101 protein-coding genes, 2 tRNA genes, 3 rRNA genes and 6 pseudogenes (1 of these 112 cut by a window edge) are annotated in these 114,763 nt (G+C 67.7%); 68 read left to right on the top strand and 44 right to left on the bottom strand.

Features of this window, described 5'->3' with window-relative positions:
• Both SKC42_RS04385 and SKC42_RS04380 read left to right on the top strand, forming a co-directional pair.
• Positions 1-457: the final stretch of an adenylate/guanylate cyclase domain-containing protein gene (locus SKC42_RS04385; protein ID WP_330963082.1), read on the top strand. The gene continues 680 nt to the left of window position 1, outside the view; 457 of the gene's 1,137 nt are visible here — the last part of the coding sequence; the start codon falls outside the window, past its left edge; the stop codon is at positions 455-457.
• Between the two features lie 662 nt (positions 458-1,119).
• Complete coding sequence (locus tag SKC42_RS04380; protein ID WP_330963081.1) at positions 1,120-1,701, top strand: hypothetical protein; 582 nt, start codon at positions 1,120-1,122, stop codon at positions 1,699-1,701.
• 38 nt (positions 1,702-1,739) lie between these two features.
• Here the strand turns inward: SKC42_RS04380 and SKC42_RS04375 are convergent, their stop codons facing one another.
• The 8 genes and pseudogenes from SKC42_RS04375 to SKC42_RS04340 all read right to left on the bottom strand — a co-directional run bounded on the left by SKC42_RS04375 (position 1,740) and on the right by SKC42_RS04340 (position 13,931).
• The gene (locus SKC42_RS04375; RefSeq protein WP_330963080.1) at positions 1,740-3,536 is read right to left on the bottom strand and encodes a serine/threonine-protein kinase PknH/PknJ; all 1,797 of its coding nucleotides are present in this window, start codon (positions 3,534-3,536) and stop codon (positions 1,740-1,742) included.
• A 142-nt stretch (positions 3,537-3,678) separates the two neighbouring features.
• A pseudogene (locus SKC42_RS04370) lies at positions 3,679-5,290 on the bottom strand (ATP-binding cassette domain-containing protein).
• 43 nt (positions 5,291-5,333) lie between these two features.
• A complete protein-coding gene (locus tag SKC42_RS04365) occupies positions 5,334-7,082 on the bottom strand; it encodes a serine/threonine-protein kinase (RefSeq protein ID WP_330963079.1) in 1,749 nt (582 codons plus the stop codon).
• A 238-nt stretch (positions 7,083-7,320) separates the two neighbouring features.
• Positions 7,321-8,466 carry an ATPase/transcriptional regulator EmbR gene (gene embR, locus SKC42_RS04360; RefSeq protein WP_330963078.1) on the bottom strand — a complete coding sequence of 382 codons (1,146 nt, stop codon included), beginning with the start codon at positions 8,464-8,466 and terminating at the stop codon, positions 7,321-7,323.
• A gap of 180 nt (positions 8,467-8,646) precedes the next feature.
• Positions 8,647-9,355: pseudogene (locus SKC42_RS04355) on the bottom strand (hypothetical protein).
• Positions 9,356-9,592: 237 nt separating this feature from the next.
• Positions 9,593-9,793, bottom strand: a pseudogene (locus tag SKC42_RS04350) (DUF4189 domain-containing protein); the annotation flags it as partial.
• A gap of 434 nt (positions 9,794-10,227) precedes the next feature.
• Complete coding sequence (locus SKC42_RS04345) at positions 10,228-12,135, bottom strand: ABC transporter ATP-binding protein (RefSeq protein ID WP_442931989.1); 1,908 nt, start codon at positions 12,133-12,135, stop codon at positions 10,228-10,230.
• A 29-nt stretch (positions 12,136-12,164) separates the two neighbouring features.
• The gene (locus tag SKC42_RS04340) at positions 12,165-13,931 is read right to left on the bottom strand and encodes an ABC transporter ATP-binding protein (protein WP_330963076.1); all 1,767 of its coding nucleotides are present in this window, start codon (positions 13,929-13,931) and stop codon (positions 12,165-12,167) included.
• Positions 13,932-14,091: 160 nt separating this feature from the next.
• Here SKC42_RS04340 and SKC42_RS04335 point away from each other — a divergent pair, with 160 nt between their 5' ends.
• Positions 14,092-14,649, top strand: a complete 558-nt coding sequence (locus SKC42_RS04335; RefSeq protein WP_330963075.1) for a DUF3558 domain-containing protein — start codon at positions 14,092-14,094, stop codon at positions 14,647-14,649.
• Positions 14,646-15,206: a DUF3558 domain-containing protein gene (locus SKC42_RS04330; protein ID WP_330963074.1), complete on the top strand. Its 561-nt coding sequence runs from the start codon at positions 14,646-14,648 to the stop codon at positions 15,204-15,206. Before SKC42_RS04335 ends, SKC42_RS04330 begins: the two co-directional genes overlap by 4 nt.
• Positions 15,207-15,209: 3 nt before the next feature.
• On the opposite strand, the gene SKC42_RS04325 is transcribed toward SKC42_RS04330, so the two are convergent.
• A complete protein-coding gene (locus SKC42_RS04325; protein ID WP_330963073.1) occupies positions 15,210-15,710 on the bottom strand; it encodes a SixA phosphatase family protein in 501 nt (166 codons plus the stop codon).
• Positions 15,711-15,874: 164 nt separating this feature from the next.
• Between SKC42_RS04325 and SKC42_RS04320 the strand changes: the two genes are divergently transcribed.
• The 4 genes from SKC42_RS04320 (at position 15,875) to SKC42_RS04305 (ending at position 22,518) form a co-directional block, all read left to right on the top strand.
• Positions 15,875-17,329: a PE family protein gene (locus SKC42_RS04320; protein ID WP_330963072.1), complete on the top strand. Its 1,455-nt coding sequence runs from the start codon at positions 15,875-15,877 to the stop codon at positions 17,327-17,329.
• Between the two features lie 108 nt (positions 17,330-17,437).
• Positions 17,438-18,583, top strand: a complete 1,146-nt coding sequence (locus SKC42_RS04315; protein WP_330963071.1) for a metallophosphoesterase family protein — start codon at positions 17,438-17,440, stop codon at positions 18,581-18,583.
• The gene (locus tag SKC42_RS04310; protein ID WP_330963070.1) at positions 18,580-21,195 is read left to right on the top strand and encodes an AAA family ATPase; all 2,616 of its coding nucleotides are present in this window, start codon (positions 18,580-18,582) and stop codon (positions 21,193-21,195) included. Before SKC42_RS04315 ends, SKC42_RS04310 begins: the two co-directional genes overlap by 4 nt.
• A gap of 78 nt (positions 21,196-21,273) precedes the next feature.
• Positions 21,274-22,518, top strand: a complete 1,245-nt coding sequence (locus SKC42_RS04305; protein WP_330963069.1) for an alpha/beta hydrolase — start codon at positions 21,274-21,276, stop codon at positions 22,516-22,518.
• Here the strand turns inward: SKC42_RS04305 and SKC42_RS04300 are convergent.
• From SKC42_RS04300 to SKC42_RS04285, 4 genes are all read right to left on the bottom strand, one after another.
• Entirely contained in the window at positions 22,505-24,133 is a 1,629-nt protein-coding gene (locus SKC42_RS04300) for an ABC transporter family substrate-binding protein (RefSeq protein ID WP_330963271.1), read from the bottom strand. The genes SKC42_RS04305 and SKC42_RS04300 overlap by 14 nt on opposite strands.
• A gap of 82 nt (positions 24,134-24,215) precedes the next feature.
• Entirely contained in the window at positions 24,216-26,054 is a 1,839-nt protein-coding gene (locus SKC42_RS04295) for an ABC transporter ATP-binding protein (protein WP_330963068.1), read from the bottom strand.
• Positions 26,051-26,914, bottom strand: a complete 864-nt coding sequence (locus tag SKC42_RS04290; RefSeq protein ID WP_330963067.1) for an ABC transporter permease — start codon at positions 26,912-26,914, stop codon at positions 26,051-26,053. Before SKC42_RS04290 ends, SKC42_RS04295 begins: the two co-directional genes overlap by 4 nt.
• 26 nt (positions 26,915-26,940) lie before the next feature.
• Positions 26,941-27,918, bottom strand: coding sequence for an ABC transporter permease (locus SKC42_RS04285; protein ID WP_330963066.1), 978 nt, complete (start codon positions 27,916-27,918; stop codon positions 26,941-26,943).
• A 191-nt stretch (positions 27,919-28,109) separates the two neighbouring features.
• On the opposite strand from SKC42_RS04285, the gene SKC42_RS04280 reads away from it, so the two are divergent.
• The 4 genes from SKC42_RS04280 (at position 28,110) to SKC42_RS04265 (ending at position 32,124) form a co-directional block, all read left to right on the top strand.
• A complete protein-coding gene (locus tag SKC42_RS04280) occupies positions 28,110-28,601 on the top strand; it encodes a beta-class carbonic anhydrase (RefSeq protein ID WP_330963065.1) in 492 nt (163 codons plus the stop codon).
• Positions 28,602-28,822: 221 nt separating this feature from the next.
• Positions 28,823-29,752 (top strand): sulfate adenylyltransferase subunit CysD, encoded by a 930-nt coding sequence (gene cysD / locus SKC42_RS04275; RefSeq protein WP_442931972.1) that lies wholly within the window; start codon positions 28,823-28,825, stop codon positions 29,750-29,752.
• Entirely contained in the window at positions 29,752-31,593 is a 1,842-nt protein-coding gene (gene cysC / locus SKC42_RS04270; RefSeq protein WP_330963064.1) for an adenylyl-sulfate kinase, read from the top strand. The genes cysD and cysC overlap by 1 nt, the downstream gene beginning before the upstream one ends.
• Positions 31,594-31,638: 45 nt before the next feature.
• Entirely contained in the window at positions 31,639-32,124 is a 486-nt protein-coding gene (locus SKC42_RS04265) for an Rrf2 family transcriptional regulator (RefSeq protein ID WP_330963063.1), read from the top strand.
• Here SKC42_RS04265 and SKC42_RS04260 read toward each other — a convergent pair.
• On the bottom strand, positions 32,121-32,510 hold the full coding sequence (locus SKC42_RS04260; protein WP_330963062.1) for a VOC family protein: 390 nt from the start codon (positions 32,508-32,510) through the stop codon (positions 32,121-32,123). The genes SKC42_RS04265 and SKC42_RS04260 overlap by 4 nt on opposite strands.
• Positions 32,511-32,616: 106 nt before the next feature.
• On the bottom strand, positions 32,617-33,030 hold the full coding sequence (locus tag SKC42_RS04255) for a VOC family protein (protein ID WP_330963061.1): 414 nt from the start codon (positions 33,028-33,030) through the stop codon (positions 32,617-32,619).
• Between the two features lie 59 nt (positions 33,031-33,089).
• Here SKC42_RS04255 and SKC42_RS04250 point away from each other — a divergent pair, with 59 nt between their 5' ends.
• Together SKC42_RS04250 and SKC42_RS04245 are read left to right on the top strand one after the other, a co-directional pair.
• A complete protein-coding gene (locus SKC42_RS04250; protein ID WP_330963270.1) occupies positions 33,090-33,968 on the top strand; it encodes an LLM class flavin-dependent oxidoreductase in 879 nt (292 codons plus the stop codon).
• A gap of 41 nt (positions 33,969-34,009) precedes the next feature.
• Positions 34,010-34,822 (top strand): tetratricopeptide repeat protein, encoded by an 813-nt coding sequence (locus SKC42_RS04245; protein WP_330963060.1) that lies wholly within the window; start codon positions 34,010-34,012, stop codon positions 34,820-34,822.
• A gap of 2 nt (positions 34,823-34,824) precedes the next feature.
• On the opposite strand, the gene SKC42_RS04240 is transcribed toward SKC42_RS04245, so the two are convergent.
• Complete coding sequence (locus SKC42_RS04240; protein ID WP_330963269.1) at positions 34,825-36,543, bottom strand: NAD-binding protein; 1,719 nt, start codon at positions 36,541-36,543, stop codon at positions 34,825-34,827.
• A 211-nt stretch (positions 36,544-36,754) separates the two neighbouring features.
• Positions 36,755-37,027, bottom strand: a complete 273-nt coding sequence (locus tag SKC42_RS04235; RefSeq protein WP_330963059.1) for a hypothetical protein — start codon at positions 37,025-37,027, stop codon at positions 36,755-36,757.
• Positions 37,028-37,086: 59 nt separating this feature from the next.
• On the opposite strand from SKC42_RS04235, the gene SKC42_RS04230 reads away from it, so the two are divergent.
• Positions 37,087-37,623 (top strand): NUDIX hydrolase, encoded by a 537-nt coding sequence (locus SKC42_RS04230; protein ID WP_330963058.1) that lies wholly within the window; start codon positions 37,087-37,089, stop codon positions 37,621-37,623.
• A 153-nt stretch (positions 37,624-37,776) separates the two neighbouring features.
• Here the strand turns inward: SKC42_RS04230 and SKC42_RS04225 are convergent, their stop codons facing one another.
• Positions 37,777-38,109, bottom strand: coding sequence for a DUF732 domain-containing protein (locus SKC42_RS04225; RefSeq protein WP_330963057.1), 333 nt, complete (start codon positions 38,107-38,109; stop codon positions 37,777-37,779).
• A gap of 255 nt (positions 38,110-38,364) precedes the next feature.
• Between SKC42_RS04225 and SKC42_RS04220 the strand changes: the two genes are divergently transcribed.
• Entirely contained in the window at positions 38,365-38,790 is a 426-nt protein-coding gene (locus SKC42_RS04220) for a hypothetical protein (RefSeq protein WP_330963056.1), read from the top strand.
• Positions 38,791-38,794: 4 nt separating this feature from the next.
• On the opposite strand, the gene SKC42_RS04215 is transcribed toward SKC42_RS04220, so the two are convergent.
• Positions 38,795-39,190: a hypothetical protein gene (locus SKC42_RS04215; RefSeq protein WP_330963055.1), complete on the bottom strand. Its 396-nt coding sequence runs from the start codon at positions 39,188-39,190 to the stop codon at positions 38,795-38,797.
• A 229-nt stretch (positions 39,191-39,419) separates the two neighbouring features.
• Between SKC42_RS04215 and SKC42_RS04210 the strand changes: the two genes are divergently transcribed.
• Positions 39,420-40,643: a low temperature requirement protein A gene (locus SKC42_RS04210; RefSeq protein WP_330963054.1), complete on the top strand. Its 1,224-nt coding sequence runs from the start codon at positions 39,420-39,422 to the stop codon at positions 40,641-40,643.
• Between the two features lie 70 nt (positions 40,644-40,713).
• Here the strand turns inward: SKC42_RS04210 and SKC42_RS04205 are convergent.
• Positions 40,714-40,786, bottom strand: a tRNA-Arg gene (locus tag SKC42_RS04205).
• Between the two features lie 127 nt (positions 40,787-40,913).
• Between SKC42_RS04205 and argS the strand changes: the two genes are divergently transcribed.
• From argS to SKC42_RS04100, 21 genes are all read left to right on the top strand, one after another.
• Positions 40,914-42,566 carry an arginine--tRNA ligase gene (gene argS, locus SKC42_RS04200; protein WP_330963053.1) on the top strand — a complete coding sequence of 551 codons (1,653 nt, stop codon included), beginning with the start codon at positions 40,914-40,916 and terminating at the stop codon, positions 42,564-42,566.
• Positions 42,563-43,981: a diaminopimelate decarboxylase gene (gene lysA, locus SKC42_RS04195; protein WP_330963052.1), complete on the top strand. Its 1,419-nt coding sequence runs from the start codon at positions 42,563-42,565 to the stop codon at positions 43,979-43,981. Before argS ends, lysA begins: the two co-directional genes overlap by 4 nt.
• 3 nt (positions 43,982-43,984) lie before the next feature.
• Positions 43,985-45,310 carry a homoserine dehydrogenase gene (locus SKC42_RS04190; protein ID WP_330963051.1) on the top strand — a complete coding sequence of 442 codons (1,326 nt, stop codon included), beginning with the start codon at positions 43,985-43,987 and terminating at the stop codon, positions 45,308-45,310.
• Entirely contained in the window at positions 45,307-46,389 is a 1,083-nt protein-coding gene (gene thrC / locus SKC42_RS04185; RefSeq protein WP_330963050.1) for a threonine synthase, read from the top strand. The genes SKC42_RS04190 and thrC overlap by 4 nt, the downstream gene beginning before the upstream one ends.
• 14 nt (positions 46,390-46,403) lie before the next feature.
• The gene (thrB, locus tag SKC42_RS04180) at positions 46,404-47,348 is read left to right on the top strand and encodes a homoserine kinase (protein ID WP_330963049.1); all 945 of its coding nucleotides are present in this window, start codon (positions 46,404-46,406) and stop codon (positions 47,346-47,348) included.
• Positions 47,349-47,616: 268 nt separating this feature from the next.
• Complete coding sequence (rho, locus tag SKC42_RS04175; protein WP_330963048.1) at positions 47,617-49,470, top strand: transcription termination factor Rho; 1,854 nt, start codon at positions 47,617-47,619, stop codon at positions 49,468-49,470.
• A 208-nt stretch (positions 49,471-49,678) separates the two neighbouring features.
• Positions 49,679-49,906 (top strand): 50S ribosomal protein L31, encoded by a 228-nt coding sequence (rpmE, locus tag SKC42_RS04170; protein ID WP_330963047.1) that lies wholly within the window; start codon positions 49,679-49,681, stop codon positions 49,904-49,906.
• Positions 49,907-50,006: 100 nt separating this feature from the next.
• A complete protein-coding gene (gene prfA, locus SKC42_RS04165) occupies positions 50,007-51,080 on the top strand; it encodes a peptide chain release factor 1 (protein WP_330963046.1) in 1,074 nt (357 codons plus the stop codon).
• Positions 51,077-51,919, top strand: a complete 843-nt coding sequence (gene prmC / locus SKC42_RS04160; RefSeq protein ID WP_330963045.1) for a peptide chain release factor N(5)-glutamine methyltransferase — start codon at positions 51,077-51,079, stop codon at positions 51,917-51,919. Before prfA ends, prmC begins: the two co-directional genes overlap by 4 nt.
• Positions 51,916-52,578 carry an L-threonylcarbamoyladenylate synthase gene (locus SKC42_RS04155; RefSeq protein WP_330963044.1) on the top strand — a complete coding sequence of 221 codons (663 nt, stop codon included), beginning with the start codon at positions 51,916-51,918 and terminating at the stop codon, positions 52,576-52,578. The genes prmC and SKC42_RS04155 overlap by 4 nt, the downstream gene beginning before the upstream one ends.
• 15 nt (positions 52,579-52,593) lie before the next feature.
• Positions 52,594-53,826: a glycosyltransferase family 4 protein gene (locus SKC42_RS04150; protein ID WP_330963043.1), complete on the top strand. Its 1,233-nt coding sequence runs from the start codon at positions 52,594-52,596 to the stop codon at positions 53,824-53,826.
• A gap of 227 nt (positions 53,827-54,053) precedes the next feature.
• A complete protein-coding gene (locus SKC42_RS04145; RefSeq protein ID WP_330963042.1) occupies positions 54,054-54,554 on the top strand; it encodes an ATP synthase subunit I in 501 nt (166 codons plus the stop codon).
• The gene (atpB, locus tag SKC42_RS04140) at positions 54,547-55,302 is read left to right on the top strand and encodes a F0F1 ATP synthase subunit A (RefSeq protein WP_330963041.1); all 756 of its coding nucleotides are present in this window, start codon (positions 54,547-54,549) and stop codon (positions 55,300-55,302) included. The genes SKC42_RS04145 and atpB overlap by 8 nt, the downstream gene beginning before the upstream one ends.
• 86 nt (positions 55,303-55,388) lie before the next feature.
• Positions 55,389-55,634: a F0F1 ATP synthase subunit C gene (locus SKC42_RS04135; RefSeq protein ID WP_071509226.1), complete on the top strand. Its 246-nt coding sequence runs from the start codon at positions 55,389-55,391 to the stop codon at positions 55,632-55,634.
• A 9-nt stretch (positions 55,635-55,643) separates the two neighbouring features.
• Positions 55,644-56,174, top strand: coding sequence for a F0F1 ATP synthase subunit B (locus SKC42_RS04130; RefSeq protein WP_330963040.1), 531 nt, complete (start codon positions 55,644-55,646; stop codon positions 56,172-56,174).
• 7 nt (positions 56,175-56,181) lie between these two features.
• Entirely contained in the window at positions 56,182-57,522 is a 1,341-nt protein-coding gene (locus SKC42_RS04125; protein ID WP_330963039.1) for a F0F1 ATP synthase subunit B/delta, read from the top strand.
• A gap of 73 nt (positions 57,523-57,595) precedes the next feature.
• On the top strand, positions 57,596-59,278 hold the full coding sequence (atpA, locus tag SKC42_RS04120) for a F0F1 ATP synthase subunit alpha (protein WP_330963038.1): 1,683 nt from the start codon (positions 57,596-57,598) through the stop codon (positions 59,276-59,278).
• Positions 59,279-59,284: 6 nt separating this feature from the next.
• A complete protein-coding gene (locus tag SKC42_RS04115; RefSeq protein ID WP_330963037.1) occupies positions 59,285-60,193 on the top strand; it encodes a F0F1 ATP synthase subunit gamma in 909 nt (302 codons plus the stop codon).
• 21 nt (positions 60,194-60,214) lie between these two features.
• Positions 60,215-61,681, top strand: a complete 1,467-nt coding sequence (atpD, locus tag SKC42_RS04110) for a F0F1 ATP synthase subunit beta (RefSeq protein WP_330963036.1) — start codon at positions 60,215-60,217, stop codon at positions 61,679-61,681.
• Between the two features lie 24 nt (positions 61,682-61,705).
• Positions 61,706-62,071, top strand: a complete 366-nt coding sequence (locus SKC42_RS04105) for a F0F1 ATP synthase subunit epsilon (RefSeq protein ID WP_330963035.1) — start codon at positions 61,706-61,708, stop codon at positions 62,069-62,071.
• 6 nt (positions 62,072-62,077) lie between these two features.
• Positions 62,078-62,521: a DUF2550 domain-containing protein gene (locus tag SKC42_RS04100; RefSeq protein ID WP_330963034.1), complete on the top strand. Its 444-nt coding sequence runs from the start codon at positions 62,078-62,080 to the stop codon at positions 62,519-62,521.
• Between the two features lie 39 nt (positions 62,522-62,560).
• On the opposite strand, the gene SKC42_RS04095 is transcribed toward SKC42_RS04100, so the two are convergent.
• The gene (locus SKC42_RS04095; RefSeq protein WP_330963033.1) at positions 62,561-63,157 is read right to left on the bottom strand and encodes a cob(I)yrinic acid a,c-diamide adenosyltransferase; all 597 of its coding nucleotides are present in this window, start codon (positions 63,155-63,157) and stop codon (positions 62,561-62,563) included.
• Between the two features lie 70 nt (positions 63,158-63,227).
• Here SKC42_RS04095 and murA point away from each other — a divergent pair, with 70 nt between their 5' ends.
• The 4 genes from murA to rrf all read left to right on the top strand — a co-directional run bounded on the left by murA (position 63,228) and on the right by rrf (position 69,934).
• Positions 63,228-64,481 (top strand): UDP-N-acetylglucosamine 1-carboxyvinyltransferase, encoded by a 1,254-nt coding sequence (murA, locus tag SKC42_RS04090; RefSeq protein WP_330963032.1) that lies wholly within the window; start codon positions 63,228-63,230, stop codon positions 64,479-64,481.
• A 366-nt stretch (positions 64,482-64,847) separates the two neighbouring features.
• A 16S ribosomal RNA gene (locus tag SKC42_RS04085) occupies positions 64,848-66,367 on the top strand.
• A 275-nt stretch (positions 66,368-66,642) separates the two neighbouring features.
• Positions 66,643-69,740: ribosomal RNA gene (locus tag SKC42_RS04080) — 23S ribosomal RNA — on the top strand.
• A gap of 81 nt (positions 69,741-69,821) precedes the next feature.
• Positions 69,822-69,934, top strand: a 5S ribosomal RNA gene (gene rrf, locus SKC42_RS04075).
• Together the 16S, 23S and 5S rRNA genes form the textbook arrangement of a ribosomal RNA operon.
• Positions 69,935-69,990: 56 nt before the next feature.
• Here the strand turns inward: rrf and SKC42_RS04070 are convergent.
• From SKC42_RS04070 to SKC42_RS04060, 3 genes are all read right to left on the bottom strand, one after another.
• Positions 69,991-70,494, bottom strand: a complete 504-nt coding sequence (locus SKC42_RS04070; RefSeq protein WP_330963031.1) for a methylated-DNA--[protein]-cysteine S-methyltransferase — start codon at positions 70,492-70,494, stop codon at positions 69,991-69,993.
• On the bottom strand, positions 70,491-71,978 hold the full coding sequence (locus SKC42_RS04065) for a DNA-3-methyladenine glycosylase 2 family protein (RefSeq protein ID WP_330963030.1): 1,488 nt from the start codon (positions 71,976-71,978) through the stop codon (positions 70,491-70,493). Before SKC42_RS04065 ends, SKC42_RS04070 begins: the two co-directional genes overlap by 4 nt.
• Positions 71,979-72,046: 68 nt before the next feature.
• Positions 72,047-72,922: a LysR family transcriptional regulator gene (locus SKC42_RS04060; RefSeq protein ID WP_330963029.1), complete on the bottom strand. Its 876-nt coding sequence runs from the start codon at positions 72,920-72,922 to the stop codon at positions 72,047-72,049.
• 91 nt (positions 72,923-73,013) lie between these two features.
• Here SKC42_RS04060 and SKC42_RS04055 point away from each other — a divergent pair.
• Positions 73,014-74,210, top strand: a pseudogene (locus tag SKC42_RS04055) (MFS transporter); the annotation flags it as partial.
• Positions 74,211-74,262: 52 nt separating this feature from the next.
• Here SKC42_RS04055 and SKC42_RS04050 read toward each other — a convergent pair.
• Together SKC42_RS04050 and SKC42_RS04045 are read right to left on the bottom strand one after the other, a co-directional pair.
• A complete protein-coding gene (locus SKC42_RS04050) occupies positions 74,263-74,475 on the bottom strand; it encodes a DUF417 family protein (protein WP_330963268.1) in 213 nt (70 codons plus the stop codon).
• Positions 74,476-74,945: 470 nt separating this feature from the next.
• Positions 74,946-75,320 carry a hypothetical protein gene (locus SKC42_RS04045; RefSeq protein ID WP_330963028.1) on the bottom strand — a complete coding sequence of 125 codons (375 nt, stop codon included), beginning with the start codon at positions 75,318-75,320 and terminating at the stop codon, positions 74,946-74,948.
• 129 nt (positions 75,321-75,449) lie between these two features.
• Here SKC42_RS04045 and SKC42_RS04040 point away from each other — a divergent pair.
• Positions 75,450-75,828 (top strand): annotated as a pseudogene (locus SKC42_RS04040) (methylenetetrahydrofolate reductase); the annotation flags it as partial.
• Positions 75,829-75,883: 55 nt separating this feature from the next.
• Positions 75,884-76,495, top strand: coding sequence for a methyltransferase domain-containing protein (locus tag SKC42_RS04035; RefSeq protein ID WP_330963267.1), 612 nt, complete (start codon positions 75,884-75,886; stop codon positions 76,493-76,495).
• A 3-nt stretch (positions 76,496-76,498) separates the two neighbouring features.
• Here the strand turns inward: SKC42_RS04035 and SKC42_RS04030 are convergent, their stop codons facing one another.
• A complete protein-coding gene (locus tag SKC42_RS04030; RefSeq protein WP_330963027.1) occupies positions 76,499-78,121 on the bottom strand; it encodes an adenylate/guanylate cyclase domain-containing protein in 1,623 nt (540 codons plus the stop codon).
• 45 nt (positions 78,122-78,166) lie between these two features.
• Here SKC42_RS04030 and nucS point away from each other — a divergent pair, with 45 nt between their 5' ends.
• Together nucS and SKC42_RS04020 are read left to right on the top strand one after the other, a co-directional pair.
• On the top strand, positions 78,167-78,838 hold the full coding sequence (gene nucS, locus SKC42_RS04025; protein WP_330963026.1) for an endonuclease NucS: 672 nt from the start codon (positions 78,167-78,169) through the stop codon (positions 78,836-78,838).
• A gap of 22 nt (positions 78,839-78,860) precedes the next feature.
• Positions 78,861-79,154, top strand: coding sequence for a hypothetical protein (locus SKC42_RS04020; RefSeq protein WP_330963025.1), 294 nt, complete (start codon positions 78,861-78,863; stop codon positions 79,152-79,154).
• Positions 79,155-79,285: 131 nt separating this feature from the next.
• Here the strand turns inward: SKC42_RS04020 and mce are convergent, their stop codons facing one another.
• Positions 79,286-79,744 carry a methylmalonyl-CoA epimerase gene (gene mce, locus SKC42_RS04015; protein WP_330963024.1) on the bottom strand — a complete coding sequence of 153 codons (459 nt, stop codon included), beginning with the start codon at positions 79,742-79,744 and terminating at the stop codon, positions 79,286-79,288.
• Between the two features lie 79 nt (positions 79,745-79,823).
• Between mce and SKC42_RS04010 the strand changes: the two genes are divergently transcribed.
• Together SKC42_RS04010 and SKC42_RS04005 are read left to right on the top strand one after the other, a co-directional pair.
• Positions 79,824-81,005 carry an acetyl-CoA C-acetyltransferase gene (locus SKC42_RS04010; RefSeq protein ID WP_330963023.1) on the top strand — a complete coding sequence of 394 codons (1,182 nt, stop codon included), beginning with the start codon at positions 79,824-79,826 and terminating at the stop codon, positions 81,003-81,005.
• A 167-nt stretch (positions 81,006-81,172) separates the two neighbouring features.
• Complete coding sequence (locus SKC42_RS04005) at positions 81,173-82,084, top strand: tetratricopeptide repeat protein (protein ID WP_330963022.1); 912 nt, start codon at positions 81,173-81,175, stop codon at positions 82,082-82,084.
• A 10-nt stretch (positions 82,085-82,094) separates the two neighbouring features.
• Here the strand turns inward: SKC42_RS04005 and SKC42_RS04000 are convergent, their stop codons facing one another.
• Positions 82,095-82,874 (bottom strand): enoyl-CoA hydratase/isomerase family protein, encoded by a 780-nt coding sequence (locus tag SKC42_RS04000; RefSeq protein ID WP_330963021.1) that lies wholly within the window; start codon positions 82,872-82,874, stop codon positions 82,095-82,097.
• 164 nt (positions 82,875-83,038) lie between these two features.
• Here SKC42_RS04000 and SKC42_RS03995 point away from each other — a divergent pair, with 164 nt between their 5' ends.
• Positions 83,039-83,260 (top strand): hypothetical protein, encoded by a 222-nt coding sequence (locus tag SKC42_RS03995; RefSeq protein ID WP_330963020.1) that lies wholly within the window; start codon positions 83,039-83,041, stop codon positions 83,258-83,260.
• Here SKC42_RS03995 and SKC42_RS03990 read toward each other — a convergent pair.
• A complete protein-coding gene (locus SKC42_RS03990) occupies positions 83,257-83,847 on the bottom strand; it encodes a carboxymuconolactone decarboxylase family protein (RefSeq protein ID WP_330963019.1) in 591 nt (196 codons plus the stop codon). The two genes, SKC42_RS03995 and SKC42_RS03990, sit on opposite strands and share 4 nt — an antisense overlap.
• Positions 83,848-84,015: 168 nt before the next feature.
• On the opposite strand from SKC42_RS03990, the gene SKC42_RS03985 reads away from it, so the two are divergent.
• Positions 84,016-84,813 (top strand): MBL fold metallo-hydrolase, encoded by a 798-nt coding sequence (locus tag SKC42_RS03985; protein WP_330963018.1) that lies wholly within the window; start codon positions 84,016-84,018, stop codon positions 84,811-84,813.
• Positions 84,814-84,823: 10 nt separating this feature from the next.
• On the opposite strand, the gene glgB is transcribed toward SKC42_RS03985, so the two are convergent.
• Both glgB and SKC42_RS03975 read right to left on the bottom strand, forming a co-directional pair.
• Positions 84,824-87,019 carry a 1,4-alpha-glucan branching protein GlgB gene (gene glgB / locus SKC42_RS03980; RefSeq protein ID WP_330963017.1) on the bottom strand — a complete coding sequence of 732 codons (2,196 nt, stop codon included), beginning with the start codon at positions 87,017-87,019 and terminating at the stop codon, positions 84,824-84,826.
• Position 87,020: 1 nt separating this feature from the next.
• Positions 87,021-89,138, bottom strand: coding sequence for an alpha-1,4-glucan--maltose-1-phosphate maltosyltransferase (locus SKC42_RS03975; RefSeq protein ID WP_330963016.1), 2,118 nt, complete (start codon positions 89,136-89,138; stop codon positions 87,021-87,023).
• A gap of 215 nt (positions 89,139-89,353) precedes the next feature.
• Here SKC42_RS03975 and SKC42_RS03970 point away from each other — a divergent pair, with 215 nt between their 5' ends.
• The gene (locus tag SKC42_RS03970) at positions 89,354-91,960 is read left to right on the top strand and encodes a glycosyltransferase family 1 protein (protein ID WP_330963015.1); all 2,607 of its coding nucleotides are present in this window, start codon (positions 89,354-89,356) and stop codon (positions 91,958-91,960) included.
• A 43-nt stretch (positions 91,961-92,003) separates the two neighbouring features.
• On the opposite strand, the gene SKC42_RS03965 is transcribed toward SKC42_RS03970, so the two are convergent.
• Complete coding sequence (locus tag SKC42_RS03965) at positions 92,004-93,983, bottom strand: ATP-dependent DNA helicase (RefSeq protein WP_330963014.1); 1,980 nt, start codon at positions 93,981-93,983, stop codon at positions 92,004-92,006.
• 35 nt (positions 93,984-94,018) lie between these two features.
• Positions 94,019-95,323 carry a nicotinate phosphoribosyltransferase gene (locus tag SKC42_RS03960; protein ID WP_330963013.1) on the bottom strand — a complete coding sequence of 435 codons (1,305 nt, stop codon included), beginning with the start codon at positions 95,321-95,323 and terminating at the stop codon, positions 94,019-94,021.
• 55 nt (positions 95,324-95,378) lie between these two features.
• On the opposite strand from SKC42_RS03960, the gene clpS reads away from it, so the two are divergent.
• The 8 genes from clpS (at position 95,379) to SKC42_RS03920 (ending at position 101,154) form a co-directional block, all read left to right on the top strand.
• Entirely contained in the window at positions 95,379-95,684 is a 306-nt protein-coding gene (gene clpS, locus SKC42_RS03955) for an ATP-dependent Clp protease adapter ClpS (RefSeq protein ID WP_067875822.1), read from the top strand.
• A gap of 25 nt (positions 95,685-95,709) precedes the next feature.
• A complete protein-coding gene (gene aosR / locus SKC42_RS03950) occupies positions 95,710-96,288 on the top strand; it encodes an oxidative stress transcriptional regulator AosR (protein WP_330963012.1) in 579 nt (192 codons plus the stop codon).
• On the top strand, positions 96,285-97,325 hold the full coding sequence (locus SKC42_RS03945; protein WP_330963011.1) for a P1 family peptidase: 1,041 nt from the start codon (positions 96,285-96,287) through the stop codon (positions 97,323-97,325). The genes aosR and SKC42_RS03945 overlap by 4 nt, the downstream gene beginning before the upstream one ends.
• Before the next feature lie 61 nt (positions 97,326-97,386).
• The gene (locus SKC42_RS03940; RefSeq protein ID WP_330963010.1) at positions 97,387-98,064 is read left to right on the top strand and encodes a rhomboid family intramembrane serine protease; all 678 of its coding nucleotides are present in this window, start codon (positions 97,387-97,389) and stop codon (positions 98,062-98,064) included.
• Positions 98,061-98,876, top strand: coding sequence for a glutamate racemase (gene murI, locus SKC42_RS03935; protein WP_330963009.1), 816 nt, complete (start codon positions 98,061-98,063; stop codon positions 98,874-98,876). The genes SKC42_RS03940 and murI overlap by 4 nt, the downstream gene beginning before the upstream one ends.
• Positions 98,877-98,949: 73 nt before the next feature.
• Entirely contained in the window at positions 98,950-99,732 is a 783-nt protein-coding gene (locus SKC42_RS03930) for a cyclic nucleotide-degrading phosphodiesterase (RefSeq protein ID WP_330963008.1), read from the top strand.
• A gap of 34 nt (positions 99,733-99,766) precedes the next feature.
• Positions 99,767-100,546 (top strand): ribonuclease PH, encoded by a 780-nt coding sequence (rph, locus tag SKC42_RS03925; RefSeq protein ID WP_330963007.1) that lies wholly within the window; start codon positions 99,767-99,769, stop codon positions 100,544-100,546.
• Entirely contained in the window at positions 100,543-101,154 is a 612-nt protein-coding gene (locus SKC42_RS03920) for a non-canonical purine NTP pyrophosphatase (protein ID WP_330963266.1), read from the top strand. The genes rph and SKC42_RS03920 overlap by 4 nt, the downstream gene beginning before the upstream one ends.
• Here the strand turns inward: SKC42_RS03920 and SKC42_RS03915 are convergent.
• Both SKC42_RS03915 and SKC42_RS03910 read right to left on the bottom strand, forming a co-directional pair.
• On the bottom strand, positions 101,151-101,495 hold the full coding sequence (locus tag SKC42_RS03915) for a DUF3817 domain-containing protein (protein WP_330963006.1): 345 nt from the start codon (positions 101,493-101,495) through the stop codon (positions 101,151-101,153). The two genes, SKC42_RS03920 and SKC42_RS03915, sit on opposite strands and share 4 nt — an antisense overlap.
• Positions 101,492-101,872, bottom strand: a complete 381-nt coding sequence (locus SKC42_RS03910; RefSeq protein ID WP_330963005.1) for a hypothetical protein — start codon at positions 101,870-101,872, stop codon at positions 101,492-101,494. The genes SKC42_RS03915 and SKC42_RS03910 overlap by 4 nt, the downstream gene beginning before the upstream one ends.
• 104 nt (positions 101,873-101,976) lie before the next feature.
• Between SKC42_RS03910 and SKC42_RS03905 the strand changes: the two genes are divergently transcribed.
• Positions 101,977-102,060 (top strand) — tRNA-Leu (locus SKC42_RS03905).
• A gap of 48 nt (positions 102,061-102,108) precedes the next feature.
• Here the strand turns inward: SKC42_RS03905 and SKC42_RS03900 are convergent.
• The 3 genes from SKC42_RS03900 to SKC42_RS03890 all read right to left on the bottom strand — a co-directional run bounded on the left by SKC42_RS03900 (position 102,109) and on the right by SKC42_RS03890 (position 103,328).
• Positions 102,109-102,354, bottom strand: coding sequence for a hypothetical protein (locus SKC42_RS03900; RefSeq protein WP_330963004.1), 246 nt, complete (start codon positions 102,352-102,354; stop codon positions 102,109-102,111).
• Positions 102,355-102,639: 285 nt separating this feature from the next.
• On the bottom strand, positions 102,640-102,810 hold the full coding sequence (locus SKC42_RS03895) for a hypothetical protein (RefSeq protein WP_330963003.1): 171 nt from the start codon (positions 102,808-102,810) through the stop codon (positions 102,640-102,642).
• Between the two features lie 2 nt (positions 102,811-102,812).
• A complete protein-coding gene (locus tag SKC42_RS03890; protein WP_330963002.1) occupies positions 102,813-103,328 on the bottom strand; it encodes a hypothetical protein in 516 nt (171 codons plus the stop codon).
• A 361-nt stretch (positions 103,329-103,689) separates the two neighbouring features.
• Between SKC42_RS03890 and SKC42_RS03885 the strand changes: the two genes are divergently transcribed.
• The gene (locus SKC42_RS03885) at positions 103,690-103,878 is read left to right on the top strand and encodes a hypothetical protein (RefSeq protein ID WP_330963001.1); all 189 of its coding nucleotides are present in this window, start codon (positions 103,690-103,692) and stop codon (positions 103,876-103,878) included.
• Positions 103,879-104,076: 198 nt separating this feature from the next.
• On the opposite strand, the gene SKC42_RS03880 is transcribed toward SKC42_RS03885, so the two are convergent.
• Together SKC42_RS03880 and SKC42_RS03875 are read right to left on the bottom strand one after the other, a co-directional pair.
• Positions 104,077-104,736 (bottom strand): hypothetical protein, encoded by a 660-nt coding sequence (locus tag SKC42_RS03880; RefSeq protein WP_330963000.1) that lies wholly within the window; start codon positions 104,734-104,736, stop codon positions 104,077-104,079.
• Positions 104,737-104,987: 251 nt separating this feature from the next.
• A pseudogene (locus tag SKC42_RS03875) lies at positions 104,988-105,329 on the bottom strand (transposase); the annotation flags it as partial.
• A gap of 179 nt (positions 105,330-105,508) precedes the next feature.
• On the opposite strand from SKC42_RS03875, the gene SKC42_RS03870 reads away from it, so the two are divergent.
• A complete protein-coding gene (locus tag SKC42_RS03870; RefSeq protein WP_330962999.1) occupies positions 105,509-106,246 on the top strand; it encodes a DUF4760 domain-containing protein in 738 nt (245 codons plus the stop codon).
• A gap of 8 nt (positions 106,247-106,254) precedes the next feature.
• On the opposite strand, the gene SKC42_RS03865 is transcribed toward SKC42_RS03870, so the two are convergent.
• Both SKC42_RS03865 and SKC42_RS03860 read right to left on the bottom strand, forming a co-directional pair.
• Positions 106,255-106,476, bottom strand: a complete 222-nt coding sequence (locus tag SKC42_RS03865) for a transposase (RefSeq protein WP_330962998.1) — start codon at positions 106,474-106,476, stop codon at positions 106,255-106,257.
• A 153-nt stretch (positions 106,477-106,629) separates the two neighbouring features.
• Positions 106,630-106,977, bottom strand: coding sequence for a hypothetical protein (locus SKC42_RS03860; RefSeq protein WP_330962997.1), 348 nt, complete (start codon positions 106,975-106,977; stop codon positions 106,630-106,632).
• A gap of 620 nt (positions 106,978-107,597) precedes the next feature.
• On the opposite strand from SKC42_RS03860, the gene SKC42_RS03855 reads away from it, so the two are divergent.
• A complete protein-coding gene (locus SKC42_RS03855; protein WP_330962996.1) occupies positions 107,598-107,909 on the top strand; it encodes a hypothetical protein in 312 nt (103 codons plus the stop codon).
• A 10-nt stretch (positions 107,910-107,919) separates the two neighbouring features.
• On the opposite strand, the gene SKC42_RS03850 is transcribed toward SKC42_RS03855, so the two are convergent.
• Positions 107,920-108,342: a thiol-disulfide oxidoreductase DCC family protein gene (locus SKC42_RS03850; RefSeq protein WP_330962995.1), complete on the bottom strand. Its 423-nt coding sequence runs from the start codon at positions 108,340-108,342 to the stop codon at positions 107,920-107,922.
• Between the two features lie 113 nt (positions 108,343-108,455).
• Between SKC42_RS03850 and SKC42_RS03845 the strand changes: the two genes are divergently transcribed.
• From SKC42_RS03845 to SKC42_RS03830, 4 genes are all read left to right on the top strand, one after another.
• A complete protein-coding gene (locus SKC42_RS03845) occupies positions 108,456-109,169 on the top strand; it encodes a TetR/AcrR family transcriptional regulator (RefSeq protein ID WP_330962994.1) in 714 nt (237 codons plus the stop codon).
• Positions 109,169-111,763, top strand: a complete 2,595-nt coding sequence (locus tag SKC42_RS03840) for an ABC transporter ATP-binding protein/permease (protein WP_330962993.1) — start codon at positions 109,169-109,171, stop codon at positions 111,761-111,763. The genes SKC42_RS03845 and SKC42_RS03840 overlap by 1 nt, the downstream gene beginning before the upstream one ends.
• Positions 111,760-113,499: an ABC transporter ATP-binding protein gene (locus SKC42_RS03835; protein ID WP_330962992.1), complete on the top strand. Its 1,740-nt coding sequence runs from the start codon at positions 111,760-111,762 to the stop codon at positions 113,497-113,499. The genes SKC42_RS03840 and SKC42_RS03835 overlap by 4 nt, the downstream gene beginning before the upstream one ends.
• Positions 113,500-113,574: 75 nt before the next feature.
• Positions 113,575-114,657, top strand: coding sequence for a phosphotransferase family protein (locus tag SKC42_RS03830; protein WP_330962991.1), 1,083 nt, complete (start codon positions 113,575-113,577; stop codon positions 114,655-114,657).
• Positions 114,658-114,763: the final 106 nt, after the last annotated feature.

Below are 114,763 nucleotides of genomic sequence, written 5' to 3'. Positions count from 1 at the left end.
CGAGGCGGTATCGGCCGAGGAACTGGGGCACCTGGCGAACCGGCTGGCCGATCTCGCCCGCGACGTGACCGCCCCGCCGGTGCGGTTCATCAAGACGATCGGCGACGCGGTGATGTTCGTCTGCCCGGACCCGCTGCCGCTGCTCGACGTCGTCCTGAAGCTCGTCGAAGTCGTGGACACCGACAACGACTTCCCCCGGTTGCGGGCCGGGATGGCCTCCGGGATGGCGGTCAGCCGTGCCGGCGACTGGTTCGGCAGCCCGGTCAATGTCGCGAGCCGCGTCACCGGCGTGGCCCGTCCCGGCACCGTGCTGGTCGCGGATTCGGTGTGGGAGACCATCGAGGACGGCGGGAATTTCGTCGGGTCATTCGCGGGCGCGCGCCGCCTCAAGGGGATCAGAAACGAAGTCAAGCTGTTCCGCGTGCGCCGGGGGAACGGCGTCTCGGACCGCGGCTGACGCGGGGCGTCGCTCGGGTGAGTCAGCGTTCCGGGTTCCGGTGCGACCTGGGCTCCCCGGCGGCCTGGCCCGCCGCCTCCGCGCGGGCGCGCGCGGTACGGGCCGTTTCTCGGTTTTGCTGGGCGCGCGCCAGCGCGCGATCGACCTCCGGCGAGGGCGCCGTCGCGGTCAGGGCGACGCGTCGGACGCGGACGCGGTGGGCCCTTTGCCGGCACGCGTTGCAGCAGTAGCGCGCGTCCGCGCGACCGTAGAAGGAGGCACCGCACTCAAGGCACCGCAACTGGAGCGCGGCCACATCGGCATGCTAAGGCCGAATGCGGAGTCGCGCATCACGAACGCGTCCGTTTCACTTTCGCGGGTTTGCCAGCGGGCGGTGAGGCGCCAGCAGGTGGTGAACGCGTGGGCAGGCCCGGGCGACTCTGGGGGCGTACGTCTCCGTCATGCGCGTGTCGTACGCGGCCGGACTTCCTACCCCGCTTTCCGGCGCTTCGAATCGGTCGCTTCCGGGCCTGCTTCGACACCAAAAATACAACGTCGAGCTGGCGACATCAACGGTTCCGCCGCTGGAGCGGATGGGCCCAGGCCGCGTCCCGCGGTGCCCGGCGATTCGCCGTCGGCGAACGCCTGTCCGCTATGAAATGAAACGATGTAATTATGTAATCATGAAATCACACCACACTCATCGGCGGTACGGACGTCCCGGCGGTTGGCAGCAAGCCCAGCAACCCGACGCGAGCGGCGCCTCGGAATGGTTCGCCGGGCGCCTCCCCGAATCGTGGTTCGAGGGCGACCCGACGGTCGTCGTCGACCGCGAAGAGATCACGGTCGTCGGCAAGCTGGCGGAACCGGAAAGCGGCGGAGAGGCGGAAAGCGGGGACCGGGCCAAAGGCCGGGTCGCCAGATTCCGGGAAGAAACCCGGTCGGAGCGGATGCGCATCGCCGACGAAGCCGAGGATCGTTACGGACGCAAGGTTTCCTGGGGTGTCGAGGTGGGCTCCGAAGCGGATGCGGAGCGAATCCTGTTCACCCACATCGCCGTACCGGTCATGACTCGCCTGAAGCAGCCGGAACGGCAGGTGCTCGACACGTTGGTCGATGCGGGCGTCGCGCGGTCGCGGGCCGACGCGCTCGCCTGGGCGGTCAAGCTGGTCGGTGAGCACACCGAGGACTGGCTGGCCAAGCTGCGCGAGGCGATGTCCGCGGTGGACGACCTGCGCGCACAGGGACCCGATCTTCCGTCATAGGGCGGGGGCGTTGCGCGCCTTGGCCTTCGGCCGGGCGACTACTCCTTGTCGATCTTGCCGACGATCTTGTCGGCGATCTGGATGCCCTGATCGGTGATGTGGTACCCGCACGCTTTGAGGTCGACGATCACGTTGTTGGCGACGCTGGCCACGCGCTGGCATGCCCACCCGTCGGCACCCTCCTGGGTCTGCATCATGCTGATCTTCGGCGGGGCGCCCTCGAGTTGTCCGAGTGTCCACCGATAGCTCTTGCCGTTGCTATTGCTCACGCTCACGCTCTTGCCCCCGCAGCCCTTCCACTTGTCCACCGACGTCTGCAGGAACGCCTTCGCCTTGTCGGCGGTCGGAAACCCCACCACCGCCTGGTCCACCCAGTGGTCGTTGTTGTCGCCGGGCTCCCGGGACACCAGGTCGTTCACGCCCGTGTAGCCGCTGCCCGCGTACACCGTGCTCTGGCTCGCATAAAGCGCCGCCCTGCAGTCCGGCGCCGACAGCGTCGACGAGGACGTGTCCATCGACGTGATGGGGTTGCCGGGTTCGATGTTCGAGCCACCCATGATCGAGTTGATTTCCGAAGTGTCCAGCAGCAGCGACGCGAGGCGATCCGTCGGGACGGGGTCCGGCGGTGGCACCGGCTTGGGCCGGAAGACGAACCACGCACCCACCCCACCGACGACGAGCACCAGCACGACAGCGATGGCGGCGACGAGGGGCCACGGGCTGCGCTTGCGCTGTGGCGGTTGTCCCCAGGGGGCGGGGGGCTGCTGAGGCGGTGGCGTGTTCCAGCTGGGGGCGGGGCTGGCGTAGCCGGGGGCCGCGTAGTACTGCGGGGCGGGGGTGTACGCCGGGGGAGCCGGGGGTGGTGTGGTCGGCGCGGGAGTCGGGCGCGGCGGCGTGGAAGCGGGAGTCGGTGCGGGGGGTATGGGCAGGGGAGCGGGCGTCGCGGGCAGGGTGGCTTCCTGGCTGCGACGCAGGATGTGGGCCGCGTGGTTTTGGTCGGGGTCGGACAGGGCTTCGTGAGCGGCCAGGGCGAGGTCGCCGGCGCTGGCGTAGCGGTCTTCGGGCTTCTTGGCCATGCCCCGGGCGATGACGGCGTCGAAGGCTTTGGGGATGCCGGCGCGTTGGGTGCTGGGTTTGGGGATGGGGTCCATCAGGTGGGCGGTGACCAGCACGCTGGCCGAGTCGGCGCGATAGGGCGGCGCGCCGGTCAGGCATTCGTGCAGCACACAGGCCAGGGCATAGATGTCGGCGCGGTAGGTCACCTCGTCGTTGGAAAACCGTTCGGGGGCCATGTATTTCCAGGTGCCCATGGCCGTGCCCAGCTGGGTGAGTTTCTCGTCGGTGGTGGCGCTGGCGATGCCAAAATCGACCAGGTAGGCGAAGTCGTCGCCGGTGATGAGGATGTTCTGCGGTTTGACGTCGCGGTGCATGACCCCCGCGGCGTGGGCGGCGTCCAGCGCCGAGGCGACCTGGGTGATGATGGCGACCGCGCGCGGCGGGGTCAGGGGCCCGTAGCGCTTGAGCACGCTGTCGAGGTCGGTGCCCTCGACCAGGCGCATCTCCAGGAACATCTGCCCGTCGATTTCGCCGTAGTCGTGGATGGGCACCACGTGGGGTTCCTGCAAACGCCCGGCGATGCGGGCCTCGCGCTTCATCCGTTCGCGAAACACCGGGTCCTTGCTGAACTCGGCGGTCATCAACTTCACCGCCACCGTCCACTCCTTGACGGTGTGCTCGGCCTCGTAGACCTCGCCCATTCCGCCCCGGCCCAGCAGCCGTTTGAGCCGATAGGGTCCCAACACCGAACCCACCCGCGCGGCCTGCCCGTCACTCATCTGAGAACCTCCAAACCAACCCAGGCCCGCCGACCATATCAACAATCTCGCGGGCCGATCGGTCGGTTGCAAGCCCCGTCCAGCAATCACGCCGCCGGTCAAGGGCACGCGGACCGGCCGGCGGGTGGGACTGGCGACCGAATCACCTACCGGCCTTGCGTTGCGGGTCGAGCCGCCTCAGCGCGACCGCGAGGAGCATCACCAGCACGATGGCCTGCGCCGCGCATGCGCCCGCGGCGATCAGCCAGCTGCCGACCGCGTAGTCCCACATCGGGTCCTGGTCCCCGGCCGCGGTCCGGCGCAGGTCGTTGAGGTCGACGGTGGACGCCGCCATGGCGTAGGCCCACCGCGACCGCGACAGCCACGCGAGTTGCTCGAGCGGAGGCCTGCCCTTCACCCCGAACATCCCGCCGCACAGCACGAGTTCGGCCATCACCACCAGCACCAGCAGCTGCGAGGGCTGAGTCGACTTAGTGGCGATCGCCTGGCTCAGCGATAGCCCCGCCTCGCCCGGCACCGCGTGCGCGAACAGGCTCAGCAGCAGCGGCAGGATCAGCAGCGTCACCGGGTACTGCCGGTCGGCGGCGATGACGGCCAGGTACCGCCGGCACAGGGCGCGGAACTGGGCGAACGCGCTCTGCTGCGCGACCGGCCCGGTGGCCGGCCCGGACGGCTGCGGGGGCCGCTGGGCGCGACGGGGACCGGTCAGTGCGTCATGCAGAGGAGATGCGACGAACCGCCCCGTCCAATCGGTCGTGGTGTCGTGCTCGAGGAGGTTGAACAAGTCCGCGAAGTCATCGCAGTTGAAGTAGCTCAGCGCCTGCCGGGGGGGACCGAAGTAGGCGAGGCGACCGCCCGGTGCCAGGATCAACAGCCGGTCGCACAGGTTGAGCTGGGCGGTGTTGTGCGTGACGACCACGACCGACCGGCCGTCGTCGGCCAGGCTGCGCAGGGTCTGCATGACCGACTTCTCGTAGCCCGGGTCGAGGCCCGAGGTGGGCTCGTCGAGGAACAGCAGCGACGGCTTGGTCAGCAGCTCCAGCGCCACGCTCGTGCGCTTACGCTGACCGCCGGACAGGGTGTCGATGCGTTGATCGGCGTGGGCGGTCAGCCCCAATTCGGAGAGCACCTCGTCGATGCGCTGCTTGCGTTCCCCGCCGGAGATATCTTGCGGAAACCTTAGCCGCGCAGCGTAATTCAGTGCCCACCGGACGGTTAGCGGCGTGTGCAGGATGTCGTCATGCGGCACGAAACCGATCCGGTGCCGAAGCTCCGCGTAGTTCTTGTAAAGGTCGGGTGTTTCCCGGCGCGCGTCCGATCGTGACGACGATCTGGTCGATCGTGTGCACCGCGGTCGGCGGACGCGCGACCGGCGTCTCGCCGCCCCGCCGTTGCGGGGGTGCGACGTGCGCCGGCCGGGGCGGTTGCGCGATGGGGTGGAACTCGAGGGCCTCGCCCGACGAGGCGGAGCTCAGCAGCACGGTGACCGGTTGCGTCACCGTCAGGCGCTCCACGCGCTGCCCGTTGACGAACATTCCGTTGCTGCTGCGGTTGAGCAGCACCCACCCGTTGGGGGTCGGCTGCAGGACCGCGTGGTCGCGTGACACCCGCGGATTCTCCAGCCGGACGTCCGCTTCGTTGGCGCGGCCGATCCGCCAGCTGCGGCCACCCGTGGCCTGCCCCCGGCGCCCGGACGCCCGTAACTCCAGGCGCGGTGCCGCACTGGTGGTGACGATCTCGGTCCTGTCGTCCACGCGCGTAGCCTCCGCTGCATTCAGGTGGCCGCCTCCACGGCCGTCATGACTGCCCTAAGAGTGCGACGTCCACCACTTGTATAGCTGATCGAGGTTGGGTCCTTGGGGATTTCCGCCAACGAGGGCGAACACCATGGTTTGCTGATTTGCTCCACATCACCTGCGGCTCGTCGCCCTGGTACGTGCCGTACGCGAGCTGCCCGAGGACGGCGTTCGGGTCCTTGGTGTGCCACCAGGTGCCCGGTGAGGCCTTGCCGGCCGGGCACGGGACCAGGGTGTCGCTCTTGCTGAAGCCGGTGAAGGCATCTTGCAACCCCGGCAGGCCCGAGAACAGCCCGTACGCCGAGACCGATGGGCCGTCGGGGTCGGTGTTGGGCCCGCACACGACCGAGACGACCGCTCCCGGCATCGATTGGCCCTGCGGCTTGCAGGAGCCGGGCGGGTAACCGGGTGGTAACAGTCCCAGCAACTGGTTCACGGCGCCGGTGGCCGGGCTGGACGGTGACGTGAATGTCGTTGTCGTCGTGGTGGTCCGGCTCGTCGTGGTGGTTGTGGTGGTCGAGCTTTGCGTCGTGGCGGCGTTGTCGTCGTCATTGGTGGCGACCGCGACTCCGATCGCGACGAGGATCAGCACGACGACGACCGCTGCCGCGATGGCGACGATGACCCAGGGGTTGCGCTTGGGCGGGACATGCCCCCAGGGCGGGGGGCCGGTGATCGGCCCCGGCGCGCTCTGTGGCGCACCGGCCCAGTGCGTTTGGTAGTACGGCCCGTGGGGCTGATTGGGCCCGCGCATCGGTCCGCTGTCGGCGGGACGGGCATGGCCGCCGGGCGGCGCCGTCGGCATGCCCCCGGAGTTGAGCGGGTTCGCCGGCGCCCGCTGGAGCGCGTCCCGCAGGCCGGGCAGCGTCGATTCCGCGCTGCGGCGCAGGATGTTCACCGTCTGCTCGCGATCGGGGCTGGTAAGGGCGTCCGCGGCGGCCCGCGCCAGCTCACCGGTGCTCGCGTAGCGATCGTGCGGATGTTTGGCCATGCCCCGGGCGATCACGGCGTCGAAGGCCTTCGGGATGCCGGCGCGGTGGAAGCTCGCCCGGGGGATGGGTTCGTTCAGGTGGGCGCCGACCAGCACCCCGGCGCTATCGGATTGGTAGGGCGGGGAGCCGGTCAGGCATTCGTACAAGACGCAAGCCAGCGAGTAGACGTCGGCGCGATGGTCCACCTTGTCGTTGGAAAAGCGTTCGGGCGCCATGTATTTCCAGGTGCCGATCGCCGTGCCGACCTGGGTGAGTTTCTCGTCGGTGCTGGCGCTGGCGATGCCGAAGTCGACCAGGTAGGCGAAGTCGTCGCGGGTCACCAGGACGTTGGACGGCTTGACGTCGCGGTGGCTCACCCCCGCCGCGTGCGCGGCGTCCAGCGCCGACGCGACCTGGGTGACGATGGCGACCGCCCGGGGCGGGGTCAGCGGCCCGTGGCGCTTGAGCAGACCGTCGAGGTCGGTGCCCTCGATCAGGCGCATCTCCAGGAACATCTGGCCGTCGATCTCGCCGTAGTCGTGGATGGGGACCACGTGCGGCTCCTGCAGCCGGCCGGTGATCCGCGCCTCGCGCTTCATCCGCTCGCGGAACACCGGGTCACGGCTGACGGACTCCGACATCAGCTTGAGGGCGACGGTCCAGCCCTTGACGGTGTGCTCCGCTTCGTAGACCTCGCCCATCGCGCCGCGGCCAAGGGTTCGTTTGAGTTCGTACGGACCGAACTTCGACCCCGCCCGCGAGTTCGGCGCCCCGCTCATCCCTGATCCTCCCGCCAAACCTTGCCCCCGCCGACCCTACCAACAACCGATGCCCGCGACGCGGGCCCAGCAAACACCCGGCCACTCGGGCCGTCGCGGCGGAGTGCCGGCGATCAACAGCTGTTGCGCCACCGCATATTTCGCCGTGCCTCGCGCGGGCCGCGGCCCAACCCGTCTGCCGCGGCGGGCCGCACGTCGCGCCTGGCTGCCTAGCGAACCCGCTGCCGTGCAACGTGATTCAGACTTCTGAAGCGCCTCCGGTGGTCTCGAACGTGAACTCGTGGTCGCAGATCCGGATGTGGTCGCCGTCGTGCAGCGTGGCCGCGGAGCGGATCCGCTGATGCTGGACGTGCACGCCGTTCGACGACCGGAGGTCGTTGATGATGTAGTTGGTGCCGGTGTCGACGATGACGGCGTGATTCCGGCTGACGTTGGGGCTGTCGAGCACGATGTCGTTGTCGCTGAGCCGCCCTATCCGGGTCGCCGCGGCCAGCAGTGGGTGGCCGCGGCCCGAGGGCTCCCGCAAATATGCGATCGCCTTCTGCCCCGACACCAGGGTGCGTTGGTCGAGCACGGTGATGGTTCCCACGGCGGTGGTCTTCGCCGATTTCTTCACGTCCAGCGGCTCCTGGCACAGTATCCGGTCATTGAGGGCGCGCAGGGTCGGTCCGGGGTCGATGCCGAGGTCCTCGGCGAGCGTCGTCTTGACCCGGCGATACGCGGCCAGAGCATCGGACTGACGGTCGGTGAGGTAGTAGGCCGTGATCAACTGGTTCCACAGCGGCTCGCGGTAGGGATGTTCCGCCGTCAGGGCCTCCAGTTCGGAGATCACGGCCGAAGCGCGGCCGCAGGCGATTTCGGCCTCCGCCAGCGCCGTGTGAACGAGGATCTTCTCTTCCACCAATGAGGTCGCATAGGTTTCGATGAACTGAAAGTCGCGCAGGTCTTCGAGCACCGGCCCGCGCCATTGCGCCAATGCGGCCGACAAGTGCAGACTGGCCTGCTGGAACCGGCCGGACGCCGCCGCGTGCACCCCGGCGGTCTTCTCGGCGATGAACCGGCCGAGATCGCAGGCGTCGTCGGGGATGCTCAGGCGGTAGCCCGGGGGCGCCGCCGCCAACACCCCCTTCGGGTCGATTCCCTGGCCGCTGAGAAGCTTCCGCAGATTGGACACGTATGAGTGGATGCTTGCCCGCGCTCCCGACGGGGGCCAGCCCTCCCACAGCGCGGTGATCAACCGGTCGACGCTGACGGCACTGTTGCGGTTCATCAGCAGCAGGGCCAGCACCGCCCGCTGTTTGGGGGTGCCCAGGGGCACCGGGACGCCGTCCACGCCCATCTCCAGCGGCCCGAGCAGGCCGAGTTCGAGACGTGTGTCCACCATCGCGCTTACCAACCCCTCGGATTCTCCGGGACGTCGCCGATCATCGATGATGTCATTGTGGTATGAACCGGGCGGGTTCGGTAAGAACCCCGCGCACCGCCGCGTCGGCCCGGTGGGGCTGTCCGCCCACGCCCTAGCGGGGGGTGACGCGAATTCGCATGTCGCTCAACACGAGCGGGCTCAGTGGCGGATCGTGTCGGTGGAGACGACTACCAGCTCGTTGCTGGTGTCCCACGCCTTGACGAACAGGGCGAGCGGGATCTGTTCGTCGCGGCCCCTGGGGTTGCCGCTGTCGTTGAGGTGCACGACGTTGTTGGCGGTGTCCACACCGGTCACCACCACGGCGTGGTCGGAAACCGGGTTGCCGTTGTCGTCCTCGGTCTCGACGGGCTGACCCCAGATCATCTCGGCGTTGACGCTGACCATCACCGCATGGCCACTGCCCAACAGGCGTTCGATCCCCCCAATGCCGGCGGGAATCCCGGTCTTGGCCGCGTGGTCCTTGTCGCTGATCACCGCGTCGATCTTGTGCTGCTCGAGCAGGTTGGGCACGTCGCCGAACATGATGCCCCTGCCCCGAATTCGGGTCCCTGGTGTTGGACGGCTTGATGTAGATCGAGCCGGGGTGGATGGCGCTCGGCGTGGACTGGGCCTTCTTGATGATCGCCTGCTCCGACGGTTCCCTGCCGGTCAGTTGGCCCACCAGGTCCGCGCTCGACATGATGACGCAGTCGTCATACTTCTGGTGCCGCCACCACCGCGCGGCGGCCGCGGGGTCGCCGTACCTGGTGCCCGAGGCCGCGCCGGCCGGGGCGGCCAACCCGAGAGCGATGACACCGGCGGCCGCCCCGACGGTGACCGTCTTGGCCTCTTCGTTATCTCCACGAATTCTTGGAACGACCCGGCGCCGGTGAGCGCAGTGGAGTCGGTATGGTCGCCGGGGTCGCCGTCGCGACCGAGTGTGCGTTCAGGTACTCGACTGTGAATGGCCGGATGCGAAATGTGTGGAATCGGCGCCCGGAATGCACACTCGACGCCCGGAATGCACACTCGACGCCCGGAATGCACACTCGACCGCTAGGTCGGGTGTAACGGAAAAGACCCGGTGCCGGTGCAGCCTGGGCGGTCAGTTACACGCCCAGGTATCGATGTAGCCGCCGCCCAGCTTGGTGAGGGCGTCGCGCATCGCGGCGCTCAGCGTGGGGCCGATCCCGCCCTGGAAGGCCCGTCCGTTCGCGGCGACGGCACCGCAGTCGTTGAAGCTGGTGAGCACCTTGCAGTCGGCATAGGCGCACGACTTGACCGCGGTGGCCTCGGCGGCCGGGCGCCTCGTTGCTTGACGTGGTCGCCGTGGTGCCCGCCGAGCCACCGGCGCCGCCTGAACCGGGCTTGCTTCCACAGCCGCCGATCGCGAGTACTACGGCGAGGGCGGCGATCACGGTTCGAGGCGGAAGCTTCATCGACATCTCCTTTTGGTTTGCCCACAGCTTGTATCTGCATAGCAAACCCCGGTGCAGCCAATCAACAACTCGAACTCGGGCCGCCGCACGTGAATTGCCCTTTTCCGGATAGGTTCTCGCGTGCGTTTGACACGGTAGTTGGAGTCGCGCGGCCCGCCAATTCACCCCAGCAAAGTCCGCCGGGCGGGCGGTCGTCAGCGGCCGGGCCGTCGGTCGTCGCTCCGAGATCGGCGTGCGGGTCGTGCTTTGGCGCGGATCGCGACCACCGCCGCAATCTCGGCGCCGAAAACAGATCTCGAGCCTAAGCCCGGGTCATCGCGTAGTAGGCGCCCCGCCGGGACAGGAGCTCGGCGTGGTTGCCCTGTTCCACGATGCGTCCAGCCTCCACCACGAGGATGCGGTCGGCGTCACGGACCGTCGAAAGCCGGTGCGCGATAACGAAACTCGTCCTGTCTCGGCGCAGTTCGGTCGTGGCCCGTTGGATCAGGACCTCGGTGCGGGTGTCCACGGAACTCGTCGCCTCGTCCAGGATCAGCAATTGCGGACGGGCCAGGAACGCGCGCGCAATGGTGATGAGCTGCTTTTCGCCCGCGCTGATGCTTCCGCCGTCGCCGCTGATCCGGGTCTGGTACCCGGCGGGCAGCGTGTGCACGAACCGGTCGACATAGGCGGCGCCGGCCGCCTCCGCCACCTCGTCGGCGGTGGCACCCGGCCGCCCGTAGGCGATGTTCTCCTCGATCGTCCCCTCGAAGAGCCAGGTGTCCTGCAGCACCATGCCGATTCGCGATCGCAGTGACTCCCGGCTCATCGCGGTGATGTCGACGCCGTCGACCAGGATCCGCCCGGAATCGACGTCGTAGAAGCGCATCAGCAGGTTCACCATCGTGGTTTTGCCCGCGCCGGTCGGCCCGACGATCGCCACCGTGCTGCCCGGTTCGGCCACCAACGACAGGTCTTGGATCACCGGCACGCCCACACGGTAGGCAAAGCTCACATGTTCGAACTCGACACGGCCGCCCTGCCCGTTGGTTCCCGGAACAGGCGCCGAGCCGCGGTACACCGACGGTCGCGGTTCGGGCGCTGGGTCCGGCGGCTCCTCGGGCTCGTCGAGCAGGCCGAACACCCGCTCGGCGCTGGCAACCCCGGATTGCAGCATGTTGTACATCCCGGCCACCTGGCTGAGTGGTGCGTTGAACTGCCGCACGTACTGGATGAACGCCTGGATGTTGCCGAGTGTGATGTGCCCCGTCGCCACCTGGATGCCCCCGACCACCGCCACCGCGACGTAGCCGAGGTTGCCGACGAACGTCGTCGCCGGGCTCACCAGCCCGGAGACGAACTGAGCGCCGAAACTCGCCCGGTAGACGTCGTCGTTGTAGCGGCGGAATTGCTCGCGGGCGGCCGCCCCGTGCCCGAACGTCTTGACCACCGTGAATCCGCTGTAGGTCTCCTCGATGTGGGCGTTGAGGCGTCCGATGCTGGTCCACTGCGCCACGAAGAGCCGTTGCGAGCGCCGCGCGATTGCCCGCGTTGCGAGCAGCGACAACGGCACGACCGCGACGGTGATGAGGGTGAGCATCGGCGAGATGGACAGCATCATCGCGAGCACCGTCACAAAGGTCAGGATCGCCGTCAACAGCTGGCTGATGGTCATCGACAGGGACGACTGGACGTTGTCCACGTCGTTGGTGACCCGGCTGAGCAACTCCCCGCGCTGCCGGCCGTCGAAGTACGACAGCGGCAACCGGTGAATCTTGTCCTCGACGTCGGCGCGCAGCGCCACCATGGTGCGCTGCACGGTGACGTTGAGCAGCCTGGCCTGTCCCCACATCAGCAGTGCGGCAAGCGAATACAGCGCCAACGCTAGCGCCAGCGTCCTCGCCACGGCGCCGAAGTCCACGCCCCGACCGGGAATCACGCTCATGCCCGACAGCAGGTCCGCGAACGCGTTGTCCCCATGCGCCCGCGCCGCCGCGATGGCCTGCGCTTTGCTGATCCCCGGCGGCAGCCGTCGGCCGACCACGCCGTTGAACAGCAGATCGGTGGCGTGGCCCAGGATTCGCGGCACGAGCACGCCGATCACCGTGCCGGCGATCCCGAGGGTCAGCACCGTCACGGTCAACCCCCGTTGCGGCGCAAGCCGTTTGAGTAGCCGGGTGGCCGAGCCCCAGAAGTCGCGCGAGCGCGCCGCCGGGGGCGGGGCGGGCACCCCGCGGGCCGGCTTGCTGGGCGCGGCACTCACGGTGTGCCCCCGACGCGGCCCGAGCGCACCGCGTCGACCGATTGGGAGTCGGCGAACTCGGCATAGGTGGGGCAGTCGGTCAGCAGCGACTCGTGCGTGCCACGCCCGACCAGCGCCCCGTTGTCGATGACGATTACCTGGTCGGCTTGGGCTGCGGTCGAAACGCGTTGTGTCACAACAATCATCGTTGCCTCGGCGAAGGCGTCGCGCAGCGCGAGGCGGACCCGGGCGTCGGTGTGCACGTCCAGCGCGGCGAACGAGTCGTCGAACAGGAAGATGGCCGGCCGCCGGACGACCGCGCGGGCGATGGCCAGGCGTTGCCGCTGGCCGCCCGACAGATTGATGCCGCCCTGCGCGACGCGCATGCGCAGGCCGTCGTCGTGCGCACGCACGAACCCGTCGGCGTCGGCCACCCGCAGCGCCGCCCACATCTGTTCGTCCGTGAGCACCTGGCCGGGCGCGGCGCCGTAGCTGAGGTTCTCCGCGACCGTGCCGGAGAAGAGGTACCCGCGCTGGGGCACCAGCCCGATCGCCGACCACAGCGTCTCGGTGCTGTAGTCGCGGACGTCGACGCCGTCGACGAGGACGGCCCCGCCCGTCACGTCGTAGAGCCGGCAGATCAGCGAGATCAGCGTCGACTTCCCCGAACCCGTGCTGCCGACGACCGCGGTGGTGCTGCCGGGGCGCGCCGTCAGCGAGATACCTTCCACCACGGGGCGTTCCGCGCCCGGGTAGGTGAAGGTCGCGCGGTCCAGGCGCACCTCCCCGGCGATGCCGCCCGGCGGTGCCACCGGCCGTTCCGGATCGCCGACCGCGGCGTGAGTGGACAGCACCTCGGTGATCCGTTCGGCGCACACCGACGCCCGCGGCAGCACGACGAGCGTCATCGTCGCCATCAGGACCGCCATCAGGATCTGCGTGAAGTAGGCGAGGAAGGCGGTGAGCGAACCGACCTGCATCTCGCCGTGGTCGATGCGCAGCCCCCCGAACCAGATCAGGGCGACGCTCGACAGGTTGATGGTCAGCGTGGTCACCGGCAGCATCAGCGCCTGCAGATTGCCCGCCCCCAGCGCCGTCGCGGACAGCGCGGTGTTCGCCCGGGCGAAGCGCTCGCGCTCGAAGCGTTCCCGCGCGAAGGCGCGCACCACCCGTATACCGGACAGCTGGTCGCGCATGACCCGGTTGATGCCGTCGATCAGGCCCTGCATGCGGCGCAGCAGCGGCAGCATCCGCGACATGATGAGGTAGTTCGCCACGGCCATGGTGGGAACGCTCACCAGCAGCAACCACGTCAGTGCGGCTTCCTGATGGATGGCCATGGCGATCCCGCCGATGCACATGATCGGGGCGGTTACCAGCACGGTGGCCGATATCTGCACCAGATACTGGATCTGCCGGACGTCGTTGGTGCTGCGAGTCAGCAGCGTGGGTGCGCCGAACCGCGCGGTCTCGCGCTCGGAGAAGGTGGTGACGTGGTCAAACACCGCGCGCCGCAGGTCGCGGCCGAAGCCCATCCCGGTTCGGGAGCCGAAGTAGGTGGCAGCCACCGAGCACAGCACCTGGAAGCCGGTGACCGCCAGCATCAGCAGGCCGAGCCTGACGATGGTGGCGCTGTCGCCCCTGGCCACGCCGTCGTCGATGATCGCGGCGTTCACCGTCGGCAGGTACAGCGATGCCATGGTGCTGATCAGTTGCAGGCCCATCAGCGCCGCGACCAGCCGGCGGTAGGGCCGGATGTACTGGCGCAGCAGTGCCAGGAGCATCTGGTAACTGTCGCACACCGGCGGCACCCGGGTCGCGACCACCGCGCGCGGTGGTCGCCCGCATCGCCGAATCGAATTGCCTGCTCAGGTGGCGCGTCGGTGTTGACCCAGGGGGCTGCCGCTACAGTGCATCGTGTGACCAGCAGTTGGCAAACCAGCGGTGCGGCGTAGCGTGCGGGCGCTGGCTGTTGCGGCATCGGCCTTGATGATCCTGATCCCGACGGTCACCGCCTGCTCCAGCGGCGGCGACAATAAGCCGGGCTCGTCGGGCCCCTCGACGACGGGAAACGCGGAGGGGCACCACGGGCCGATGTTCCCACAATGCGGCGGCGTCAGCGATCAGACGGTGGCGGAGCTGACGAAGATGAGCGGGCTGGTCAACACCGCCCGAAACTCGGTGGGCTGTCAGTGGCTGGCCGGCGGCGGAATCCTGGGACCGCACTTCTCCTTCTCCTGGTACCGCGGCAGCCCGATCGGGCGCGAGCGCAAAACCGAGGAGTTGTCGCGCGCGAGCGTTGAGGACATCAACATCAACGGCCACGGCGGCTTCATTGCGATCGGCAACGAGCCCAATCTGGGCGACTCGCTCTGCGAGGTCGGCATCCAATTCCAGGACGACTTCATCGAATGGTCGGTTAGCTTCAACCAGAAACCGTTTCCGCCGCCATGCGACATAGCGAAAGAACTTGCCCGTCAGTCGATTGCGAACTCCAAATGATCGCCCGGACGCGTTTCGGCCGCCGCGCGAGAGCCGCCGCCACTGTGGCGATCCTCGCCCTGCTGGTGCTGACCGGCTGCTCGAAGTCGATCGGAGGGACCGCGATCAAGGCCGGTGGCAACGTCCCGCGCAACAACAACTCCCAGCAGCAGTATCCGAACCTGCTCAAGGAGTGTGAGGTGTTGACCAGCGACATCCTGGCCAAGACCGTCGGCGCGGACCCCCTCGACATCCAGAGCACGTTCGTCGGGGCGATCTGCCGGTGGCAGGCGGCCAACCCGGCCGGTCTCATCGACATCACCCGGTTCTGGTTCGAGCAAGGCAGCCTCTCCGAGGAACGCAAGGTCGCCGACTTCCTCAAATACAAGGTCGAGAGCCGCAACATCGCCGGGATCGAGTCGATCGTCATGCGTCCCGATGACCCCAACGGCGCGTGCGGGGTGGCGAGCGATGCGGCGGGGGTCGTGGGCTGGTGGGTCAATCCTCAGGCGCCCGGGATCGACGCCTGTGGGCAGGCGCTCAAGCTCATGGAGCTGACGCTGGCCACCAACTCCTGAGCGTTACCGCGGCACTTCGAAGCCGGTCAGGGCCGCCCGGCCGGGTTCCAGGGCCTTCCAGGCGCAGGGCACGTCGAGCACGGCGATGGCCGATGTCGGAAATTTCACGGAAACGCGTTCCAGCGCGGCATCGTTCGAGCTGTCGTCGGCCAGGATGAGCGCCAACTCGGACATGGTCGGCTCGTGGCCGACGACCAGCAGGGTGCCGACGTCGTCGGCGGTCTGCGCGATTTCGTCGATCATCGTCCCGGGGGTGCTGGCGTAGATCCGCTCGCTGTACCGGGCCGGGGCGCCGACCCGGGTGTTTTCCAGGGTCTGCCGGGCCCGGGCCGCGGTGGAGCACAGCACCGCGTCGATGGCGGGCGCTTGGGCGCGCAGCCAGTCGCCGGCCAGTCCGGCCTGACGGATGCCGCGGGGCGCCAGCGGCCGGTCGTGGTCGGCGACGCCCTCCGGGTAATCCGACTTCGCGTGCCGCATCAGCAACAAGGTGCGCCGATGGCTCATCGGGCTCACGATAACGAGTCGGCACTTCGAGTGCCATGGCGCGGGCAACTCGGACGGACGAATGCCATCCGACGGATATTTCAATTTGTGAACAAATGTGGGCTCGAGTAGGTACCTTCTGAGCTGTCCTGAGGTTGTCGTGCCACCGGGGATGGGAGCCGCAAATGTCGTCTTATGTGATCGCAGCGACCGAGGTCGTCGCCGTGGCGTCCGAGGACCTGACGGGGATCGGAGAGGCGATCAAGGGGGCGGCCGCAGCGGCGGCGCCCTCGACGACCGGGATCGTCGCGGCGGCCGGTGATGAGGTGTCCGCGGCCGTCGCGAGCCTGTTCGGCGGCTACGCCCAGGAATTTCAGACGTTGACGGCGCGGGCGACGCAGTTCCAGGCCCGGTTCGCGCACGCGCTGAGCGCGGCCGGAGGGGCGTATGCGGCCGCCGAGGCGGCGAATGTGTCGGCGTTGCAAACGCTGGGACAGCAGGCCGAGAGCCTGGGGGTGTTCGCGCCCCTCGAGCAACTGTTGGGTCGCCCCCTGTTTTCCGCAGGGACCGGCGCCGTTACGGGCGCGGCGCCGGGCGCCGGGGGCGGTGGCACCCCCGGCACCATGGTCACCCCCACCGGTGGAGCGGTGACCACCGCCGGCACCGCGGTGCTCAGCGCGCCGGCCACGAACGGGGTGACCGGGGTCAAGGTAGGGTTTTCGTTCCTGCAGATTCCGCTTGGTACGTCCTCCTTCCTGGGAATTCCGCTGGGCCCCTTCAGCTTCCCTGCCCCGGCGCATTGGTACTTCCCGACGCAGGCGGACGGTTCGGTGCACGCCAACGGCGTCATCTACCTGCAGCACGGCTTCGGGGCGATCGGTTGGTTCTACGACCCGTTGGCCATGCAGCTCGCGCAGCAGACGGACAGCATCGTGGTGGTGCCCACCGTGCCGTCGATCCCCTTGCCGTTCGGCGCCTGGCTGAACGCGCCGCAGATGCAGCAAGGCGTGGCCTCGCTGTTCCTCGGCAGCCAGACGGCGCTGAACATCAGCGCCAACCAGGCCGGCTTCATGGGCAAGCTGCCGTCCGACTTCATCCTGGCCGGGCATTCCGCCGGCGGCGGCCTGGCGACGATCGCCGCCGGCGACTACATCGCCGATCTCGGGGCGAACACCGCCGCCAACAACCTCCGCGGGGTGGTGATGTTCGACGGCGTCGCCTCCGATTCCTCCGCCTTCGCGGCCGCGGTCGCCAACCTGCAGGCGCTGCACATCCCCGACTACGTCGTGGCGGCCCCACCCCAGCCGTGGAATCTCTTCGGCGCCACCACCAACGAGCTGGTCGGCCTGAATCCGGGCCAGTTCGTTGGTGTCGAGCTGGTCAACGGCTCGCACGTCGACTCGATGGTGGGCGGACACCCAATCGTCGATTTCGTCGCCCAGCTGCTGACCGGTTTCTCACCCCCCGGCAACACCCAGGCGGTGTACACCCTGTCGTCGGGCTGGATCAACGACATCTACGCGGGAGCCGGCCCGACCGACCCGATCTACGGCATCTACGGACCCACCGGCGGCTACGTGTTCCCGGGCGGTCAAGCGATCATCCTGGGCCGGGCCGCCGGGATCGTATTGCCGGTGTGATCCGGCGGTTCGCCCGGACGTGCCGGGCGAGGTCCCGCGTCTTGTCGGTGCGCAGACCTAGACTTCGCGGTGCCCTGGTAGCCACGCCGATCCGAAAGGGGTGCCGCGATGCGATTCCTGCACACCGCCGACTGGCAGCTGGGCATGACCCGCCACTTTCTGGCGGGGGATGCGCAACCGCGCTTCTCTGCGGCCCGCCGCGACGCCGTGTCCGGCCTGGGCGCGCTCGCCGCCGAGGTCGGTGCCGAGTTCGTCGTGGTCGCCGGGGACGTCTTCGAGCACAACCAGCTGTCGCCCCAAGTCGTCGGCCAGTCCCTGGAAGCCATGCGCGCCATCGGGATTCCCGTTTACCTGCTGCCCGGCAATCACGATCCGCTCGACGCCTCGTCGGTGTACACCAGCGCGCTCTTCACGGCCGAACGCCCCGACAACGTGGTGGTGCTCGACCGGGCCGGTGTGCACGAGGTGCGCCCCGGGGTGGAGATCGTCGCCGCCCCGTGGCGGAGCAAGGCGCCCACCACCGACCTGGTCGCCGAGGTCCTGGGCGAACTGCCCGGCCCGTCCGGGGCGCCGGTGACCCGGATCCTCGTCGCCCACGGGGGCGTCGACGCGCTCGATCCCGACCGGGACAAACCCTCGTTGATCAGGCTCGCCGGCCTCGACGATGCGTTGGCCCGCGGCGCGCTGCACTATGTGGCCCTGGGGGACAAGCACTCCCGCACGCGGGTGGGCGGCAGCGGCCGCGTGTGGTACTCCGGCGCGCCGGAAGTCACCAATTTCGACGACGTGGAAGCCGACGCGGGTCACGTCCTGGTCGTCGACGTCGACGCGGACGGCGTAACCGTCACGCCCCGACAGGTGGGCCGCTGGAAGTTCATCACCATGCATCGTCAGGTCGACTCCCGCCGCGACATCGCCGATCTCGACATGAACCTCGACCTCCTGACGGACAAGGACCGCACGGTGGTCCGGTTGGCGTTGACGGGCTCCTTAACGGTCACCGACCGCGCCGCGCTTGACGCCTGTCTGGACAAGTACGCCAGGCTGTTCGCGTGGCTGGGGCTGTGGGAACGCCACAGCCAACTGGCCGTCGTCCCCGCAGACGGCGAGTTCACCGGTCTCGGCATCGGCGGATTCGCCGCCGCCGCCGTCGAGGAACTCGTCGCGACGGCCCGGGCGGACTCGGAGCAGGCCGTCGACGCGCAGGCGGCGCTGGCGCTCCTGCTGCGCCTGGCCGATCGTGGTGCCGCATGAGGCTGCATCGACTGGTCCTTACGAACTATCGCGGGATCGCGCACCGGGACATCGAGTTCCCCGACCACGGCGTGGTCGTCGTCTCCGGCGCCAACGAGATCGGCAAGTCGTCCATGGTGGAGGCGCTGGACCTGCTGCTGGAGTCCAAGGACCGCTCGACGAAGAAGGAAGTCAAGCAGGTCAAACCCACCCACAGTGACGTGGGGTCCGAAGTGTGCGCCGAAATCAGCTGCGGGCCATATCGTTTCAGGTATCGCAAGCGATTTCACAAGAGGCCTGAGACCGAGTTGACGGTGCTCGCGCCGCGCCGGGAGCAGCTGACCGGGGACGAGGCACACGACCGGGTGCGCGCCATGCTGGCCGAGACGGTGGACAACGACCTTTGGCACGCCCAGCGGGTGTTGCAGTCGTCGTCGACCGCCGCGGTGGACCTGTCCGGCTGCGACGCGCTGTCGCGCGCCCTGGACGTCGCGGCCGCCGACAACGCGGGGCCGCAGGGCACCGAGCCGCTGCTGATCGAGCGGATCGACGCCGAATACGCTCGCTACTTCACCGCCACGGGCCGCCCCACCGGCGAGTGGGCCGCCGCGATCTCCCGGCTGGCGGCCGCCGAGGCGCAGGTCGCCGAGTGCGCGGCGAAAGTGGCCGACGTCGACGATCGGGTGTCCCGCCACGCCGTCCTCACCGAGCGGGTGGCCGAGCTGTCGCAGCAGCGCATCGCGGCCGGCCCGCGGCTCGCGGCCGCGCTGGCCGCCGCCGAACGGATCGCCGACCTCACCGCCGAAGCCCGCGAAGCCGAACTTCTCGCCGCCGCCGAGTCGGCCACCAGCGCCGCGGCCGGCGCCGCCCACAAGGGCCGCCTTCGGCTGCTCGCCGAGATCACCACGCGCACAGCCGCGGTCGCCGCCGCCGAAACCGAAGTGCAGCTGGCCGGCGACGCGCTATCGGCGGCCCGGGCCGCCGCCGCGGACGCCGACGCCACCGTTGAGGAGGGCGTGGCGCTGCTCGCGGGCCTGCGGCACCGGGCCGAGTCCGCCCGCGGCGCCGTCGATCGCCTGGCCGACCGCGCGGAGGCCGAGCGGCTGCGGTCGCGGTTGGCCAGGATCGACGCCGCACAACTCGACCGCGACCGGATCGGCGCCGAGCTGTCGTCGGTGGTGGTCACCGACGAGCTGCTGCGGCGGATCGAGGACGCCGCGGCCGCGGTCGACCGCATCGGCGATCAGCTGGCGTTGACGTCGGCGGCGGTCGAGTTCGCCGCCGTCACTGACATCGAGTTAGACACCGGTGACCGACGGGTGGCCCTGTCGGCGGGCCAAACCTGGTCGACCACCGCGATCGGCCCCACCACGGTCGAGGTTCCCGGTGTGCTGACGGCGCGCATCGCGCCCGGCGCGACTACGCTGGACGTCCAGGCGAAATACACTGCGGCGCAATTGGAATTGTCCGGAGCCCTGGCCGCCGCGGATGCCCAGGACGTGGTGGCCGCACGGGTCGCGGCGGCGCACCGCCGCGACCTGCAGGGCGCCCACGACCGGCTGATCGCCACCTTGGCCGGTCTCCTCGGCGACGAACGGGCCGACGACCTGCGGGAGCGGCTCGCGCGGCTGAGCTCGGGCATCGGGCCGGACCTCCCCGCCATGGACGCAGACGCCGCCCGCGCCGAACTCGAGTCGGCCGAGGCGGCCAGGGCGGCCGCCACCGCCGACTGCGAGACGAGGCGCCGTACCGCCGCGGCGGCAGCCGCGGGACTCGCCGAATCCGTCACGCGCGCAACCGTGGCGGAGAACAGGCTGGAAGCCCAGCGCACTGAGCTGGCCGCGGCGACCGACCGGCTGGCGCACGAGCGGGCGTCGGTCGCGGACGAGGTCCTGGCGGCCGCGGCGGACGCCGGCCTGCTGGCGGCGCAGAGCGCCCAGCGGCGCGTCGCCGAGCTGGCGGATGTCCTGGCGGCCGCCGAGCCGGACGGGGTGGCGGCCGAACTGGCCGCCGCATCGGAGGCGGTCGAGACCCTCCGGGCCGACTACGAAGACGCGGCCCGCGCGCTGCGTGAGATCGACATTGAGCTGTCCGTGTTCGGGACCGAGGGCCGCCAGGGCAGGCTCGACGCCGCCCAAACCGAGCTCGAGCACGCCACCGGGCAGCACTTGCGGATCGGCGGGCGCGCCCGGGCCGCCGAGCTGCTGCGCTCGGTGATGGCGCGCCACCGCGACACCACCCGGTTGCGCTACGTCGAGCCCTACCGCGCCGAGTTGCAGCGCCTGGGGCGGCCGGTGTTCGGGCCCAGCTTCGAGGTCGACATCGACAGCGACCTCTGCATCCGCGCACGCACGCTCAACGGCGTCACGGTGCCGTACGAATCGCTCTCGGGCGGGGCCAAAGAGCAGCTCGGCATCCTGGCGCGGCTGGCGGGGGCCGCCCTGGTGGCCAAGGAGGACACCGTTCCCGTGGTGGTCGACGACGCGCTGGGTTTCACCGATCCCGGCCGGCTGGCCAAGATGGGCGAGGTGTTCGACGCCATGGGGGCGCACGGACAGGTGATCGTGCTGACGTGCAGTCCGGACCGCTACGACGGGGTCAAGGGCGCCCATCGCATCGATCTGACCGCCTAGCGCGGGGCCGGCGGCGGCTCTCGCCCTGACGATCGCGGGTGGCCTCGGCAGAATGGTGCCTATGGCGGGCCGACACCGATGACCATGACCGCGAAACGGCGCCGGGTGCAGGAACGGCTCGCGCGGCTGCCGGGCGTGCGACCTATCCGCCGGCCGGTCTGCCCGGACGGCCCCGACGAGTTCGATCTGTACTACGTGCGAACCGGGCGCAAGTCGGCGCACCCGTTGGTAATCATCCCGGGCGGCCCGGGGGTGGCGTCGGTGCAGATGTACCGGGGCCTGCGGCGCCGCGCCGCCGCCGCGGGCCTCGATGTCATCATGATCGAGCACCGCGGGGTGGGGATGTCCCGCCACGACGACACCGGCGCCGACCTGCCCCCGGAGGCGATCACCGTCAACCAGGTCGTCGACGACGTCGCGGCCGTCCTCGATGACGCCCACGTCGAATCCGCCGTCATCTACGGCGCCTCGTACGGCACCTATATCGCGGCCGGGGTGGGCGTCCGCCATCCCCGCCGGGTGCGGGCGATGATCCTCGACTCGCCCCTGCTGTCCCGGCACGACATCGTGATCGTCCGCAGGGCGATTCGCCGGTTGCTGCTGAAAGGGCAGAGCCCCGAAACCGCCACCATCGCACCCAAGATGCGCACGCTGGTCGACGCCGGAGCGATGACGGCGTCGGCCACCCAGGTCGTCGCAACCATCTACGGATACGGTGGCGCCGCACTGCTCGAGCGGCAGCTCGACCTGCTTCTCGACGGGCGAAAGCTGTTGTGGTGGGCCCTGTCCCGGTTCGCCACGCTGAACCATCTGCCGTTTCGCTACGAGGAAGACTTGGTGAGCCGCATCGCCCTGCGCGAGCTCGACTACGCCGCGCAACCCGACGGCCTGCCGCTCGACCCCGCCGCCGCGGAGCGCGAAACGCGCACGCTCACAGCGACTTTCGAGGACGAGCCGTACGACCTGCCGGCTGAGATGCCCGGCTTCGGCTGGCCGACTGTCGTGGTCTCGGGCGGCCGCGACCTCATCACGCCGCCGGCGGTGGCCAAGCGCGTCGCGGCCCTGATCCCCGACGCGGTGTTGCTGAAGCTGCCCAGCATGGCGCACAGCGCCATCGACTTTCGCGAGCCCGCCGCACTCGTCATCGCCAGGACGGTGTGTCGCGGTGACGTGCACAGCCTCAAAGCCCGGGCTCCGGCCCTGGATGCCATGCCGGCGCGGCCCGAGGTGCGCCTGCTGTGGATGGTGATCGGGCTGGCGGCCGCGGTCGAGGCGGCGCTGCCCGTCCCGCGGCTGGTGCGGCGGCCGATCAGGTCCGCATGAATCCGATTGCGGCGTAATTCAAGTCGGCAAGCCCCGTGGCGCCGAAGTTGGCCAGCGTGCTGCGCACGGCCACGTCACCGGGCGACTGCGTCAGCGGCAGGCTGAAACCCTCGGCCCAGATCAGCTTGTCGAGGTCGTTGGCCAATGCCCGCGCCTTGGCCGGGTCCAGTTCGTGGAGGGTTCGCTCGATCGCGGCGTCAATCTCCGGGCTGCCGATCTTGCCGAAATTGCTTGCGCCATCGGACTTGTAGATTTGGGTCAGCGATGACAGCGGGAAGGCGTCGCCGAGCCAGGCGAATTGCGCCATATCGAAGGCGCCGACGTTGACGTAGTTGCTGAAGAACCCGCTGCCCGACCGCGCGACGAGCTCCAGCTTGACGCCGATCTGCGCGAGGCTGTGCTGCGCGATTTGTGCGAATTGCTTGCTGCCCTGGGCGTCGTAGAACAGGTCGCGGACGACCAGCTGGCGGCCGTCCTTCTCCCGGAACTGGCCGTTCAGCCTCCAGCCCAGCGCGTCGAGCTCGCGCCTGGCCTCGTCGGGGTCGTACGGGTCGACGCCGCTGTTGTCCTGGTAGCCCTTCTGCCCGGCCATGTAGATGTGGTTGTTCAGCGCGACCGGATTGCTGGTGAGCCCGTATTGGACGACCTTGGCGATGGTCTGCCGGTCGATCCCCTTGGTCACCGCCAGGCGTAGCGCCTTGTCTGACAGGATCGACCCGTGGGAGCCGTTGAACGTGAAGTGCGACCAGCTCGGGGCGGGCGCGCGCCGGATCGAGATGCCCTTGGTGCGTTGCGCGATGGTGAGCTGGTCCACCGAGCCCACACCGGTCGCGTCGATCGTGTTGTTCTGCAGGGCGGGTAGCCGCGCGGCGTCGTCGAGCACCAGGTAGGTGATGCTGTCCAGCCGGGGTCGCGGCCCCCACCATCTCGGGTTGCGGGTCAACACGATTCGCTGGGTGGTGCGGTCCAGCGACGACACCACGAACGGTCCGGCCGAGGGCCCTGGGCCCTCCAGCTGTCCCTTGTTGAAGACCTCCGGCGTTGCGGTCGCGCTCGCCGGCAGCAGCATGCCGTTGCCGGCGAACATGCCCCGCCACTCGGCGTAGGGCTGGGCGAACGTCACGACGGCTTGGCGGTCGTCGACGCCGCGGGTCACCGAGGCGACACGCTCGGCGCCATTGGTTCCGGCGATGTCGAATGCCTTGTCGACGCCGCTGGTCGCGTGGATCTGCGCGGCGATGTCCTGCCAGGTGATCGGTGTGCCGTCCGACCACACCGCCTTGGGGTTGATGGTGTAGGTGATCACCTGGGGCGAGGTCCCGGTGAGTTCGACGCTGGTGAAGTAGTCGGTGTCGACGGTGGTCGAGCCGTCGGGCCCGATCACGAACGCCCGCGGCATGGTGGCCTTCATCATCGAGGCGACCTCCACGGAGTTGCCGTCGATGTGCAGGATGTTGAAGTTCGGCGGGAAGTCGCTGAGTGCCAGGCGCAGGTTGCCGCCGTCCCGCAACGTGGCGGGGTCCTGCGGGTTGACGTCGCTGGTAGTGCCGACCTGTGCGTCGCTGCCGGTCGGCGCCGCGAGATTGACGGCGGGGGAGCACCCGGTGAGCGCCATGACCGCCGCGAACACCAGCCCCAGCGCCCGCAATCGAGCAGGTGCGGTTGCTCCCGGAAACCGCGCGCTGGGCGCGGCGCTGTCAGACACGGTTCCCCGGATCCGGTTGCGGCACCGCGCCCAGCAGCCGCCGCGTGTACTCGTGGTGCGGATCGGCGAAGACCCGCTCGCTGTCGCCATGCTCGACGATCCGGCCGGCGTGCATCACCACCACGTGGTGCGCGAGGTGCTTGACCACCGAAAGGTCGTGGGAGACGAACAGATACGAGAGGCCGAATCGCTCCTGCAGGTCGAGCAGCAGGTTGATGATGCCGGCCTGGATGGAAACGTCGAGCGCGGAGACCGGTTCGTCGAGCGCCAGGATCTTCGGCTGCAGCGCCAGCGCCCGCGCGATGCCGATGCGCTGCTTCTGCCCACCCGAGAATTCTGCCGGGTAGCGGACCGCGTCCGCGTGGCCCAGGCCGACGATGCCGAGCAGTTCGGCAACGCGGGTGTTGGTGTCGCCCTTGTCGAACCCGTTGGCCCGCAATGGTTCGGCGATCAGCTCGTATACCGGCAGCCGCGGGTCCAGCGAGGCGACCGGGTCCTGGAAGACGACCTGGATGTCGCGTCGCAGCGATCGCCGCGCCCTCGGACTCAGCGTGGCGACGTCGGTGCCGAGCACCTCGATCGAACCCGACTGCGGGACGGTCAGTTCGAGGATCGCGTGCAGGGTGGTCGACTTGCCTGAACCGGATTCGCCGACGATGCCGAGGGTGCGCCCCTGGTGCAGCTCGAAGCTGACGCCGTCGACGGCCCGGACCTCGCCCACGGCGCGGCGCAGCAGCACGCCCTTGGTCAGCTTGTAGGTCTTGGCCAGGTCACGCACCCGCACCACGACCGGTGAGTCACCCGAGGGCGCCGGGGTCGCCTCGGTGCTGATGCCGTAGATGTCGGCGGCGCTGCGGCCGTCGACCTCATCGGTGCGGATGCAGGCGGCGCCGTGCCCGGCTCCCACCTCGACCAATTCCGGTTCCGCGGCGCGGCACTCGTCGACGGCGAGCGGGCAGCGCGGGGAGAACGGGCAGCCGGGCGCGAGGCCGGCCAACGACGGGGGCGCCCCGGGGATCGGCACCAGCCGGGTGCCCCGTGCGGCGTCCAGTCGGGGCACCGAACCCAGCAGCCCCACCGTGTAGGGCATCCGGCGGTCCCGGTACAGGTCCGCCACGCCGGCGGACTCGACGACGCGCCCGGCGTACATCACCAGCGCCCGGTCGGCGAACTCCGCGACCACGCCCAGGTCGTGGGTGATGATCAGCACGCCCGCGCCGGTCACGTCGCGCGCCGTCTTGAGCACGTCGAGGATCTGCGCTTGTACCGTGACGTCGAGCGCGGTCGTGGGTTCGTCGCAGATCAACAGGTCGGGGTCGTTGGCGATCGCGATAGCGATGACGACCCGCTGGCGCTCGCCGCCGGACAGCTCGTGCGGGAAGGCCCGGGCCCGTCGCTCCGGCTGCGAAATGCCCACCAGCTCAAGCAGTTCGACCGCCCTGCGGCGCGCCGCCTGCTTGCCGACGCGGGGCTGGTGGACTTCGATCGCCTCGGCGATCTGGTCGCCGACGGTGTACACGGGTGTCAGTGCGGACATCGGATCCTGGAACACCATGCCGACCGCCTTGCCGCGGAACCGCGACATCGCGCCGTCGCCGAGGCCCAGCAGCTCGTTGCCGTGCAGCCGCACCGAGCCGCGCACCGTCGCGTACTGCGGCAGCAGGCCCACGACGGCCATCGCCGAGACGGACTTGCCCGAGCCCGACTCGCCCACCATGGCCACCACCTCGCCCGGGTCGATGCGGTAGCTGATGCCCCGCACCGCCGTCACCGGGTGACCGTCGCCCGGAAAGTCGACCTCGAGGCCGCCGACCTCCAACAGGGCGCTCATCGGCGCGGCCCACTGCCCGGGTCGAGCGCGTCGCGCAGGCCATCGCCGGTCACGTTGGCGCACACGAGGATCAGCACCAGCACCCCGGCCGGAAACATGAACACCCACGGGAAGGTGGTGGCCGACTGGGTGCCGTTGGCGATCAGCGTTCCCAACGACACATCCGGCGGCTGGATGCCGAACCCGAGATAGCTCAGGCTGGTCTCGGCCAGGATCGCCGAACCGACGTTGAGGGCGGCGTCGATGATGAGGATGGACGCCACGTTGGGCACCACGTGCCTGAGGATGATTCGGCGACTGGATACACCCATGTACCTTGCCGCGCGGATGAATTCGCGGTCACGCAGGCTCATGGTCATGCCGCGCACCATGCGGGAGCTCACCATCCAGCCGAACCCCGCCAGCAGCAGGACGAGCAGCAAGATGTTGGCCGAGTTCTTGATTCGTGGGGTGACGATGGCGATCAGGATGAACGCGGGCACCACCAGTAGCAGGTCCACCAACCACATGAGCGCCCGGTCGCGCCAGCCGCCGAAATATCCCGCGATCGATCCGACGGTGGCGGCAATGCCCGTGGAGATGAACGCCACGCACACACCGATCAGCATCGATTTCTGCATCCCGCGCAGGATCTGGGCCAGCAGGTCCTGGCCCAGCGCGTTGGTGCCCAGCCAGTGACTTCCGTTGGGCGGCTGCAACAGCGCATTGAAGTCCAGGTCGTCGTAGGAATACGGCAGCACCGGGGGCAGCGTGTAGCAGCCGACGAAAAGCAGCACCAGCAGGGCCAGCGACGCCACCGCGAGCCGGTTGCGCCCGAACCGGCGCAGCACCAGCGTGCGGCGCGACGTGAAGGTCGTCACCTCCGAACCCGAAACCCCTTGGGCGTTCACGAGACCCGCACTCTCGGATCGAGGGCGGCGTAGAAGACGTCTGATAGCAGCCCGGCGAGCAACACCACCGTGCCGGAGAACAGCGTGATCGCCGCGATGATGTTGGTGTCCTGCGTCGAGATCCCCTGCACCAGCCATTCGCCCATGCCGTGCCAGCCGAAGATCTTCTCGACGAACACCGCGCCGGTGACCAATCCCGCGACCCCGTAGGCGAACAGCGTGGCCAACGGGATCAGCGCGGTGCGCAGCCCATGCTTGAGCAGGGCGCGCCTGCGGGTGAGCCCCTTGGCGCGGGCGGTGCGGATGAAGTCCTGGCCGAGGACGTCGAGCATCGCATTGCGCTGGTACCGGCTGTATCCGGCGGCGGCGATCAGGGCCAGGGTCAGCGATGGCAGCATCAGGTGCCGCAGGCGGTCGAGCAATTGATACCCGACCCCGCCGGTCACGCCCGGCGATGTCTCGCCGGTGTAGTCGAACAGGTGGGCGTCGAGGGCCCAGTTCGTCCGGAGCCCGGCGAGGATGAGCAGGTTGGCGATCACGAAGCTGGGGGTGCTCAGGATCAGCAGCGCGAAGATGGTGACGACGCGGTCGCTGAGTTGGTATTGGCGGATCGCCCCCCAGGCCCCCGCGGCGATGCCCAGCACGGTGCCCGCCACCGAGCCGATGACCAGCAACCGCAGGGTGACGCCGACGCGGCGCCACAGCGTGTCATCCACGGGTTGGCCGGTGATGGTGGTCCCGAAATCGCCCTGCAGGACGTGCGACGCCCAGTGCAGGTAGCGGATCGGGATCGGCACATCCAGCCCCAGCGCGTGGGCCTTGGCGTCGATGACGGCCTGCGGGGGCCGGGGGTTGCGCTGCAGCAGGTTGTCGAGCGGCGAGAACGCCAACGACGTCAGGCAGTACGTCAAGAACGATGCCAGCGCCAGCAGCAGCAGGTAGTTCATCAGCCGGCGCGCCAGGAATCGAGTCATGCCCGACCGCATCGCCCGTGTCGCATTGGGACAGGTTAACCAGCCCAGCGCGGCATGGCCGGGGGTACCGCCGCACGATCCTTTTGATTCGGTTGATTCTGACGGGTGTATTCCGGGTGGCCGGGAATTAAGATCCTCGGCGGCGCCCCGGATCCAGCAAAGCGGTGCCCCGAGTCCACGAGGAGGCGCGCGTGACCGTCACCGACGACTACCTGGCCAACAACGGCGAGTACGCCAGCGGGTTTCACGGCCCCCTGCCGATGCCCCCGAGCAAACACCTTGCCGTGGTCGCCTGTATGGACGCCAGGCTCGACGTCTACCGCCTCCTCGGCCTGAACGAGGGGGAGGCCCATGTCATCCGCAACGCGGGCGGTGTCGTCACCGACGACGTCATCCGTTCCCTGGCGATCAGCCAGCGGCTGCTGGGAACGCGGGAGATCATCCTGATCCACCACACCGACTGCGGGATGCTCACCTTCACCGACGACGACTTCAAGCGGGCCATCCAGGAAGAGACGGGGGTGAAGCCGCCCTGGGCGGCCGAGGCCTTCCCGGATCCCGCCGAGGATGTCCGGCAGTCGCTGCGCCGCATCGACAACAGCCCCTTTGTCACCAAGCACGTCTCGGCGCGCGGGTTCGTCTTCGACGTCGCCACCGGCAAGCTGGCCGAAGTCACCCTCTAGGCCACCTCTAGGTCACCTCTAGGCCACCGCCTCCCTTCGCCGAGCAGACGCAAAAGTCGGCGACACGCCGGAATTTGGGTGGATTTTGCGTCTGCTCGCTCGGGGCGGTACCCCATCTCCAGAGCGAATCGCCATTGACATCGGCCAGGCCCGCTGATTCCATAGATGACAATAGCCGTTAACTTGGTCAAATCTACCGGATTAACCATGACAGGATCCCCATGACCAACGCTGTGACAGCCGGGCCCGCCGTGGGCCAGTACGAATTGAGTCACCTGCGCTCGTTGGAGGCCGAGGCCATCCACATCATTCGGGAGGTTGCCGCGGAGTTCGAACGGCCCGTGCTGTTGTTCTCGGGCGGCAAGGACTCCATCGTCATGCTGCACCTGGCGCTCAAGGCCTTTCGGCCCGGGCGGCTGCCGTTCCCGGTGATGCACGTCGACACCGGGCACAACTTCGACGAGGTGATCGCCGCCCGGGACGAACTGGTCGCCGAGTCCGGCGTACGCCTCGTCGTGGCCTCTGTGCAGGACGACATCGACGCCGGCCGCGTCGTCGAGACGATCCCGTCGCGCAACCCAATCCAGACGGTCACGCTGCTCCGCGCCATCCGGGAGAACAAGTTCGACGCCGCGTTCGGCGGGGCGCGCCGCGACGAGGAGAAGGCCCGGGCCAAGGAGCGGGTGTTCAGCTTCCGCGACGAGTTCGGTCAGTGGGACCCGAAGTCGCAACGGCCCGAGCTGTGGAACCTCTACAACGGCCGGCACCACAAGGGCGAGCACATCCGCGCGTTCCCGCTGTCGAACTGGACGGAGTTCGACATCTGGTCCTACATCGGCGCCGAGAAGGTCAAGCTGCCGTCCATCTATTTCGCGCACCGGCGCAAGGTCTTCAGCCGCGACGGCATGCTGCTCGCGGTGCACCGGCACATGCAGCCCCGCCCCGACGAGCGCGTGTTCGAGGCGACGGTGCGGTTCCGCACCGTCGGGGACGTCACCTGCACCGGGTGCGTCGACTCGCAGGCCTCCACAGTGTCGGAGGTCATCGCCGAGACGGCGGTGTCCCGGCTCACCGAGCGCGGGGCGACTCGCGCCGACGACCGGATCTCCGAGGCCGGAATGGAAGACCGCAAGAGGCAGGGTTACTTCTGATGACAACGTTGTTGAGGCTGGCCACCGCCGGGTCCGTCGATGACGGCAAGTCCACGCTCATCGGGCGGCTGCTCTACGACTCCAAGGCCGTCATGGAGGACCAGTGGGCGGCGGTGGAGCGCACCTCGAAGGAGCGCGGCCACGACTACACGGACCTAGCGCTGGTCACCGACGGGTTGCGGGCGGAGCGCGAGCAGGGCATCACGATCGACGTCGCCTACCGCTATTTCGCCACTCCGAAGCGGAAATTCATCATCGCCGACACCCCCGGCCACATCCAGTACACGCGCAACATGGTGACGGGCGCGTCGACGGCCCAGCTCGTGATCGTCCTGGTCGACGCCCGCCACGGCCTGCTGGAGCAGTCCCGCCGGCACGCCTTCCTGGCGTCGCTGCTGGGCATCCGGCACATCGTCCTCGCGGTCAACAAGATGGATCTGATCGGTTGGGATAAAGAGAAATTCGACGCAATCCGCGACGAGTTCCACGCCTTCGCGGCGCGGTTGGACGTGCACGACGTCGCCACCATCCCGATCTCCGCGCTGCATGGCGACAATGTGGTGAGCAAGTCCGACCAGACACCCTGGTACGAGGGGCCGTCGCTGCTGTCGCACTTGGAGGAGGTCTACATCGCCGGTGACCGCAACCTGGTCGACGTGCGATTCCCCGTCCAGTACGTCATCCGCCCGCACACCCTCGAGCATCAGGACCACCGCAGCTACGCCGGCACCATGGCCAGCGGCGTGATGCGCCCGGGCGACGAGGTGGTGGTGCTGCCGGTCGGCAAGACCACCCGGATCACGGCGATCGAGGGCCCCAACGGGCCCGTCGACGAGGCGTTCCCGCCGATGGCGGTGTCGATCAGCCTGGCGGACCACATCGACATCTCGCGCGGTGACATGATCGCCCGCACCAACAACCAGCCCAGGGTCGCCCAGGACTTCGACGCCACCGTGTGCTGGATGGCCGACGGCGCGGCGCTCGAACCCGGCCGCGACTACCTCATCAAGCACACCACCCGCACCACCCGGGCGCGCGTGACCGGGCTCGACTACCGGCTCGACGTCAACACCCTGCATCGGGACAAGACCGCAACGGCGTTGCAGCTCAACGAACTTGGCCGCATCTCGCTGCGCACCCAGGTGCCGCTGCTGCTCGACGAATACACCCGTAACGCGAGCACCGGCTCGTTCATCCTCATCGACCCCAACACCAATGGCACGGTCGCGGCGGGCATGGTGCTGCGCGACGTCAGCGCCCAGGCGGCCAGCCCCAACACCGTCCGCCACAGCTCGTCGGCCGTCGCCGAGGCGCGTACGCGGGGCAGGACGGTGTGGTTCACCGGTCTGTCCGGGTCGGGCAAGTCGTCGGTGGCCATGCTGGTCGAGCAGAATCTGCTCGAAAGCGACACCCCCGCTTACGTTCTCGATGGCGACAACCTGCGCCATGGGCTGAACGCCGACCTGGGCTTCAGCATGGCCGACCGCGCGGAGAACCTGCGCCGGCTCGCGCATGTGGCGGCGTTGCTCGCCGACTCCGGCCAGGTTGTCCTGGTACCGGCGATCAGCCCGCTGGCCGAACAGCGGGAGCTGGCGCGCAAGGTGCACGCCGACGCCGGCCTGGATTTTGTCGAGGTGTTCTGCGACACCCCGATCGAGGAATGCGAAAAGCGGGATCCGAAGGGCCTTTACGCGAAGGCTCGCGCGGGCGAGATCACCCAGTTCACCGGCATCGACAGCCCGTACCAGCCGCCGGTGAATCCCGAACTGCGGCTGACCCCCGACGACACGCTCGAGGAGCAGGCGCAGCGGATCGTCGACCTGATCCGGTCGCGGGCTTAGCGCGGCGGGCCGGCTCCGCCCGGCCGGGTGGCACAATCCTCAGTTGTGCGCATGTCAGCCAAGGCCGAGTACGCCGTGCGGGCGATGGTGCAGCTCGCCACGGTGGGCAGCGGCACACTGGTCAAGACCGACGACATCGCGCAGGCGCAGAGCATCCCCGCGCAGTTCCTGGTCGACATCTTGACCAACCTGCGCACCGATCGCCTGGTCCGCAGCCATCGCGGGCGCGATGGGGGCTACGAGCTGGCGCGGCCCGGGGATCAGATCAGCATCGCCGACGTCTTGCGCTGCATAGACGGGCCGCTGGCCAGCGTCCGGGACATCGGGCTCGGCGACCTACCGTATTCGGGCCCGACGGCGCCGCTCGCGGACGTGTGGCGCGCCCTGCGGGCCAGCATGCGGTCGGTGCTGGAGGAGACGACCCTGGCCGACGTCGCGGCCGGCAAGCTGCCCGAGCATGTCGCGCGACTGGCCGACGACTACCGCAGCCAGGAGAGCTTCCGGCACGGGTCGCCGCGCGGCGGTGACTAGCCGGCCGTGCCGTACGGCCTGGTCAGGATCTCCATGGCGTGCCCGGACGGGTCCAGGAAGTAGACCCCGCGCCCGCCGTCTCTGTGGTTGACCTCGCCGGGCTGTTGTTGGCGCGGGTCCGCCCAGTGCTGCAGGCCGCGGTCCTGGATCTTGCCGTAGATCGCGTCGAAGTCCCCCTCGGTGACCAGGAACGCGTAGTGCTGGCGCCGGATCTCCTCGCCCTCGGGGGCGTCGGCGTAGTCGAGGGTGGCGCCGTGCTCGAGTTGGACGGCCATAAAGTGCCCGAACGGTTTGGGCTCCGGCAGGCCGAACAGCTCGGCGAGGAACTCGGCCGATTTCCGCTTGTCCCGTGCGGCGACGATGGTGTGGTTGAAGCTGATGCCCATGCTTCCTCTCTACCCCTCTCCCGAACCTCGCGAGCGTGCGTGTTTGCACGCCGACACGCCGTAACAGCCGTCATTCCGCGCACGCTCGCCGTGGCAAAGCGGCCGCCTACTTGGGCGCCGTGAGCTCCAGGGCGATGTTGTCGGGGTCGCGAAACTCCAGGATGTAGGACGGCCCGATGTCCTTGACGGGCTCGTGGGCGACGCCGACTTCGTCGAGATGGACTGCTGCAGCGTCCAATTCGGCCTTGGTGCCCAGCCGGAACGCGATGTGGTCGAGGCCCGCGCGGTTCTCGTCGAACCGGTCGGTGGCGACCGGGCGCAGCCCGAGCAGCGTGCCGCCCAGGTCATAAATCACCCCGCCGAACAAAAAGCTCAGCTGTTTGCGCGTGGCCTCGTCGGCGTTCTCGGGAAGCTCCACCAGCACCGGCCAGCCGAACACGCTCTCGTAGAACCGCCGCGACCGCCCGATGTCGGTGACGGTGAGCCGGACGTGCGCGATGGAGTTACTGGTCAGTCCCATCCGGTCATGCTGCCACCGGACATCGCCGACATGCCAGAATCGCCGTCGTGCAGGTAGCGATGACCATGCCGGTGATGGAGCCGGACTTGGATGCGGCGGTGCTGGAGGAGTGGGCCCGTGCGATCGACGACGGCCCCTTCTCCTCGTTGTGCTGGGGCGAGCGCATCGCGTTCGACAACCCCGACAACCTGACGCTGCTGGGCGCGCTGGCGGCCTGGACCGACCGGGTCCGGTTGTTGACGACGGTGATCGTGCCCCAGTTGCACGACCCGGTCATGCTGGCCAAGGCGCTGGCCACCGGCGACGTGCTGTGCGGCGGCCGGCTGTCGGTCGGCATCGGCGTGGGCGGCCGGCACGAGGATTATCACGCGGTCGGCGCGGACCCGGCCACGCAAACCATCCGCGGCATGGCCGAGCGCGTGGCCGTCATGAAACGGGTGTGGGCCGGCGAGAAGATCACCGAGTCGGTGCTGCCGGTCGGGCCGTCGCCGGTCCAACCGGGCGGCCCGCCCCTGCTGGTGGGCAGCATCGGGCCCAAGACCATCCAGCGTGCCGCGGAGTGGGCCGACGGGCTGGCCGGAACCACGCTCGACCTCGACGTCGCCAAGCAGGACGAGCTGTTCGACGTGGCCAGGCGGGCGTGGGCGCAGGCCGGAAAGCCGAAGCCGCGCCTGGTCACGTCGTTCTGGTTTGCGTTCGGCGCACCCGACCAGGCGCGCGCCCAAGTGCACCGCCACCTGCGCCACTATATGAACTGGATCCCGGCCGAGTACGTCGATGCGATGGCTCCGATGACGGGCTGGGCCGGCAGCGAGGACGAGCTCCTCGACGTGCTGCGGGCGTTCGAACGGATCGGCACCGACGAGGTGCAGCTCATTCCCACGAGCGCCGACGTCGAGCAGCTCCGGCGCGCGGCCGACGTCGCGGCCCGACTGTAGGTGAGTTGCCACGCCCGGATGCGGGCGATTTCATTAGCGGCATGAGCCAGCTGGACATCTCCGAGTTGACGCGGCGCGTCGCGGAGAGCGCGGACAGGGGTGATTTCGCGGGTGCCACGGGGCACGCCGCGGAGCTGCTGGACGCCTGCCAAGCGGCCTGGGGCGAACGGCACCCCGAGGTGCTGGAGGTGCGGATGTCGCTGGCCACCCTGCGGCTCCAGGCGGGCGACGCCGACGTCGCCTACGCCGAGTTGGCGCGGCTGGTGCCCGACATCGTCGATGTGCTCGGCCCCGACCACGTCAGCGCCTTGGTCGCGCGCCACCTGCTGGCGAATCGGCCCGGGCGCGAACCGCTTTCGGCGCTGACCGACTGGTTGCGGCTGTTCGCCGACGCCCAGCGGGTCCTAGGCGCCGACCACGAGATCGCGCTGGCGGCCCGGGAGAGGATCGCCGAAAAGCGCTGGGAAATAGGGGATCTCGCGGGTGCCATGGCCGAGGGTGGAATGGTGCTCGCGGCGCGGCGCAGGCTGGTCGGCGACGACCACGCCGACACCCTCGGGGCGCGCTTGCTGCTAGCGATATGGCGGGGCCGGGCGTCCGATATCCCCGGGGCCGTGGCCGACCTCGAGGCGCTGCTGGCCGAAACGGCGGAGAAGCTCGGACCCGACCACGCCCACACCTTGACTGCCCGGCACATGCTCACGCTGTGGGCGCCGGATCGCGTCGGCGCGACGGACGGGGTCGCCGCGTGGCAGGCGCTGTTCGACGAGGAGGCGCGGCTGCTCGGCGCCGATCACCCGGTGACCGCGGCGTCCCGGCAGGAACTGGCCCGACGGCGCAGCGCGGTGGGCTGAGCTCAGCTGGCCTCCGCTTTCGGTGACGGCTTGTCGCCGACGACCTGGGGCGGCTGGCCCTTGCGCAGGGTCGCCAGCAGTTCGCGGTAGGGGCCGACGACGTAGACGGTGTCCCCGGCGCAAAGGCGCGCGTCGCGGCGGGGGTGCAGCTTGATCGGCGAATCGTCGCGGGTGATCGCGATGACCCGGGTCTGCGTGGACAGTTCGAACATCTGCAGCCCGTCCAGCTCGCTACCGGCGGCGACGTGCATCCCGCCGACCATGAACGAGCGCTGGCCGACCGAGAACGTCCCCAGCACCTGCAGGCCCATCGCGGCGCCGATGAACCAGGGCGCGGCCAGTTCGACGGTGGACCGCACGTTGTCGAAGCCGAACCGCTGCGCCACGGCGGCGCCCAGCGAGCGGTCGTACACCCGCAGCACTAGTGGAACGTCGGGCCGGTGCACCTCGGGCATCACCCGCGGCCCGAGCATCTCGCGCAGGACGATGCCGGTCTCGATGTTGACCATGTCGTCCTGCGTCAGCACCGCGACCGCGCGCGCGTGCTTGACGCCCGCCGACTCCAGCGTCTGGCGCAGCGTGGCGTCGCCGAAAATCACCGGCACGTGCAATTCGGCCGCGACCGATAGGAAGCGGTTGTTCTCGTCCAGCTCGATCACCGCGACGTCATACCCCGCCCGCGCCAGGTCGGCGACGACCCGGCTGCCGAACGACCCGAGACCGACGACGATGACGTGGTTGCGCAGGTGTTGGGCCCGCCGGCGGCCGGCCGAGTAGGCGAAGCGCCGCGAGAGCAGCAGGTCGGCGATGAACGCGACGAGAATCGCGGTGGTCATGACGCCCGCGAACATCAACATGACGCTGAACAGCCGCAGCCAGATCGGCTGCTGGACAAAGCTGAAGTCGCCGTATCCCACCGTCGCGATGGTCTCCGTGCTGAAGTAAAGCGCGTCGATCCACTGCATGCCCGGGCGCTGATAGCTGAACCGCAGCACGATCGTGGAGCCCGCCAGCAGGCACGCGGCGGCCAGCAAGGCGCGCGGGAACATCGGGTTGACGTCGTTGCGCAGCGAACGCGCGGCGTCGACCATCCGGCGCAGCCACGGCCGGCGGTAGCGTGTCGGCGCGGCCCGCGGAATTTTGATGCCGCGGGCGGCGAGTTGGTCGGCGGTGCCGATCATCGCCGTCCAATCGCCGGCGCTCACCCGCAAGTCACGGCCCGGGCACGGCACCACCGCACCCGGATCGGCGGTGTCCTTGCCGTGGATCACCGCCACCGGTGCCAGATCGCCGTAGATCTCGCGCAGCGTCGCGTCGTAGGGCACGTCGGCACCCGAGACCACGAACTTGATGCCGGCTGCCTCGAACGGGTGGGTGGTGTAGGCCAGGCACGCCTCGACGACGGACGGCGCCGCGAGCTCGGCCACGTCGAGGATCGCCCCGGGGCCGTTGTCGTCGGCCATGGCTTCGCGCAGCACGTCGTTGGCCAGCCGCGCCACCACCCGCACGCGGGGATTGGCTTTCCTTGCCAGCAAAGCAATTTCGAGGTTCACCGCGTCGTCGTCGCCGGCGCAGACGATCGCGACGGCGTGATCGATGCCCACCGCGGCGAGCCCCCCGGGGCGGTCGAGCTTGCCGACGCTGACGCCGGCATTGTTGAGTTCCTCGATGATGGTCGTGGCCAGCGCGTCTTCGCCGCTGACGATGATGTGGCGGCGCATCTCACGCACGCTCGGAATCGTCAGGCATAAACCACCTCTGGTCGGCGTTTGCTCGTTGCTATGACTATCGGGCACCGCCGGTATTTTTGCCACCAAAACCTGTGCCACCAAAACCTGCGTGCCGTCATGGTCCGACCACACGGCCCAGCCACATCTGGCTCACTGACGCGTAGGTGCCGTCGTTGGCGATGATGTTGAGCCATTGGTTGACTCACTGTTGGGTCGTCGTGCCGGCGTGGCGGATCAGGTAGGCCTTCTGCTCGAATGTGCGCGGCTGGTCCACGTCGACCCCGCACAGCACGGGGTGTTTGGCTGTCCGCCAACGGATTTCGGTGATCTTTGCGTCGGCTGTGCCCGCGATCACCTGGTCGAAGATGGTGTTGTTGTCCGGGTAGTCGATGACGGTGGCATCGTGCAGCGTCGCCTTGTCGACGAGCTCGAGGTAACGCTTGACGCTGTGGGTGATGGCTCCCGGGGACGGCATGGATTCGGACGCTACCTCGTCGGCACCCGGCCGCCTCGGGGTGCCGCGATACTGGCGGTGTGCCCTTCATCGAACGCGTCGCGTCCCGCGAGATCTACCGCAACCCGTGGCTGGTTCTCCGGGAGGACGAAATACGTCGCCCCGACGGCAGCGCCGGCATCTACAGCGTGGTGGACAAGCAGGCGTACGCGCTTGTGCTGCCCTACGACGGCAGCCGCTTCCGATTGGTGGAGCAGTTTCGCTACCCGCTCGGCGCCCGGCGATGGGAGTTCCCGCAGGGCACCGCGCCCGATCTTGCCGAATCGGAACCCTCGGAGCTGGCCGCGCGCGAGCTGCGCGAGGAGACCGGATTGCGCGCGACGACGTTCGAGGCGTTGGGCCAGCTCGACGTTGCCGCCGGGATGACCAGTCAGCGCGGATGGGTCTTCCTGGCGACCGGGATCGTCGAGGGCGAGGCGGACCGGGAGCACGAGGAACAGGACATGTGCAGCGCCTGGTTCAGTCGCGAGGACTTCGAGGAGATGGTCCGCTCCGGTGTAGTCACGGACGCGCAGTCAATCGCCGCCTACGGCCTCTTCCTGCTCGCCGGGCACTAGCGCCCGGTTGGCCGCGGCGACCTGCCTATCGAGATCGACGCCAGCGCGACAAAGTGCGAGTGACCAGCACGCTGACGTCGATCTCGGTTGTCGCGGGAGCGGGTTCGCGTCGTGTGGGGACCCGCCGGGCCCCGCATTCCGCGGTGATGTCGGTCACGCCGACGTGACGTACTGCGGGCAGTAGGCCGATGCGGCGTCGACGGAAAAGGTCTTGGCGCCGTTGGCGCTCAGGCCCGTGGTCTTGGCCACCGCACTAATGACGTCCTTGCTCGAGTAGCCCTGATCGAGCGCTTTGCACACGCCGTGGGCCTCGTTGACCGCGGCCGCGGCGCTCGGCGGTGTGATCCCGTCGGCCGACAGCTGGGCGAGGAAGGCGTCGTCCACGGAGCTGGCGCCGGCGGAGCCCGCCAGGCCGAGCGCGGTCAAACCGAGGGCGGCGGCCAGCGTGGTACCCGCTACGGAGGCGGTGAGACGGCGAGCGAACATTGGGAACTCCTCATGCTGGTTGATTCGGTGGGGCGCTTTGTGGGCCTGAAGAAAGAATCAGCAGCCGGCCTTTACAAGTTCTCAACAAATTCTTGACACGAGCTCAACACGGTTTTCCTACCGTGCCGTCGGCACATGTTCGAAAGAAGCCGTGAATTGCGCGCAGCAAAGCTGTCGAGTCGCGGGGCCTTCGAACGTGTGATAGACCAAAAACACTGCTGACACGATGATTAGCGCAATAGAGGGGGCAACGGCATGGCAATCGCAAAAAGCTTCGCCGCAACCGCTGTGTTCGCCGGCGTAGCTTTCGGCACCGCGGTCACGGCCTGGGCCGACACTCCGACGATGGACGGCAGTTACACCGAAACCTCGACCTCGCCGGACGGCAAGGCCGTTTCCACCTCGTGGTCGGTCAACTCGTGTGGCGACGGATGCATATTCATCAAGGCCGGGGCCGGCGGTCACCAAGCGCATTTGGTCAATGGTCAGTGGGTGTCGGACACGTTCAACGACGCGATATGCGCGGACGGGTCCTATGTGATGTACGCGTCGAAGGCCCACATGGTGTGGGATCCGAACACGCTGGTCGGCACCGTTGACCTCACCTACATCATTCCGGCCTGCGGCAAGCCGCCGGGCTACACGCAGACCAACAAGGTTGAGATCAAGCAGTCGTCCTGACGCTCTAGGCGCGAAACGCTTTGGCACGCGCGCATTCCGACGTGTAAAGGCCGCGGCACGCGAACACGTCGACGACGGTGGCCGACCCGATGACTGCGGCTGCCATGTAGGGCACCGTGGCGGCATTGCGCCGCCCCAGCGCGGCGAAATAGGCCGCGGTCGGCGGGTTGGCGGCGGTGCGGGCCACCAACCACCGCCAGCGCGGGCGTCGGGTGAGCAGTCCCCGGGCGATCACCGGGTCGACGACGCCGATCAGTGCGAGCGGGCGGCTCTGGCTGTCGTGGACGCCGATCGCGTGTGCCACCGCGCGGGGCGCCAAGGCCAGTGCGGCACCGATGACCACGGTGGCCCGCCCGACCCCGGTCGCGATGGTCTCTGCTCGAAGGGGGGAGTTCACCATCGGGGCCTCTTCTCGATGGGGCGACGAGCCGTTCGCGTAATTGCCCGGATTGGCACCGGCCGGGCTCCGCCCGATCTGTTGAACCCCCCGATGCGCGTCGATATCGTTGACCGGCCACGGTCGTCGCGTCCGCGGACCGCAGGGAGGTCCCCGCAGGGAGGTCGGAGCCTTGACTGAAGTCGAGTGCCGACGACCCGGCCGCCTCGTCCCCACGCATCACCTGCGCCGGATGGTAGGACGCGACCCGGACGAGCGCGGCCGGGTTTCCACACCGCTCGAGCTGCTGTTCGACTTGACCTTCGTGATCGCCTTCGGGGTGTCGGCGTCCGAGTTCACCCACCAGCTCGTCGCCGACCACGTCGGTGCCGGGTTGGTCGGCTTCGTTTTCACCACGTTCGCGGTGTGCTGGGCATGGGTCAACTTCAGCTGGTTCTCCTCGGCCTACGACACCGACGACTGGGGTTATCGCCTGACCACGATGCTGCAGATGGTCGGTGTCGTCGTCCTCACGATGGGCATCCAGCCGGTGTACTCCTCGATCGAGGAGGGCGCGCACGTAGACAATCGGGTGCTCGTCGCCGGCTACGTCGTGATGCGAATCGGCATGGTATTTCAGTGGTTACGCGCGGCCAGGCAAGACGCGGCTCGGCGCCGCGCGTGTCTGACCTATGTCATCACCATCTCGGCGGCACAGTGCGGATGGGTCGTCTCGACCTTGCTGCACACGTCGGTTCCGGCGACGATGGCGATATACATCGCCCTGATGTTCGTCGAGGCCCTTGGTCCGTGGATTGCCGAGCGTCGGCGCGGCGGAACCCCGTGGCACGCCGAGCATATTGCCGAGCGCTACGGCCTGCTGACGATCATCGCGCTCGGCGAGGGCGTCTTCGGCACGGTCGCCTCGCTGACGGCAGTGGTTGCCGCACAAGGCTGGACGGTGGACGCCGCGCTGGTGGCCCTGGCGGGTATCGGTCTCACCTTCGGCATGTGGTGGGTGTATTTCGTGCTTTCGCCCGGGCCGATTCTGCACGCCCACCGCAATCGGTCGCTGGCGTTCGGTTACGGCCACATCGTCATCTTCGCCACGGTCGTCGCCACCGGGGCCGGTCTGAACACCGCTTCGTACTTCCTCGACCACCACTCCGCGCTCGACTCGGCCCAGACCGTGCTGACCGTGGGGGTGCCGGTAGGCGTCTACATCGTCGGGATCTTCGCTGTCTACGCCTACCTGGTCCGCGGACTCGACTTGATCTTCGCCGCGGCGCTGCTGTTCGTGGCGGCCCTGCTGGGCGCGGCGGTTCTGCTGGCGTCGTTGGGCATGGCGATGGCGGTATGTCTGCTCGTCGTCACGATGGCCCCCATCGCCGTGGTCGTCGGTTTCGAGACCGTCGGCCACCGCTTCGCGGAAAGCGCCGTGGAGCGGGCGTTGGCGGGCCACACGACGACGAGCTGAGCGCCGGATCGGCGCGGACCGCCTGTGCCGGACACCCGGACGAATTCCAGATTTGTGCTGGTAGAAAGGGTGCCCCCGGCAGGATTCGAACCTGCGGCCTTCTGCTCCGGAGGCAGACGCTCTATCCCCTGAGCTACGGGGGCGCTGCAACGAAGTTGTCGCGCCATTAGGGCTTTGGACAAGCACGGACAGACTAGCGCATCCCGATGACCGCTCGGTCACCGCAATGCATTCGGGCTGGGAGCACCCCAGCGCATAGGATGAACGTTCGTGACCCCCGCCGACCTCGCTGAGCTGCTCAAGGCCACCGCCGCGGCGGTGCTGGCCGGGCGCGGGCTCGATGTCGCCGCGCTCCCGCCCGTGGTCACCGTCGAACGCCCGCGCAACCCCGAGCACGGCGACTACGCCAGCAACCTCGCCCTGCAGCTGGGCAAGAAGATCGGCGCGAACCCGCGCGAGCTGGCCGGCTGGCTCGCCGACGCGCTGGCGCAGGCCGACGACATCGCCTCGGCCGAGGTGGCCGGGCCCGGCTTCATCAACCTCCGGCTGGAGACGTCGGCGCAGGCCGTGATCGTCGACACCGTCATCGACGGCGGCGACACCTTCGGCCACTCCGACGCGCTCGCCGGGCAGAAGATCAACCTCGAGTTCGTGTCCGCCAACCCGACCGGGCCTATCCACATCGGCGGCACCCGCTGGGCCGCCGTCGGCGACGCGCTGGGCAGGTTGCTCGCCACGCAGGGCGCCGACGTGGCGCGCGAATACTATTTCAACGACCACGGCGCCCAGATCGACCGGTTCGCCAGCTCGCTCGTCGCCGCGGCCAGGGGCGAGCCCACGCCGGCCGACGGCTACGCCGGCGCCTACATCGGCGACATTGCCCAACAGGTGCTGCGGCAGGCGCCCGACGCGCTGAGCCTGCCGGACGCCGAGCTGCACGAGGCCTTCCGTCGGATCGGTGTGGACCTGATGTTCGACCACATCAAGCAGTCGCTGCACGAGTTCGGCACCGACTTCGACATCTACACCCACGAAGACTCGATGCACACCAGCGGTCGCGTCGACCAGGCCATCGCCAAGCTCCGTCAGACCGGCAACGTCTACGAGAAGGACGGTGCGACCTGGTTGCGCACCAGCGCTTTCGGTGACGACAAGGACCGCGTCGTGATCAAGAGTGACGGCAAGCCGGCCTACATCGCCGGTGACATCGCCTACTACCTCGACAAGAGGCAACGCGGGTTCGACCTGTGCATCTACATGCTGGGGGCCGACCACCATGGCTACATCGCCCGACTCAAGGCCGTCGCCGCCGCGTTCGGGGAGGACCCGGCCACTGTCGAGGTGCTCATCGGGCAGCTCGTCAACTTGGTGCGCGACGGACAGCCGGTCCGGATGAGCAAGAGGGCCGGCACCGTCCTCACCCTCGACGATCTGGTCGAGGCGATCGGCGTCGACGCGGCCCGCTACAGCTTGATCCGGTCGTCGGTGGATACCCCGATCGACATCGATCTGGCGCTGTGGTCTTCGGCCTCCAACGAAAATCCGGTCTACTACGTGCAATACGCCCACGCCCGGCTCTCGGCCCTGGCCCGCAACGCCGCCGAACTCGGCCTGGTCCCCGACACGGCGCACCTCGAGCTGCTGGACCACGAGAAAGAGGGCGCACTGCTGCGCAGCATCGGCGAATTCCCGCGGATCCTCAAAACTGCGGCGTCCCTGCGTGAACCGCATCGGGTGTGCCGCTACCTGGAAGACCTCGCGGGCGACTACCACCGGTTCTACGACTCCTGCCGCGTGTTGCCGCAGGGCGACGAGCAGGCCACCGACCTGCACACCGCCCGGCTGGCGCTGTGCGAGGCCACCCGTCAGGTGATCGCGAACGGATTGACCATCCTCGGAGTCGGTGCCCCGGAGCGAATGTGAACGTCCACCCCGCCGGTCCCCGGCACGCCGAGCAGACCCGGCACAACGAGAACCCGCCGAGGCCGCAATCCCCCGAGGACCTGCTGCGGTTGGCGCCGAACGTGTGGCCGCGCAACATCGCCCGCGACGACGCCGGCGCGGCCACCATCGCGGGCGTCTCGGTGACCGACCTCGCCCACGAGTACGGCACCCCGCTCTTCGTCATCGATGAGGACGACTTCCGATCCCGCTGCCGGGAAATGGCGGCCGCCTTCGGCGGCGGCGCCAATGTATACTACGCCGCCAAGGCCTTCCTGTGCGGTGAGGTCGCGCGCTGGGTCGCCGAGGAGGGCCTTTCCCTGGACGTGTCCACCGGCGGCGAGCTGGCCGTCGCGCTGCATGCCGACTTCCCGCCGGAGCGAATCACGTTCCACGGCAACAATAAGTCCGTCGCCGAACTGACCGACGCGGTCAAAGCTGGGGTGGGCCACGTGGTGGTGGACTCGATGGTCGAAATCGAGCGCTTGGACGTGATCGCGGCCGATGTGGGCATCGTCCAGGACGTGTTCGTCCGCCTCACCGTCGGTGTCGAGGCGCACACGCATGAGTTCATCTCCACCGCGCACGAAGACCAGAAGTTTGGGCTGTCGATCGCCAGCGGCGCCGCGATGGCGGCCGTGCGCCGCGTGTTCGCAACCGACCACCTTCGCCTCGTCGGATTGCACAGCCACATCGGCTCGCAAATCTTTGACGTGGACGGCTTCGAGGTCGCCGCGCACCGCGTCATCGGCCTGCTGCGCGACATCGTCGAGGAATTCGGCGTCGACAAGACCGCACAGATCTCGACGGTGGATCTCGGTGGTGGCCTTGGCATCTCGTACCTGGCGACCGACGACCCGCCGCCGGTGGGCGAGCTCGCTGTCAAGCTCGGCGAGATCGTGAGCAAGGAGTCCGCGGCGGTCGGGCTTCCGACACCGACTCTGGTCGTCGAGCCCGGACGCGCCATCGCCGGGCCCGGCACCATCACGCTGTACGAGGTCGGCACCGTCAAGGACGTCGACGTCAGCGCCACGGCGCATCGGCGGTACGTCAGCGTGGACGGCGGCATGAGCGACAACATCCGCACCGCCCTTTACAATGCCCAGTACGACGCCCGGCTCGTGTCGCGGACCAGCGACGCCCCGGCGACCCTGGCCCGTGTCGTCGGAAAGCATTGCGAGACCGGCGACATCGTCGTCCGCGACACATGGGTGCCCGGTGATGTGCGGCCCGGGGACCTGCTCGGGGTGGCGGCCACCGGCGCTTACTGCTATTCGTTGTCGAGCCGGTACAACATGGTCGGGCGGCCCGCCGTGGTGGCGGTGCGCGGTGGCCGTGCCCGCCTGATCCTGCGCCGCGAGACGGTCGACGACCTGCTGAGTCTGGAAGTGAGGTGAACTGTGTCCGGTGACGACAAGCCTGTTGGTGTAGCCGTACTGGGGCTGGGCAACGTCGGAGGCGCCGTTGTCCGCATCATCGAGGACAGCGCCGAGGACCTCGCTGCCCGCATCGGTGCGCCGCTGATCCTGCGCGGCGTCGGCGTGCGTCGCGTCGCCGCCGACCGCGGTGTGCCGGTTGAGTTGCTCACCGACAACATCGAGGAGTTGGTGACGCGTGAGGACGTCGACATCGTCGTCGAGCTCATGGGGCCGGTCGAGCCGGCGCGCAAGGCGATTCTCAGCGCGCTCGAGCACGGCAAGTCCGTCGTCACCGCCAACAAGGCGTTGCTGGCCCAGTCCACCGGTGAATTGGCGCAGGCGGCCGAAAGCGCGCACGTCGACCTATATTTCGAGGCCGCGGTCGCGGGTGCGATTCCCGTCATCCGCCCGCTCACCCAGTCGCTGGCCGGTGACACGGTGCTGCGCGTGGCGGGCATCGTCAACGGCACCACCAACTACATTCTTTCGGCGATGGACAGCACGGGCGCCGACTACCACAGCGCGCTGGCCGACGCGGGCGCCCTGGGTTACGCCGAGGCCGACCCGACGGCCGATGTCGAAGGATACGACGCCGCTGCCAAGGCCGCGATCCTGGCGTCCATCGCTTTTCACACCCCGGTGACAGCGGACGACGTCTATCGCGAGGGCATCACCAAGATCACCCCGGCCGACTTCGCGTCCGCCCGGGCGCTCGGCTGCACCATCAAACTGCTGTCGATCTGCGAGCGCATCACCGGTGATGATGGGCAGCAACGGGTTTCGGCTCGTGTCTATCCGGCCCTGGTGCCGTTGTCGCACCCGCTGGCCGCCGTCAACGGCGCGTTCAACGCCGTCGTGGTCGAGGCCGCGGCGGCGGGCCGGCTGATGTTCTACGGCCAAGGCGCCGGCGGCGCGCCCACCGCGTCCGCGGTGACCGGCGACCTGGTGATGGCCGCCCGTAACCGCGTGCTGGGCAGCCGCGGGCCGAAGGAATCGCGGTACGCCCAACTTCCGATCGCCCCAATGGGGATGATTTCCACCCGCTACTACGTGAGCATGAACGTGGCCGACAAGCCCGGCGTATTGTCGTCGGTAGCGGCGGAATTCGCCAAGCGGGACGTGAGCATCGCCGAGGTCCGCCAGGAAGGCGTGGTGGACGAGGGTGGCCGGCGCGTCGGCGCGCGCATCGTGGTCGTCACCCACACCGCGACGGACGCCGCGCTTTCCGCCACCGTCGAGGCGCTCTCCGATTTGGATGTCGTGCAGAGCGTGGCCAGCCTGCTGCGACTGGAAGGGACCAGCCTGTGACCGCCCCGCATACGGCCACTCACCAACCCTGGCCGGGACTGATCGCGGCGTATCGTGACCGGTTGCCGGTCGGCGACGACTGGACCCCGGTCACACTCCTGGAGGGCGGCACCCCGCTCATTCCAGCGATCCGGCTCTCGGAGCGGACGGGCTGCACGGTCCACCTCAAGGTCGAGGGCCTCAACCCCACCGGCTCTTTCAAGGACCGCGGCATGACGATGGCGGTGACGGACGCGCTCGCGCGCGGCCAGCAGGCCGTGCTGTGTGCGTCGACGGGAAACACCTCGGCGTCGGCCGCGGCCTACGCCGCCCGCGCCGGCATCACCTGCGCGGTGCTGATCCCGCAGGGCAAGATCGCCATGGGCAAGCTCGCGCAGGCAGTCATGCACGGCGCCAAGATCATTCAGATCGACGGCAACTTCGACGACTGCCTGGAGTTGGCCCGCAAGATGGCCGCCGACTTCCCGACCATCGCGCTGGTCAACTCGGTCAACCCGGTGCGCATCGAGGGGCAGAAGACCGCGGCGTTCGAGATCGTCGACGCGCTCGGTGCGGCACCCGACGTGCACGCCCTTCCGGTGGGAAACGCGGGAAACATCACCGCGTATTGGAAGGGATACCGGGAATATCACCACGAGGGCATCATCGACAAGCTGCCGCGGATGCTGGGCACTCAGGCGGCGGGCGCGGCGCCGTTGGTGTCCGGCAAGCCGGTCAAGCACCCGGAAACCATCGCCACCGCGATCCGTATCGGCGCCCCGGCGTCGTGGACGGCCGCCGTCGAGGCGCAGGAACAGTCGAACGGACGCTTCCTGGCGGCCACCGACGAGGAGATCCTCGCCGCCTATCACCTTGTGGCCGAGTCGGAGGGCGTGTTCGTCGAGCCGGCCTCCGCGGCCAGCATCGCCGGCCTGCTCAAGGCCGTCGACGACGGCTGGGTGTCCCGCGGATCCACGGTGGTCTGCACAGTCACCGGTAACGGGCTGAAGGACCCCGACACGGCGCTCAAGGACATGCCCACCGTGTCCCCGCTGCCCGTCGATCCGATGCTCGTCATCGAGAAGCTGGGCCTCGCCTGAATGGGGGCCTGTCGGTGACACCGTTGCTGCCCGCCGGGTTGGTGGCCAATTCCGTGGTGTCAGCGTCCAGCGCCAACCTGGGGCCGGGTTTCGACAACCTCGGCCTGGCGTTGCACCTGTGTGACGAAATCGTCCTTGAGACAACCGAATCCGGGCTTGCGGTGCACGTCGAGGGGGAGGGTGCGGACCAGGTGCCACTGGGTCCCGAACACCTGGTGGTCCGGGCCGTCGAACGCGGGCTGCAGGTCGCGGGTGTGCGCGCCGGGGGGCTGGTGGTGCGCTGCCGCAACGCCATCCCGCATTCGCGGGGACTGGGCTCCTCCGCCGCGGCCGTGGTCGGCGGCCTTGCGGCGGTCAACGGGCTTGTCGCCCAGACGGATTCGGCACCGCTCAGTGAAGCCCAGTTGATTCAGCTGTCCTCCGAGTTCGAGGGGCACCCCGACAACGCCGCGGCGGCCGTGCTGGGCGGTGCGGCGTTGTCCTGGGTCGACAGCGGCAGCGACGGGCCGCACTATTCGGCGGTCCCGCTGCGCCTGCACCCCGATATCCGCCTATTCTGCGCTGTTCCCGAGGAATGCTCGTTGACCGCCGAGACCCGGGTGCTGCTTCCCTCGCGAGTCAGCCACGAGGACGCGAGATTCAACTTGAGCCGCGCCGCGTTGCTGGTCGTGGCCCTCACGGAACGGCCGGACCTGCTGATGGCGGCCACCGAAGACGTCCTGCACCAACCGCAGCGCGCGCCGGCAATGCCGGTCTCGGCGGAATATTTGCGGCTGCTGCGGCGTCATGGAGTGGCGTCGACTCTCTCGGGGGCTGGTCCCTCGTTGATCGCACTGACCACGGAGCAGGAATTACCCGCAGCGGCGATGGAGTTCGGGGCGGCCAATGGATTCACCGTCACGGCGATGACCGTCGGCGAAGGAGTTCGCTGGAGCCCCGGAGCCACCGTCCCCGGTTGATCCACAGCGTGGCCGGAGGGTTTGCTTGCTTCCGACCAGGATGCCGGCTATCCTCGGACCCGTCCAGCAATCGCAGCATCTGCATCTGCATCCATACTGTATTGCCGCTAGGACGACCTACCAATTCTTCTCGTGGACGAGGTTCGCCGTTTTCTCCGCCGATCCAGGCGATCACCGCTGCAGAGTCGATGATTGGGCGCACTCGGCGCATCTGCTGAATGCAACGACCCCCCGTATGACCTGACCAGCGGGGGAAGAAAGGAAATCCGTGACTGATACGGACCTGTTCACGGCTGACGAGAGCACCGACAGCGACCAGCTCTCCACCCCCGTGACCCCAGACACACCCAACGTCAAAACCGGTGCCCCGGCTGGTTCTCTGTCGGCCATGGTGCTGCCGGAGTTGCGTGCGCTGGCTAACCAGGTCGGCGTCAAGGGGACGTCGGGCATGCGGAAGAACGAACTGATCGCTGCCATCAAGGACATTCGCGACAAGGCCAGCGGCGCGTCTACCGCGGCTCCCAAGTCTGACAACGGCGGCAAATCCGACGCCGCCCCCGCCGAGGCGCCGGCCGCGCAGCCGGAGACGCCGGCCGCGCAAGCCGAACAGAACGGTTCGGCCGCCGAGGCGCCCCGCCGCGAACGCCGCGGCGCCTCCCGGGAGGCCGGGAACGCCACCCGCAACGCGGGTGCCGACCGCGACGGCGCGAACGCCGGCAACAGCGGCCGCCAGGGCGGCCAACAGGACACCAAGACCGACGAGCGCGCGAAAGACGCCGCCGGCGACCAGGGCGGCGACCAACAGGGCTCGGGCGACCAACAGGGCTCGGGTGGCCAGCAGAACCGCGGCGGCGCGAACCAGCAGGACGACGACGGCGAGGGCCGTCAGGGCCGGCGCGGGCGCCGATTCCGTGACCGGCGGCGCCGTGGCGAGCGCGCGGGCGAGGGCACCGATGCCGAGCTGCGCGAAGACGACGTTGTTCAGCCGGTGGCCGGCATCCTCGACGTCCTCGACAACTATGCGTTCGTGCGCACCTCCGGCTACCTGGCCGGCCCGCACGACGTCTACGTCTCGATGAACATGGTGCGCAAGAACGGGCTGCGCCGCGGCGACGCGGTGACCGGTGCGGTGCGGGTGCCCCGTGACGGCGAGCAGCCCAACCAGCGGCAGAAGTTCAACCCGCTGGTGCGGCTGGACAGCGTCAACGGCGGCCCGGTCGAGGACGCCAGGAAGCGGCCGGAATTCGGCAAGCTGACGCCGCTATACCCGAACCAGCGGCTGCGGCTGGAGACCACCCCCGACCGCCTGACCACGCGGGTCATCGACCTGATCATGCCGATCGGCAAGGGCCAGCGCGCGCTTATCGTCTCACCACCCAAGGCGGGTAAGACGACGATCCTGCAGGACATCGCCAACGCGATCACCAAGAACAACCCGGAATGCCACCTCATGGTCGTGCTCGTCGACGAGCGGCCCGAGGAGGTCACCGACATGACCCGATCGGTCAAAGGCGAGGTCATCGCCTCGACGTTCGACCGGCCGCCATCGGACCACACCTCCGTCGCCGAGCTGGCCATCGAACGCGCCAAGCGGCTCGTCGAGCAGGGCAAGGACGTCGTGGTGCTGCTGGACTCGATCACCCGCCTCGGGCGCGCCTACAACAACGCGTCGCCCGCCTCGGGCCGAATCCTGTCCGGTGGTGTCGACTCCACCGCGCTCTACCCGCCTAAGCGGTTCCTGGGCGCCGCCCGCAACATCGAGGAAGGCGGGTCGCTGACCATCATCGCCACCGCGATGGTCGAGACGGGCTCGACCGGTGACACGGTCATCTTCGAGGAGTTCAAGGGCACCGGTAACGCCGAGCTCAAGCTGGACCGCAAGATCGCCGAGCGCCGCGTCTTCCCGGCGGTCGACGTGAACCCGTCGGGCACCCGCAAGGACGAGCTGCTCCTCAGCCCGGACGAGTTCGGCATCGTGCACAAGCTGCGCCGTGTGCTGTCCGGTCTGGATTCGCACCAGGCGATCGACCTGCTGATGTCGCAGCTGCGCAAGACGAAGACCAACTACGAGTTCCTGGTCCAGGTGTCCAAGACGACGCCCGGGTCGATGGACAACGACTAGCGGATCACCTGACCAGCCGGGTAGGCCCACGACACATAAACCACGCACACGACACGCCGGGCAACGTCGCCGTGGTTTATGTTTCGCGCCGGACCGCCGGACCGCCGGACCGCGAATCCGGGGGGAATTGAATGGCCTGCCCCGCTGTTTTGGGTAGGTACCGGTTGACCTGGCATAATCGATGCTCGACCAGATCGAAGAGGACAGCATGAAGACTGACATCCATCCCGAATACGCAGAGACCACGGTGGTCTGCGGTTGCGGCCACACCTTCCAGACGCGCAGCACCAAGCCGGGCGGTCGCATCGTCGTCGAGGTCTGCTCGCAGTGCCACCCGTTCTACACAGGTAAGCAGAAGATCCTCGACAGCGGCGGCCGGGTCGCTCGCTTCGAGAAGCGGTACGGCAAGCGCAAGGCTGACGCCGCCGACAAATAGCGGGGATGCCGACGCCCGAACTGTGCGCGAAACGCACGGGCCGGGCGTCGGTTCGCGTTTGCGGTAGAGAGTGCATGTGCGGACGGGGAGGAGGTGAGACATGACACAGCCGGTACAGACCATTGATGTGCTGCTGGCCGAGCACGCCGAGCTCGAGCGCGCGCTGTCGGACCCGGAATTGCACAGCAATCCCGCCGAGGCCCGCAAGGCCGGCCGTCGCTTCGCCCGTCTGGCGCCGATCGTCGCGACCTACCGCAAGCTCGCGTCGGCCCGCGGAGACCTGGAAACCGCGCGCGAATTGGCCGCCGACGACGAATCGTTCGCTGACGAGGTCACCCAACTCGAGACGCGGGTGGCCGAGCTGGACACCCAGCTCACCGACATGCTGGCGCCGCGCGACCCGCACGACGCCGACGACATCGTGCTCGAGGTGAAATCCGGTGAGGGCGGCGAGGAGTCGGCACTGTTCGCGGCCGACCTGGCGAGGATGTACATCCGCTACGCCGAGCGGCACGGCTGGACCGTGACGGTCCTCGACGAGACCACGTCCGATCTGGGCGGTTACAAGGACGCGACCCTGTCCATCGCCAGCAAGGGTGACTCGGCCGACGGCGTGTGGTCGCGAATGAAGTTCGAGGGCGGTGTGCATCGCGTGCAGCGGGTTCCGGTGACGGAATCGCAGGGCCGCGTTCACACGTCGGCGGCGGGCGTGCTCGTCTACCCCGAGCCCGAAGAGGTCGGCGAGGTGCAGATCGACGAATCGGATCTGCGCATCGACGTGTACCGCTCGTCCGGCAAGGGTGGCCAGGGCGTCAACACCACCGATTCGGCCGTGCGGATCACCCACTTGCCCACCGGGATCGTCGTCACCTGCCAGAACGAGCGGTCGCAGCTGCAGAACAAGGCGCGTGCACTGCAGGTGCTGGCCGCCCGCCTGCAGGCGCTGGCCGAGGAGCAGGCGCAGGCGGACGCGTCGGCCGATCGCGCCAGCCAGATCCGGACCGTGGACCGCAGCGAACGGATCCGCACCTACAACTTCCCCGAGAACCGGATCACCGACCACCGGATCGGTTTCAAGGCCCACAACCTCGATCAGGTGCTCGACGGTGACCTCGACGCATTGTTCGATGCGCTGAGCGCCGCCGACAAGCAGTCGCGACTGCAACACACATGAACACGCTCCGGCGCGCGATCGACTGTGCCGCGGCGCGACTCGCCGAAGCCGGGATCGACTCGGCGCGGTATGACGCCGAGGAGCTCGCCGCACACCTGGCGGGCACCGAACGCGGCAGGCTCGCCGTCCTCGATCCGCCCGGCGATGACTTCTTTGAGCGTTACCGCGACGTCGTCGCGGCGCGCTCGCGCCGGGTGCCGCTGCAACATCTCATCGGGACGGCGACCTTCGGCCCGGTGCTCCTGCATGTCGGCCCCGGCGTGTTCACGCCCCGTCCCGAGACCGAGGCCATGTTGGAATGGGCCACCGCCCAGCCACTTTCGGGGCACCCGGTGATCGTCGACCTGTGCACCGGCTCCGGCGCCTTGGCGCTCGCGTTGGCGCACCATCGGCCCGCGGCCCGGGTGATCGGCGTCGACGACTCCGTGGCGGCCCTCGAGTATGCGCGGCGCAACGCCGCGGGCACGGGCGTCGAGCTCGTGCGCGCCGACGTCAGCCGACCGGGCCTGCTTCCGGAGCTGGACGGGGCGGTGGACCTGGTCGTGGCCAACCCGCCCTACGTTCCGGACGACGCCACGGTGGGACCGGAGGTGGCGGAGTACGACCCGCACCACGCGGTGTTCGGCGGGCCGGACGGGATGGCGCTGATCGGCCCCATCGTCGGTCTCGCCGGGCGATGGCTGCGCCAGGGCGGGCTGTTCGCCGTGGAACACGACGACACCACGTCGGCGCGGACCATCGAATTGGTCGAGCGCACAAACCTGTTCGCCGATGTCGAAGCCCGACGCGACTTCGCCGGCCGACCGCGATTCGTGACTGCGCGCAGGGGGAAAGCGTGACCGAGGTCTTCGACTGCACCGATCCCAACCAGCGCGCGCTCGGCATCGCGTCGGCGGTGACGGCGCTCAAGGGCGGCCGCCTGGTCGTCATGCCAACCGATACCGTGTACGGGATCGGTGCCGACGCCTTCAACAGCGCGGCCGTGGCCGCCCTGCTGTCGGCGAAGGGCCGGGGCCGGGACATGCCGGTGGGGGTCCTGGTCGGCTCCTGGCACACCATCGAGGGCCTGGTGTACACGATGCCGGACGGCGCGCGCGACCTGATCCGCGCGTTCTGGCCCGGCGCGCTCAGTTTGGTGGTGGCGCAAGCGCCGTCGTTGCAGTGGGACCTCGGCGACGCCCGCGGCACCGTGATGCTGAGGATGCCGCTGCACCCGGTGGCCATCGAGCTGCTGCGGCAGGTCGGGCCGATGGCGGTGTCGAGCGCCAACGTCTCGGGCCGTCCGCCCGCGGTGCACCCCGGGGAGGCGCGCGCCCAGCTCGGCGACCTCGTGGACGTCTACCTCGACGGGGGCCCGTCGCAGCGGCAGGCCGCTTCGACGATCGTTGATCTCACCGGGGCGACTCCGCGCATCCTCCGTGAGGGTCCGGTCAGCGCCGAGCGGATCGCGGAGGTCCTTGGTGTCGAGCCGGCGAGTCTGACCGCCCAGCGTGGTTGATCCCGGCTCAGGTCGGTGCAGTACGGTTCCGGGGTGTCCAGCGTCCCGGCCAGCGAGCTAGCGACCCTCGCCGGGGGATTCCTGTCCCATTCCGACCGCGGCGCCGGCGTGCCGCTGCGGGAGCTCGCACTCGTCGGCCTCACCGCGGCGATCATGACCTACTTCGCGACCGGGCCGGTGCGGGTGCTGGCCACCCGCCTTGGCGCGGTCGCCTACCCGCGGGAACGTGACGTGCACGTGACGCCGACCCCCCGAATGGGCGGGCTCGCAATGTTTCTCGGTGTGGTGTCCGCCGTCTTTCTGGCGTCCCAGCTGCCCGCTCTCACCCGAGGGTTCGTCTATTCGACCGGAATGCCCGCGGTGCTGGTGGCCGGCGCGGTGATCATGGGCATCGGCCTCATCGACGACCGCTGGGGTCTGGATGCGCTCACCAAGTTCGCGGGTCAGATCACCGCGGCGAGCGTGCTCGTCACCATGGGGGTCGCCTGGAGCGTCCTGTACATACCTATCGGCGGCGTCGGCACCATCGTGCTGGACCAGGCCTCGTCGATTCTGCTGACGCTGGCGCTGACGGTATCGATAGTCAACGCCATGAACTTTGTCGACGGGCTCGACGGCCTGGCCGCGGGGCTGGGCCTCATCACGGCGCTGGCGATCTGCATGTTCTCCGTTGGCCTGCTGCGCGACCACGGCGGCGACGTGTTGTTCTATCCGCCCGCCGTCATCTCGGTGGTCCTCGCGGGCGCCTGCCTCGGCTTCCTGCCCCACAACTTCCACCGCGCAAAGATCTTCATGGGTGACTCCGGCTCCATGCTGATCGGGCTCATGCTCGCGGCGGCCTCCACCACCGCGGCCGGGCCCGTTTCGCAGAACGCCTACGGGGCCCGTGACGTGTTTGCTCTCCTGTCGCCGTTCCTGCTTGTCGTCGCGGTCATGTTCGTGCCGATGCTGGACCTGCTCCTGGCGATCGTCCGGCGGACCCGCGCGGGTCGCAGCGCCTTCAGCCCCGACAAGATGCACCTGCACCATCGGTTGCTGCAGATCGGCCACTCGCACCGACGGGTCGTGCTGCTGATCTACCTGTGGGTCGGCATCGTCGCGTTCGGCGCCGCGAGCACCATATTCTTCGACCCCCGCGACACCGCGCTGGTCATGCTCGCGGCCATCCTGGTGGCCGGCGTGGTGACGCTGATTCCGCTCCTGCGGCGCCGCGACGACTACGACGACGAGCACTACGACACGCGGTAGTAGAGGGTGTTCACCATGTGGTACGGTGCAGGTAGAACCCCCAAAACGAGCCTCGCAGGGCGCCGCGCGAGCGGCCTTCCGGACACTTCTCCGGACGTGCCGTTTGAAGATCGGTGCCGTGAGATACCCCTTGGGTGATTCGACTGTGACGTGCGATACGCTCGGCGGGCCACCGATCAGTCGGTCGGGGGGTTCCCGTTCCGTCAACCTGGGATTGAGGTGCTGCAGTGACGACACCAGCGCAGGATGCGCCGTTGGTGTTCCCCTCTGTTGCGTTCCGCCCCGTTCGTTTGCTCGTGATCTGTGTCGTGGTCACCGCGGCGGCGGTGGTCGGCGCGGCGTCGCTCGGCCACCTCATGTTCGGTGCGTTCTTCGGCGTGGGGTTGCTTCTCGGTTTGCTCAACGCACTGCTGGTGCGGCGTTCGGTTGCGTCCATCACCGCCGGGGATCACCCACTGAAACGGAACATGGCGCTCAACTCGGCGTCGCGGCTGGCCGTCATCACGGTGCTCGCGCTGATCATCGCCTTCGTGTTCCGGCCCGCCGGGCTGGGCGTGATGTTCGGGCTGGCGCTGTTCCAGGTGCTGTTGGTGGCAACGACCGCGCTGCCGGTCTGGAAGAAGATCCGCGCCGGAGCGGTGGGAGAGCCGATGGTGCCCTCCGCGGCCCAGCCGGCGTCCACGGAAGGGCCGGCAGGATCCGGCGAAAGGAGCCTCGGGGATGACTGAGATCGTCCTGGCCGAATCCCAGATCGAGGTCGGCCAGCACAACACGGCGACCTGGTTGGGCATGACCGTCAACACGGACACCATCCTGTCGACCGCGATCGCCGCGATGATCGTGCTCGCACTGGCGTTCTTCCTGCGCGCCAAGATCACCTCGAAGGGCGTCCCCAGCGGCGTTCAGTTGTTCTGGGAGGCCATCACCGAGCAGATGCGCAGCCAGATCGAGAGTGCCATCGGTATGCGGATCGCCCCGTTTGTGCTGCCGCTGGCGGTCACCATCTTCGTGTTCATCCTGATCTCCAACTGGCTGTCGGTGCTGCCGCTGCAGTACACCGACAAGTCCGGGCACACCACCGAACTGTTGAAGTCGGCTGCGGCGGACATTAACTACGTGCTGGCGCTCGCCCTGTTCGTCTTCGTCTGCTACCACGTCGCGGGGATCTGGCGGCGCGGCATCATCGGGCACCCGCTCGCGGTCCTCAAGGGGCACGTGGCTTTCCTGGCCCCGATCAACCTTGTCGAGGAGCTCGCCAAGCCGATCTCGTTGTCGCTCCGACTTTTCGGCAACATCTTCGCCGGCGGCATCCTCGTGGCGCTGATCGCTTTGTTCCCGCCGTACATCATGTGGCTGCCCAACGCCATCTGGAAGTCGTTCGACCTCTTCGTCGGCGCGATCCAGGCCTTCATCTTCTCGATCCTGACCATCCTGTACTTCAGCCAGGCGATGGAGATCGAGGAACACCATGACTGACCTGGTCACGAATCGCCCCAAACCAAGCACCACTACAGGAGCCTGGTAGACCGCTACCAGATAGCCACCACATAAAGGAGGAAAGAATGGACCCCACTATCGCAGCCGGTGCCCTCATCGGCGGTGGGCTCATCATGGGCGGCGGCGCGATCGGTGCCGGTATCGGTGACGGTATCGCGGGTAACGCGCTGGTGTCCGGCATCGCCCGGCAGCCCGAGGCGCAGGGCCGGCTGTTCACGCCGTTCTTCATCACCGTCGGTCTGGTCGAGGCGGCGTACTTCATCAACCTGGCGTTCATGGCGCTGTTCGTATTCGCCACCCCGGTCACCTAACTCGTTGTTATGGGCGACGCGAATCTGATTGTCCTGGCAGCCGGTCAGGGCGGCGAGGGAGGCAAGGGCGGAGGCAGTAACTTCCTCGTTCCCAACGGCACCTTCTTCTTCGTACTGGCCATCTTCCTGATCGTGCTTGCCGTTATCGGCACCTTCGTCGTTCCGCCGATCCTGAAGGTGATGCGGGAACGCGACGCCATGGTCGCCAAGACCGGCGCGGACAACAAGAAGGCATCCGAGCAGTTCGAAGCGGCGCGTGCGGATTACGAAGAAGCCTTGAAGGAGGCCCGGGTTCAGGCGTCGTCGTTGCGCGACGACGCCCGCGCGGAAGGCCGTAAGGTGGTCGAGGACGCGCGCGCCGGTGCCGAGCAACAGGTGATGTCGACGTTGCAAATGGCCTCCGAGCAATTGAAGCGGGAGAGAGACGCCGTGGAACTGGACCTGCGCGCGAACGTCGCGGGCATGTCGGCGACGCTGGCCAGTCGCATCCTCGGTGTCGACGTCGCTCCCGCGACCGCAACTGGAAACTCTGGACGGTAATCAACGCATGTCGACATTCATCGGACAGCTGGTGGGGTTCGCCGCCATCGTGTTCTTGGTGGTGCGTTACGTGGTGCCGCCGGTGCGTCGCCTGATGACCGCCCGGCAAGAGGCAGTGCGTCAGCAGCTCAAAGACAGTGCGGCAGCTGCTGATCGGTTGACCGAATCGACCACCGCCCACAGCAAGGCCGTCGAAGAGGCCAAAGCGGAAGCCGAGCGGATCGTCGAAGAGGCGAAGACGGACTCGGGCCGCATCACCGAGCAGATGGCGGCCCAGGCCGAGGCCGAGGCGGAGCGCATCAAAGCGCAGGGTGCCCGTCAGGCCGAGCTGCTGGGCACCCAGCTCGCCCGCCAGCTTCGCCTGGAACTCGGCCACGAGGCCGTCCGCCAGGCCGGGGAGCTGCTGCGCAACTACGTCGCCGACGAGGAGCAGCGGTCGGCCACCGTCGACCGGTTCCTGGACGAACTGGATGCCATGGCGCCGGCGTCCGCCGAAGTCCAGTATCCGGTGCTGGCGAAGATGCGCTCGGCCAGCCGCCAAGCGCTCCGCAACTTGTCGGACCGGCTGAAGACCGTCACCAAAGGCCTGGACAGCAAGGCGCTTTCGACACTGTCCAGCGAGCTGGTGTCGGTCGCCGCGATGCTCGACCGCGAGATCGTCGTCACCCGTTATCTGACCGTGCCGGCCGAGGATTCGGCGCCCCGGGTCCGCTTGCTCGAGCGGTTGTTCTCCGACAAGGTCGGCGACGCCACCCTCGAGGTGCTGCGGGCCGCCGTCTGCGAGCACTGGTCGGCGAACTCCGACATCGTCGACGCCCTCGAACACGCGTCCCGCCAAGCTCTGCTGGAGATCGCCGAACGCGAGGACTCCGTCGGCGACGTCGAGGAGCAGCTGTTCCGCTTCTCCCGGGTGCTCGACAGCCAGCCCCGCTTGGCAATCTTGTTGGGTGACTTTGCGACTCCCGCCGAAGCGCGGATAGGCCTGCTGCGCAACGTGCTGGAGAACGCGACCGGCGGGGTCAACCCGATCACCGTGGCGTTGCTGTCGCAGACGATCGAGTTGCTGCGCGGCGAGCCCGCCGAGGAAGCCGTTCAGCTCCTGGCGGAAGTTGCGGTGGCCCGCCGGGGTGAGGTCGTCGGACAGGTCAGCGCGGCAGCCGAACTCAGCGACGCCCAGCGCACCCGTCTCACCGAGGTGCTCAGCCGCATCTACGGCCACCCGGTCACCGTGCACCTGCAGATCGACCCCGACCTGCTGGGCGGCCTGCTGATCGCCGTGGCCGACGAGGTGATCGACGGGACGCTCTCGGCCAGGCTAGCCGCGGCCCAGGCGCAGCTGCCGGACTGACCACCGACCCGTCACCACCAGACCCAACACCGATACAGACCCACGCGAACGACAAGTAGGAAGACGAAAAGCCATGGCTGAGTTGACAATCTCCGCTGATGCCATCCAGAGCGCCATCGAGGAATACGTAGACTCGTTCACCTCCGACACCTCCCGTGAGGAAGTGGGGACGGTCATCGACGCCGGCGACGGTATCGCGCACGTCGAAGGCCTGCCTTCGGTGATGACGCAGGAGCTCCTCGAGTTCCCCGGCGGCGTGCTCGGCGTCGCGCTCAACCTCGACGAGCACAGCATCGGCGCGGTCATCCTCGGTGACTTCGAGAAGCTCGAGGAGGGGCAGCAGGTCAAGCGGACCGGCGAGGTGTTGTCGGTTCCCGTCGGCGACGCATTCCTGGGTCGCGTGGTCGACCCCCTCGGCCACCCGATCGACGGGCGCGGCGACATCGAGACGGACATCCGCCGCGCGCTGGAGATCCAGGCGCCGTCGGTGGTGCAGCGGCAAAGCGTGAGCGAGCCGCTGCAGACCGGCATCAAGGCGATCGACGCGATGACCCCGATCGGCCGCGGCCAGCGGCAGCTCATCATCGGCGACCGCAAGACCGGCAAGACCGCGGTGTGCGTCGACACCATCCTCAACCAGCGGGAAAACTGGGAGTCGGGCGACGAAAAGAAGCAGGTTCGTTGCGTTTACGTCGCGATCGGCCAGAAGGGCACGACGATCGCGTCGGTCCGGCGCGCGCTCGAGGAGGGTGGCGCGATGGACTACACCACCATCGTCGCCGCCCCGGCATCCGACTCCGCCGGCTTCAAATGGCTTGCGCCATACACCGGTTCGGCGATCGCTCAGCACTGGATGTATGACGGCAAGCACGTGCTCATCGTTTTCGACGACCTGAGCAAGCAGGCCGAGGCGTACCGCGCCATCTCGCTCCTGCTGCGCCGCCCGCCGGGTCGCGAGGCCTACCCGGGTGACGTCTTCTACCTGCACTCGCGGCTGCTGGAGCGCTGCGCCAAGCTGTCCGACGAGCTCGGCGGCGGCTCGATGACCGGTCTGCCGATCATCGAGACTAAGGCCAACGACATCTCGGCCTACATCCCCACCAACGTCATCTCGATCACCGACGGACAGTGCTTCCTGGAGTCCGACCTGTTCAACCAGGGTGTGCGCCCGGCCATCAACGTCGGTGTCTCGGTGTCCCGCGTCGGTGGTGCCGCACAGATCAAGGCGATGAAGGAGGTGGCCGGGTCGCTGCGTCTGGACCTGTCCCAGTATCGCGAGCTGGAATCGTTCGCGGCCTTCGCCTCGGACCTCGACGCGACCTCGAAGGCCCAGCTGGAGCGCGGCGAACGGCTGGTCGAGTTGCTCAAGCAGCCGCAGTACCAGCCGATGCCCGTTGAGGAGCAGGTGGTTTCGATCTTCCTTGGGACCGGCGGCCACCTGGACTCGGTGCCGGTGGAGGACGTGAGGCGGTTCGAGACCGAGCTGCTGGACCACATACGGGCGTCCGAGGAGAAGCTCCTGGCCGGCATCCGCGACACCAAGAAGCTCGACGAAGAGGCCGAGAACCGGCTCACCGAGATCATCAACAAGTTCAAGAAGGGCTTCGCCGCCAGCGACGGCGGGTCGGTGGTACCCGACGAGCACGTCGAGCCGATGGACGAAGGGGACCTGGCGAAGGAGTCGGTGCAAGTCAAGAAGGAAAAGCCGAAGGAAAAGAAGGACGCCGAGAAAGACGCTCCGAAGGACAAGAAGTAGCTAAAGATGGCTGCCACACTCCGCGAACTACGCGGCCGGATCAGGTCGGCAGGGTCGATCAAGAAGATCACCAAGGCCCAGGAGATGATTGCGACCTCGCGCATCGGGAAGGCGCAGGCGCGGCTGCAATCCGCGCGCCCCTATGCATTCCAGATCACGGCGATGCTCACCACCCTGTCCGCCGAGGCCGCCCTGGATCACCCTCTGCTGGTCGAGCGGGCGGAACCCAAGCGGGCCGGCGTCCTGGTGGTGTCCTCCGACCGTGGGTTGTGCGGCGCGTACAACTCCAGCATCTTCCGCCGCTCCGAGGAACTCTTCTCCCTGCTCAGGGAGGAGGGGAAGACGCCGGTGCTGTACACCGTCGGCCGCAAGGCGCAGAACTACTTCAGATTCCGCAATTGGGACATCAGCGAGTCGTGGACGGGCTTCTCCGAGCAGCCGCAGTATGAGAACGCCGCCGAGATCGCGTCCACGTTGGTCGACGCCTTCATGACGGGCGCGGGCGACGACGAGCAGTCGGACGACCAGGGTGTCGATGAACTGCACATCGTCTACTCGGAGTTCAAGTCGATGATGTCGCAAGCGGCGGCGGCGCACCGTATTGCCCCGCTGGTCGTGGAGTACGTGGAAGAGACCGAGGAACTTCACACGCTGTACTCGTTCGAGCCCGGTGCGACAACGCTTTTCGACGCGCTCCTGCCGCGGTACATCACCACCCGGGTCTATGCGGCACTTCTCGAGTCCGCGGCGTCGGAGCTGGCCTCCCGCCAGCGGGCTATGAAGTCGGCGACCGACAACGCCGATGACCTGATCAAGGAACTGACGCTGATGGCGAACCGGGAACGTCAGGCACAGATCACCCAGGAGATTAGCGAAATCGTCGGCGGCGCAAACGCGCTCGCCGACGCCAAGTAGCACACGAGGAAGAAGAAAATTATGGCTGCTACTACCGAAACTGCAGAGACGACCGAAAAGGTCAATGGCGCCGAGATCAATGGTCGCGTGGTTCGTGTCACCGGCCCGGTCGTCGACGTCGAATTCCCGCGCGGCTCGATCCCCCAGCTGTTCAACGCGCTGCACGCCGAAATCACTTTCGAGGAGCTGAAGAAGACGCTCACGCTCGAGGTCGCCCAACACCTGGGCGACAGCCTCGTCCGGGCGGTTTCGCTGCAGCCCACCGACGGCCTGGTGCGCGGCGTCGAGGTCAAGGACACGGGCAAGTCGATCTCGGTGCCGGTCGGTGAGGCAGTGAAGGGCCACGTGTTCAACGCGCTGGGCGACTGCCTGGACAAGCCTGGCTACGGCGAGGACTTTGACCACTGGTCGATCCACCGCAAGCCGCCGCCCTTCGAGGAGCTCGAGCCCCGCACCGAGATGCTGGAGACCGGGCTGAAGGTCGTCGATCTGCTCACCCCGTACGTGCGAGGCGGCAAGATCGCCCTGTTCGGTGGCGCCGGCGTGGGCAAGACGGTGTTGATCCAGGAGATGATCAACCGCATCGCCCGAAACTTCGGTGGTACTTCGGTTTTCGCCGGCGTGGGCGAGCGCACCCGTGAGGGCAACGACCTGTGGGTCGAGCTCAAAGAGGCCGACGTACTCAAGGACACCGCGCTGGTGTTCGGCCAGATGGACGAGCCGCCCGGCACCCGTATGCGAGTGGCGCTGTCGGCGCTGACCATGGCGGAGTGGTTCCGCGACGAGGCGGGCCAGGATGTGCTGCTGTTCATCGACAACATCTTCCGGTTCACGCAGGCCGGGTCGGAGGTATCGACCCTGCTTGGTCGCATGCCGTCGGCGGTCGGCTACCAGCCGACCCTGGCCGACGAGATGGGTGAGCTGCAGGAGCGCATCACCTCGACCCGCGGTCGGTCCATCACGTCGATGCAAGCGGTCTACGTGCCCGCCGACGACTACACCGACCCCGCGCCGGCCACGACGTTCGCGCACCTCGACGCGACCACCGAGCTGTCCCGTTCGGTGTTCTCCAAGGGCATCTTCCCCGCGGTGGACCCGCTGGCGTCCAGCTCGACGATCCTCGACCCCAGCATCGTCGGTGACGAGCACTACCGCGTCGCGCAGGAAGTCATCCGCATCCTGCAGCGGTACAAGGACCTCCAGGACATCATTGCGATTCTCGGCATCGACGAGCTGTCCGAAGAGGACAAGCAGCTCGTCCAGCGCGCCCGGCGCATCGAGCGGTTCCTCTCGCAGAACATGATGGCGGCCGAGCAGTTCACGGGCCAGCCGGGTTCCACGGTGCCGGTGAAGGAGACCATCGAGGCGTTCGACAAGCTGACCAAGGGTGAGTTCGACCACATTCCCGAGCAGGCGTTCTTCCTGATCGGCGGGCTCGATGACCTGGCGAAGAAGGCCGAGAGCTTCGGCGCCAAGCTGGACGCCTGAGACTGAGTCGAAAGGCGTTATCGCATGGCCGATTTGAATGTCCAGATCGTCGCCGTCGACCGGGAGATCTGGTCGGGTGAGGCAACGTTCCTGTTCACCCGTACGACCGTCGGCGAGATCGGGATCCTGCCACGTCACATCCCGCTGGTAGCGCAGTTGGTCGACGACGCGATGGTGCGTGTCGAACGGGAGGGCGAGGACGACCTGCGCGTGGCGATCGACGGGGGATTCCTGTCGGTCACCGAGGAGGCCGTCACGATCCTCGCCGAGTCGGCGGCGTTCGAGTCGGAGATCGACGAGAGCTCCGCGCGACAGGATTCGGAGTCTGACGACCCCCGGATCGCGGCGCGGGGCCGCGCCAGATTGCGCGCCGTCGGCGCGATCGACTAGCGCTCGATGAGCGCGCCCATGGTTGGCATGGCCGTGCTCGTCGTGGTGTTAGCGGTCGCCGTCCTTGCCCTCAGCTACCGGCTGTGGAAGCTCCGCCAGGGCGGCACGGCAGGGATCATGCGAGACATCCCCGCCGTCGGCGGTCACGGCTGGCGTCACGGCGTCATCCGGTACCGAGGCGGCGAGGCGGCCTTCTACCGCCTGTCGAGTCTGCGACTGTGGCCGGACCGTCGGCTCAGCCGCAGGGGAGTGGAGATCGTTTGCCGGCGGGCGCCGCGCGGTGACGAGGTCGACATCATGACCGACGAGATCGTGGTGCTCGAGCTGCGTGACACCACGCAGGAACGCAGGCCCGGCTACGAGCTGGCGCTCGACCGGGGCGCGTTGACCGCTTTCCTGTCCTGGCTGGAATCCCGTCCCTCACCGCGGGCGCGGCGCCGCAGCGTCTGAGCCCTTCGTCGGCGCCGAATGGGCACTCAGCGCAATCGGTCAGCCTTCGTCGGGTTCGTCGCCGTCCCTGCTTCCCCCGGGGCTCCACAGCACATCACCGTCGGGATTGGCCACGCGCGCCAGGATGAACAGCAGGTCCGACAGGCGGTTCAGGTATTTCGCCGGCAGCGCGCTTACCGATTGCGGTGCGGCGCCGACCGCCGCCCAGGCCGAGCGCTCCGCCCTGCGCACCACGGTCCGCGCTACGTGCAACAAGGCGGCCAACGGCGAACCGCCCGGCAGCACAAAGGAATTCAGCGCCGGCAGCGCCTCGTTATATTCGTCACACCAGCGTTCGAGCCGATCGATGTAGGGCTGCGTAACCCGAAGCGGGGGATACTCGGGGCTTTCGACGACCGGAGTAGACAGGTCCGCGCCCGCGTCGAACAGGTCGTTCTGGATCCGCTGGAGCACTTCCGCGATCTTGTCGTCGGGCTGACCCAACGCGACGGCGACGCCGATCGCGGAGTTGGCCTCGTCACAATCCGCGTACGCGACCAGGCGGGGATCGTTCTTGGACACCCGGGAAAAGTCGCTCAGCCCGGTGGTCCCGTCGTCGCCCGTCCGCGTATAGATGCGGGTCAAGTGCACTGCCATGAGCAAACCGTACTCGGCGTCGCGCCTCACCTGACTGACAAGCCGATACCGCTTCACTAGACTTGCGCGGGTGGCTGAGCGATTCGTGGTGACCGGCGGAAACCGGTTATCCGGCGAAGTCGCAGTGGGGGGCGCCAAGAACAGCGTGCTCAAACTGATGGCCGCGACGCTGCTGGCCGAGGGCACCAGCACGATCACCAACTGCCCCGACATCCTCGACGTGCCACTGATGGCGGAGGTGTTGCGCGGCCTGGGCGCCACCGTCGAACTCGACGGGGACGTCGCCCGCATCACCTCGCCCGACGAGCCGAAATACGACGCGGACTTCGCCGCGGTGCGGCAATTTCGCGCCTCCGTCTGCGTGCTCGGGCCGCTTGTCGGCCGGTGCAAGCGGGCCAGGGTCGCGCTGCCGGGCGGGGACGCGATCGGCTCGCGGCCGCTGGACATGCACCAGGCGGGGCTGCGGCAGTTGGGCGCGCAGTGCAACATCGAGCACGGCTGCGTGGTTGCCCGGGCGGACACCCTGCGCGGCGCCGAGATTCAACTGGAGTTTCCCTCCGTCGGAGCGACGGAGAACATCCTGATGGCCGCGGTCGTCGCCGAGGGCGTGACGACCATCCACAACGCGGCGCGCGAGCCCGACGTCGTTGACCTGTGCACCATGCTCAATCAGATGGGTGCGCAGGTCGAAGGCGCGGGGTCACCGACGATGACCATCACCGGCGTACCGCGGCTCCACCCGACCGAGCACCGCGTCATCGGCGACCGAATAGTGGGCGCCACCTGGGGCATCGCCGCCGCGATGACCCGCGGGGACATCACGGTGAGCGGAGTCGACCCTGCACACCTTCAGGTGGTGCTGCACAAGCTCCACGACGCCGGTGCCACCGTCACCCAAACCGACAACAGCTTCCGCGTCACGCAATACGAACGGCCGAAGGCCGTCAACGTCGCCACGCTCCCATTCCCCGGATTCCCTACTGACTTGCAGCCGATGGCGATCGCGCTCGCCTCGATCGCCGACGGCACGTCGATGATCACGGAGAACGTCTTCGAGGCCCGCTTCCGGTTCGTCGAGGAGATGATCCGGCTAGGCGCGGACGCCCGCACCGACGGACACCACGCCGTCGTCCGGGGACTGCCGCAATTGTCGAGCGCGCCGGTGTGGTGTTCGGACATCCGGGCCGGCGCCGGCCTGGTCTTGGCGGGCCTCGTCGCCGACGGAGACACCGAGGTCCACGACGTATTCCACATCGATCGGGGCTATCCGTTGTTCGTGGAAAACCTGGCGATTTTGGGAGCGGAGATCGAGCGGGTACAGTAATGAAAGTCAGTGCCCCACAGGCGCGGTCACCGCACAAAGGAGACCGAGACCGGGGCTTGACTCCCTCGCCGGATTGGTACTAGCCTGGCACGGCTTGCCCCGAAGAGGTCACTCGCAAGATGACCAAACCGGGACTTGACGCCTCAGCCAAGTTCGTAGTAAGCTGGCAGGGTTGCCCCAAAACGGGCAGAACAAGTGTTGTTTGAGAACTCAATAGTGTGTTTGGTTAAGAAGTTTGTTGTTGTTTTTTTGGCCATGCCTAGCACCCCCCGTGTGTGGGTATGGCCGTTTTGATGCCAGTTTTTGGTGTCTTTTTGTTAGGTCAGATATCTCTGATTTGAATTCACCTCGGTTACGAGGAGTTTTTGTTTGGAGAGTTTGATCCTGGCTCAGGACGAACGCTGGCGGCGTGCTTAACACATGCAAGTCGAACGGAAAGGTCTCTTCGGAGATACTCGAGTGGCGAACGGGTGAGTAACACGTGGGCAATCTGCCCTGCACTTCGGGATAAGCCTGGGAAACTGGGTCTAATACCGAATAGGACCTTTAGGCGCATGCCTTTTGGTGGAAAGCTTTTGCGGTGTGGGATGGGCCCGCGGCCTATCAGCTTGTTGGTGGGGTGATGGCCTACCAAGGCGACGACGGGTAGCCGGCCTGAGAGGGTGTCCGGCCACACTGGGACTGAGATACGGCCCAGACTCCTACGGGAGGCAGCAGTGGGGAATATTGCACAATGGGCGCAAGCCTGATGCAGCGACGCCGCGTGGGGGATGACGGCCTTCGGGTTGTAAACCTCTTTCAGCAGGGACGAAGCGCAAGTGACGGTACCTGCAGAAGAAGCACCGGCCAACTACGTGCCAGCAGCCGCGGTAATACGTAGGGTGCGAGCGTTGTCCGGAATTACTGGGCGTAAAGAGCTCGTAGGTGGTTTGTCGCGTCGTTCGTGAAATCTCACGGCTTAACTGTGAGCGTGCGGGCGATACGGGCAGACTAGAGTACTGCAGGGGAGACTGGAATTCCTGGTGTAGCGGTGGAATGCGCAGATATCAGGAGGAACACCGGTGGCGAAGGCGGGTCTCTGGGCAGTAACTGACGCTGAGGAGCGAAAGCGTGGGGAGCGAACAGGATTAGATACCCTGGTAGTCCACGCCGTAAACGGTGGGTACTAGGTGTGGGTTTCCTTCCTTGGGATCCGTGCCGTAGCTAACGCATTAAGTACCCCGCCTGGGGAGTACGGCCGCAAGGCTAAAACTCAAAGGAATTGACGGGGGCCCGCACAAGCGGCGGAGCATGTGGATTAATTCGATGCAACGCGAAGAACCTTACCTGGGTTTGACATGCACAGGACGCCGGCAGAGATGTCGGTTCCCTTGTGGCCTGTGTGCAGGTGGTGCATGGCTGTCGTCAGCTCGTGTCGTGAGATGTTGGGTTAAGTCCCGCAACGAGCGCAACCCTTGTCTCATGTTGCCAGCGGGTAATGCCGGGGACTCGTGAGAGACTGCCGGGGTCAACTCGGAGGAAGGTGGGGATGACGTCAAGTCATCATGCCCCTTATGTCCAGGGCTTCACACATGCTACAATGGCCGGTACAAAGGGCTGCGATGCCGCAAGGTTAAGCGAATCCTTTTAAAGCCGGTCTCAGTTCGGATCGGGGTCTGCAACTCGACCCCGTGAAGTCGGAGTCGCTAGTAATCGCAGATCAGCAACGCTGCGGTGAATACGTTCCCGGGCCTTGTACACACCGCCCGTCACGTCATGAAAGTCGGTAACACCCGAAGCCAGTGGCCTAACCCTTTGGGAGGGAGCTGTCGAAGGTGGGATCGGCGATTGGGACGAAGTCGTAACAAGGTAGCCGTACCGGAAGGTGCGGCTGGATCACCTCCTTTCTAAGGAGCACCACGAGAAACACTCCAATTGGTGGGGTGTGAGCCGTGAGGGGTTCTCGCCTGTAGTGGGCGGGAGCCGGGTGCGCGACAACAAGCGAATGGCCAGACACACTATTGGGCCCTGAGACAACACTCGGCCAGTCCGTGTGGAGTCCCCCCATCTTGGTGGTGGGGTGTGGTGTTTGAGTATTGGATAGTGGTTGCGAGCATCTAGATGGATGCGTTGCCCTTAGCGGCACGTGTTCATCTTGTGTAATTTCTTTTGATTTTTGTGTAAGTAAGTGCTTAAGGGCGCATGGTGGATGCCTTGGCATCGAGAGCCGATGAAGGACGTGGGAGGCTGCGATATGCCTCGGGGAGCTGTCAACCGAGCGTTGATCCGAGGATTTCCGAATGGGGAAACCCAGCACGAGTGATGTCGTGTTACCCGTATCTGAATATATAGGGTACGGGAGGTAACGCGGGGAAGTGAAACATCTCAGTACCCGTAGGAAGAGAAAACAATTGTGATTCCGTTAGTAGTGGCGAGCGAACGCGGAACAGGCTAAACCGCATACATGTGATACCGGGTAGGGGTTGTGTGTGCGGGGTTGTGGGATCGATACGTCTCAGCTCTACCTGGCTGGGAGGTAGTTAGAAAGTGTCGTTGTTAGCGGAAGTGGCCTGGGACGGCCTGCCGTAGACGGTGAAAGCCCGGTACGCGAAAACCCGACACCTACCTTGTATCAATTCCCGAGTAGCAGCGGGCCCGTGGAATCTGCTGTGAATCTGCCGGGACCACCCGGTAAGCCTAAATACTTCTCGATGACCGATAGCGGATTAGTACCGTGAGGGAATGGTGAAAAGTACCCCGGGAGGGGAGTGAAAGAGTACCTGAAACCGTGCGCCTACAATCCGTCAGAGCCTCCTTGTGGGGTGATGGCGTGCCTTTTGAAGAATGAGCCTGCGAGTCAGGGACATGTCGCGAGGTTAACCCGTGTGGGGTAGCCGCAGCGAAAGCGAGTCTGAATAGGGCGCATCCCCTTTGGGGTGTAGTGGCATGTTCTGGACCCGAAGCGGAGTGATCTACCCATGGCCAGGGTGAAGCGCGGGTAAGACCGCGTGGAGGCCCGAACCCACTTAGGTTGAAGACTGAGGGGATGAGCTGTGGGTAGGGGTGAAAGGCCAATCAAACTCCGTGATAGCTGGTTCTCCCCGAAATGCATTTAGGTGCAGCGTTGCGTGTTTCACCACGGAGGTAGAGCTACTGGATGGCCGATGGGCCCTACTAGGTTACTGACGTCAGCCAAACTCCGAATGCCGTGGTGTATAGCGTGGCAGTGAGACGGCGGGGGATAAGCTCCGTACGTCGAAAGGGAAACAGCCCAGATCGCCGGCTAAGGCCCCTAAGCGTGTGCTAAGTGGAAAAGGATGTGCAGTCGCAAAGACAACCAGGAGGTTGGCTTAGAAGCAGCCACCCTTGAAAGAGTGCGTAATAGCTCACTGGTCAAGTGATTGTGCGCCGATAATGTAGCGGGGCTCAAGCACACCGCCGAAGCCGCGGCAACCGCAAGGTTGGGTAGGGGAGCGTCCCCCATTCAGCGAAGCCCCCGGGTGACCGGTGGTGGAGGGTGGGGGAGTGAGAATGCAGGCATGAGTAGCGATAAGGCAAGTGAGAACCTTGCCCGCCGTAAGACCAAGGGTTCCTGGGCCAGGCCAGTCCGCCCAGGGTGAGTCGGGACCTAAGGCGAGGCCGACAGGCGTAGTCGATGGACAACGGGTTGATATTCCCGTACCCGTGTATGCGCGTCCCTGATGAATCAGTGGTACTAACCATCCAAAGCCGGATTGATCATTCCCCTTCGGGGGCGTGACGATTCGGGGCTGCATGGGACCTTCGCTGGTAGTAGTCAAGCGATGGGGTGACGCAGGAAGGTAGCCGTACCAGTCAGTGGTAATACTGGGGCAAACCGGTAGGGAGAGCGATAGGCAAATCCGTCGCTCATATTCCTGAGAGGTGATGCATAGCCGATTGAGGCGAATTCGGTGATCCTCTGCTGCCAAGAAAAGCCTCTAGCGAGCTCATACACGGCCCGTACCCCAAACCGACACAGGTGGTCAGGTAGAGAATACCAAGGCGTACGAGATAACTATGGTTAAGGAACTCGGCAAAATGCCCCCGTAACTTCGGGAGAAGGGGGGCCGGAACACCGTGAACAGCCTGCGCTGGGAGCGGGATCCGGTCGCAGAAACCAGTGAGAAGCGACTGTTTACTAAAAACACAGGTCCGTGCGAAGTCGCAAGACGATGTATACGGACTGACGCCTGCCCGGTGCTGGAAGGTTAAGAGGACCCGTTAACCGTAAGGTGAAGCGGAGAATTTAAGCCCCAGTAAACGGCGGTGGTAACTATAACCATCCTAAGGTAGCGAAATTCCTTGTCGGGTAAGTTCCGACCTGCACGAATGGCGTAACGACTTCTCAACTGTCTCAACCATAGACTCGGCGAAATTGCACTACGAGTAAAGATGCTCGTTACGCGCGGCAGGACGAAAAGACCCCGGGACCTTCACTACAACTTGGTATTGGTGTTCGGTACGGTTTGTGTAGGATAGGTGGGAGACTGTGAAACCTCAACGCCAGTTGGGGCGGAGTCGTTGTTGAAATACCACTCTGATCGTATTGGACACCTAACGTCGAACCCTTATCGGGTTCACGGACAGTGCCTGGTGGGTAGTTTAACTGGGGCGGTTGCCTCCTAAAATGTAACGGAGGCGCCCAAAGGTTCCCTCAACCTGGACGGCAATCAGGTGTTGAGTGTAAATGCACAAGGGAGCTTGACTGCGAGACTTACAAGTCAAGCAGGGACGAAAGTCGGGATTAGTGATCCGGCACCCCCGAGTGGAAGGGGTGTCGCTCAACGGATAAAAGGTACCCCGGGGATAACAGGCTGATCTTCCCCAAGAGTCCATATCGACGGGATGGTTTGGCACCTCGATGTCGGCTCGTCGCATCCTGGGGCTGGAGCAGGTCCCAAGGGTTGGGCTGTTCGCCCATTAAAGCGGCACGCGAGCTGGGTTTAGAACGTCGTGAGACAGTTCGGTCTCTATCCGCCGCGCGCGTCAGAAACTTGAGGAAACCTGTCCCTAGTACGAGAGGACCGGGACGGACGAACCTCTGGTATACCAGTTGTCCCACCAGGGGCACCGCTGGATAGCCACGTTCGGACAGGATAACCGCTGAAAGCATCTAAGCGGGAAACCTTCTCCAAGATCAGGTTTCTCACCCTTTTAGAGGGATAAGGCCCCCCGCAGACTACGGGTTCGATAGGCCAGACCTGGAAGCCCAGTAATGGGTGCAGGGAACTGGCACTAACCGGCCGAAAACTTACTACACAATCGCAACCACAATTCATACCCGCGCTATTATTAGCGCGGACACCACACCCCCCACCGATACCCAAATTTAAATAGAGTTACGGCGGCCACAGCGACAGGGAAACGCCCGGTCCCATTCCGAACCCGGAAGCTAAGCCTGTCAGCGCCGATGATACTGCCCTATCGGGTGGAAAAGTAGGACACCGCCGAACATATACAAAAACACCCCCGCCTCGCGGGGGTGTTTTTGCATTCTGGAACGGCTTCGTCAATCGAACAGAGTCAAATGCGCATTCGCCGATGCACGCCGTTCTTCCAAGCCGAGCAGGGTTCGCTTCCGATCGAGTCCCCCGCCGTAGCCGGTAAGGCTTCCGCTCGCGCCGATCACCCGATGGCACGGAATGATGATCGCGACGGGATTGTGCCCGTTCGCCAGACCCACGGCCCGTGCAGATCCGGGGGCCCCGATCTGTTCGGCGATCTGTCCGTAGGATCTGGTCTCCCCGTAGGGGATCGTCCGCAGCGCCGTCCAGACGCGCCGTTGAAAGTCGCTGCCTCCCAGATTGATTGCCACGTCGAAGTCAGTGAGCTCGCCGGCAAAGTAAGCCGCGAGTTGGTCGACGACGTCTTGGAACGCCGTCGCGTCGGGCGTCCAATCGGTGCGGCTGGGCTCGTAGGTCTGGTCGACCATTCGCAAATGGGCCAGAACCGAATCTCGGCCGGCCAGGGTCAACGGGCCGATCGGACTGTCGATGGTGCGGTAGGTAATCATGCGACCTCCTGTGGTGGCCAATGGTTAACCGGATGATCGAGGGTGGTCCAAAGGTGCTGGGTGGCGTAAGAACGCCACGGGCGCCAACGCGCGCTGTGTTCGGTCAGGTTTCGCTGGTCGGCCGGCAACCTGAGGCGCTTGGCTGCCAACCGCAGGCCGAGGTCGCTGGCGGGGAAAGCGTCCGGGTCACCCAGCCCACGCATTGCGATCACCTCGGCGGTCCAAGGGCCTATCCCGGGCAGGGCGAGGAGTTGCGCGCGGGCACTGTCCCAATCGCTTCCCGCATCCAACACCAGGGTTCCGTCGGCGAGGCCGCCAATCAACGCCCGCAGGGTGCGTTGCCGCGACTCGGGGACCGCCAGATGGGCGGGATCGATCTCGGCGAGCTGATCGACCGACGGGAAGGTATGGGTCAACCCCCCGCCCGGGTCGTGGATCGGCTGCCCGTACGCCGCGACCAGCCTGCCCGCGTGGGTGCGCGCGGCTTTGGTGGATACCTGTTGGCCGAGGACCGCGCGCACGGCGAGTTCCGACTCGTCAACCGTGCGTGGAATCCGCTGTCCGGGAGCCTTTCTCACGACCGGTCCCAGGTCGGGGTCGCCGCACAGCGCGTCGACCACCGCCTCGGGGTCTGCATCGAGATCCAGCAGCCGGCGACACCGGGCGATGGCCGTGGTGAGGTCGCGGAAGTCGTCCAGCACGAGCGCGCACCGGACGTGGTCGGCGTTCGGCGCCAGGGAGACCACCGCGGTGCCGCGCGGAAGCCGCAGGCTACGTCGGTAGGCGCCGTCGCGGATCTCCTCGCATCCGGGCGCCATGCCGGCTGACAAATGGCCGAAGACACCGTCGTAGGCGAACGGTGTGCGAACCGGTAACCGAAGGCACACCGCCCCCGGTGAGGCGGCGCCGGACCCGGATCGCCCCGCGGCTCGCCGTCTGAGGCCCGAAGGTGTGTTCTCGAACACCAGGCGCACAGTGTCGTTGAACTGGCGGATGCTGGAAAATCCGGCGGCGAACGCCACGTCCCCGAACGGCAGGTCGGTGGTCTCGATCAGGACGCGGGCGGTCTGGGCCCGCTGGGCCCGGGCCAGCGCGAGGGGGCCCGCGCCGACCTCGGCCTGCAGCAGCCGCTCCAACTGGCGGGTGGTGTAGCCGACGTGGACGGCGAGGCCGCCGACTCCCTCACGCTCCACGGTGCCGTCGGCGATGAGCCGCATGGCTCGGGCGACGACATCGCCCCGGACATTCCATTCGGGCGATCCGGGGGAGGCGTCGGGGCGGCACCGTTTGCAGGCCCGGAAACCCGCTCGTTGGGCCGCCGCCGCGCTCGGGTAGAACCGCACGTTGCGGGCGAACGGTGGCCGCACCGGGCAGCTGGGCCGGCAGTAGATCCGGGTGGTCAGCACGGCGGTGACGAACCAGCCGTCGAACCGGGCGTCCTTGGACTGGACGGCCCGGTAGCAGCGTTCGAAGTCGGCGTGCACGTCTCCACAGTTACACCTGGCGGCCGACAAAACTAGCGGAAAAGCGACACGGCAGTGGCCTCTCCAGGTCAGCCGCGAAGCGCCGCGGCGGAAGCGATGAAGTCCCGGGCCGGCCGCGACAAGGGGCGGGCGGAATCCCAGATCGTCCCAACCTCACGGTAGGCGTCGGCGTCGGCCAGCCGCAGCACGTCGACCCCGGGCGGGTGCTCGCTGCCGTCGATCGGCAGCAGGCTGATCCCGAGCCCGGCGGCCACCAGGCCGCTGGTCGTGCTCAGGGTCGCCGACTCGAGGACGATCCGCGGCCGGAACTGCGCCGCGGTGCATAGCTCGTCGAGCAGCCGTCGCATGCCGAAGCCGGGGTGCATGGCGACGAAGGGTTCGTCGGCCAGGTCGGTCATGGACACCGTCGCCGTGTTCGACAACCGGTGGTCACGGGGGACCGCGACGCCGAGCCGCTGACGGAACAGGCTGCGCCACGCCAGCCTTTGCTTCCGCGGCCGGGGCGACACCACCCCGATGTCGACCATGCCGGACTGGACCAGGTCGCCGATCGATTCGGCGGCGCCCTCCTGCAGCGTGAAGTTCACTCGCGGTGATGCCGCCTTGAACGCGGCGATCAACCGCGGTACGACCATCAACCCGAACGAGCCCAGGAACCCCAGCCGGATCTCGCTCACGGCCGGGTTGCTCAAGTCGTCGATCGCGCGCCTGGCCGAGGCTAGTTCCAACTGTGCCCGGCGGGCGTGTTCATAGAAGATCCGGCCGTAGGTGTTCAGCGCGAGGCGCCGACCGTGGCGATCGAACAGCGCGACGCCCAGTTGGCGCTCCAGGCGCGCGAGCATCCGGGTGAGCGTGGGCTGGGCGAGATGCAGCTGGTCGGCCGCCGCCGTCACATGCTCCAGCTCCGCGAGTGTGACGAACCACTCGTAATCACCATCCGCCACGCCGACCGCCTCATCTAATGCAGTTTAAGCATGATAAACCGGCGAACGATTCATTTCCGTTGGAAGCGGGGCCCGGCGGAGCATCGATGTCATGTCCCAACCCGTTGCGATTCGCGCCGGAAGCCGTGAGTTCTGCCGCATGACCGCGGCGCTCTACGGCGCGGGCCTGGCCAGCTTCGCGGCGATGTACTGCACCCAGGCCCTGCTTCCCGCGCTGTCGAGGAGCTACCGGATCTCCGCGGCCACCTCGGCGCTGACCGTTTCGTTGACCACGGGCATGCTGGCCCTGTCCATCGTCCCGGCGAGCGTCCTCTCCGAGCGCTACGGGCGGATCCCCGTGATGCTGAGCTCCGGGGTGGCGGCGAGTGTCATCGGGCTGTCGTTGCCGCTGAGTCCCACGCTCGGCGTCTTGCTCGTCGGCCGGGCGTTGCACGGCGTCGCGCTCGCGGGGATACCCGCGGTGGCGATGGCGCTCCTCGCAGAGGAGGTGCACGCCTCGTCGCTCGGTGCGGCGATGGGCCGCTACATCGCCGGCACCACGGTGGGAGGTCTGGTGGGCCGTATCGTCCCGGCCCTGATCGTCGATGTCACCAATTGGCGGGTGGCCCTGCTGGCGTGCTCCTTGACGACGCTCGCGGGCACCGTGGTCTTCGCGGCGCTGGCGCCGCGATCCCGGTTCTTCACGCGTAAGGCCGCCAGCGTTCGTGACACCACGCGAACCATTGCCGCGCACTTGCGAAACCCGGTGCTGGTCAAGCTTTTCGCGCTGGGCTTCGCGCTCATGGGCGGATTCGTGACCGTGTACAACTACCTGGGGTATCGATTGACCGCCCAGCCGTTCGCGCTGACTTCCTCGGCGGTCGGCTTGCTGTTTCTGCTGTACCTGGTGGGCACCTGGGCATCGATCGTGGCGGGCCGCCTCGCCGACCGCAGGGGACGCTCGTTCGTCCTGTGCGGCGCCTTGCCCATCACGGCGCTCGGCCTGCTGCTCACCGTCCCGACCGCACTCGGCGCGATCGTCGTCGGCGCCGGCGTATTCACTGGTGGGTTCTTCGCGGCACACACTGCGGCCAGTGGCTGGGTGGGCGCCGCGGCGCATCGCGACCGCGCCGAGGCTTCCGGCCTGTACCTGTTCAGCTACTACGTGGGCGGCTCGGTGGCGGGCGCGCTGGGCGGCCTTGTCTTCGGTGTCGGCGGCTGGGCGGCGACGGTGTGGTTCGTCGGCGCACTGCTGTCGGCCGGCGCGGTCCTGGTCGCGCTGTTGGCCAGGACCGCCGCGCCGGCGGTCGACCCGCGCGGCGCGGCGCTCACCGGGCGGCACGGCTGGCGTCGGCCAACGTTCAGAATGAAAGACCGAACAGCGGAATATCTTTCAGCGAGAACTCCCACGGTAAGCGAGATTGCGGGGAATCCGCCACCGGCGGCTCGCCGGCACCCGGCGCGGTGAACAGGAAGCTGATCGTGAAGACGAAGAGGACGATCGACATCAGGCTGCCGAGAATCGACAGCTGGGGGGCAAGCGGTTTGATGGCGAGCAGCGCTGCGGCCGTCACTTCGAACAACCCCAGCAGCACCGAGAACGTGGTCACCGAAAAGAACTGATGCAGCCAGCTTATGAGCGGGCATGACGTCGGCAAGGTCCGCGAGATTGGTCAGCGCATGACGCGGGCGCCCTCGCCGGGCGACGATGAGGGGGTCACGGCCGAGACCGCTGGGGCAATCCGTCGCTCCCGATCAAAAGACCGCCGTGTCGATCGTGAATCGCGCGTGTGGCGGTGGGCTGGTGCGGCCGGAACTCGAGCTGCAGGTGGCACGGCGAGACTCCTCGGCCGGCCCGTCGTTCGCAGACGCCGTCACCGAGTTTGATCGCCGACGGAGACATTTGAATTGGTGTCCAGTCCGCAGTGGGACTGTCTACGCCCCTGCGTTGCCCGGGCTGTGCCTATTACTTCGTCAAGGGGCACTTTCGCCGGCGCCGACGCCGCGCTCGGCGGCGTCGGGCCGTTTCATCGATCCGGGATTGCTAGGGCCCGGGAGGCGTGCCCACGCAGACGGGCCCGGCGCAGGCCCCGGCGCCACCGGGTCCGGCCGAAGCTCCGGCGCCCGGCACACCCGCGCTCGCGCCACCGGGACCGGCGCCGGCGCCACCGCCTGGCACGGCCGTCGTCGCGCCGCCGGGTCCCACGCTCTGGCCCGGTGCACCCGGTGCGGCGGAACTGGTCGCCGTCGGAGCCGTCGTCGTCACGCTGGACGGCGGCGTGACGGTGGTGGTCACGGTCGAGGTCGACGGGCTCTTGTTCTTGTCGCCCGAGCATCCCGCGGTCAGCGTGCTCAGGGCAAGTGCCGCGGCCACTCCCGCGGCGACCGAAACGCGGCGGATGGTTCCACTAGCGGTCATGTCCGTATCCAACCTCCCTCGAAGCTGTTGTTCTTAGTCCATCTACCCACTCGGGGCGAAAGCTAAGCGTACGAGCGGGCGACGCGCTTGCGGGTGCGGGCGGCGGGGTACGAGCCACGCAACATGGTCATGCGTGAAGCGGCGGCGTCGGCCCCGGAGCCGGGTTGTCCGAAACGGATGGAGTTCGGGCCGTGCGGCGGCGTGCGTCCTGACGGCTGCCGTGCTGGTGCCCGGCTGTGACGCCGTCCTGGTCGGCGAGCATCAGAACAAGCCCGACTTTCCGCCAACCCTGATGGGGTCCCTGCTGCGGGACGCCGGAGTGACACCGTGGATCACACTGTCCTGCCGCGGCCGCAATCGCGTGGTGCTCGAGCAGGAGTTGCGCGGGCTCAAGAGCATTGGCGTCGACACGGTCCTATGCGTGACGGGGGACGGACGCGGCTGTGACGTTCGACCCGACGTCACGCAGACCTTCGACCTCGACGGGCCGTCCGGACTATCACGTGCCCGCCGGGTGCCGGGGCAGTGGAAGCCCGGCCGCCCTGGACTGGCTCATCGATCGGATGGGCCTGAAAACGGGGTGCCGTGCTGTTGGACTGCGGTGCGGGGGTCGGGGACCCATCGCCTATGCAGTGCGGGAGCGCTCGGTGCGACCGGTACTGGCCGAGCCGGAGGCCGGTGCGTGCCGCGCGGCGAAGAGGCTGTTCGGCTACCCCGTGATGCGCGCCGACGCGGCGGCGCTGCCGCTGGCGGACGCCAGCTGCGACGCCGCCTGGACCCTGGGGGTGTTGTGCACCACGCCGGACCAATCGGGACTGCTCGGGGAACCGCGCCGCGTCGTGCGGCCAGGCGGGCCGATCGGGTTGCTGGCCTTCGTCATTCACCGCGACATCCCTTGTGACGAGCTGCCGGAGAACCACTTTCCGACGCCCGACCGCCTGCGCGAACTGGTGCACAACTCGTCGCTGCACGTGGAGCACCGCCTCGGCACGGCCGACCTGCCCGGCGTTTCCGCGGGGTGGGACGAGCGCATGGATGCGGTCACCGGCGCACTCGCCGTCCGGTACGGGGACACGCGGGCTTGGCAATTGGCCGAAGAGCAGAGCTCGAAGATCGGCGAGCTGCTCGAAAACGGAACGCTCACCGGCGAATTGCTGGTCCTGCGTCACGCGTGACGCTCACTGGCGCTCGGCGTCTCCCACCGGCAGGGCCAGGCGGGTGGGTTGGTCGTGTCCTCGGAGGGTCACGGTGTCGCCCAAAGTCCAACGCCCGCGCTCGCTTTCGCCCGCGCCCTGTACGGTTGCCGCGGTCGCCAACAGGAGCGTCGGCTCTCCCTTGGCCAGTTCGCAGAGCCGGGCCGCCTCGTTGACCGGCTCGCCGATCACGGTGTACTCGAACCGCTCTCGCGCGCCGACGTTGCCGGCGACCACCTGACCCGCCGCCACGCCGATCCCGGCCTGGCACTCGTCGATTTCCTGGCGCAGCCGATCAGCGATGCAGCGGGCGGCAGCAAGGGCCTGGTCCTCAGGGCTGTCAAGGTGATTCGGGGCGCCGAAGATGGCCAGCGTGGCGTCGCCCTCGAACTTGTTGATCAGACCGCAGTGGCGGTCTACCTCTTCCACAATGATGCCGAAGAACCGGTTGAGCAGCTGTACGATTTCGGCGGCGGGCCGGCTGGTCACCAGCTTGGTCGAGCCGATGATGTCGATGAACACGACGGCGACGTGGCGTTCTTCGCCGCCCAGCTTCGGGCGCTCCCGTTCGGCCGCCAGGGCGACCTCGCGTCCGACGTGGCGGCCGAAGAGATCCCGCAGGCGTTCGCGCTCGCGCAGGCCGTTGACCATCGCGTTGAAGCCACGCTGGAGCTCGCCCAGCTCGGTGCCGTCGAACACGACCAGGTCTCCGCGCAGGTCACCCTGTTCGACGCGCTGCAGCGCCGCGCGCACCACCCGCACCGGTGTCGCGGTGAGCCAGGCGAGGATCCACATGAGGAGGCAACCGAAGATCAAGGTGGCGAACGACACAATCAGGACGCCGACGGCGAACTGGGTCTCCGTCAGGTTCCGCATCAGGATCACAAACGTCGCGAGCAGGCCGATGCCGATGACGGGCACGCCCGAACCGAGGAACCAGACCAGCATGGTCCGGCCCATAATCCCCGACGCCAATCGCCGTGGCGGGGGCCCGGCCTCGAGCGCCTGCGCGGCGACGGGGCGCAACGCGAACTCGGCGAGCAGGTAGCTACCCGTGGCGACCAGGACGCCGCAGAACGTCACCGCGACCAGGAATCGCGGGATGAACATCGTGTTGACGAGGCCGTAGAGGGTGGTCAGCACCACCGTCCCCGCGCCCCACAGGATCAGGTCGACGAGGGCGAGTCGCCACGGAGCCAGAAAGACGTTGCGCTCGTCGTCGCGGGTGGGCTGGCGTTCCTCGATCGCCCAGCGCAACGAGAGCACGGTTCGGCGGGTGATCCAGTAGGTGCCCACCGCGAGCGCAAGCGCGATGTAGGCGGGCACAACCCCGAACGTGATCCACAGTGGCGCGTCGTCGAAGACGCTCGGCGCGGGAATGGCCACCGTCACGATCAGCAGCGCGACGCCTATGCCGATCAGGTTCGCCCCGAGTACCAGGACGGTCAGGATGAGCTGGATGCGTATCCGCCGGCGCCGTTGACTTTCGGAGACCCGGCCGAGCAGCAACGAGCCGTACGCGGGGGTCGCCGGCAGCCGGCCGCTCTGACGGGTCACCGTCTCGAGCACCCGGCCGATGCGCTGTGCCACGGACGTCTTAGCCGACATGGTGGCGCCAGCCTAATTTGTCGGCCACGCTCTAAGGTGAGTCGGGTGCGTCTAGTGATTGCCCAGTGCACCGTCGATTACGTCGGCCGACTCACCGCGCACCTGCCGTCGGCGCGCAGGTTGCTGCTGTTCAAGGCCGACGGGTCGATCAGTGTGCACGCCGACGACCGTGCCTATAAGCCGCTGAACTGGATGAGCCCGCCGTGCTGGCTGAGCGAAGAACTCAGTGGCGAGGCGCCGGTCTGGGTGGTGGAAAACAAGGCCGGCGAGCAGCTGCGCATCACCGTCGAAGAGATCGAACACGACTCCAGCCACGACCTCGGGGTGGACCCTGGTCTGGTCAAGGACGGCGTGGAGGCCCACCTGCAGGCGTTACTGGCCGAGCATGTGCAACTGCTGGGCGAGGGATACACGCTGGTCCGCCGCGAGTACATGACCGCGATCGGTCCCGTCGACCTGCTATGTCGCGACGAACGCGGCGGCTCGGTCGCGGTGGAGATCAAGCGGCGCGGCGAGATCGACGGGGTGGAACAGCTCACCCGCTATCTCGAGTTGCTCAACCGCGACAGCGTTCTGGCGCCGGTCAGAGGCGTCTTCGCCGCCCAACAGATCAAGCCGCAGGCGCGCACTCTCGCTACCGATCGCGGAATCCGTTGCCTCACACTGGACTACGACAAGATGCGGGGCATGGATAGCGACGAATACCGGCTGTTCTGACCCGCCCTACTAGACTGACGGCATGGCTCGGCGCCGCACACCGCCACGCGGCCAACGGCCAATACGGCCACCGGTGCTGAGCCGGGTGGAGACCGGACCCGACGGGCACGAGTACGAGGTTCGGCCGATCGCGGCGGCCCGCGCGATCAAGACCTACCGCTGTCCCGGGTGTGACCACGAAATCCGTTCCGGTACTGCGCATTTGGTGGTGTGGCCAAGCGATGCGCCACACGGCGGTGTGGAGGATCGGCGGCACTGGCACACGCCATGCTGGGCCAACCGCGCTACCCGCGGCCCCACGCGACGATGGTCGTGATTGTCTAGTGTCGCGAGTCGTTTACTAGTGCACCAGCATCTTCGACCGCTCATCCCGCTGGTTAATGCGTCGAACGTGGGGGAAACCACAGCCATTTTTCGTAGCTGCACCCGAACTAACGACTCGGGACTCTAAGAAGCGGGCTCGACTAGCTCGATGAGGACGCCGCCGGCGTCCTTGGGGTGGATGAAGTTGATGCGCGAGTTTGCTGTGCCGCGCCGCGCCGTCTCGTAGACAAGGCGCACGCCCTGCTCGCGCAGCTGCTCGCAGATGGTGTCCAGATCGCTAACCCGAACGGCCATCTGCTGGATGCCCGGTCCGCGCTTTTCGATGAACTTCGCGATCGTCGACGAGTCGTCGAGCGGGGCCATCAACTGGAGCTGTGCGCTGGTGCCGGGGACGGCCAGCATCGCCTCGCGAATGCCCTGGTCGTCGTTGACTTCCTCGTGCACCAGGATCATGCCGAGATGGTCGTGGTACCAAGTGATTGCGGCGTCCAGATCGGCCACCGCAATGCCGACGTGATCCAATCCGGTCACCAAGGAGGTTGCCAGGAGGTGACGGGCGTCAACTTGATCGGTCGTCATCACACCACGGTAACCTGACGGTATAGATTCCGCCTCCCCAAGGTTCGGAATCCGCCTTTCCGCGCACCCTCAGGAGGAACTCATGACCACGTCGGTGATCGTTGCTGGAGCCCGGACACCCATCGGCAAATTGATGGGGTCGCTGAAGGATTTCAAGGCGAGCGACCTCGGCGCGATCGCGATCTCCGGCGCGCTGCAGAAGGCCAACCTTCCCGCGTCGGCGGTCGAGTACGTGATCATGGGCCAGGTCCTGACGGCCGGGGCCGGCCAGATGCCGGCGCGGCAGTCCGCGGTGGCTGCCGGCATCGGCTGGGACGTTCCCGCCCTGACCATCAACAAGATGTGCCTGTCCGGTATCGATGCGATCGCGCTTGCCGATCAGCTCATTCGCGCGGGAGAGTTCGACGTCGTGGTGGCCGGCGGCCAGGAATCGATGACCAGGGCCCCGCATTTGCTGATGGACAGCCGTGCGGGCTACAAGTACGGCGATGTGACGGTTCTCGACCACTTGGCCTACGACGGCCTGCACGACGTGTTCACCGACCAGCCGATGGGCGCGCTCACCGAGCAGCGCAACGACGTCGACAAGTTCACCCGCGCCGAGCAGGACGCCTACGCCGCCCGATCCCACCAGCGGGCCGCCGCGGCGTGGAAGGACGGGGTGTTCACCGACGAGGTGGTGCCGGTCGACATCCCGCAGCGCAAGGGTGACCCGCTGCAGTTCGCCGAGGACGAGGGGATCCGGGCCAACACCACGGCCGAGTCGCTGGGCGGCCTGAAGCCGGCGTTCCGCCGCGACGGCACCATCACCGCGGGTTCGGCCTCGCAGATCTCCGACGGCGCGGCGGCGGTCGTGGTGATGAAGAAGGAAAAGGCGCAGCAGCTGGGGCTTTCCTGGCTGGCCGAGATCGGCGCCCACGGCGTGGTGGCCGGTCCGGACTCGACCCTGCAGTCGCAGCCCGCCAACGCGATCAAGAAGGCGATCGGCCGTGAGGGCATCTCCGTGGACCAGCTCGGCGTCATCGAGATCAACGAGGCGTTCGCCGCGGTGGCGCTCGCCTCGACCCGCGAACTGGGCGTCGACCCGGACCTGGTGAACGTCAACGGCGGCGCGATCGCCGTCGGGCACCCGATCGGCATGTCCGGGGCCCGGATCGCGCTGCACGCGGCGCTGGAGCTCAAGCGCCGCGGTACCGGCTACGCCGTTGCGGCTCTCTGCGGGGCCGGGGGGCAGGGCGACGCCCTCATCCTCCGGGCGGGCTAACCCGGCCAAGCGTTTGCTCGGTGCCGCCGACCGGTGTGGCCCGGACGGCTTTTGTGATTTGCGTCATAGTAGCTGGAGGGGCGCTCTTCGCGCCGGAGTTTCGCCCTCGGTGATCGCCCGTCGCACCGGGTGGATCGGGGAGCGACCCGCATGACAAACTTGTCGGCGTGACGCGTCCGCGACCCCCAATCGGGCCCGCAATGGCCGGTGCGGTCGACCTGTCCGGTCTCAAGCAGCGAGCCCAGCAGGCGGCGCCGGCGGGCGGAGCTCAAGGCCAGACACCGCCCCCGCCCGGTGCCACGGAGATCACCGAGGCGAATTTCGAGGCCGAAGTCCTCGTGCGGTCGGACGAGGTGCCGGTCGTCGTCCTGCTGTGGTCCCCTCGCAGTGAGGCGTGCGTCCAGTTGGTCGACATGTTGTCCGCCCTGGCCGCGGAGGACAACGGCACGTGGTCGCTGGCGACCGTCAACGTTGACGTGGCGCCGCGGGTGGCGCAGATCTTCGGCATCGAGGCGGTCCCCACCGTGGTGGCGCTGGCCGCCGGCCAGCCACTGTCGAGCTTTCAGGGGATGCAACCGCCCGACCAGTTACGCCGCTGGGTGGACTCGCTGATTTCCGCAACGGCCGGAAAGCTCAGGGGCCCAAGCGGAGCCGGCGAGGAACAGGCGGTTGACCCCGAGCTGGAACTGGCCCGTCAGCAACTCGACGCGGGTGACTTCGACGCCGCGAGGGCGTCGTATCAGGCGATCCTCGAAGCCAACCCGGCCAGCGCCGAGGCCAAGGGCGCGATCCGTCAGATCGACTTCCTCTCGCGCGCAACAGGTCAGCGTCCCGACGCGGTCGTCGTCGCCGACGCGGCCCCGGGCGACATCGACGCCGCGTTCGCCGCCGCCGACGTGCAGATCCTCAACCAGGACGTCAGCGCCGCATTCGGGCGCCTGATCGCCTTGGTGCGCAGCACGTCCGGTGACGAGCGCACGAGGGTGCGCACCCGACTGATCGAGTTGTTCGAACTTTTCGACCCGGCCGATCCCGAGGTGGCCGCCGGCCGGCGCAACCTGGCCAACGCGCTCTACTGACGGGCACGGGTCAGCGGCCGACGAACTCCGCCTTTCCGAGGCCACGTTCGATGAACGAGTTCATGCCGATCTTCTGGTCCTCGGTCGCGAACATCGGCGCGAACAACTCGCTTTCCAGATCCAGACCGCTACGCAGGTCCATGTCCAGGCCGCCGTCGATGCTTTTCTTGGCCGCGGCGAGGGCGCACGAGGGGCCGGAGCTGAACTGCGCGGCCCACTCCCGCGCCGCGGAATAGACCTCGTCGGCGCCGACGACCTGGTCCACCAAGCCGATCGCGAGCGCCTCCTCGGCGTCGACGAAGCGGCCGGTGTAGATGATGTCCTTGGCCCGGGCGGGCCCGACGAGCCGGGGGAGGCGCTGGGTGCCGCCGGCGCCGGGGTAGATCCCGAGCTGGATCTCCGGCAGGGCGAGGCGGGTGGAGTCCGATATGACGCGCCGATCGCAACACAACGCGAGCTCCAAACCGCCCCCGAGCGCGTAGCGGTTGATCGCGGCCACCGTGGGCTTGTGGATCTCGGCCACCGACGACAGCGATGAGGACAGGGGGCGAGCGTTGCGGGCCATGTCGGCATAAGACATGGTCGCCATCTCCTTGATGTCGGCGCCGGCGCAGAAGGCCTTCTCGCCGCCATAAACGATCACCGCGCGAACGTCGTCGCGTTGATTCGCCTCTCGGGCCGCCGCACGCAGCTCCTCCTGAACTTGCTTGCTCAGGGTGTTCAGCGGTGGCCGGTTGAGGCGGATCGTGCCGATCGCGCCATCGACCTCAAGCGTGACGAATTCAGCCATGGCCCATGTCCTTTCGGGGGTGTTCCCACGTGGTCAGTCGCCGTGGATGTGGCCGCCGACCGCGATGTTGGCTCGGGACAACTCATGGACGACGACGTTGATGATCGCTCGGTCCGACCCGACGGCTCGGCGTCGTTGATGTTGTCCTCGACGAAGTCCGGCAGGTGCTCGCCGGCCTCGACGAAGTTTTTCCGGGCCTTCGAATCACCGCGAACATCTCGCTGATCGACTCACCGGTCGCGGTTTGCACCGCGTCGATGAGGCCGACCGCCAAGGCGCGTTTCTGCGCGTCGCTGCGCCCCTGGCGCATATCGCAGGAAATCATCGACATGACGGCTCTACCTCTCTGTGGGCACTTCACGAAATTGATTGCGGCGGTTGGCTAGTCGAGTTGCTCCTCGCGTCCGGGCACCGAGGCGTCGAAGGCATTGAGCGTGACCGCGACCATTGAGAAACATCCAACAAGGAATACGATTTCCGCAAGGCCGTTCTCCCCGAACGTCTGCCGCGCCGCCTGGTAGGTGGTTTCGGGCAGCGGCGCGCCGCGATTCAGTGCCGCGGCCATGTCGAAGGCCACACCCTCGTCGTGGCTGAGGTCGCTCGGGCGCTCGCCGGCGACGACGGTCGCGATCTTGTGTTCGGCAAGGCCCGCCCGTTTCGCGAAGTACTCGTGCCCGTAGATCTCGTAGCGCGCGCCGAACTTGGCCGCGGTCACCAGGATTACGAGTTGGTGTATGGCTGGGGGCAATACCGCGTGCTCCCACAGTGACCGATTGAAGGCCCACGCGGGGCCGCCGAACTGCGGGAAGTGCAACCAGCCGTTGAAGGGACCGATCAGTGCGCCGTCGCGGCGCCGGGCCACCAGGTCCCCGAAGCTGGCCTCGATCACCTCGGCCATGTCGTCGTACAGGTATTTCTGGTCGGCGTTCAAGGCTTCGGGCGGCAGCAACGGCAGGCGCGTCTTCGGGGTCACAGGCCTAATCCTGCGCCTGGCCGTACGGGGACGCCACGACGTGTTTGTTACCAGTGGTAAGCGCGACTTCACACGCGAGTGTGTTTCCGCCCAGCGATTCGCAACCTTTCAAAACTGCGCCGGCGGAACGGTATTGGCAAAAGGGCGTCCGAATGTTTGAGTGGTGGCATGAGTGACCGAGTCGATGCGCAGCGACGTGCCTGCGCGATCAGTGTGCTGGGCGGCCCGACGGCCGTCATCGACATCGCGGGCCGCCGGCTCGTGATGGACCCGACCTTTGATCCGCCCGGCGAACATGCCTACCTCACCAAGCTCTCCGGGCCCGCGGTGAGCGCCGAGGCGCTCGGGCCGGTGGACGCGGTGTTGGTCAGCCACGACCAGCACCCCGACAACCTCGACGAGGAAGGCCGCCGCGTGGCGCTGGCCGCGCCGCTGGTGCTAACCAACCCCGGCGCGGCGGGCCGGCTTGGGCCGCCCTCGGTAGGCCTCGCGGCATGGCAGTCCTATGATTTGCCCGGCGGGTCGGGATCGCTTGCGGTGCAGGCTGTCCCAGCGGTTCACGGTCCCACCGACGGCCAACGCGATGCGGGCGGCCATGTCAACTGCGAGGTGACGGGGTTCGTGCTGTCCGGGCCCCGCCTGCCCACGGTGTACATCAGCGGCGACAACGCCTCGATGCGCGTCGTCAAGGACGTCGCCGACCGAGTCGGCGCGATCGACGTCGCGGTGTTGTTCGCGGGGGCCGCGCGGGTGCCGGGCAAGGAACGCGGACGGCCGTTGACGCTCACCGCGGCGCGCGCGGCCGCGGCCGCCGAAGTGCTTGGCGCCCAGGTGGTGATCCCCGCCCACGTGGACGGTTGGGCGCACTTCAGTGAGGGCCCCGACGAGTTCGCGGCGGCCTACGATGCCGCCGGCATCGGTGACGTGCTGCGGATTGCCGCCCACGGCGAGTGGGTCGACCTGTAGCCCCGGCGGTCTACTCGGGCTCGAGCCACAGCGCCGACGTGGGCGGCAAGACCAGCACCGCCGACGCCGGGCGCCCATGCCAGGGGTCCTTGGTCGCCTCGACGCCGCCCATGTTGCCGATGCCGGCCCCGTTGTAATCGGTCGCGTCGGTGTTGAGCACCTCGCGCCAACGGCCTGCGGACGGCAGGCCCAGCCGATAGCCACTGTGCTCACTGCCCGAAAAGTTGAACACGCAGGCCATCACCGAGCCATCGCTGCCGTAGCGCAGGAAACTCAATACGTTGTTGGCCGAATCATTGGCGTCGATCCACGAGTAGCCGTCGGGGATGGTGTCCTGGCTCCACAGGGCGGGATGGGCGCGGTAGATGGCGTTGATGTCGCGCACCAAGCGCAAGATGCCGTTGGAGAACCCCTGCTCGTCGAGCTGCCACCAGTCCAGGCCGTTCTGTTCGGACCATTCGGCGCGCTGCCCGAATTCCTGCCCCATGAAGAGCAATTGCTTGCCCGGGTGCGCCCACTGGTAGGCCAGCAGGCTGCGCAGGCCCGCGGCTTTGGTGTGGTTGTTGCCGGGCATGCGCCCCCACAAGGTGCCCTTGCCGTGCACCACCTCATCATGGCTGATCGGCAGGACGTAGTTCTCACTGAACGCGTACAGCATGGAGAACGTCATCTCGCCGTGGTGGTAGCTGCGATGAATGGGGTCGCGGCTGAGATAGTCGAGCGTGTCGTGCATCCAGCCCATGTTCCACTTCATCGAGAAGCCAAGGCCGCCAAGGTTGGTCGGCCGGGTGACGCCGGGCCACGACGTCGACTCCTCGGCGATCGTGACGATACCCGGCGCGGTCTTGTGCGCCGTGGCGTTCATCTCCTGCAGGAACTGCACGGCTTCGAGGTTCTCCCGCCCGCCGTAAACGTTCGGCGTCCACCCGCCCGCGGGGCGCGAGTAGTCCAGGTAGAGCATGGACGCCACGGCGTCCACCCGCAGCCCGTCAACGTGGTACTCCTCGAGCCAGTATAACGCGTTTGCGACCAGGAAATTGCGCACCTCGGCGCGTCCGAAGTCGAAAACGTAGGTGCCCCAGTCGAGTTGCTCACCCCGCTTGGGGTCAGAGTGCTCGTAGAGGGCGGTGCCGTCGAACCGTCCCAGCGCCCACGCGTCCTTGGGGAAGTGGGCCGGCACCCAGTCGACGATGACACCGATGCCGGCCTGGTGCAGGGCGTCGACCAGAGCGCGGAATTCGTCGGGTGAGCCGAAGCGTGATGTCGGGGCGTAGTACGACGTGACCTGGTAGCCCCATGACCCGGCGAACGGGTGCTCGGACACCGGCAGCAGTTCGATGTGCGTGAATCCTTGCTCCACAACGTAGTCCGTCAGCTCTCGGGCCAGCTGCAGGTAATTGAGGCCGGGGCGCCACGAGCCCAGGTGCACCTCGTAGGTGCTCATCGGTTCGAAAATGGGGTTGCGCTGGGCGCGCTGGGTCAGCCAGTCGGCGTCGTCCCAGGTGTACTCGCTGTGAGTCACGCGCGACGCGGTGTGCGGCGGGACCTCGGTGGCAAAGGCCATTGGATCGGCGCGTTCGGTCACAACGCCGTCGGCGCCGTGGACGCGGAACTTGTAGAGGCCACCGATCGGGAAGCCGGGCCAGAACAGCTCCCACACCCCCGACGATCCCAGCGATCGCATGGGGGCGTCGTTGCCGGTCCAGCCGTTGAATTCCCCGATCAACGTGACGCCCTTCGCGTTGGGCGCCCACACCGCGAACGACACGCCGTCGACGACGCCATCCGCGGTTGTGAACGAACGCGGGTGTGCCCCAAGGACTTCCCACAGCCGCTCGTGCCGGCCCTCCCCGAACAGGAACAGGTCAACCTCACCCAGCGTCGGCAGGAAGCGGTATGCGTCGGCGACGACGTAGGGCTCGGCGCCTTCGTATCTCACCTGCAGCCGGTAATCGATCAGGTTGGCGAACGGCAAGGCGACCGCGAACAGGCCCGAGTCGATGTGCTGCAGCGGGAAGCGTTCCTCACCGACCAGCGCGACGACCTCCGTCGCATGCGGGCGATAGGCCCGGATGACGGTGTGGTCGCCGTATTCGTGCGCGCCCAGGATGCCGTGTGGGTTGAAGTGGGTGCCGGCAAGCAGGCGCGACATGTCGTCGGCTCCTAGTGCCAGGTGTGTGCCGGCGAGTTGGTCGGCTCGGCTCATGTCACAATCCCTCCGGTCCCTTTGGTGGCCTGCGGAGCAGCTTCAGGCGCGATTCGTGAGGCACCAACGGCATGTTGATGATGTGGGCGACCGCCTGCGCCGGGTCGAGGCGGACGTAGTTGTTCTGGCCCCACTGGAATTCCTGGCCGGTGATCTCATCGCGCACCCAAAAGCGCTCATAGGGTTCCATACCCAATGCCGCCATATCCAAAAACAGCGTGGCCTCCTCAGCTCCGAACGCGTTGAGGGTCACCACCACCAGCACGCAGTCGCCGGTTTCCGGATCGAACTTGCTGTAGGCGAGCAACGCGTCGTTGTCCAGGCTGTGGAAGTGGATGGTGCGCAACTGCTGCAGCGCGGGGTGCAGGCGGCGAATTGCGTTGAGCCGCGTGATGAACGGTTCCAGCGAGCGTCCCTCGGCGAGCGCACCCGCGAAATCGCGGGGCCGCAGCTCGTATTTCTCCGAGTCCAGGTACTCCTCGCTGCCCTCCCGGACGGCGCGGTGTTCGAACAACTCGTACCCCGAGTACACGCCCCACGCCGGCCCCATGGTCGCCGCCAGCACCGCACGGATGGCGAACATGCCCGGGCCGTTGTGCTGCAGGATCGCATGCAGGATGTCGGGGGTGTTGACGAACAGGTTCGGGCGACGGAAGTCCGCCGCGATGGCGATCGCCTCGCCGAACTCGGTGAGCTCCTGCTTGGCCGTGCGCCAGGTGAAATAACTGTAGGACTGGGTGAATCCGAGTTTGGCCAGGCCGTACTGGCGCGCGGGCGGGGTGAAGGCCTCGGAGAGGAAGAGCACGTCAGGGTCGACGGCCTTGACCTGACTGATCAGCCACGCCCAGAAGTTCGGCGGCTTGGTGTGCGGGTTATCCACCCGAAAGAACTTGACGCCGTGGTCGATCCAGTGCCGGACCACGCGCAGCACCTCGTCGTAGAGCCCGGCGGGATCGTTGTCGAAGTTCAGCGGGTAGATGTCCTGATATTTCTTGGGCGGGTTCTCCGCGTAGGCGATGGTGCCGTCCGGCAATTCGGTGAACCAGTTGCGGTGTTCCCGCGCCCACGGGTGATCCGGGGCGCACTGCAGCGCGAGGTCCAGCGACACCTCCATGCCCAGGTCGCGTGCCGCGGCGACGAAGCGGTCGAAGTCCTCGATGGTGCCCAGGGCGGGGTGGACGGCGTCGTGCCCGCCCTCGTCGCTGCCGATCGCCCAAGGGGATCCGACGTCGCCCGGCGCGGCGGTGGGAGAGTTGTTGCGGCCCTTGCGGTGGATCTTGCCGATCGGATGGATCGGCGGCAGATAGACGACATCGAATCCCATTCCCGCGATGCGCGGAAGCTCCTCGATCGCGGTGGCGAACGTGCCGTGCACCGGGTTGCCGTCGGCGTCCCAGCCGCCGGTGGACCGGGGAAACATCTCGTACCACGAGCCGAAGCGGGCGAGCGGCCGGTCCACCCACACGCCGTACTGTTCGCCGCGAGTGACCAGATCGCGCTGGGGATAGGCGGCGAGGAGCTCTTCGGTCTCCGCGGACAGGGCCAGCGCGGTTCGGCTCACCGGATCCCCCGGGCTTCGCAGCGCGGTAGCCGCCTCCAGGAGGGGGCCGCGCAGGGCGCGCGGCACTCCGGTCGCGGCGCGCTCGAGCAGCCCCGCCCCGACCAGCAGATCGTTCGACAATTCGGACTCGCCCTGGCCGGCCTCGAGCTTGGCGATCAGTCCGTGCCGCCACGTTTCGATCGGGTCGCCCCATCCGTCGACCCGGAACGTCCACAGTCCGACCCGGTCGGGGGTGAACTGGCCGTGGAAGACGTAGGGTTCGAGTCCCTCGGTCATGGGGAACAGCTGCGGCTTGATGCGCTGCTGCTCCGTGTTCTCGATGGTCCGCGTCTCGAGCGGCTTTTCCGGCGCCTGCACCGCCTTGATGCGGCGGGTTTCGCCGACCTGCGGATAATGCGGACCCAGGTAACGGACGACCAGCGTCGCCGCGACGGCATCGTGGCCCTCCCGCCACACCGCGGCGCTGACCGGGATGACCTCACCGACCACGGCCTTGGCCGGGTACGCGCCGCAGGAAACGACGGGCTGGACGTTATCGATCTCGACACGACCGGGCACAACCACTCCATTCAGATTGTGTGGGGCCAGACCGCTGTGTGCTTCGTCGCGGAATGCCCGTCGTCTGAGGAAACTTCCTGTCGTGAGAACTTCGCTCGAGCCGCTCCGTCGCGGCCCAACACCTAACCGATACCCAGCCTAGTGTCCGGTCACACCCCCGGCGGGCAACGTCTGTCGCAGTGCGAGCACCGGAATCCTCAGTAAGGTAAGGACGCGTGAAAGCCCTTCGCCGGTTCACCGTCCGTGCACACCTTCCCGAGCGCCTCGTCGCGCTGGATCAGCTCTCGACGAACCTGCGCTGGTCGTGGGACAAACCGACCCAGGATCTGTTCGCGACGATCGACCCGACGCTGTGGGAGCGGTGCGGCAGCGACCCGGTGGCGTTGTTGGGCGCGGTGAGCCCCGCCCGCCTGGACGAGCTGGCGCTCGACGAGGCGTTCCTCGGCCGGCTCGACGAGCTGGCCGCCGACCTGAACGACTACCTGAGCCGGCCGCTGTGGTATCAGCAGCAGGAGGCCGACGGGGTCCCGATGCCGACCGGCATCGCCTACTTCTCGATGGAGTTCGGCGTGGCCGAAGTGCTGCCGAACTATTCCGGCGGCCTGGGCATCCTCGCCGGGGATCACCTGAAGTCGTCGTCGGATCTCGGCGTTCCGCTCATCGCGGTGGGCCTGTACTACCGCTCGGGGTATTTCCGGCAGTCGCTGACAGCCGACGGCTGGCAGAACGAGACCTACCCGTCGCTGGATCCGCAGGGGTTGCCGCTGCGGCTGCTCACCGACGCCGGCGGCGATCCCGTACTGGTTCAGCTCGCGCTGCCCGACTCGGCGCAGCTGTACGCCCACGTCTGGGTTGCGCAGGTGGGTCGTGTTCCGCTGCTCCTGCTGGATTCCGACGTCCCGGAGAACGAACATGACCTGCGCAGCGTCACCGACCGGCTCTACGGCGGCGACCAGGAACACCGCATGAAGCAGGAGATCCTGGCCGGCATCGGCGGGGTCCGGGCCATTCGCGCGTTCACCGCCGTCGAGGGGCTGCCCGCACCCGAGGTCTTCCACATGAACGAGGGGCACGCCGGGTTCCTCGGTGCGGAGCGCATCCGCGAGCTGATCGCCGACTCCGGATTGGACTTCGACACCGCGCTGACCGTGGTGCGCTCCAGCACGGTGTTCACCACCCACACGCCGGTGCCCGCGGGCATCGACCGGTTCCCGCTGGACATGGTGCAGCGCTACCTCGGCGGCAAGCCTGGGGCCGACGGCGAATCGACGCTGCTGCCCGGCGTGCCGACCGCCCGCATCCTCGCGCTGGGTGCCGAGGACGACCCTTCCAAGTTCAACATGGCCCACATGGGACTGCGGCTGGCGCAGCGCGCCAACGGCGTCTCGCTGCTCCACGGACGAGTGAGCCGGGCAATGTTCAACGAGCTCTGGCCGGGGTTCGATCCCGACGAGGTGCCGATCGGGTCGATCACCAATGGCGTGCACGCGCGCACCTGGGCGGCGCCGCAGTGGCTGCAGCTGGGGCGCGAGCTGGCCGGCTCGGACTCGTTCAGCGACCCGGGGGTCTGGCTGCGGCTGCAGCAGGTCGACCCCGGCCACCTGTGGTGGATCCGCTCCCAGCTGCGGTCGCTGCTGGTCGAGGACGTGCGCCGCCGGCTGCGCAACTCGTGGCACGAACGCGGCGCCTCCGAGGCGGAATTAGGTTGGATCGCAACGGCTTTCGATCCGGACGTGCTGACCATCGGGTTCGCGCGCCGGGTGCCGACGTACAAGCGGTTGACACTGATGCTGCGGGACCCCGAGCGGCTCGAGCAGCTGTTGCTGAACGAAAAGAGGCCGATCCAGCTCATCGTCGCGGGCAAGTCCCACCCGGCCGACGACGGCGGGAAGGCGCTCATCCAGCAGGTGGTGCGCTTCGCCGACCGACCCGAGGTGCGGCATCGCATCGCCTTCCTGCCCGACTACGACATGTCCATGGCCCGGCTGCTGTATTGGGGCTGCGATGTCTGGCTGAACAACCCGTTGCGGCCCCTGGAGGCCTGCGGCACGTCCGGGATGAAGAGTGCGCTCAACGGGGGCCTGAACCTGTCCATCCGCGACGGTTGGTGGGACGAGTGGTACGACGGCGAAAACGGTTGGGAGATACCGTCGGCCGACGGCGTCGCCGACGAGGCGCGGCGCGACGACCTGGAATCCAGCGCGCTCTACAGCTTGCTGGAGGAGTCGGTGGCGCCGAAGTTCTACGAGCGTGACGAGCACGGCGTGCCGCCGCGCTGGATCCAGATGGTGCGCCACACACTGCAAACGCTGGGCCCGAAGGTGTTGGCGTCCCGGATGGTGCGCGACTACGTCGAGACCTACTACGCGCCGGCCGCGCAGTCGCTGCGCAAGACCATCGCTCCCGCCGAAGGGGGCAAGGCCGGGTTCGGCGCGGCGCGCGAGCTGGCCGCCTACCGCCGGCGCGTGGAGCAGGCCTGGCCGAAGATCGCCATCACCGACGTCGACAGCACCGGGTTGCCGGACAGCCCCCAGCTGGGCTCGAAGCTGACACTGACGGCGACCGTACAGCTGGCCGGATTGCGGCCCGACGAGGTCGAGGTGCAGGCGGTGGTCGGTCGCGTCGACTCCAGCGACGCCCTGCTTGATCCGGTGTGCGTCGACATGTCGCACACCGCGACCGTCGACGGCGGCAACGAGGTGTTCGCGACAACGACGCCGCTACCGCTGGCGGGCGCCGTCGGCTACACCGTGCGCGTGTTGCCGCACCACCCGATGCTGTCCGCCGACAACGAGCTCGGTCTCGTCGCGCTGGCCAGATAGCCCGGTCAGGCCGACACGCCCGGCTCCGCCGGGCTTGCGATCGTCATGCTCGCAGCCGCTCGAGCGCGGCGCGGACCTGTGCGGCGTTCGTGGTCTGCCAGAACGGCGGCAGCGAATCCCGCAGGTAGCGCCCGTAGCCCGCGGTGACCATTCGCGAGTCCAGCACCGCGACCACGCCGCGGTCGGTGACCCGGCGCAGCAGCCGGCCCGACCCCTGTGCGAGCAGCAGCGCGGCGTGGCTGGCGGCCACGGCCATGAATCCGTTACCCCCGCGCGCGGCGACGGCGCGCTGCCGCGCGCCCAACAGCGGGTCGTCGGGCCGTGGAAATGGGATGCGGTCGATCAGCACCAGCGACAGCGACGGGCCCGGCACGTCGACGCCCTGCCACAGCGACAGCGTGCCGAACAGCGAGGTCTCGGGGTCGGCGCTGAACTGCTCCACCAGCGCCGAAGTGCTGTCGTCGCCCTGGCACAGCACCGGTGTGGACAGCCGTGCGCGCATGGCTTCGGCCGCGGCTCGGGCCGCCCGCATCGACGAGAAGAGGCCCAGGGTGCGCCCGCCGGCGGCGGTGATGAGTTCGGTGATCTCGGTGAGCTGTTCCGCCGAGCCCGTCCCGTCGCGTCCGGGCGGTGGCAGGTGCGCGGCCACATAGAGGATCCCCGCCTTGGCGTGGTGGAACGGCGATCCGACGTCCAGCCCGCGCCAGCCGGGCGCCCGGCCGCCGTCGCTACCGCCCAGCCCCCACGCCGCGGCCATCGCGTCGAACGTGCCGCCGACCGTCAGCGTCGCCGACGTCAGCACGGTGGTCGCACGGGAGAACACCCGGGTGCGCAGCAGGTCGGACACCGACAGCGGCGCCACCCGCAGGACCGGGCGCATCACGCCGCGATTGTCCTCGTGATCGAGCCAGACGATGTCGGTGCGGTCCGGAATCGCGGGGGCGAACGACGCGAGGATGCGCGACGCGGTGTCCGAGATCTCGCTCAGCGCGGCGACCGCCTCGGCGCGCGCCGCGGCCGCCTTGGCGTCGCTGGTGGTCTCGATCGCCGACCGCGCGGCGGTGGCCGCGTCGCGCAGCGCGGTGACGTAGGTGGCGAGCTCGTCGTCGAGGTAGTCGAGGCGGCCGGGGGTGGCGTCGTGGATGGCCGCGGCGAAGTTGGCCGTCGTGGCCTCCAGCCGCTGGGTCAGCTCCGGGCCAACCAGGCGGGTGATCCGTCGCGACGCAACGCCGAGGGCCGCCGACGTCAGCTCGGCGGTGGCGGCCGACGTCACGCGGTCCACCAGCTCGTGCGCCTCGTCCACCACCAGCAGCGCGTGTTCGGGCAGCACCGCCGACTCGGCCACCGCGTCGATGGCCAGCAGCGCGTGATTGGTGACGACGACGTCGGCCATGCCGGCGATGCCCCGCGCCCGCTCCGAGAAGCACTCCGACCCGAACGGGCAGCGCGCCACCCCGAGGCATTCGCGGGCAGACACGCTGACCTGCGACCAGGACCGGTCCGGGACGCCGGGCTTGAGATCGTCGCGGTCGCCGGATTCGGTGTCGGACGCCCAGGCGGTGAGGCGTTGCACGTCCCGACCCAGCGCGGTGGCCGCCATGGGATCGAACAGCTCCTCCTGCGCCCGGCCGTCTTCGTCGGGCCCCTGGGTACCGTCCGTGCCGTTGTGAATCTTGCTCAGGCACAGGTAGTTTCGGCGGCCTTTGAGCAGGGCGAACCGCGGGGGCCGGGGCAGGGCGTCGCCGAGCGACTCGGCGAGCCGGGGCAGGTCGCGCTCGACGAGCTGGCGCTGCAGCGCGATCGTGGCGGTCGAGACCACGACGGGGGAGTCGTCGCCGATCGCGCGGACGATCGCGGGAACCAGGTATGCGAGCGACTTACCGGTCCCGGTGCCGGCCTGGACGACGAGGTGTTCGCCGGTATCGAACGCTCGCGCGACGGCGGTGGCCATCTCCACCTGGCCGGCGCGCTCGCTGCCGCCGAGCGCGGCGACCGCGGTAGCGAGCAACTCGGGGACGGACACCTCGGACGTGGTAGCTCTCTTCGTTCGCCGGCGGGCTAGCGCCCGGACGGGATCAGTGTGGTGGGGATGGCGGGTTCGCCGTGCGAGAGGTTGAGGCCCTCCCAGGGCAGGCTGTGCAGGCCGGCGGCCACCAGCTCGCGCGCCGCGGCGAGATCGGGTTTGGCGACCACCTCCCCGGCGCGGGCGAGCGGGACGGTCACCACACGAAAAGGATCGGCGGCGGCGGGCGGTCGCCCCACCGGGTGGACCACTTCCTCGGTGATGGTGCCGGTTGGGCGGGACAGGCGCAGCGCCTCCTTGCGGCCGCCGCGAGTCTCCTTGTGGCTGCTGCGCTTCTGCACCGGCATGCCGTCGACTTCGACCAGTTTGTAGACCATGCTTGCGGTCGGCGCACCGGAGCCGGTGACCAGCGACGTCCCGACGCCGAAACTGTCCACCGGCTCGGCGCCGAGCGCGGCGATCGAGTACTCGTCGAGGTCGCCGGACACCACAATGCGCGTCCCGGTGGCGCCCAGTTGGTCGAGCTGGTCGCGGACCTGCCGCGTGAGGGCCCCGAGCTCGCCGGAATCGATGCGTATCGCGCCGAGCCCCGTTCCGGCCGCGGCCACCGCGTTGGCCACGCCGGCGGTCACGTCGTAGGTGTCGACCAGCAGCGTCGTGTCGACGCCCAGCGCGGCGACCTGGGCCCGGAACGCGGCCAGCTCGTCCGGCCCCTCCGCTGTCGTGTGGACCATGGTGAACGCGTGCGCGGAGGTGCCTTCGGTGGGGATCCCGTATTCGCGCTGGGCCTCCAGGTTTGACGTCGCGGCGAAGCCGGCGATGTAGGCGGCGCGGGCCGCGGCGACCGCCGCCCGTTCGTGCGTCCGCCGGGATCCCATCTCGACCAGCGGCCGGTCCCGCGCGGCGCTGACCATGCGCGCCGCCGCGGACGCGATCGCGGTGTCGTGGTTGAAGATCGACAGCGCCAGCGTCTCGAGCACGACGCATTCGCCGAAAGTGCCGGTCACCGACAGCACGGGGGAGCCGGGGAAGTACAGCTCGCCCTCGGCGTAGCCGTCGATGTCGCCGCCGAACCGGAAATCGCGCAGGTACGCCAGCGTGCCCGCGTCGAGAAACTCCGCGAGCGTCTGGCAGGCCTCATCATCGAACGTGAAGTGCGGCAACGCTTCCAGCAGCCGGCCGGTGCCGGCGACCACCCCGTAGCGACGACCGTCCGGGAGGCGGCGCGCGAACAGCTCGAAGGTGGTCCGGCGGCCGGCCGTGCCGTCGCGCAACGCCGCTGCCAGCATCGTCAACTCGTACTTGTCGGTCAGCAGGCCAGCCGGGCGCGGCTCGTTCATTCCGCAACGGTAACGGCTGGGGGCGGCGGGCGTATGCCTCGGTATCGTGTACGTCATGGTTGTTGCGTCAGCGCCCACTAAGCCGGGCACTACCGGGCAACGGGAGTCGGCTCCGGTAGACGTCACGGCCAGCCCCTGGGTCACGATCGTATGGGACGACCCCGTCAATCTGATGACGTACGTCACGTATGTGTTCCAGAAATTGTTCGGCTACAGCGAGCCGCACGCCACCAAGCTGATGTTGCAGGTGCACAACGAGGGCAAGGCCGTGGTGTCGGCGGGCAGCCGGGAGAGCATGGAAGTCGACGTGTCCAAGCTGCATGCCGCCGGTTTGTGGGCGACCATGCAGCAGGACCGCTGAATTCGAGGGGCTTCGGCGATACCCTGTGCGCAAATGGAAGCGGGTCGACACCGCGAACGGTCCCCGTTTTCGGTCCGCCCTGGCTTCCCATGAGGCGGCCCTGCTCAAGAACCTCGCCGGTGCGATGATCGGCCTGCTCGACGAACGCGAATCGTCCTCGCCGGCAGACGAACTCGAGGAAATCACCGGGATCAAGACCGGAAATTCGGAGCCCCCCAGGGATCCGACGCTGCGGCGGCTGCTGCCGGATTTCTTCAAACCCGCCGACGGTGACACCGCGCCGGCCGCCGCGGCGGCCCTCAACGCCGCGCTGCGCAGCCTGCACGAGCCGGAGATCATCGACACCAAAAGGCATGCTACGCAACGGTTGTTGAACACCGTTCCGGACAACGGCGGCCGCTTCGAGCTCACCGAGCAAGACGCTGAGGCCTGGGCCGCCGCGGTCAACGACATCCGGCTGACGCTGGGAGTGATGCTCGAGGTCGGACCGCAGGGGCCCGAACGCCTGCCGGCCGATCATCCGATGGCCGTGCACTTCGACGTCTACCAGTGGCTGACCGTGCTGCAGGAGTACCTGGTGCTGGTGCTGATGGGCTCCCGATGAGCATCACCGATGTCCGGGGCATCCGCGTGGGGCACCACCAGCGGCTGGACCCGGACGCCTCCCTGGGCGCGGGCTGGGCCTGCGGCGTCACCGTCGTGCTGACCCCGCCCGGAACCGTGGGGGCGGTGGACTGCCGGGGCGGCGCGCCGGGCACCCGCGAAACCGACCTGCTGGACCCCGCCAACACCGTCCGGTTCGTCGACGCGGTGTTGCTGGCCGGGGGCAGCGCCTACGGCCTGGCCGCCGCCGACGGCGTCATGCGCTGGCTGGAGGAACGGGGGCGCGGGGTGGCGATGGAGGGCGGGGTGGTGCCCATCGTGCCCGGCGCGGTGATCTTCGATCTGCCGGTCGGTGGCTGGGACCGCCGGCCGACGGCCGAGTTCGGCTACCTGGCCTGCGAGAACGCGGAGGGCGCGACGGCGACGGCCGCGGTGGCCGTCGGGAACGTCGGCGCCGGGGTGGGCGCCCGGGCGGGCGTGCTCAAGGGCGGTGTCGGCACGGCCTCGACGACGCTGCCGTCCGGCGTCACCGTAGGGGCGGTCGTCGTGGTGAACTCCGCCGGTGACGTCGCCGATCGGGCCACCGGCCTGCCGTGGATGGCCGACCTGACCGAGGAATTCGGGCTGGGATCGCCGCCGCGCGAGCAGGTCGAGGCGTTCGCGGGCCTGCCGTCTCCGCTCAGGCCCCTCAACACCACGGTCGCGGTCGTGGCGACCGACGCCGCCGTGAGCGCCGCCGCGTGCCGGCGCATCGCGGTCGCCGCCCAGGACGGCCTGGCCCGCGCCATCCGGCCCGCGCATACCCCCGTCGACGGGGACACGGTGTTCGCCTTGGCTACCGGGGCGGTCGAGGTCGCACCGCCTGCCGCAGGCAAACCCCCGCCCGCGGCGTTCTCCCCCGAGACCCAGCTGGTCACCGAAGTCGGCATAGCCGCGGCCGACTGCCTCGCCCGCGCGGTGCTCGTCGGGGTGCTGGCCGCCGAGTCGGTGGCCGCGATACCGACCTACCGCGACGTGCTGCCCGGGGCCTTCGGCTAAGGGGAGCGCGCCCCGGCCCCGGTACCCTGGATGGGGCCGAACACGCTCGGAAAGGGCAGCAATGGGTAGGACCACGCCGAGGGGGCGTCCCGGCGTACCGGCGACCCGGCAGAAACGGCCCGACTGGGTGATTGGCGGGGCCACGATCCTCACCTTCGTGGCGTTGCTCTACCTGGTCGAGCTCATCGATCAGCTCACGCGCCATTCGCTGGACGCCAACGGCATCCGGCCGCTCGAGGCCGACGGGCTGTGGGGAATCGTGTTCGCCCCGGTCCTGCACGCCAACTGGGCTCACCTGGCCGCCAACACCGTCCCGATGCTGGTGCTCGGGTTTCTCGTCACCCTGGCCGGGCTGTCGCGGTTCGTGTGGGCCACCGCCATCGTATGGATCCTGGGCGGATTCGGCACATGGCTCATCGGAAACGTCGGCAGCTCCTGCGGCCCGACCGACCACATCGGGGCTTCCGGCCTGATCTTCGGCTGGCTGGCGTTCCTGCTGGTTTTCGGCATCTTCGTCCGCCGGGTCTGGAACATCATCATCGGCCTGGTGGTCTTGTTCGCCTACGGCGGTGTCCTGCTTGGCGCCATGCCGGTGCTCGGGCAATGCGGCGGCGTTTCCTGGCAGGGGCATTTGTGCGGGGCGATCGCCGGAGTGGTGGCGGCGTGGATGCTGTCGGCACCCGAACGCAAAGCTAGGACCGGACGCAAAGCGGGCGCCGCGCGGAGACCCGGACGATGAGCGCGCCCTTCGCGCCCGTCGGCGTCTTCGACTCCGGCGTCGGGGGACTGACCGTCGCCCGGGCCATCATCGACCAACTGCCGGACGAAGACCTGATCTACGTCGGCGACACGGCCAACGGACCGTACGGCCCGCTGAGCCTTCCGGAGATCCGCGCGCACGCGCTGGCCATCGCCGACGACCTCGTCGGGCGTGGGGTGAAGGCGCTCGTGATCGCGTGCAACACGGCGTCGGCGGCGTGCCTACGCGACGCCCGCGAGCGCTACGACGTGCCCGTCATCGAGGTGATCCTGCCGGCGGTGCGCCGTGCGGTCGCCACGACCCGCAGCGGCCGCATCGGAGTCATCGGCACCCGGGCGACCATCACCTCGCATGCCTACCAGGACGCTTTCGCGGCCGCCCGCGACACGGAGATCACCGCCGTGGCCTGCCCCCGGTTCGTCGACTTCGTCGAGCGCGGCGTGACCAGCGGGCGTCAGGTGCTGGGCCTGGCTGAGGGGTACCTGGAGCCGCTGCAGCGGGCGCAGGTCGACACGCTGGTGTTGGGCTGCACCCACTACCCGCTGCTCTCGGGCATCATCCAGCTGGCCATGGGCGACAGCGTCACGCTGGTGTCGAGCGCCGAGGAGACCGCCAAGGAGGTGCTGCGGGTGCTCACCGAGGCGGACCTGCTGCGTCCCCATGATGCGCCGCCGGCCACGCGGGTCTTCGAGGCCACCGGCGACCCGGAAGCGTTCACCGGACTGGCGACGCGATTCCTGGGTCCGGCGGTCACCGGCGTACAACCGGTGCACCCCTTCGCCTCGCCCTAGCTTCCAGGGCGAGATTCTGATCACATGAATGCGGCGATGTTTTCGTCATGGTGCTATCGGGCATGGCACAGTAGTGTCCGTGCGAATAACCGTGCTCGGCTGCTCGGGCAGCGTGGTGGGGCCGGATTCGCCTGCGTCGGGATATCTGCTCCGCGCGCCGGACACCCCTCCTCTGGTGCTCGACTTCGGCGGGGGCGTGCTGGGGGCTCTGCAGCGTTTCGCCGATCCCAGCGCGGTGCACGTCCTGCTCAGTCACCTGCATGCCGACCACTGCCTGGACCTGCCCGGCCTGTTCGTCTGGCGGCGCTATCACCCGTCGAAGCCCGACGGCAAGGCGTTGCTGTACGGCCCCAGCGACACGTGGTCGCGGCTGGGTGCGGCGTCGTCACCCTATGGCGGCGAGATCGATGACTGCTCCGACATCTTCGACGTTCGGCACTGGGTCGACAACGAGCCCGTGCAATTCGGGTCGTTGACCGTCCTGCCCCGGGTGGTGGCCCACCCGACGGAGTCCTACGGCATGCGGATCACCGACCCCAGCGGGGCGTCGTTCGTCTACAGCGGCGACACGGGCATGTGTGAGCAGCTCGTCGAGCTGGCCCGTGACGCCGATGTCTTCCTCTGCGAGGCGTCGTGGACCCACGCGGCGGATCGGCCGCCCGCCCTGCACATGTCCGGCACCGAGGCGGGCAGGGCCGCCGCCGAGGCCGGGGTCCGCGAGCTGCTGCTGACGCACATCCCGCCGTGGACCTCCCGTGAGGACGTCATCAGCGAGGCCAAAGCGGAATTCGACGGGCCCGTGCACGCCGTGGTCTGCGGCGAGACCTTCGACATCCGTCGCTCCGAACGGGTCTGAGCGCGTCCCGTCGGGCCTGGCTTAGGGTTACTGGGTGACCAGACGAGAAGACGGCCGCCTTGACGATGAGCTTCGCCCCGTAGTCATCACGCGCGGGTTCACCGACCATCCGGCGGGTTCGGTATTGATCGAATTCGGCCATACCAAGGTCATGTGCACGGCCAGCGTCACGGAGGGCGTCCCGCGCTGGCGCAAGGGATCGGGCCTGGGCTGGCTGACCGCGGAGTACGCGATGCTCCCCTCGGCCACCCACACCCGTTCGGACCGGGAATCGGTCAAGGGCCGGCTGTCCGGGCGCACGCAGGAGATCAGCCGGCTCATCGGCCGATCGCTGCGGGCATGCATCGACCTGCGCGCGCTGGGGGAAAACACGATCGCCGTCGACTGCGACGTGCTGCAGGCCGACGGCGGCACCCGCACCTCGGCCGTCACCGGCGCCTACGTGGCGCTGGCCGACGCGGTGACGTACCTGGCGGCCGCTGGCAAGCTGTCGGATCCGCGGCCGCTGTCGTGTGCGATCGCCGCCGTCAGCGTCGGGGTGGTCGACGGCAGGATCCGGGTCGACCTGCCCTACGAGGAGGACTCGCGCGCGGAGGTCGACATGAACGTCGTCGCGACCGACACCGGGACCCTCGTCGAGGTGCAGGGCACCGGGGAGGGAGCGACGTTCCCGCGCTCGACGCTGGACAAGCTGCTGGACGCCGCCCTTGGGGCCTGCGACCAGTTGTTCGCGGCGCAGCGGGAGGCGCTGGCGTTGCCCTATCCGGGGGTGCTGCCCGAGAGCGGCCCGGCGCCGAAGGCGTTCGGCACCTGACCCGGCTGCTGGTTGCCAGCCGCAACCCCAAGAAGCTGGCCGAGTTGCGCCGGGTGCTCGACGGCGCCGGCCTGTCGGGGCTCACGCTGGTGTCGCTGAACGACGTCCCGCCATTCGATGAGCCGCCGGAGACCGGCGCGACGTTCGAAGACAACGCGCTGGCCAAGGCGCGTGACGGGTTCGCCGCGACGGGCCTGGCTACGGTGGCCGACGACTCGGGGCTGGAGGTGGCGGCGTTGAATGGGATGCCCGGCGTCCTGTCGGCGCGGTGGTGTGGAAACCACGGCGACGACGCGGCCAACACCGCGCTGCTGCTGGCGCAGATCCGTGACGTCCCCGACGACCGGCGCGCGGCGGCGTTCGTATCGGCGTGCGCGTTGGTGTCGGCATCCGGCGAGGTCGTCGTCCGCGGGGAGTGGCCGGGCAGCATCGCACGGGCGCCCCGCGGCGACGGCGGATTTGGTTACGACCCGGTGTTCATTCCCGACGGTGACGACCGGACCGCGGCACAACTCGGCCCGGCGGAGAAGGACGCAACGTCGCATCGCGGCCGCGCGCTGGCGCTCTTGGTGCCCGCGCTGCGCAACTTGGCGGCGCCACGGGTCTAGAGGCCGAAGCGCGCTTTGACGTTTCGCGTCTGGAAGTGCTCGACGATGATGCCGAGCAGGGGAACCGTGCCGGCCAGCAGCACGCCGATCGTCTTCCCGATGGGCCAGCGGACTTTCACCGCGAGGTTGAACGCGGCGAGCACATAGACGAAGTACACCCAGCCGTGTACCACCTCTATCCACCGGATCTCATGATGGAAGGCGAGGTGGGAGACGATTTCGTAGCACAGCGCGATGAGCCACAGGCCCGTCGCCCACGCCATGACGCGGTAGGCGAGCAGGGCGGAGCGGATCTTGTCCGCCGGGGCCGCAGCTGTCGATGGGGTCTCGGGGGTCGTCATGCGGTTGTCCTGTTCTGTTTTTCGGTATCCATCTTGGCGAGCTCGGCCAGGTAGGCGTTGTACTCCCGCAGGGCGGGATCGTCGGGGGGCGGTTGCATCGACGCGGGGCGCTCCGGCAGCAGTCCGGCGGGTATCTCGGTGGCCGCGCCGTTGCCGCGGGGGGCCGGCGGCGTCTCCTCGTAGCGCACGAACTTGCGGTAGGCGTAGATGCAGAACCAGGCGAACAGCGGCCACTGCAGCGCGTACCCGAGATTCTGGAAGGTGCCCGAGGTCGACTGAAACCTGGTCCACTGCCACCAACCGAGGGCCAGGCAGCCGCACGCCGCGACGAGCGCCAAGACGATCAGCGCGGGCCGGTGACGACGTGTGGTGGACACCCCTTGAAGGTACCGCCCGCGATTTGGCGCCGACGAACTCGTCGAGCCGGCCGCGACCGCCGGCCACTTAGGGGCGGCACCGAGGCGGTACGATCGCTGAGCGCGCGGGCGTGGCGCAATTGGCTGACGCGCCGGCTTTAGGTGCCGGTGCTCGAAAGAGCGTGAGGGTTCGAGTCCCTCCGCCCGCACCGATGTGATGAGTCGTGTCATAGGTGACAGATGAGTCGCGTCATGGGTTACAGATTCCCCGGCCGTCGGCCGGGGTTTTTGTTTTGGTTGCGCCAGTAGTTTCTTTCGGGGTTGATGTGGTGGCTGCTGAGGACGTGGTGGCTGGTTTTGCTGACGACGGTGACGGTGTCGGTGGTGACCAGGATCAGGGTGGGGGTGTGGGCGTGGGTGCGGCCAACGCCGAGGTGGTGTAGGCGGCTGCCGTGGCGCAGGGTGAGTTTGCCGAATTGGTCGATGGTGTCGTGGCGTTTCAAGCACCAACGTCCGGTGCTCGCCGGATTTGTCGGCCAGCCGTGCTACGTCGTCAGCGGACAGGTAAACCCGGCGCTTTCCCGATTTGCGGGGCAGGTTACCGACACCCTTGCACGGGTTGGCGGCCAGACGTTTGCCTTTCACCGCATCGGCCAAGATGCCCGAGAGCACACCCTCAGCGCGAATGACGGTTGTCGCACCGGAACCCTTGCGGGTCATGCGGGTGATCCACGGCTCGACGCCGAGCACGTCGATATCCGCCACCGCTATCGCGCCCCACTCGGGTTTCACGTGGAGTCGCCGGTCAGCTTGTTGACCTCGACATCGTTGGCGAAAATCTGCGCGACACGCTTGGTGGTGAAGCCACACTTACGGGTGGTCCGGTTACCGGGAGTGCGATAACGGACGGCGTAAAGCGTTGCGCTGTCTTTGGTTTGGTACTTCTCAATGGTCGCCATCTTCAGATCAGCCCTTCCTTGCGGGCTTTGGCGATGTAGCGGAGCGCCTGGCGCTCATAGACGTGGAATGCGGCTTGCACCGCCGCGAGCCGACTGCCCTCGGGTGCGGCCCGGTGAACCTCGGCAACGTCACACAAAAAATCCGGCGTGATCTTGCGCCGGGTGATGCGCCGTACCGCGCGAACAGCATCGCTACCAGTTTGCTCGTAGTCGTCGGTGCCGTCTGGCGTGAATCCGGCGACCCCGGCGAATGCGTATACCTCGTCGCGAATCCGATCAAGCTTGATGGCCAGTAGATCCTTTGCCCTGATGGCGTTTTCGCCAGCTACTAGCTTTATGCTGACACAACCCGGTATCCGGTCGCGTACCTCGAACACGATTTCGGCGGTGTCGGTTCGGTACGTGAGTAGCCGGTACGCTGCGCCGTCGCCCATCGCCACCCATGTGTCGTCGGTGATTTCGACGGTCGCTCCGCTGGGTAGCGGGTAGCTCTTGCCCTTCAGTCGGACCTGTCGCATGGTGACATTGTCGGCAACAACCGCCGTGAAACGCGGAAAACCAGCACACCAACCTCCCCGGCCCTGTTACCGCAGGGTGCGGGGGCTTACATGCACTCAGAGTACGGGCATCGCTGCTGTCGTCAACTGTTCCAACTGTTCCACCTGGGTTCTCGGCTCAGTCGGTCGTCTGTTCAGCGTCGGTTTTCGGATCGTCAGGTGGTGTCTCTGGTGGCGGCGTCTGTTGGTCCGGTGGAGCGGTTAATCGGTCTAGCCCGGTTATGCGCCGTACTGCCTCTATGCGCGCGCGGCGCTCTGCTGCCTCTGCGGCACGGTATTGGCGCTCTTGGTCTCCGCGAACGGGGTAGACCCAAATCCCATCGTGTTCGTCTCGGTAGCTCTTGAGAACCTTCGTCATGTCGGCAAGCTTTTCGGTTATCGCTTTGGCGGATTCGCTCGGATTGTCGGCTACGAAGAGTGTGTTGAAGTGACTGTCCCAATCCAAGATTGCGGGATTTTCAAACCTGTTGCCACGGCTGTATTTGCACGTCACCAAACCCTCGAAGCGTGAACCTAATTCGTCCCGTTTCGGATACCGTTCACGCTAAGTCGGCACACCGACAGCCCGAGGTATCTGCACGGTGTGTTCAGCGTCCAGGTGAGTCGGGCGTGTCGGGTATCAAACCGCCGCTGGCCAAGGTCGACTGGCTGCTCGCTGCAATCGTAGAGCCCGCATTCCCCGGTCTTCGACGGCATGGAACGCAACATTTCATCCCCAGGGGTTGTTCCAGACTGAGGGTGAACGCCTGTGGGGCATGTCGGTGCCGAGACATTGGATACAGAAATCAATCACTCTCTGAGTCGCAAGCTCAAACCATGTGTCGGGTTGGATGAGTGCCTGCTTGAGAGCGTTCGGGGTCAGTCCTCGAATCGCTGGCACCGCAAGTAATTTCCCGTAAATGCGCTGCTCACTGCGCACCGCTTCGCGCATAAGTTCCACGGGGCGCGTTATGGCAGCATTGGTGGTTAGTATGTGAATAGTGATGCCGCATATATTGATTCGTCTACGAACGCTCCCCATTTTGGCGAACACCAACGATCTGGCCTTGCTTGCTGGCTCCTGCAACTGCTCATCGGTCAACTTGTCGAAGTCGAGAGTGTTTATGAAGTCAAACAGTTGACCGTATACGTCATCCTGCTGCGATCTGAACTCGCCAACCGCGCTGAGCAATACGGCGAGCTCGCCTCGCAACTTGTCGTCGCGGGCATCGAGCCTTTCCCGCTGGAATCGCTTGTCGGCGCTACGCAGCGTCAAGACATTGAATCGGGCGCTAACGACGATCGCGGCGATGGCGACGGTAACCGTGGCGATGTTGCCCCAGGCGATGGACGGGTGAAAGTCATCCCATGCATCCCAGAGGTCGGACACCAGCCAGTCTCACCAATCGAGCACGGCTCTCTACGCTGGGCCCGATTCCCGACATAGAAGCAAACGCACTTTAGGAAAAGTTCTACGCGATGGTTTACCTCACCAGTGGTGGATTCATCACGGTCAACGACGACTTCGCGTCGATCGTTCTGAACATAGCGGCGGGGTGACCCTTAAGTCCGTTGTATCAACTGGCGAGTCCCCGTTACTGAGTCCGCCCCGTCTTAGAGTCGGGTTGGTGTGATCCGTGCTCAGTTGACGCTGCAGGCAACCGGGGTGTGGGTACACCTGCATGCGGCAGCGTACTCGGCCGGCGTCATGTAGCCCAGGGCCGAGTGCCGGTGTCGATGGTTGTGTTCGGTCCTGAAGTCGCCGATGACTACGCGGGCCTCGAACAGGCTGTTCCAGTGGTTGCGGTTGAGGCACTGTTTGCGTAGGCGGTTGTTGAACGATTCGATGTAGCCGTTGTCCCACGGGCAGCCCGGCGGGATGTACACCATTCCGGTCTTGTTCTCGCAGAACCGTTGCAGCGCTTGAGAAACCATCTCTGGGCCGTTGTCCAAGCGCAGCACTTTCGGCGGGCCACCAGCCGCGCCCTTTATGGTCGAAATCTAGCGAGACGACCAGGAGCAACGATATCGACTCATCCCGGAGACGGGCGTACATTCTGCATAACGCGACAATTTGGCATCACCGTAGAGGACCGGTAGCCGTGGACGTTGCTAGTGCCGACCCGAACTGGGCAGAGTGTTTGACGGGCGTAGGAACTGTTGTGCTCGCGATCGCGGCGTTATTCGCGTTAACAACGATCATCCTAACGCGGCGCGCTGGGCACGCACAGGCAACAACGGAAGCAGCGAACAGATGGAATGAGGAAGCTTTCCGGAATGCACGTGCGAGATTTCGGGGTCTGATCGCTACCGGAGGGCCAGAGAAGCTCCGCGACGAGATGATGAAGCTTCGCGCCGCTGGTTCGAAGGACTACTACGACCTACTCGCAATTCTGGATTACTTCGAAGATCTTGCGATTCTGCTTAGGTATCGCGCGATTACGTTCCCTATTGTGTATGACTCACTCGGTGGAACCGTTAACTACTACTGGACTAACTGCGAGGCTTTTGTAAAAGCTCTCCGCGCGGAGGGCACTGCGACGGTTTATCAATGTTTTGAGCAGCTTGGCAATCGAATCGCGCGAGAAGCGAAGTCCCACAAAGCCTGGACGCGCACCAAATGGACTGACCGTTCGGCCCGTGGTGCGAGGACGAAGTTCGAGAAGCGACTGCATATCCTGTCACCGGCAGTGGACCGCGCAAGGGAGATCGCGCTCGAGAAATGCCCCGACCTCATGAAATCGGATCTGGTGTTAGTTGCTCACTCGTTGTCTGAAACCGAAGCGCTAGATGATGCATCTGCAATGATTGTTATGCGTGGGTCGGATGGGTCCACCATCTCAATACACATGTGGGACGGGGGACTTCGCTACACTGCCTCACGGGTACTCCCGGCGTAGAACAGTCCTTATGACGCATTTCGGCGGCTGGATATGCGCAGTTCGCAAAGCTCCTTCGCGGCGTCAATGTCCATTCCGCCGTAGGTGCGACGCCAGTTGTACAGCGTGGCGGCGGAGAAACCCAGCTCGGCGGCGATTTCCTCGCCGGTCTTGCCCTCCGCGGCCAGTTCATCCGCCCGGCGCAGCTTGGTTACAATGTCCTCCGCGGAATGCCGCTTCCGACCAGCCATACGTTTCATCGTCCCTTCTGACCCGACCTCGGGCCATAGGACTCTAGAACTGGTTGGACTCATCCAACGGGAACACGCCACAGGGATTCGACACGCCGGGCAACCGCGTGTCCTGAGGGTCAAACGGAGAAGCAGCGTCTCAGCCTAGGGGTCTTAACACCCTAGGGCGTAGTCCCTGAGGGAGCTAGGCGCGACGGTCGTGCGGTACTCATCGGATTCCAGCAGTTTCTGTAACCACCCGTCCCACGTACCAGTGTGACCGCCTGCGGCGTGCACTGCTGTTCGAGCTGCCACAAACGCCTTGTGTAGCGCCTCAGATCGGTCAGATGCGTTGACGGTCATGCATAGATCGACCCGGCCCGCCTTGAGGTCAGCGCCAACGTCGCCATCTACGTCGGTTATCCCAGCGAAGGCTTCGGCAAGGTCGTCTAGGTGGCCTTCTATAGCCTCATCAAACGGACGGTCCGATCCGAACGTAAATTCGATGTAGTAGCTCGTCATTGCGTTTCACCTCTTTCCCAACATGACTGACGACGGAACCACCCTATTAAGTTCCGGAAGTAGTTCGGATCAGAAGGTGACTTGTGCATCATCTTCTGGTGGCTCCCGCACGAGCACCGGAACTTGCGATAGTTGTTCCCCTTCCTGGTGACCTCGTACCATCCGTGCGCCGTGATCTCGGCCACCACCGCGCTCTGTTCGTCATGTTTTCCCACTTCAGCTCTCTACCGTAGTCGACTCGGATCACCGCTGTGTATCGAACGATGGCGATGGGCAAAGTTGAGCAGAGATATCCGGAATACCCCGCCAAAAGCCCCCTACCAGGGGGGTTAGGTGCGCGCTGCTGAGGCTGATTTGCGGCCCGCAGCAGAGCGTGCCAGCAAACAGCTCCGTGGACACCAAATGGACACAAAAATCTGACAATCACAGATAACTAGCGTTAAAGCGTGAAGCATGTCTGTCCAGTTAGACGGCCATACGAGCCCCTGGCCAGGATAGCCAAGGAGGGTTCGAGTCCCTCCGCCCGCACCGATCTGGCAGGCCGCTGGCCGTTGCGACAAATGCGCGTCAAACCCTTCTTGCCGGGTACGTCAAGGTGCACGGGACACAAGGGAGACGCCATGACGATCGGACAAGAGCCCCCGCCCGCGGGCGAGGAAGACTTCATCGCGGACGAGATCGAGGTCGCGGAAGACCGCGCCCGGCGGGCGCGCGAACGCGCCGCCCAGGCGGGATTCTCGGCCGCCGACAGCCTCGAGGAGTCCGCGCGGCGGCATGAACATTTCGCGGAGGTCGAGGACGAGGGCGTTCGGCAGGGCGTGCCCCACACCGACGTGCATCGGGAGTCCGCCAGGCTCCATCGGAAGGCGGCGGCCGAAGACAGGCACCTCGCCGAGCTCAAGCGCAGAGAGTCCGAGGCCGACCTCTCGTAGGCACGTCAGGTCAGCTGCCCAGAAAGCGTGCTCGCACCTCCGGCGGCGGTATCGGACAGGTGTCGTATTTGCCGAAGAGGCGGTAGCGGATGGCGGCGACCCGGTCGTAGAGCCCGTCGCGCAGCGGGGCGGGAATGATGCGGGCGGCACCGAAGACGCGCCACGGGCCGCCGAGATAATCAACGACGCGCAGGGCCGCCTCGGACCGCACGGCGACGCGTTCCCCGTGGTCACCGGGTTGGTCGACGAAGACGACGGACTCCACGTCCTTGATCGACGGGTGCCGGTCGATGATCGCCCGCGCCAAGTCGGTGTCCAGGGCGGCGAAGCGCAGGGTGCCTTTTCGATCGAACCGAATGATCGTCCGCACCGCCAAGTTGCAGAAGCCGCAGACACCGTCGTACAGCAGGATGGGGGGCGTTTCGGCGTTCACTGACGCCAGGTTACCGAGCGGCGGCCGTGGCGGCGGCCCACCCGAGGTTGACCTTTGGTAAGGCGACCCTTAGTTTGTGGGGGTAACTTACCTACGTCGGGGAGTGGTGCCAGGTGCAAAGTGTCGCGGCGCGGCAGGGCGGGCGGCCTCCGCTCATCGGGCTGGATGACGTCGTCCGCGCGGGACGGGACCTGGGCATGCGACGGCTGAGCATCAACGCGGTCGCGGCGCGGCTGGGGGTATCCGGCACGGCGCTGTATCGGCACGTCGAAAACCGCTGGGAGCTCGAACGTCTCGTCGGCGAGAGCGTGCTCGCCGAACTCGACCTACGCGACGACCCGGGCGCGGACATCGAGCGGCACCTGGTGTCCTTCGGGCTGCAACTGCGCGACTTCACCGCGGAGCACCCCGGGTTGGCGTCCTACCTCCAGGTGCTCTTCCCGCGCGGTGACGCGGGGGCTCGGGTGTTGTCCCAGGAGGTGGAGGCGCTGCGCCGGCGGGGCTATTCCGCGGACGCGGCGATGGTGCTGAGCAGCGCCGTGGCGACCCTCGCGATCAGCCTGGCGGCGCGAGAAGAGAACACGGCCAACGCCACCGACGGTGACCAGGCCGGCGCCTTCGCCGTCGAGCGTGACGCCGCGGCCGAGCGGTTGGCCGGCGACGCGCGGCTGGGCGCGGCCCATGCCCGGCTGCCCCAGGTGTCCGATTCGGAGTTCGTCCGGCTGCTGCTCGCCGCCTCCATTCGGGGCCTGGTCGCGGTCATCCCGCCGGGCCGACCGATCGGCGAGGCCGTCGCGGAGCTGAGCTCCGCGGGAGAGGACCGCTGATGGCACGCGGGTTCCAGGGTGTGATGCTGCGGGGCTTCGGCGCCCGCGACCACACCGCAACGGTGGTCGAAACCCTGCAGATCGCACCGCATTTCGTGCGTGTGCGGATGGTGTCGCCGACCCTGTTCGACGAGATCGAGGCCGAACCCGCGGCGTGGCTGCGGTTTTGGTTCCCCGATCCCGACGGATCGACCACCGAGTTCCAGCGTGCCTACACACTTTCGGAGTCGAACGCCGCAACCGGGCGATTCGCGGTCGACGTCGTCCTGCACGATCCGGCCGGCCCGGCGTCGCGCTGGGCGCGCACCGTGCAGCCCGGCGCCACGATCGCGGTCATGTCGCTGATGGGCTCGTCGCGTTTCCAGATGCCCGACGAGCAGCCGGCCGGCTACCTGCTGATCGGTGACTCGGCGTCGATCCCGGGAATGAACGGGATCGTCGGGGTCGTCCCCGACGACGTGCCGATCGAGATGTACTTCGAGCAGCACCACGACGACGACACCCTGATCCCGCTCGCGCGGCACCCGCGGCTGCGCGTGCACTGGGTGGCGCGCCGCGACGAAAGGTCGCTGGCCGCCGCGATCGAGAGCCGGGATTGGTCGGACTGGTACGCGTGGGCGACCCCCGAGGCCACCACCCTCAAGCACGTGCGCGCTCGGCTCCGCGACGATTTCGGCTTCCCCAAGTCGGCCATCCACGCCCAGGCGTACTGGAGCGCCGGCCGCGCCATGGGCACCTGCCGCGGTGACGACGCCGACGCGGCCGAGGGCGAAGTAGCCCACGCGGCTGCGGCGGAAGCCGTTGAAGACCAGCGCGACCAGCCCCGTCCCGCCGCGCCTCCCCGGGGCAGCTGGCGCGCGCAGGCCGCCGGCCGGCTGCTCGCGCCCCTGCGGCCGGCGTTGATCCTGTCCGGCCTGCTGCAGGCCGTCATCACCCTGGTGCAGCTGGCGCCGTTCCTGCTGCTGGTCGAGCTGTCCCGGCTGCTGCTGTCCGGGGCACCCGCGTCGCGGCTGTGGGGCGTGGGCGTGGCCGCCGTCTCGCTGCTGGGGCTGGGTTCCGTGCTCAGCGCCGGTCTCACGCTGTGGCTGCACATCGTGGACGCGCGATTCGCCGTTGACATTCGAAAGAGGTTGCTAAGCAAGCTTTCCCGACTGCCGCTGGGCTGGTTCACCGCGCGCGGTTCGGGCCCCATCAAACAGCTGGTGCAGGACGACACGCTCGCCCTGCACTACCTGATCACGCACGCCATCCCCGATGCTGTCGCCGCCGTCGTCGCGCCGGTGGCGGTGCTGGTCTACTTGTTCGTCGTCGATTGGCGCGTGGCGCTTGTGCTGTTCGTGCCCATCTTCGTCTACCTGGTGCTCACGTCCTCGGTGACCATCCAGTCGGGTCCGCGCATCCCGCAATCGCAACGCTGGGCCGACAGGATGAGCGGCGAGGCCGGCGCGTTCCTTGAAGGCCAACCGGTGGTTCGGGTCTTCGGCGGTGCCGCCGCGTCCAGTTTCCGGCGTCGCCTCGACGAGTACGTCGGCTTCCTCACTGCGTGGCAACGCCCGTTGGCCGGCAAGAAGACGCTGATGGACCTGGCCACCCGCCCCTCGACGTTCCTCTGGCTGATCGCCGTCGCCGGCACGCTGCTGACCGTCACGGGTTCGATGGACCCGGTGAACCTCCTGCCATTCCTGTTGCTGGGCACCGCGTTCGGCGCGCGGCTGCTCGGCATCGCCTACGGGCTCGGGGGCATCCGCGCCGGCATGCTCGCCGCCCGTCGGCTGCAGAACACCCTCGACGAACCCGAGCTGGCGGTGCGAGAGGGCGGGGCCACGGCGGGTGACTCACCGGCCACGGTGGTGTTCGACCGGGTCACCTTCGGCTATCGCCCCGATGTGCCGGTGATCGACGACGTGTCGTTGACGCTGCGCCCGGGCACCGTCACCGCGCTCGTCGGTCCCTCCGGCTCGGGCAAGTCGACCCTGGCCGCGCTGCTGGCCCGCTTCCACGACGTGCAGCACGGCGCGATTCGCGTCGGCGGACGCGACATCCGGTCGATGACCGCCGACGAGCTCTATGCGCGCGTGGGTTTCGTGTTGCAAGAGACCCAGCTCGTGCACGGCACCGTCGCCGAGAACATCGCGCTGGCCGTGCCCGGCGCCACCGCCGCGCAAATCGAGGCCGCCGCGCGCGAGGCGCAGATCCACGAGCGCATCACGCGCTTGCCCGACGGCTACGACACCATGCTCGGCGCGGGAACCGGCCTTTCGGGCGGCGAGCGGCAACGGCTCACCATCGCCAGGGCCATCCTCGCCGACACCCCGGTCCTGATCCTCGACGAGGCCACCGCGTTCGCCGATCCGGAATCGGAATACCTTGTGCAGCAAGCGCTCAACCGGCTCACTCGAGACCGCACGGTGCTGGTGATCGCACATCGCCTGCATACCATCGTGGGGACCGACCAGATCGTCGTGCTCGATCACGGCCGCGTCGCCGAACGCGGCACCCACGACGAGCTGTTGGCGACCGACGGCCGTTACCGCCGATTGTGGGAGAGCGGGAGCCGCAACCCGATGGCGGTCACCACGGAGGGGGCGCGATGATTCGCACCTGGCTCGGCCTCGTGCCGGCGCACCGCCGCACCAAGCTCGTCGCGTACGCTTCGCTGGCGTTGCTGTCGGTCGCGGTGCGTGCGGTGGCGACGGTGCTGCTGGTTCCGCTGCTGGGCGCGCTGTTCGGCGACAGCCCGCACCGGGCGCTGGTGTGGCTGGGCTGGCTCACCGCGGCCACCGTCCTCGGGTGGGTGATCGACACCGCGACCGCGCGAATCGGGTTCGAGCTGGGTTTCACCGTGCTCGACCACACCCAGCACGACGTCGCGGACCGGCTCCCCGGCGTACGACTGGACTGGTTCACCGCCGAGCACACCGCGACGGCGCGGCAGGCCATCGCCGCGACGGGCCCAGAGCTGGTCGGGCTTGTGGTCAACCTGCTGACGCCATTGATCTCCGCCGTTGCGCTGCCCTGGGCGATCGCCCTTGCGCTGCTGCCGGTTTCGTGGCAGCTCGGGGTCGCCGCCCTGGCCGGCGTACCCCTGATGCTGGGGGCGCTGTGGGCTTCCGGGCGGCTGGCCCGGCGCGCGGACTCGGCGGCCGCCGCGGCCAACACCGCGCTGACCGAGCGGATCATCGAATTCGCGCGCACCCAGCAGGCGTTGCGAGCCGCGCGACGCGTCGAGCCGGCGCGCAGCCTGGTCGGCGATGCGCTGGCAGCCCAGCACGGGGCCACCATGCGCTTGCTGGCCATGCAGGTGCCGGGCCAGCTGCTGTTCAGCCTCGCCAGCCAGCTGGCGCTCATCCTCCTGGCCGGCGTGACGACGGCGCTGACGGTGTCGGGCGCCGTGACCGTGCCCGAGGCCATCGCCCTGATCGTGGTCATCGCACGGTATTTGGAGCCTTTCACGACGATCAGCGAGCTGGCGCCCGCGCTCGAGAGCACGCGCGCCACGTTGGCCGGCATCAGGGCGGTGCTCACCGCGCCGGCCATGCCCGCCGGCGGCGGGGCGCTCAACGGCGCGGGCGCGGCCCCGCGCGTCGAATTCGACGACGTCACATTCGGTTACGACGGCGCGCGCACGCCGGTGCTCGACGGGATCAGTTTCGCGCTGGCGCCCGGCAGCACGACGGCGATCGTGGGGCCGTCCGGCTCGGGGAAGAGCACCGTCGTCGCGTTGATCGCCGGCCTGCATCAGCCGACGCGCGGCCGGATCCTCATCGACGGGCTCGATGCCGCGACACTCGACCCCGACTCCCGGCGCGCGGCCGCGACCGTTGTGTTCCAGCATCCCTACCTGTTCCACGGCACCATCCGCGAGAACGTCCTCGCCGGTGACCCGGCGGCGGACGACGAGCGGTTTGCGCGGGCGGTGGCGTTGGCGCGCGTCGACGAGCTCACCCGGCGACTGCCCGAGGGGCCCGAGACCGTCGTCGGCGAGGCGGGTTCGGCGCTGTCGGGCGGTGAACGTCAGCGCGTCAGCATCGCCCGGGCGCTGCTGAAACCGGCTCCGGTGTTGCTCGTCGACGAGGCGACCAGCGCCCTGGACACCGAGAACGAGGCCGCGGTGGTCGATGCGCTCACTCTGGGCCCGCGGTCACGCACCCAGGTGATCGTCGCCCACCGGTTGGCCAGTATCCGGCACGCCGACCGTGTGCTCTTCCTCGATGGCGGCCGGGTGGTCGAGGACGGCGCCGTCGACGAATTGCTTGGCAAGGGCGGGCGTTTCAGCGAGTTTTGGCGGCAACAGCGCGACGCCGCCGAATGGCGCATCGTCGCTGAATAGGGCAGCCCGCGGTCCATGCCGGATGCCCTACAGTAGCTGCGTCGGACGGTGCCGTCCGGGTAGTGGAGGCGTGTGATGAGCGCCGTGGTGTCCGTACCGCGCCATCCTGGCGACGTGACCGCCGCATGGTTGTCCGCCGCGCTCAGCGCGCATCGCCCGCCCGTCGAGGTCGCCGACGTGGACGTGACCGCCATCGGCACGGGACAGACCGGCGCGACGTTCCGCGTGACCGCCCGCTACACCACCGCCCCTGCGGACCTGCCGCGAACGTTCGTCATCAAGTTGCCGGCCCAGGACGACGCCGTGCGCGAGCGGGTCGCAATCGGCGATCGCAGCGAGTGCGCGTTCTACGCCGCCGTGGCCGATCGCGTCCGGGTGCCGACGCCGCGATGCTTCTACTGCGACATCACCGACGACGGGCTGGACTACGCGCTGCTCCTTGCCGACCAGGCGCCCGCCGCGCAGGGCGACCAGATCGCCGGCTGCGGGGAGCATCAGGCACGGCTCGCGGTGGCGGCGCTGGCCGGATTGCACGGACCCAGCTGGTGTGATCCCGTCTGGCTCGACCTACCCGGCCTGGCATTCGCGCGACCCAACGAGGACTCGGCGAAAGGCCTTGGTGACGTGGCGAAGCTGAGCGCCGACATCACCCTGGACAAGCTCGGCGACCGACTGAGCGGTGAGGACCGCGAAACATTCACGGACACAATGGCACTGGTGGGAAGTTGGCTACTCGCTGAGCACGACCGCTTCGCCCCGCTGCACGGCGACTTCCGCCTCGACAACCTGCTGTTCGACCCGGACCAGCGCTGGGTGAGCGTGGTCGACTGGCAGACGCTCGGCGTGGGACTCCCCGCCCGGGACCTCGCCTATTTCACGGCGACCAGCATGAACTCGGGGCTGCGCTCGGATATTGAGCGGGGCCTCGTCGATCACTACCACCGCACGCTGGTCGACCACGGCGTCGCCGACTACGACCGCGAGACGTGCTGGCGCGACTACCGGCTGGGCATGCCGCAGGCTTTGCTCATCTCGGCCCTCGGCTTTGCCTTCGCCACCTCCACCCAACGGGGTGACGACATGGTGCTGACCATGCTGCGCCGCGGCTGCCGGTCGATCCGCGACCTCGGGACGCTGGGATTGATCGCCGACCGCTAGGGCGTGTCTGACAATGGTTTCGGGTGTTGTGCGTGAGGCTTGGGGTATGTCGCGGTTTCAGTTGCTTACCGATGCCCAGTGGGCCTTGATCGTTGATCTTCTTCCC

This window comes from Mycobacterium sp. 050134, assembly GCF_036409085.1.
Taxonomy (GTDB): domain Bacteria; phylum Actinomycetota; class Actinomycetes; order Mycobacteriales; family Mycobacteriaceae; genus Mycobacterium.
Note: the sequence above shows the minus strand (reverse complement) of the source record. Positions and strands in the feature narration are given on the sequence as shown.

Coding starts and splice junctions, on each gene's coding strand:
- SKC42_RS04380 (WP_330963081.1), top strand. CDS start 1,120: ATGAAATCACACCACACTCATCGGCGGTACGGACGTCCCGGCGGTTGG.
- SKC42_RS04375 (WP_330963080.1), bottom strand. CDS start 3,536: ATGAGTGACGGGCAGGCCGCGCGGGTGGGTTCGGTGTTGGGACCCTAT.
- SKC42_RS04365 (WP_330963079.1), bottom strand. CDS start 7,082: ATGAGCGGGGCGCCGAACTCGCGGGCGGGGTCGAAGTTCGGTCCGTAC.
- embR (WP_330963078.1), bottom strand. CDS start 8,466: ATGGTGGACACACGTCTCGAACTCGGCCTGCTCGGGCCGCTGGAGATG.
- SKC42_RS04340 (WP_330963076.1), bottom strand. CDS start 13,931: ATGCTCCTGGCACTGCTGCGCCAGTACATCCGGCCCTACCGCCGGCTG.
- SKC42_RS04330 (WP_330963074.1), top strand. CDS start 14,646: ATGATCGCCCGGACGCGTTTCGGCCGCCGCGCGAGAGCCGCCGCCACT.
- SKC42_RS04325 (WP_330963073.1), bottom strand. CDS start 15,710: ATGAGCCATCGGCGCACCTTGTTGCTGATGCGGCACGCGAAGTCGGAT.
- SKC42_RS04320 (WP_330963072.1), top strand. CDS start 15,875: ATGTCGTCTTATGTGATCGCAGCGACCGAGGTCGTCGCCGTGGCGTCC.
- SKC42_RS04315 (WP_330963071.1), top strand. CDS start 17,438: ATGCGATTCCTGCACACCGCCGACTGGCAGCTGGGCATGACCCGCCAC.
- SKC42_RS04310 (WP_330963070.1), top strand. CDS start 18,580: ATGAGGCTGCATCGACTGGTCCTTACGAACTATCGCGGGATCGCGCAC.
- SKC42_RS04305 (WP_330963069.1), top strand. CDS start 21,274: ATGACCATGACCGCGAAACGGCGCCGGGTGCAGGAACGGCTCGCGCGG.
- SKC42_RS04300 (WP_330963271.1), bottom strand. CDS start 24,133: ATGGCGCTCACCGGGTGCTCCCCCGCCGTCAATCTCGCGGCGCCGACC.
- SKC42_RS04295 (WP_330963068.1), bottom strand. CDS start 26,054: ATGAGCGCCCTGTTGGAGGTCGGCGGCCTCGAGGTCGACTTTCCGGGC.
- SKC42_RS04285 (WP_330963066.1), bottom strand. CDS start 27,918: ATGACTCGATTCCTGGCGCGCCGGCTGATGAACTACCTGCTGCTGCTG.
- cysD (WP_442931972.1), top strand. CDS start 28,823: ATGACCAACGCTGTGACAGCCGGGCCCGCCGTGGGCCAGTACGAATTG.
- cysC (WP_330963064.1), top strand. CDS start 29,752: ATGACAACGTTGTTGAGGCTGGCCACCGCCGGGTCCGTCGATGACGGC.
- SKC42_RS04260 (WP_330963062.1), bottom strand. CDS start 32,510: ATGGGCATCAGCTTCAACCACACCATCGTCGCCGCACGGGACAAGCGG.
- SKC42_RS04255 (WP_330963061.1), bottom strand. CDS start 33,030: ATGGGACTGACCAGTAACTCCATCGCGCACGTCCGGCTCACCGTCACC.
- SKC42_RS04250 (WP_330963270.1), top strand. CDS start 33,090: ATGACCATGCCGGTGATGGAGCCGGACTTGGATGCGGCGGTGCTGGAG.
- SKC42_RS04245 (WP_330963060.1), top strand. CDS start 34,010: ATGAGCCAGCTGGACATCTCCGAGTTGACGCGGCGCGTCGCGGAGAGC.
- SKC42_RS04240 (WP_330963269.1), bottom strand. CDS start 36,543: ATGCGCCGCCACATCATCGTCAGCGGCGAAGACGCGCTGGCCACGACC.
- SKC42_RS04235 (WP_330963059.1), bottom strand. CDS start 37,027: ATGCCGTCCCCGGGAGCCATCACCCACAGCGTCAAGCGTTACCTCGAG.
- SKC42_RS04225 (WP_330963057.1), bottom strand. CDS start 38,109: ATGTTCGCTCGCCGTCTCACCGCCTCCGTAGCGGGTACCACGCTGGCC.
- SKC42_RS04220 (WP_330963056.1), top strand. CDS start 38,365: ATGGCAATCGCAAAAAGCTTCGCCGCAACCGCTGTGTTCGCCGGCGTA.
- SKC42_RS04215 (WP_330963055.1), bottom strand. CDS start 39,190: ATGGTGAACTCCCCCCTTCGAGCAGAGACCATCGCGACCGGGGTCGGG.
- SKC42_RS04210 (WP_330963054.1), top strand. CDS start 39,420: ATGGTAGGACGCGACCCGGACGAGCGCGGCCGGGTTTCCACACCGCTC.
- rpmE (WP_330963047.1), top strand. CDS start 49,679: ATGAAGACTGACATCCATCCCGAATACGCAGAGACCACGGTGGTCTGC.
- prfA (WP_330963046.1), top strand. CDS start 50,007: ATGACACAGCCGGTACAGACCATTGATGTGCTGCTGGCCGAGCACGCC.
- prmC (WP_330963045.1), top strand. CDS start 51,077: ATGAACACGCTCCGGCGCGCGATCGACTGTGCCGCGGCGCGACTCGCC.
- atpB (WP_330963041.1), top strand. CDS start 54,547: ATGACTGAGATCGTCCTGGCCGAATCCCAGATCGAGGTCGGCCAGCAC.
- SKC42_RS04135 (WP_071509226.1), top strand. CDS start 55,389: ATGGACCCCACTATCGCAGCCGGTGCCCTCATCGGCGGTGGGCTCATC.
- SKC42_RS04130 (WP_330963040.1), top strand. CDS start 55,644: ATGGGCGACGCGAATCTGATTGTCCTGGCAGCCGGTCAGGGCGGCGAG.
- SKC42_RS04125 (WP_330963039.1), top strand. CDS start 56,182: ATGTCGACATTCATCGGACAGCTGGTGGGGTTCGCCGCCATCGTGTTC.
- atpA (WP_330963038.1), top strand. CDS start 57,596: ATGGCTGAGTTGACAATCTCCGCTGATGCCATCCAGAGCGCCATCGAG.
- SKC42_RS04115 (WP_330963037.1), top strand. CDS start 59,285: ATGGCTGCCACACTCCGCGAACTACGCGGCCGGATCAGGTCGGCAGGG.
- atpD (WP_330963036.1), top strand. CDS start 60,215: ATGGCTGCTACTACCGAAACTGCAGAGACGACCGAAAAGGTCAATGGC.
- SKC42_RS04105 (WP_330963035.1), top strand. CDS start 61,706: ATGGCCGATTTGAATGTCCAGATCGTCGCCGTCGACCGGGAGATCTGG.
- SKC42_RS04100 (WP_330963034.1), top strand. CDS start 62,078: ATGAGCGCGCCCATGGTTGGCATGGCCGTGCTCGTCGTGGTGTTAGCG.
- SKC42_RS04095 (WP_330963033.1), bottom strand. CDS start 63,157: ATGGCAGTGCACTTGACCCGCATCTATACGCGGACGGGCGACGACGGG.
- SKC42_RS04070 (WP_330963031.1), bottom strand. CDS start 70,494: ATGATTACCTACCGCACCATCGACAGTCCGATCGGCCCGTTGACCCTG.
- SKC42_RS04045 (WP_330963028.1), bottom strand. CDS start 75,320: ATGACCGCTAGTGGAACCATCCGCCGCGTTTCGGTCGCCGCGGGAGTG.
- SKC42_RS04035 (WP_330963267.1), top strand. CDS start 75,884: ATGGGCCTGAAAACGGGGTGCCGTGCTGTTGGACTGCGGTGCGGGGGT.
- SKC42_RS04030 (WP_330963027.1), bottom strand. CDS start 78,121: ATGTCGGCTAAGACGTCCGTGGCACAGCGCATCGGCCGGGTGCTCGAG.
- SKC42_RS04020 (WP_330963025.1), top strand. CDS start 78,861: ATGGCTCGGCGCCGCACACCGCCACGCGGCCAACGGCCAATACGGCCA.
- SKC42_RS04010 (WP_330963023.1), top strand. CDS start 79,824: ATGACCACGTCGGTGATCGTTGCTGGAGCCCGGACACCCATCGGCAAA.
- SKC42_RS04000 (WP_330963021.1), bottom strand. CDS start 82,874: ATGGCTGAATTCGTCACGCTTGAGGTCGATGGCGCGATCGGCACGATC.
- SKC42_RS03985 (WP_330963018.1), top strand. CDS start 84,016: ATGAGTGACCGAGTCGATGCGCAGCGACGTGCCTGCGCGATCAGTGTG.
- glgB (WP_330963017.1), bottom strand. CDS start 87,019: ATGAGCCGAGCCGACCAACTCGCCGGCACACACCTGGCACTAGGAGCC.
- SKC42_RS03960 (WP_330963013.1), bottom strand. CDS start 95,323: ATGAACGAGCCGCGCCCGGCTGGCCTGCTGACCGACAAGTACGAGTTG.
- clpS (WP_067875822.1), top strand. CDS start 95,379: ATGGTTGTTGCGTCAGCGCCCACTAAGCCGGGCACTACCGGGCAACGG.
- SKC42_RS03945 (WP_330963011.1), top strand. CDS start 96,285: ATGAGCATCACCGATGTCCGGGGCATCCGCGTGGGGCACCACCAGCGG.
- SKC42_RS03940 (WP_330963010.1), top strand. CDS start 97,387: ATGGGTAGGACCACGCCGAGGGGGCGTCCCGGCGTACCGGCGACCCGG.
- murI (WP_330963009.1), top strand. CDS start 98,061: ATGAGCGCGCCCTTCGCGCCCGTCGGCGTCTTCGACTCCGGCGTCGGG.
- SKC42_RS03915 (WP_330963006.1), bottom strand. CDS start 101,495: ATGACGACCCCCGAGACCCCATCGACAGCTGCGGCCCCGGCGGACAAG.
- SKC42_RS03895 (WP_330963003.1), bottom strand. CDS start 102,810: ATGGCGACCATTGAGAAGTACCAAACCAAAGACAGCGCAACGCTTTAC.
- SKC42_RS03890 (WP_330963002.1), bottom strand. CDS start 103,328: ATGCGACAGGTCCGACTGAAGGGCAAGAGCTACCCGCTACCCAGCGGA.
- SKC42_RS03865 (WP_330962998.1), bottom strand. CDS start 106,476: ATGGCTGGTCGGAAGCGGCATTCCGCGGAGGACATTGTAACCAAGCTG.
- SKC42_RS03860 (WP_330962997.1), bottom strand. CDS start 106,977: ATGACGAGCTACTACATCGAATTTACGTTCGGATCGGACCGTCCGTTT.
- SKC42_RS03855 (WP_330962996.1), top strand. CDS start 107,598: ATGACGATCGGACAAGAGCCCCCGCCCGCGGGCGAGGAAGACTTCATC.
- SKC42_RS03840 (WP_330962993.1), top strand. CDS start 109,169: ATGGCACGCGGGTTCCAGGGTGTGATGCTGCGGGGCTTCGGCGCCCGC.
- SKC42_RS03835 (WP_330962992.1), top strand. CDS start 111,760: ATGATTCGCACCTGGCTCGGCCTCGTGCCGGCGCACCGCCGCACCAAG.
- SKC42_RS03830 (WP_330962991.1), top strand. CDS start 113,575: ATGAGCGCCGTGGTGTCCGTACCGCGCCATCCTGGCGACGTGACCGCC.